This is a genomic window from Pseudomonas sp. JC1203 (assembly GCF_056175065.1).
Window position 1 is genome coordinate 1 of the sequence record NZ_JBWCAM010000022.1, and the last position, 112,626, is coordinate 112,626.

Here is a 112,626-nt window from a genome sequence, read left to right on the forward strand (position 1 = left end):
CCGAACTCAGTAGTGAAACGATGCATCGCCGATGGTAGTGTGGGGTTTCCCCATGTGAGAGTAGGTCATCGTCAAGATTAAATTCCGAAACCCCCATCTGCGAAAGCAGGTGGGGGTTTTGTCTTTCTGGCGTGCGCAAAAGCCCGGCCAGGCTGCGTTCCGCCGCACCGCGCAATGATTTGATACCGTGCAAACCCCAGACGCCGCCTTCGGCAGCTGCTACGGGCAAACCACATCTGATAAGGTTCCCACCTGTCCACGTTTCCCCCTGCCAAGGAATTGCTCATGCCGGCTACCCACTCTCTTACGCCAGGTTTCATGGTGGTTCACGGCAACCGCCTGGATGAGCTGCGCAGTCTGGTGGTTAGCTGGATGCGGCGTTACCCCTTGGCCCCGCTGGAAAACGAAATAGCCTTGGTGCAGAGCAACGGCATCGCCCAATGGCTGAAGCTGGCCCTGGCCGAAGACGCGCTGGAGGATGACCAGGGTGGCTGCGGCATCGCCGCCGCCATCGATGTGCAACTGCCGGGCAGCTTCATGTGGCAGCTTTACCGTGGTGTACTGGGCAAGGACGAGATCCCCCAGGCCTCGCTGCTCGACAAGGCACCACTGACCTGGCGGCTGATGCGCCTGTTGCCGCAATTGATCGACCAGCCACATTTCGAGCCCCTGCAGCGCTTCCTTACCGACGACACCGACCTGCGCAAGCGCTACCAATTGGCCGAGCGCCTCGCCGACCTTTACGACCAATACCAGGTGTACCGTGCCGACTGGCTGGAGGACTGGGCGGCGGGGCGCCACCAGTTGCGCAACGTGCGCGGTGAAGCCAAGCCGCTGCCCGATGCCAACCGCTGGCAGGCGGAACTGTGGCGCGCGCTGCTGCATGATGTCGGCGAGCAGGGCATGGCGCAGAGCCGCGCCGGCGTGCACCAACGCTTCATCGAACGCATCAACGGCTTGGAAACGCCGCCACTTGGCCTGCCCAACCGCGTGATCGTCTTTGGTATTTCATCGCTGCCGGCCCAGGCGTTGGAGGCATTGGCAGGGCTTGCACGCTTCAGCCAGGTGCTGTTGTGCGTGCACAACCCTTGTCGCCATCACTGGTCCGACATCGTTGCCGACAAGGACCTGCTGCGTCACCAATACAAGCGCCAAGCGCGCAAGCAAGGGATGCCAGTCGTCATCGACGCCGATGCGCTGCACCAGCACGCGCACCCGCTGTTGGCAGCCTGGGGCAAGCAGGGCCGCGACTACATCAACCTGCTGGACAGCTACGACGACCCTAATAGTTACCGCGCCGCGTTCCGCGAAGGGCGCATCGACCTGTTCACCGAGGACGAGCCAACCACGCTGTTGGGCCAACTGCAGGACGATATCCTCGAACTGCGCCCGTTGGCGGAAACGCGTACCACCTGGCCTGCGGTAAACCCGGCCAAGGATCGCTCGATACGCTTCCATATTGCCCACAGCGCCCAGCGTGAAGTGGAGATTTTGCACGACCAACTGCTGGCCCGTTTCAGCGCCGACCCCAACCTTCGGCCCCGTGACGTTATCGTCATGGTTCCCGACGTTGACAGCTATGCCCCGCATATTCGTGCTGTTTTTGGTCAGCTGGATCGCCACGACGCACGCTTCATCCCGTTCACCCTGACCGACCAGAACCAGCGGGGCCGCGACCCTCTGCTGATCGCCATCGAGCACCTGCTAAAGCTGCCTGACAGCCGCTTTGCGGTCAGCGAGATCCTCGATCTGCTCGACGTGCCGGCCCTGCGCGCGCGCTTCGGCATGCAGGAAAGCGACCTGCCCACCCTGCACCGCTGGATTGAAGGCGCCGGCATCCGCTGGGGCCTGAACGCTGCCCAGCGCGCCGGGCTGGGGCTGCCGGAGCAGTTGGAGCAGAACAGCTGGCGGTTCGGGCTGCGGCGCATGTTGTTGGGCTACGCAGTAGGTGGCGGCGAGGGCTATGGTGGCATCGAACCCTACGACGAAATCGGCGGCCTGGATGCTGCATTGATCGGGCCGCTGGTGGCCTTGCTTGATGCCCTGGAGGTTGCCCACCAGGTGCTGTCCACGCCTGCTGAGCCGCAGGAGTGGGGCGAGCGCCTGCACGGCCTGACTCAGGTGTTTTTCCAGGCCAGCACCGAGCATGACGACTACCTGCTGGTGCAGCTCGACGAGCTGCGCGAACAATGGCTGCGCACCTGCGCGTCGGTAGAGCTGCACGAGCCGCTGCCGCTGACCGTGGTGCGCGAAGCGTGGCTGGCCGGGCTCGACCAGGGCAAGCTGTCCCAGCGCTTCCTCGCCGGTGCGGTGAACTTCTGCACGCTGATGCCCATGCGTGCCATCCCCTTCAAAGTGGTGTGCCTACTGGGCATGAACGACGGCGACTACCCACGCGCACAGCCGCCGCTGGACTTCGACCTGATGGGCAGCGACTACCGGCCCGGGGATCGCTCCCGCCGTGAAGACGACCGCTACCTGCTGCTGGAAGCCCTGCTGTCGGCCCGCGAACAACTGTATATCAGCTGGGTGGGCCGCAGCATCCGCGACAACAGCGAACGCCCGGCGTCAGTGCTGATCGGCCAGCTGCGCGACCACCTCGCCAGCGGCTGGGCGCTGCAGGGCGCGGAAGAGGGCGGCAAGCTCAACGCCGGTGAGCAACTGGTGCATAGCCTGAGCCTTGAACACCCGTTGCAGCCGTTCAGCGCGCGCTACTTCCATGAGGGCAGCGGGTTGTTCAGCTTCGCCTCCGAATGGCGTGTGCTGCACACCGAGCAGGGCGAACAAGCCCCCGACGGCATGCTGCCGCCTCACGAGCAGGACGAGCCGCTGGCCCTCACGCAGCTGCAAGATTTCCTACGCAACCCGGTGCGGCATTTCTTCAGCCAGCGCCTGAAGGTGTTCTTCGAAACCGCCGAGGCGCCGCTGGCCGATGAAGAGCCCTTCGTGCTCGACGCTCTGGAGCGCTACACCCTCAGCGACCAGTTGCTGACCACTGCCATGGCCACCCTGGGTGCCGTCGACGAGGCGCTGCATACCCAGGCCCGGCGCATGCAGGGCAGTGGCCTGCTGCCCATGGCCGGTTTCGGCGCGTTGCTGCAGGAAGAGCTGATAGAGCCGCTACCCGACCTGTTGCAGCGCTTCCAGCAGCTGCTGGTACTGTGGCCGACGCCGGTGGTGGCGGCCAAACCGGTCAATTTCGAATACCAGGGCCTGCGCCTGGATGGCTGGGTCAGCAACCTGCACCAACGCGCCGACGGTAACCTGCTGAGCGTCACCGCCATCGCCAACGCCATTGGCGGTGCCCGTGCACGCAAATGGCACCGCCTCACCCGCAGTTGGGTCACCCACCTGGCGGCGTGTGCGGTCGGCCTGCCCTTGACCACCGCCGTGGTTGCCAGCGACGACACCCTGGTACTGGCAGCGCTGCAGCCCGAACAAGCCCGCGAAGCCCTGGGCCACCTGCTGCTGGCCTGGCAACAGGGCATGCGCCGGCCACTGCCGGTGGCAGTGAAAACCGCGTTCGCCTGGCTGGGCCAAGGTGACCCGGTGAAGGCCGAAGCCGCCGCGCGCAAAGCCTATGAAGGCGATGGCATCACCACCGATGGTGAGCGCCGCGAGAGCGTGGCGCTGGCCCGGCAGTTCCCCGATTTCAATGCGTTGGTCGACAGCGAGGAATTCGAAGGCTGGTGCGATGCGTTGTACCGCCCCATGTTCGAAGCGCCCTGGCGCTCCATCGATGCCGACGAGGCCCGCTCATGAACGCCCCCCAACATAAACCTCTGGCGCTGGCCTTCCCCCTGCGCGGTAGCCAACTGATCGAGGCCAGTGCCGGTACCGGCAAGACCTTCACCATCTCGGCGCTGTACCTGCGCCTGGTGCTGGGCCATGGCGGCGAGCAGGCAGGCTTCGGCCGCGAATTGCTGCCGCCGCAGATCCTCGTGGTGACCTTCACCGACGCCGCCACCAAGGAGCTGCGCGAGCGCATCCGCACGCGTCTCGCCGAGGCTGCGCGGTTCTTCCGCGACGAGATGCCCAGCCCCGACGACCTGATCAGCCAACTGCGCGACGAGTTCGGGCCCGAACAATGGGCCGGCTGCGCCAACCGCCTGGATATCGCCGCGCAATGGATGGACGAAGCTGCGGTATCGACCATCCACAGTTGGTGCCAGCGGATGCTGCGCGAGCACGCTTTCGACAGCGGCAGCCTGTTCACCCAGACCCTGGAAACCGACCACAGCGACCTGCTGGGCGAGGTGGTGCGCGACTACTGGCGGCGCTTCTGCTACGCCATGCAGGGCGACACGCTCAATTGGGTGCGCAGCAACTGGGGTGGCCCGGCCGCACTGCTGCCACGGGTGCGCGCGTTGTTCGGCAGCCCGCGCCGTGGCGACAGCGGCCAGGAGCCCGCCGAGCTTATCGAAGCCGCACTGGCCGAGCGCAAGCAGGCGTTGCAACAACTCAAGGCGCCGTGGGCGCAATGGGCCGAGGAACTGCGCGCTATCTGCCTTGAGGCCGTGGCAGCCAAGGTTGTTGACGGGCGCAAGATGCAGGCGCGCTACTTTGAGCCATGGTTTGACAAGCTAGGCGCCTGGGCCAATGACGAAAGCCTGGTGGACCTGGATATCGGCACCGGCTTCACCCGCCTGACTCCGGACGGCATGGCCGAAGCCTGGAAGGGCGAGCCGCCAGCCCACCCGGCCCTGGAAGCCATGCAAGGTTTGGCCGATGCCCTGGCCAGCCTGCCCACGCCTGATGCTGCCGTGCTGGAGCATGCCGCGCGCTGGGTGGGCGCGCGCTTCGAGGAAGAGAAACGCCGCCGCGCTGAAATGGGCTTCGACGACATGCTGCTGCGCCTGGACGCTGCCTTGCAGGGCAGCGGCGGCGAGCGCCTGGCCGGGTTGATCCGCGAGCAGTTCCCGGTGGCCTTGATCGACGAATTCCAGGACACCGACCCGGTGCAGTACCGGATCTTCGAAAGCATTTACCACATTGAGGCCAACCAGCCCGACAGCGGCCTGTTCCTGATCGGCGACCCCAAGCAGGCGATCTACGCCTTCCGCGGCGCCGACATTTACACCTACTTGCGTGCGCGCCAGGCCACTACCGGCCGCCTGCACACGCTGGGCACCAACTTCCGCTCCAGCCACGCCATGGTCGAGGCGGTGAACCACGTATTCAATGCCGGCGAGCAGCGTGAACTGGGGCGCGGCGCTTTCCTGTTCCGCCAGGGCGATGACAACCCGGTGCCGTTCCTGCCGGTGCTGGCCCAGGGCCGCAAGGAGACCTTGAGCGTCGGCGGCCAGCCAGTGCCAGCGTTGAACCTGTGGCAACTGCAAAGCGACGCGCCGCTGTCCGGCGTGGTTTACCGCCAGCAGCTGGCGGCCGCCTGTGCCAGTACCATCGTCGAGCTGCTCAACGGTGGCCAGCAGGGCAGCGCCGGCTTCATCAAGCCGGGTGAAGCCATGCGCGCGGTCACACCTGCGGACATCGCCATCCTGGTGCGTGACGGCAAGGAGGCCCAGGCCGTGCGCGGCGAGTTGGCGGCGCGTGGGGTGCGCAGCGTGTACCTTTCCGACAAGGATTCGGTGTTCGCCGCCCAGGAAGCCCACGACCTGCTGAGCTGGCTCAAGGCCTGCGCCGAGCCGGACGCCGAGCGCCCGCTGCGTGGCGCCCTGGCCACCACCACCTTGAACCTGCCCCTCAGTGCCCTGGCGCAGTTGAACCAGGACGAGCTGGCCTGGGAGCGGCGGGTGATGCAGTTCCGCACCTATCGCACCCTGTGGCGCACCCAGGGCGTGCTGCCCATGCTGCGCCGCCTGTTGCACGATTTCCGCCTGCCGCAGACCCTGATGCTGCGCAGCGACGGCGAACGCGTGCTGACCAACCTGCTGCACCTGTCCGAGCTGCTGCAGCAAGCTGCCGGCGAACTGGACGGCGAGCAGGCGTTGATCCGCCACCTGTCCGAGCACCTGGCCACCGCTGGCCAGGCCGGCGAAGAACAGATCCTGCGCCTGGAAAGTGACGAGCAACTGGTAAAAGTGGTGACCATCCACAAATCCAAGGGCCTGGAATACCCGCTGGTGTTCCTGCCCTTCATTTGCTCGGCCAAGCCGGTGGACGGCAAGCGCCTGCCGCTGTCGTTCCACGACGAGCAGGGCAACGTGCAGATAACCCTGAGCCCTACCGCCGAGCAGGTTCAACTCGCCGATGACGAGCGCCTGGCCGAAGACCTGCGCCTGCTGTACGTGGCCCTGACCCGCGCCCAGCACGCTTGCTGGCTGGGCGTGGCCGACCTCAAGCGTGGCAACACCAAGGATTCGGTGCTGCACCGCTCGGCGCTGGGCTACCTGCTGGGCGGCGGCCAGCGCCTGGGCGAACCTCAGGCCCTGGCCATCTGGCTGCGTGACCTTGCGGCTGGTTGCCCGGCCATTCACGCCGGGCTGATGCCCGAGGCCAGCGCGCTGCATTACGTGCCGCCGCGCAACGAAGCCAGCCTGCTGGCGGCCAGGCAGCCCAAGCGGCGTGCTGCGGAGAACTGGTGGATCGCCTCCTACAGTGCGCTGCGCATCAGCGACAGCGTGGCCCCGGGCAGCGACCAATCGCCCGACAGCCCGCAGGCGCAGAAACTGTTTGACGACGAACGCCTGGACCCCACCGCACCGCGCGAAGCCCAGGCGGTGAGTGGTGATATCCACCGCTTCCCCCGTGGCCCCAACCCCGGCACCTTCCTCCACGGCTTGCTGGAGTGGGCCGGGCGCGAAGGCTTTGCCAGCGTCGCGGCGCAACCCGAACTGTTGGCGGAAACAGTGGGCGCGCGCTGCAACCTGCGTGGCTGGAAGGGCTGGATTCCGACGTTGAACAGTTGGCTGCTGCACCTGTTGCAGACGCCCCTGGCCATCGGTGACACCCGCCTGAGCCTGACCGACCTTACGCAGTACCAGATCGAGATGGAGTTCTGGTTCGCCAGCCACCGTGTCGACGTAACCCAACTCGATACCCTGGTACGCGACCACACCCACGACGGCGCCCCGCGTGCGCCCGCCGAAGGGGCGATGCTCAACGGCATGTTCAAAGGCTTCATCGACCTGACCTTCGAGCATGAGGGCCGCTACTACGTGGCGGACTACAAATCGAACTGGCTGGGCGCCGACGAAACCGCCTACACCGAGCTGGCCATGACCCAAGCCATCCTCGACAACCGCTACGACCTGCAATATGTGCTGTACCTGCTGGCCCTGCACCGCCAGCTCAAGGCTCGCCTGCCTGGCTATGACTACGACCAGCACGTGGGTGGCGCGGTGTTCATCTTCCTACGCGGCGTGCACGCGCCCAGCCAGGGCCTGGCGTTCGCCCGGCCGCCGCGCGAACTGATCGAGCGCCTCGACGAGCTGTTCCGCGGCGTGGTGCGCCAGCCTGAACCCATGGGTGACCTGTTCGAAGGAGAACCGGCATGAGCCGTACATTTGCCGATTTGCTGCCCACCGCGCTGGAAGCGCGCAGCCTCGCCGAGCTGGCCCCGCTGCAACAGGTAGATGACCTGCTGGCACTGCTGGAACGCTGGGCCGAACGTGGCTGGTTGCGGGCGTTGGACAAGGCCTTCGTCGGCTTCCTTGCCGAGCGCGACCCGGGCGGCGATCCGCTGGTGCTGCTGGCCGCTGCGCTCACCAGCCACCAACTGGGCCATGGCCATGTCTGCCTGGACCTGGCACAAACCCTGGAAGAGCCGGACTTCGCCCTGTCGCTGCCGCCCGAAGGCGATGCTCTGGCAGGCCCTGTGCTGCTGCCCTCGCAACTACTCGAACACCTGCAACCCGAAGCCTGGCGCCAGACCCTGGCTGCCAGCCCGCTGGTGGCACTGGCCGACAACGACAGCGGCGAACGCCCGCTGGTGCTCGCCGGCCAGCGCCTGTACCTGCGCCGCTACTGGAGCTACGAACGGCGCATCGACATTGCCCTGCGCCAGCGCCTGGCCGAACAGGAGGCTACGCCCGACGACCTGGGCACGCGCCTGGAGCAGCTGTTCGGCAGCCCTGGCAGCGAGCGCATCGACTGGCAGAAACTGGCCTGTGCCCTGGCCACCCGCAGCGCGTTCAGCATCGTCACTGGCGGCCCCGGCACCGGCAAGACCACCACCGTAGTGCGCTTGCTGGCGCTGCTGCAGGCGCCGGCGGTGGAAGCCGGCGCACCGCTGCGCATACGCCTGGCCGCGCCCACGGGCAAGGCCGCGGCACGCTTGACCGAGTCGATCAGCGCGCAGGTCAAGCAGCTGGAGGTCAGCGACTGGGTCAAGGACAAGATTCCCACCGAGGTGACCACCGTGCACCGCTTGCTGGGCAGCCGCCCTGGCACCCGGCACTTCCGCCACAACGCGGCCAACCCGTTGCCGCTGGACGTGCTGGTGGTGGACGAGGCGTCGATGATCGACCTGGAAATGATGGCCAACCTGCTGGGCGCCATGCCCGCCCACGCGCGCCTGGTGCTGCTGGGTGACAAGGACCAGCTGGCCTCGGTGGAAGCCGGGGCGGTGCTGGGCGACCTGTGCCGCGACGCCGAGCAGGGCTGCTACAGCCCGCAGACCCTGGCGTGGCTGGAAAGCACCAGCGGCGAAGCACTGGCGCACAGCGGCCTGCAGGTGGGCAGCGCCGAGCTCAACCCGCTGGCCCAGCAGGTGGTGATGTTGCGCCACTCGCGACGCTTTGGCGAAGGCAGCGGCATTGGCCAGCTGGCCTTGCGGGTCAACCGCCAGGAAGCGGACCAGGCGCGCGAGCTGCTCAACGCCGGGCAGTTCGGCGACATCTTTGCCATCAAGCTCAGTGGCGAGCATGACCGCAAGCTTGACCGCCTGCTGCTGCAAGGCCAGGGCAGTAATGGCCCCCAGGGCTATCGCCATTACCTGAGCGTGCTGCAGGCCAACCGCCCGGCGCCGCGCACCGAGCTTGAAAGCGAACTATGGGCCGGCTGGGCCAAGCAGGTGCTGGAAGCGTTCGAGTCGTTCCAGCTGCTGTGCGCGGTGCGCAAGGGGCCGTGGGGCGTGGAGGGCCTGAACCAGCGCGCTACCCAGGCGCTGACGGCGGCGCGGTTGATCGAAGGCGACCAGCCCTGGTACGAAGGCCGGCCGGTGCTGATGACCCGCAACGACTATGGCCTGGGCCTGATGAACGGTGATATCGGCATCGCCCTGCGCCTGCCCGAAAGCGGCTCGCCCGACCGTCAGGTGCTGCGCGTTGCCTTCCCGCGCAACGACGGCCAGGGCGGCGTGCGCTTCGTGCTGCCCAGCCGCCTGAACGATGTGGAAACGGTGTTCGCCATGACCGTGCACAAATCCCAGGGCTCGGAGTTCGCCCACACCGCGTTGATCCTGCCTGACGCGCTCAACCCGGTGCTCACCAAGGAGCTGATCTACACCGGCATCACCCGCGCCAAGCACTGGTTCAGCCTGATCGAGCCTCGCGCTGGCGTTTTCGAAGACGCGGTGCGGCGTAAGGTGAAACGCCTGAGCGGGCTGATGCTGGAGCACTGAAGTGCGCCAGGCCGGTAAGGTGAAATAGCTGTGCTATCGTTTTGGCACAACCGGGCATCACGCGCGTTTTTCATCAGGGAGCTGTCTGGATGGCGGGTTTCATCGGCTACGGAAAGCGCAGGCAGGAGCCTTTGTCATGAGCGGCCGCACAGTGCGCAGTGCACTGCGGCGCGCGCAACTGACGGTGGCGTTGGGCGCGGCCGGCCTGTGTGCCGGGTGCATGGTGGTGCTGGGCGCATTTGCCTGGCGCACCCAGGCCATCCAGGCGTTGCCGGCCGCCATGCAATGGCGTCTGGCGCTGGGTGGCATCGCCGGGGCGGTCACCTGCACGGTGCTGGGCACGTTGGGTGCGCTGTACCTGTCGCGGCGCTTGCTGCGCGACATCACCGAGCCTCTGCACAGCCTGGCCAACGTCGCCGATGCCGCACGGCGCGAGCACCGCTTCGAGCGCCGCGTGCCGCACACCGAAGTGGACGACCTGGAGCAGCTGGGCAGCGACGTCAACGCGCTGCTCGACGAGCTTGAACACCTGAGCGCCCACAGCCAGCCCGAACCCTACCTGCAAGCCAGCCTCGACATCCTCACCGGCCTGCCCAACCGGGTGTTCTTCGAAGCACGGCTGGCGCGCAACCTCAGTGACAAGCAGCCCCGGCGCATGGCCGTGCTGTACATCGACGCCGACCATTTCAAGGCCATCAACGACCACCATGGCCACGCGGCGGCGGATGAAGTATTGATTTGCCTGGCGGGCCGGGTGCGCACGCAACTGCGTGAAAACGACCTGCTGGCGCGCCTGGGCGGCGACGAGTTCGCCGTGCTGCTGTCGCCGCTCAACGACCGCGACGACGCCTGGCGTATCGCCGACAACATCATCGCCGCGCTGCACGCGCCGCTGGTGCTGCCCAACGCCGACAGCCTGCATGCCTCCATCAGCGTCGGCGTGGCCCTGGCCCCCGACCATGGCCAGGCAGCGGGCGACCTGCTGGCCGCCGCCGCCGATGCCCTGCACCAGGCCAAGCGCCTGGGCCGTGGCCGCTGGCACCAGGCCGAACCCACCAACCTGGCGGTGTAAACCAAATCAACCCGTAGCAGCTGCCAAAGGCTGCGTCCAAGGCTCACCATCGGCGGTGCGGCCGGACGCAGCCTTCGGCAGCTGCTACGGGGGAATGGTGAACTTCAATGAATGGGTTTCGCCCATCAGGAAGGGCGCGTTCAGCTCCGTCACCTCGCGAATGTAATCCCACAGCAGATTAATCCGCTTCAACTTCCTCAAATCCTCTCGGCAGTACATCCAGAACTGCCGCGTCACACTGATTTCCCCCGCCAGCACCGGCACCAGGTCGTCAGCCTGCGCCGCCAGGAAACACGGCAGAATCGCCATGCCATGCCCTTGGCGCGCCGCCACGTACTGGGCGATGACGCTGGTGCTGCGCAGCCCGGCGCTGGCGTTGGGCAGCAGGTTGGCCAGGTACAGCAGTTCGGGGCTGAAGGCCAGGTCGTCGACGTAGCTGATGAAACGGTGCCCGGCCAGGTCGCGGCCATGGTGGATGGGCGGGTGGCGGTCAAGGTAAGCCTGGGTGGCGTACAGCTGCAGGCGGTAGTCGCACAGCTTGCAGCACACGTAGGGCCCGTGTTCCGGGCGTTCCAGGGCGATCACCACATCGGCCTCGCGCTTGGACAGGCTGATGAAGTGCGGCAGCGGCAGGATGTCCACGCTGATGGCCGGGTAGGCATCCACGAAGTGGCTCAGCTGCGGGGTGATGAAGAAGCTGCCGAAGCCTTCTGTGCAGCCCATGCGGATGTGCCCAGACAACGCCACGCCGGAGCCCGACACCTGCTCGCAGGCCATGTGCAGGGTACTTTCGATGGCCTCGGCGTAGCCCAGCAGGCGCTGGCCCTCGGCGGTGAGGATGAAGCCGCTGGTGCGCGACTTCTCGAACAGCAGGGTGCCCATCGCAGTTTCCAGCGAGGTGATGCGCCGCGACACCGTGGTGTAGTCCACGCCCAGGCGCCGGGCGGCGTTGCTGGCCTTGCGGGTGCGGGCGACCTCAAGGAAAAACTTCAGGTCATCCCAGTTCAGGTTGCCCAGGGAGGTGATGTTTTTTTGCATGTTGGACCGGCTTTTATCCGCGTTCTTGTTGGATGTTTGCACATCTATACTCCAGGAAAGAGCCATCACGCCATGCACAAAAACAATTACGCGGAGGTCTTGATGAACGTTTCGGTAAATGCCGGTATCCCCAAGGTGAAGCTGCTGATCGACGGCGAGTGGGTCGAGTCCCAGGCCAGCGAGTGGCGCGACATCGTCAACCCGGCCACCCAACAGGTGCTGGCGCGGGTGCCGTTTGCCACCCAGGCCGAGGTGGACGCCGCCGTCGCGGCGGCGCAAAAAGCCTTCCTCAGTTGGCGCAACACCCCGGTGGGCGCGCGCATGCGCATCATGCTCAAGTTCCAGGCGCTGATTCGCGAGCATTCCAAGCGCATCGCCCAGACCCTCAGCGCCGAGCAGGGCAAGACTCTGGCCGACGCCGAAGGCGACATTTTCCGCGGCCTGGAGGTGGTGGAGCACGCCTGTTCCATCGGCAGCCTGCAGATGGGCGAGTTCGTCGAGAACGTTGCCGGCGGCGTCGACACCTACACCCTGCGCCAGCCCATCGGCGTGTGCGCGGGCATCACCCCGTTCAACTTCCCGGCCATGATCCCGCTGTGGATGTTTCCCATGGCCATCGTCTGCGGCAACACCTTCGTGCTCAAGCCCTCCGAGCAGGACCCGCTGTCCACCGTGCAACTGGTGGAACTGGCGCTGGAGGCCGGCATTCCCAAGGGGGTGCTCAACGTGGTGCAGGGCGGCAAGGAGGTGGTGGACGCGCTGTGCACCCACGCCGACATCAAGGCAATTTCCTTCGTCGGTTCCACGGCGGTGGGCACCCACGTCTACAACCTCGCCGGCCAGCACCACAAGCGCGTGCAGGCGATGATGGGCGCCAAGAACCACGCCGTGGTGCTACCCGACGCCAACCGTGAACAGACCCTCAACGCCCTGGTGGGCGCCGCCTTTGGTGCGGCCGGCCAGCGCTGCATGGCCACCTCGGTGGCGGTGCTGGTGGGCGCGGCGAAGCAGTGGCTGCCCGAGCTCAAGGCCCTGGCGCAAAAGCTCAAGGTGAACGCCGGCAGCGAGGCCGGCACCGACGTCGGCCCGCTGATTTCACGCCAGGCCAAACAGCGTGTGCTGGGCCTGATCGAGAGCGGGGTGAAGGAGGGGGCGGTGCTGGAACTGGACGGCCGCGACGTGCAGGTGCCGGGCTTCGAGGAAGGCAACTTCGTCGGCCCCACCCTGTTCTCCGGGGTGACCACTGACATGCAGATCTACACCCAGGAAATCTTCGGCCCGGTGCTGGTGGTGCTCACCGTCGACACCCTCGACGAGGCCATCGCCCTGGTGAACCGCAACCCGTTCGGCAACGGCACCGGCCTGTTCACCCAGAGCGGTGCGGCAGCCCGCAAGTTCCAGAGCGAAATCGACGTGGGCCAGGTGGGCATCAACATTCCCATCCCGGTGCCGGTGCCGTTCTTCAGCTTCACCGGCTCGCGCGGCTCCAAGCTCGGCGACCTGGGCCCGTACGGCAAGCAGGTGGTGCAGTTCTACACCCAGACCAAGACGGTGACGGCGCGCTGGTTCGACGACGACAGCGTCAACGACGGCGTCAACACCACCATCAACCTGCGCTAGGAGACTGCCCATGAACATCGCCTTTATCGGCCTGGGCAACATGGGCGCGCCCATGGCCCGCAACCTGCTCAAGGCGGGCCACCGCCTGCAGCTGTTCGACCTGAACAAGGCCGTGCTCGACGAACTCGCCGCCCAAGGCGGCATTATCAGCGCCTCGCCCAGCGAAGCGGCGGCAGCCAGCGACCTGGTGATCACCATGCTGCCGGCCGCCGCCCACGTGCGCACCGTGTACCTGGGCGAGGGCGGCGTGCTGGCCGGCATTCGCCCCGGCACCCCGGCGGTGGATTGCAGCACCATCGACCCGCAGACCGCCCGCGACATCGCCAGCGCCGCCGCCAAGCAGGGCGTCGACCTGGGCGACGCGCCGGTGTCGGGCGGCACCGGCGGGGCAGTGGCGGGAACCTTGACCTTCATGGTTGGCGGCAGCGCGGCACTGTTCGACACCTTGCACCCGGTGCTGGCGCAAATGGGCCGCAACATCGTGCACTGTGGCGAAGTGGGCACCGGGCAGATCGCCAAGATCTGCAACAACCTGCTGCTGGGTATCTCGATGATCGGCGTGTCGGAAGCCATGGCGCTGGGCAACGCGCTGGGCATCGACACCGGAGTGCTGGCGGGCATCATCAACAGCTCCACCGGGCGCTGCTGGAGTGCGGATACCTACAACCCTTGGCCGGGGATTATTCCCACGGCACCGGCGGCACGCGGCTACACCGGCGGCTTTGGTGCGGAGCTGATGCTCAAGGATCTGGGGTTGGCCACCGAGGCTGCAAGGCAGGCGCACCAACCGGTGATCCTGGGGGCGGTGGCGCAGCAGCTGTATCAGGCGATGAGCTTGCGCGGCGAGGGCGGGCTGGACTTCTCGGCGATCGTGAAGGGGTATCAGAAGACTTGAGATTGCTGACGCGGCCTGTGGCCGCTGCTACGCACATCCCGTAGCAGCGGCCGCAGGCCGCGTCCCGCTTTCACGCGAAAACGAAATACTTGCGCACCGTCTCCACCACTTCCCACGTGCCCTTCATCCCAGGTTCAACGATGAAGATATCCCCCGCGCGCAAATGCACCGGCTCCATACCGTCCGGGGTAATCACGCAGTAGCCTTCCTGGAAGTGGCAGTATTCCCACTTCACGTAGTCCACCCGCCATTTGCCGGGGGTGCAGATCCAGGTGCCCATGATCTTGCTGCCGTCTTCGCTGGTGTAGGCGTTGAGGTTGACGGTGTGCGGGTCGCCTTCCAGCTTCTCCCATTTGCAGGCATCCAGCACGGGCAAAGGGTGGGTGTCGCGCAGCACAACGAGGGGTTTGGACATGGCGGGCTCCGGCAGTGGTTTCAAGAGCCCGCATGCTGACCCGCCCACGCCCGGCGCGGATGCCTGAGGTCGACACCCGGGTGCCTGTTTGCGCGCTCAGCCTTGCGGCAGCAGGCTGGCCACCAGCGCCTGTGCGTGGCCGGGCAGGGCGTCGAAACTGGCCGAGCACAGCAGCAGGCGCCGCGCCGCCCAAGGCTCCCGCAGGGCGCAGCTGGCAAACTGCAACTGGCCCTGGCAGCGCCGCACCGCTGCCAGGGGCACCACCGCCACGCCAGCACCGCGCGCCACCATGCGCACCGCACCATCGAACCCTTCGGCGCGCACCCGCACTTGCATGCGCCGGCCGCTGTGCAGCGCCTGCTCCTCCACCAGAATGCCCAAGGCATTGCCCGCTGCCAGCGCCACATGGCCGTGGGCCAGGCTGTCGACAAAGGTCACGTTGGGCTGGCGCGCCAGCGGGTGGTCCACGGGCATGATCAGCATCAGCGGGTCGTCGCGAAACGGCCGGGTCTGCAGGCCTTCGGTGGCTACGGCGCTGGAGACGATGCCCAGCGGCGCCGCGCCCTGGCGCAGGGCATGGAGTATGCGCTGGCTGGGCATTTCCTCCACGTCCAGGTCGACGCCGGGGTGGCGCTGCAGGAAGTCGCCCAGCAACTCGGGCAAGTATTCGGTGAGGGCGGCGGTGTTGCACAGCAAGCGCACCTGGCCCTGGATGCCCTGGGCGTATTGGGCCAGGTCGAACTGCAGGTGCTCCACCTGTTGCAGCACCCGCCGGCTGTGCTCGCCCAGGGCCTGCCCGGCGGCGGTGGGCTGTACGCCACGGCGGTTGCGCTGGAACAGCGGTATGCCCAGCGACGCCTCCATGGCGCGGATGCGCGCGCTGGCAGCGGCCAGCGACAGGTGCGTGCGCTGGGCGCCAGCGGTCATGTTGCCGCTGTCCAGGGTGTGCAGAAACAGGCGAAGGTCGACGAGATCGAAATGCATGGCAGGCTCCAGCCTCAACCAGAACAAGAGGCTGGGTCAGTATATGGCAGATTTTCACCCCGCCGCCGACGCGTCAGCATGGGGCCATGAATACATTACTCGCGCTGTATCAGGAAATGGGCTGGGGCTTGTCGCTGCTGGTGTTGGCGACCTTTCTGCTGGCCGGCACGGTCAAGGGCGTGATCGGCCTGGGGCTGCCCACGGTGTCCATGGGCCTGCTGGGCCTGGCTATGGCCCCGGCGCAGGCAGCCGCGCTGCTGATTGTGCCGTCGACCTTCACCAACATCTGGCAGCTGATGCTCGGTGGGCATCTGCGCGGGCTGGTCGTGCGGCTGTGGCCGATGCTGCTGGCGATTTTCGTCGGCACCGCCATTGGCAGCCTGTGGCTGGGCATCGATGGCGGCAAATGGGTGGTGCATGCGCTGGGTGGCGCGCTGGTGCTGTACTCGCTCAGCGGCCTGTTCCTGCCGGTGCTGCGCGTGCCGGCCCGGCACGAGGTGTGGTTGGGGCCGTTATGTGGCGTGGCCACCGGCATCATCACCGCCGCCACCGGGGTGTTCGTGATTCCGGCGGTGCCTTATTTGCAGGCGCTGGGGCTCAACCGCGACGAACTGGTGCAGGCGCTGGGGCTATCGTTCAGCGTCTCGACCCTGGCGTTGGCGCTGGGGCTGCTGTGGCATGGCGAGCTGGGCGGTGGCGAGCTGGGGGCGTCTTTGCTGTTGCTGCTGCCGGCGCTGCTGGGCATGCAGCTGGGGCAATGGTTGCGCCAGCGCATCAGCGCGGTGATGTTCAAGCGGGTGTTCTTTATTGGCCTGGCGTTGCTCGGTGCTCATTTGCTGATCAACGGGTAGTGGTCGGACGCAGCCTTCGGCAGCTGCTACGGGGATCACCTGTAGCAGCTGCCGAAGGCTACGTCAGTTCGCGCTGGACGGGCTCAACATCTCCACCCGCTGAATATCGAAATCCGCCTCCAGGTATTCCATGCGCTGGGCAAAGAACGCTGCCATATGCGGCAACGCCGAATGCACGTCCAGGTCGGCCTTGGTCGCCCAGATCTCGTAGAAGACGAACAGTGTCGGGTCGTTCAGGTCGCGCAGCATGTGGTATTCGATGCAGCCCGGCTCGCCGCGGCTGGCGGCCACGTAGCCGAGGAAAAGGTCGCGGAAGGCGTCGGCCATGTGCGGCTTGGTCTTGGCCTTGAGGATGAAGCCGTGGTGTTCGTTCATGGGGTGTCTCCAAGGAAGTTGAGGTGATTCTAAAGGCAACAATCCCTGGCTATTCGTGATATTCAAGCAAATGTAATTTGCCCGATCAGGCCTTATTCCGCCCGCGCAAGGCCGGTAGAGTGCGCTGCATTCCTTACCGAGACCTTTCCCATGAAAAAGATTTTGTTGCTCAATGGCGGCAAGCAGTTCGCCCACTCCGAAGGCCGCTACAACGAAACCCTGCACGACGCCGCCGTGGCCGTGCTGGACCACGCCGGTTACGACGTGAAGACCACCTTCATCGACGGCGGCTACGACATTGCCGAAGAAGTGCAGAAGTTCCTGTGGGCCGACGTGGTCATCTACCAGATGCCCGGCTGGTGGATGGGCGCGCCCTGGACCGTGAAGAAGTACATCGACGAAGTGTTCACCGAGGGCCACGGCAGCCTGTACGCCAGCGACGGCCGTACCCGCTCCGACGCTTCGCAGAAATACGGCAGCGGCGGCCTGGTGCAGGGCAAGCAGTACCTGCTGTCGCTGACCTGGAATGCCCCGCAGCAGGCCTTCGACGACCCCTCCGACTTCTTCGAAGCCAAGGGTGTGGACGCCGTGTACTTCCCGTTCCACAAGGCCAACCAGTTCCTGGGCATGACCGGCCTGCCGACCTTCCTGGCGGTGGACGTGATGAAGCGCCCGAACATCGAAGGCGACGTGGCGCGCTACAAGGCGCACCTGGCGCAGGTGTTCGGTTTCCAGCTGTAAGGTAAAGTGGGTGACCAGCGCGCCAGCCGGCCTGCCGGCGAGCCTTACAGGGAAACCCAGGTTGAAAGCCAGATCCGACGAACTCCAGGTATTCATCTCGGTCATCGAGTGTGGCTCCATTTCAGCGGCGGCCGAGCAGGTGGGGCAAACCCCGTCGGCCATCAGCCGCACGCTGTCGCGCCTGGAAAGCAAGCTCGACACCACGCTGATCAACCGTACCACGCGGCGCATGGACCTCACTGAAGAAGGCCGGTTCTTCTTCGAGAAGGCCAAGCACATCCTGCAGCAGATGGATGAGCTGGAGGAACGCCTGGCGGTGCGCCACCAGACGCCGTCCGGGCGCCTGCGGGTGAACGCCGCCTCGCCATTCATGCTGCACGCCATCGTGCCGTACGTGGGCGAATTCCGCGCGCGCTACCCGGATATCACCCTGGAACTCAACACCGACGACCTGCTGATCGACCTGCTGGAGCAGAGTACCGACGTCGCCATCCGCATCGGTGTGCTCGCCGACTCTACGCTGCACGCGCGCCTGCTGGGCCGCAGCCCGCTGAACATCCTCGCCAGCCCTGAATACCTGCGCCAGCACGGCACGCCACGGCAGGTGGAGGACCTGCGCGACCACAACCTGCTGGGCTTCACCCAGCCCGACCACTTGAACCTGTGGCCGCTGCGCCATGCTGACGGAGACCGTTGGCAGGCCACCCCGCGCGTGGCCGCCTCCAGTGGCGAGACCCTGCGCCAGCTGGCGCTGGCGGGGCAGGGCATTACCTGCCTGTCAGACTTCATGACCCACCAGGACATTGCCCAGGGCCGCCTGGTGCCGCTGCTGGTGGCGGCGAATACCGGCGAGCGGCAGACCATCAATGCCGTTTACTACCGCAACTCGCAGCTGGCGTTGCGCATTCAGTGCTTCCTGGACTTCATGCAGGAGAAGCTCGCCTGCTACGCCCAAGGGGATTCGTGACCGGCGGGCAAAAGTCTATTGGCCGCCACCGGCTGTTTCCGCACGGATAACCCTTCGATACTGGCCCCCTCCACACATCGAACGGGAGTTTGAGCATGAACGTATTCGTCACCGGTGCCGCCGGTTTCATCGGCGGCTCGATCGCCACCGCCCTGGCCCAGGCCGGCCACCAGGTTACCGGCCTGGTGCGCAGCCCCGAGCAGGCCGAGGAAATGACCACCCTGGGCATCACCCCGGTGCTGGGCAGCCTCGATGACCGTGCACTGCTGATTGCCCAGGCGCGTGCCAGCGATGCCGTCATCAACGCCGCCAGCAGCGACCACCGCGGCGCCGTGGAAGCCTTGATTGAAGGCCTGCAAGGTTCCGGCAAGCCGCTGCTGCACACCAGCGGTTCCAGCATTGTCGGCGACGCCTCGGGCGGCAAGGGCAGCGACGTCATCTGCTACGAAGGCCAATTGCCCGAACCCACCGTGGACAAGGCCGCGCGCGTGGCCATCGACAACCTGGTGCTGGCCGCAGCCGCCCAGGGTGTGCGTTCGGCGGTCATCTGCAACACGCTGATCTACGGCCACAGCCTGGGCGTGAAGCGCGACAGCGTGCAGCTGCCACGGCTGTTGAAGCAGGCACGCAAGAGCGGCATCGTCCGCCACATGGGCCCGGGCCAGAACATCTGGTCCAACGTGCACATCGAGGACGTGGTGGCGCTGTACTTGCTGGCGCTGGAAAAGAACCCGGCCGGCACCTTCTACTTCGTCGAAAGCGGCGAGGCAGCGTTCGTCGACATGACCCGCGCCATGGCCACCGCCCTGGGCCTGGGCCAACCGCAGGACTGGCCGCTGGCCGAGGCGGAAAAAGAATGGGGCTATGAAATGGCCAATTACGGCCTGGGCTCCAACAGCCGCGTGCGTGGCAAGAACGCCCGGGAATTGCTGGGCTGGGCGCCCAAGCGCAGCTCGGCGCAACAGTGGATTCTCAACGAAATGCTTTGAACCCGCACCCGGAAAACGGCCGCCCGCACGCGGCCGTTTTGCTGTGTAGGGGTTGAAACCACGTTCATCCTGGGCCTAACTGTGACGGCAGTCGTTAATAACAACAGTAAGGACACCCGATGCGTATTGTGTTGTTCAAGACCCTTGCCCTGAGTGCCGCCATTTTCGCCAGCACCCATTCCTACGCCGCGTTGCTGGACAGCGGCGCCGTCGCCGCCCCCGACCAATACGGCGCCAAAGTCGCCGCGCAGGTGCTCAAGAAGGGCGGCAACGCGGTGGACGCCGCCGTCGCCACGGCCTTCACCCTGGCCGTCACCTACCCCGAAGCCGGCAACCTGGGCGGCGGCGGGTTCATGACCCTGTACGTCAAGGGCAAGCCCTACTTCCTCGATTACCGCGAGACCGCGCCCAAGGCTGCGAGCCGCAACATGTACCTGAACGACAAGGGCGAGGTCATCGAAAATCTCAGCCTGGTGGGCGCCAAGGCCAGCGGCGTGCCCGGCACCGTGCTCGGCCTGTGGGAAGCCCACAAGCGCTTCGGCAAGTTGCCATGGGCCGAGCTGCTGACCCCGGCCATCGGCTACGCCAAGGACGGGTTCACCGTCGCCGACAAGCAGTTCCAGTACCGCCAGGACGCGCTGAAACTGTTCAACGGCCAGACCAACTTCAACGACTACTTCGGCACCATGAAGCCCGGCCAGACCTTCCGCCAACCAGAGCTGGCGCAGACCCTGGAGCGCATCGCCGACCAGGGCGCCAAGGACTTCTACGAGGGCAAGACCGCCGACCTGCTGGTGGCGCAGATGCAGGCCGACAAGGGCCTGATCACCAAGCAGGACCTGCACGACTACAAGGTCAACTGGCGCGAGCCGCTGCACATCGACTGGCGTGGCAACATCATCTATACCGCGCCGCTGCCCAGCTCGGGCGGCATCGCCCTGGCCCAGTTGCTGGGCATCAAGGACATCCGCAAGGACGACTTCAAGGGCGTCCCATTGAACTCGGCGCGCTACATCCACCTGCTGGCCGAAATCGAAAAACGCGTGTTCGCCGACCGCGCCAATTACCTGGGCGACCCGGACTTCAACGACGTACCGGTGAACAAGCTGATTGCCCCGGCCTACCTGCTCAAGCGCGCCGACGAGGTCAACCCCACCGCCATCTCCGCCACCGAGAACGTGCACCCAGGCCTTGAGCCGCACCAGACCACGCACTTCTCCATCGTCGACCACGACGGCAACGCCGTCAGCAACACCTACACCCTGAACTGGGACTACGGCAGCGGCGTGGTGGTGAAGGGCGCAGGCTTCCTGCTCAACGACGAGATGGACGACTTCAGCTCCAAGCCAGGCGTGGCCAATGCCTTCGGCGTGGTGGGCGGCGACGCCAACGCCATCGAGCCGGGCAAGCGCATGCTCTCGTCCATGAGCCCCACCCTGGTGACCCGCGACGGCCGCGTGACGCTGGTACTGGGCACCCCGGGTGGCTCGCGGATCTTCACCTCGATCTTCCAGGTGCTGAACAATACCTACGACTACCACCTGCCGCTGGCCAAGGCCGTGGCGGCGCAGCGCGTGCATCACCAGCTGCTGCCCAAGGACACCATCTACTATGACAGCTACGCGCCGCTGACCGGCCAGCCCGCGCAAGAGCTCAAGGCCATGGGCTACACCCTGGAAGACCAGGGCTGGGAGATGGGCGATATCCAGGCCATCAAGGTCGATGGCCGCAAGGTGGAGACGGCGTCCGACCCGCGTGGCCGGGGCGTGGGCCTGCTGGCCAAATGAAGTTCATGAAGTGAACCGTCACTAGCGGTAAGATGGTTTCCTTTGCGCCCACCCCATCGCCGTTGCGCAAAGCAGCGGCGGTGGGGGCCTCGCCTGCCGATCAGGACATTCCATGAAACGCGTTGCCCTTGTTGTAGCCATCGCAGCGACCGCCGCCTGCGCCCACCAGCCTGCTTCCGCCCCGGCGTCGAAGCCGCCGGTGGCCAAGGCCCAGCCGACGCTGAAGGTGCCGGCCCCGGTGGACAAGGCCAACCAGCTGATGTTCGACATGGTCAAGCGCACCCCGCTTGGCAACAGCGTGCTGCGCGATGGCGACCAGCTCAGCTTCATGGTCATCCGCCCCAAGGATGACACCCTGCGCCAGGACATCATGATGCAGATCCAGGCCTCATGCGTGGAGCCTTCCGCCAAGCTGATGTACTTCGACGGCGGCAAGCGTTCCTACGTGAAGAGCCAGGACGGGCTGTACATGCCCGCCGTGCGCATGCGCAAGGACGTGGCCCAGGCCCTGTTGAAAAACCCCGATTTCGTCGACGCCTGCAACAGCACGCCGCAGCCGGACTGGCGCGTGGTGCGCACCGCCGCCAACGGCCAGCAGACCCTGATCGACCGCGCCAGCCTCAAGCCCCAGGGCAACACCCTGCGTTTCTGGACGGCGTGGGATGAGCCAGCCACCACCTTCGACCTGCCGTACTACGCGCCCATGGCGCAGAAGCGTGAATACGTGGCGGTGGACTGCACCCAGCAGACCTTCAAGGTGCTGGCGGGCTTCGACCTGGACGAACGCAACAACGTCACCGACGGCGCCGTGCACTTCGTGCCGGAAGCGCAGCAGATCGCCCGCGACACCGACAACCACGCCACCTACAAGGCCATCTGCGGCAACCCGCAGGCGCTGGAAAAACTGCCGGCGTTCAGCCCGCGGGTGAAAGCGCCGCTGGCCGGGCCGTTCCCGGGGGTGATGGCGCTGCCGCTGGCGGCGGTGCACAAGCTGGGCATGCCGGCGCCGCGCAAGCCGCTCACCTACCTGTCCGAGACCGGTACCGCGAATGGCCCCAACGGTGAAGTGCCACTGAACGTAGAGACGTTCATCCAGCCGGACGCCACTACCGGCCAGCTGGCCGTACGTTCCACCAGCGATGGTTTCGACAGCAGCGAGATCTCGTTCCGTGGCCTGTTCTCGCTGGCCAGCAAGACCACCTTCCATGGCCTGGACACCGTGTTCGAAAGCTCGGCGGTAATCGACGCGCACTTTACCGGGGACTGGCGCACCATGCCGGTGGGCAGCACCCTGGGCGTTGTACTGGACACCAGCGCGGTCAGCGGCAATACCGGCGCCATCCTTACCCACACCAATGTGCAGTGCGCCATCAAGAGCCAGGTCAGCGCCGCCCAGGTCAACCCGCACCTCAGCGGCCAGGCCAAGCTGGTGCGCTGCACCGTGGGCAGCGACAAGCGCCAGAGCGTCGACACCCTGTACTACCTGGAAGACTACGGTTACTTCTACCAGTCGGGCACCGACAAGAACGACCAGTACTACAGCCAGCGCCAGCTGAAAAAGGTCCACTAAGCCCGTAGCAGCTGCCGCCAGGCTGCGTCCGGCCACACCGGGTGGGTGTTTCATGGAGAGAATTGTTATGCAACGTCTGCCCCTGGCCCTGCTGATTGCCCTCGTGGCCGGCTGCGCCCAGCACGCGCCCAGCCCCGAGGCGCAGAAGCCGCACGTGCCAACCGACGCGGAAAAAATGCTCAGCGACACCCTGGCCCTGCCGCCAGTGCCCGAGTCGGTGATGCGCAATGGCGACACCCTCAGCTACCTGGCCGTGCCAGCGGTCACCGAGCAGCAGCCGTACCCCTTCGCCGCGCAGATAGAGGCCTCGTGCAGCAGCTACCAGGCGCGCATCGCCTACGTGCAGGGGGAGAAACGCGTGTACTTCGGCAGCAGCAACGGCAGCTACATGCCGCCGCGCGACGTGCCTGACGAACTGGCCGGCAACCTCAAGAACAACGCCGCCTTCCAGGCCGCCTGCCAGGCCACCGCGGTGCCCGAGTGGCGAGTGGTCAAGGGGGGCGACCAGGTGTTCTGGGTGCTGCTGGACCGCAACAGCATCAAGCCTGACGGCGACGAGATTCGTTTCTGGGCCGCCCTCGACGAACCCACCGTCACCGCCGGCCGCCCCTACAACGCCCCCAGCGCGCAGAAACGCGAGCATTACGCGCTGGACTGTGCCAAACAGACCTTCCGCCTGCTGATGGGCTACGACGTCGACGAGCGCGACAAGGTGACCGACGGCAAACTGTTCAAGGACCCGCAGCCGCAACCCGTCAGCCGCAGCGTGCCCGAGTACCAGACACTGTTCCGCGCCGTATGCGCCAAGCCCGAGGCTCTGGCCCAGCTGCCGGCTTTCACCCCGCGCAGCAAGGCGCCCATCAACACGCCATTGCCAGCGGTGGGGGCGGTGCCGATGACCGCTATCAAGCACCTGAACCTGGCGCCGCCGCGCAAGTCGTTCAAGCAGACCCTGGAAACCGGCATGGCCAACACCGCCAAGAGCAACCTGCCGATTCGTGAAGAGCGCTTCTTCGAGGTGGACAAGGCCAGCGGCCAGCTGGGCATACGCACGCGCGCCGACAGCTACGAAGGCAGCGAAGTGAGTTTCCGTGGCCTGGTGGCGCTGGCGCAGAAGACCCGCTTCTTCGGCAAGACGCTGATGACCGAGGATTCGATGCTCACCAACCTGACCTTCAGCGGCGACTGGCAGCAGATGCCGGTGGGCCAGGAGCTGACCTACATTACCCAGGGCAAGCGCAAGAACTCGATGATGGGTGACCTGGGCGAGAGCCGCCAGGTGGTGAAGTGCAAGGTGGACAGCGAGGCGCCGGCGGCGCAGCTCAATGCCAGCCTCAGTGGCCAGGCGAAGAAGTTGCGGTGCAGTGGAGAAGGGGACAAGTACAACCGCGTGGACACGGTGTGGTACCTGGAGGACTACGGGTATTTCTTCAAGCAGGGCACTGACAAGAACGCCCTGTACTACGACGAGCGTACGCTCAAGACGGTGCAGTGACCTGTGGGAGCTGGCTTGCCAGCGAGCTTTTGAGGCCCTCGAAAAGCTCGCTGGCAAGCCCGCGCCCCCCAGGGTGGTGGCGTTTCACCCGGGAGTGGCGGGACAGCAACTGCAGCTGCCCACCCAGGCGCGCCAGCTCGACGCTGGAGGCTGCGGTTTCTTCACTGGCGGCCGCAGTCTGTTCCGACACGTCACGCACGTTGATGATGCTGCGGCTGATCTCTTCGGCCACCGAGCTCTGCTGCTCGGCCGCTGCGGCGATCTGCTGGTTCATCAGCTGGATGTTCGACACCGTGCGGGTGATGTTTTCCAGTGACACGCCAGCCTGACGGGTCAGGGCCACGCTGCTGTCGGTCAAGGCACTGCTGCTGAGCATCACGTTGGCGACCTGCTGGGTGCCGCTCTGCAGGCCGGCCACCAGGCCTTCGATTTCCTCGGTGGACTTCTGCGTGCGCTGCGCCAGGCCACGCACTTCGTCGGCCACCACGGCAAAACCACGCCCGGCTTCACCGGCACGGGCCGCTTCGATGGCCGCGTTCAGCGCCAGCAGGTTGGTCTGCTCGGCCACGGCCTTGATCACGTCCATCACCTTGCCGATCTTGTCGCTTTCCTGCTGCAGCTTACCCATGGCCTCGGTGGAGCGCTTGACCTCGGCGGCCAGGCGTTCGATCTGGTCGATGGCCTGGTTCACTACCTTGTCGCCGTCACGGGCCTGGCCGTCGGCATCGGTGGCGGCCATGGAAGCCTGCTCGGCGTTGCGCGCGACTTCCTGCACGGTGGCGGTCATCTCGTGCATGGCGGTGGCCACCTGGTCGGTTTCCACTTTCTGGCTGTTGACCCCGGCGCTGGTTTCCTCGGTCACGGCCGACAGCTCCTCGGCGGCGCTGGCGATCTGGGTCACGCCGTCGCGGATGCTGGTGATCAGCTCGCGCAGGGTGGTGCCCATGTTCTGGATGCCCTGTTGCAACACGCCCAATTCGTCCTTGCGGGTAACGCGCAGGGTCTGGGTCAGGTCGCCGTCGGCGATGCGTTTCACCGCGTCCAGGGTTTCCTGGATAGGGCGGGTGATCTGGCGGGTGATGATCACGGCGGCAGCGATGCCGAACAGCAGGGCCAGCAGCGTGGCGATCAACTGTACCGACTGTGCCTGGGCGCTTTCGCTGTCACGGCGGTCCAGTTGCAATTTGTACAGGGCGTCGCTGATGCGCACGATCTCGTTGCCCTGGTCGGTCATTTCCTTGCGCGCCTGGACGATGTCGGCATTGGCGGCCTTGAAGCGGTTCAGGGCGGCACGGTAGCTGTTCACCGCGCTTTCGAACAGTTTGATGCCGTCCTGTTGGCCCGGCAGCGCGCTGTACAGCGGCGCGATGGTGGCCTGGGCCGTGTCCAGCTGGGCAAAGGCGCTCTGCTCGTTGCTGGCGCTGGCGTCACCCAGGTAGCCGCGCACTTCGTAGCGCACCACCAGCAGTTGGTCCTTGGCCTTGGTCACGGCCAGCACTTCGTCCAGGCGGCGGTCGGCCTGCACGGCCACGCTGATCCGGTCGACGGTCTGGAAGGCGTTGGTGGCGGTGTCGTTGAGGTCCTGGCGCGCAGCGTTGGAGCTGCGGTAGGCCGCACGCATCTTGTTCAGCGAGACCTTGTAGGCTTCCAGCTGGCCGTTCTGCTCCTTGAGCAGGCGGATGTTCTCGGGGCTCTTGAAGGTGCCGAGAATTTTCTGCTGCTGGGCCTCGAAGCCGTCCAGGGTGGTCTGCACCAGCTGCGCGGCGTTGTCGTCCCCGTTGGCCAGCATGTACTGCAGGCGCGCGACGCGCAATTTGGTCAAGGCAGAGTTGAGCTGGGTGATGTCACTCATCCAGTTGCTGCGGTCAATCAGGCCGCCCATGCTGTTCCAGCCGGTGGCGGCCAGCAGGGTGGTCAGTACCAGTACCAGGCCAAAGCCCAGGCCCAGTTTTTTGTTCACGCTTATGTTGGCAAACCAACTGTTCATGTTTTCCCTCCAGTAACTTGTGCGCTTCTTGATCGTTGGTTGCTGGGGGGTATTTTTTTATCGTTGGCAGCCAGCAGTTTTTTTCTTCTTAGGCACGGTTTATCGGCGGGAAAAGCTGAAACATGAAATTTTAGTCATGGCAGGGGGGGACGCGGCCTGTGGCCGCTGCTACGGGGTTATTTGAACTCCTGGAGGGCGTCCTGGGCGGCGGACAGGAAGTATTCGTGGGAGGCGCGGTCGAACAGTATCTCGAAGGTTGGTAGCTCGCCGCCTGCGTTGATGATGATCACGTTGATGCGCGCCGCCGAGGTCTGCGCCACCGCGCCGGGCGCGAACGCCTGGGCGCGCAGGTCGACGCCGCACAGCTTGGCCATCAGCGCCGGCAGCAGGCTGCCGCTCAGGCGAAACCAGGCATGGCTGTCCTGGCGGGGCAGCAGGTAGTTGGCGCTGTGGTCCAGTTCCCAGCGCGCTTCCTCGTCGGCAAGGCGCTGGCCCAGGTCGGCCTGGCTGCCCAGCAGCAAGTACTCGGTCTGCGACAGGCGCGCCACCCGGCTGCCGTCGGCCTGGGCCACGGCGCGGTTGGCTGCCTGGGGCAGTTCGAAGCCGCGCTGTTGCAGGTACGCGGCGCTGTCGGCACCGCGGAAACCCACCCGGGGCAGGTCGGTCAGGTCCAGCAGGGTGCAGGGGTGCACGGCCTGCCCGATGTAATCTTCAGCTTTGAGACTGGACATGGCTTACAACTCCTGGCGCAGGTTATCAGGGTCGAAAAACGGCAGTTTGACCACGGTGGCCTCGACGACGATGCCGCCTTCCACGCGGATCGGAATCTTCTGGCCGGGCTGGCTCTGGTCGAAACCGGCGTAGGCCAGGCCGATCACCTGCCCCAACGTGTCGGAATATTCGCAGGACGTGACGTTGCCGCTGATGTCCGCGCCGCTCAGCACCAGGTGGCCTTCCAGCGGCTGCACCGAGCCTTTGGGCAGGGTGAAGCCCACCAGCTTGCGGGTCATGGGCTGCGCTTCGAGGATGTCCACCGAGCGGCGGCCGACGAAAAACGGTTTGTTGCGGCTGACCGCCCAGCCCATGTCGATCTCGGCCGGGTGGGTCATGCCATCGGTGTCCTGGCTGATGATGACGTGGCCTTTTTCCAGGCGCAGCAGGCGCTGGGTCTCGACGCCGAAGGGGCGAATATCGAAGGCCTTGCCGGCGTCCATCAGCGCGTCCCACAGCTGCACGGCGTGGCGCGCGGGCACGTGGATCTCGTAACCCAGCTCGCCAACGAAGCCTACCCGCAGCAGCCGCGCCTTGATGCCGGCCACGGTGCCCTGGCGCACCGCCAGGTAAGGGAAGCCGGCAGGTGACAGGTCCAGGTTGCTGCACACTTTTTCCAGCACCTTGCGCGCGTCCGGCCCCGCCACGTTCACGGCGGAAATGGCCGCGGTGACGTTGGCGATGTCGACGTTCAGGCGCCACTGGGCGTTCCACTTGAGCATCTGCTGGTAGATACGGTCGACGCCGCTGGTGGTGGCGGTGACGTAGAAATGGTTGTCGGCGAAGCGTGCGCACACGCCGTCGTCGATCACCACGCCGTGCTCGTTGGTCATCAGCGCATAGCGCGAACGGCCCACCGGCTGCTTGAGGAACGCGAAGGTGTACATGCGGTTGAGCAGTTCGGCAGCGTCGGGGCCGCGTACGTCCAGGCCGCCCAGGGTGGAGACGTCGATGATGCCGACCTTGTTGCGCACGTGCAGCGCCTCGGCCTGCATGCATTGTTCGCGCTGCGAGGCCTTGCCGTAGAAGGCCGGGCGCTGCCAGATGCCGGCGGGCATCATCTTCGCCCCGGCATCCAGGTGGCGGCGGTGCAGCGGCGTCTGCCGGTAGGGATCAAACGCGCGCCCGGCGACGTGGGCAAGTTTCTCGGCGACGAACGGTGGCCGCGCGGTGGTGACGCCCGTCTCGCTGATGTTGCGTTGGGTGGATTGTGCCACCAGCCGCGCCGTGGGCAGTGCCGAATGGCGGCCCTGGGACGGGCCCATGCCCACGGTGGAATAGCGCTTCACCAGCTGCACATCGCGGTAGCCGATTTTGGTGGCATTGATGATGTCCTGCACCTGCAGGTCTTCATCGAAGTCGACGAAGTCCTTACCCTTGGGGTGCGGGAAAATCGGCCAGGGAAAGTTGACCCGCGCTTCGGGCGCCAGGTTTACGCGCACCTGGGCGGTCAGGCCCAGGGCGGTAACGATGTCGGCGGCGCAGTTGGTGGCGTCACTGAGCACATTGTCCAGGCTGTGGCAGCCGTTCACCGAGCCGGCGACGCGCAGAATCGGCGGCAGGCCGCTGAGGGTGAATTCGGCCAGCTGGTCGTCGTAGGCCAGCTTGCCGCCGGCCTGGCACAACAGCTGGTACACCGGCATGTAGCCGCCGGACATGCACAGCAAGTCGCAGGCCAGGGTAATGGCGCTGCTGGCCACCTGGCCCTGGCCGGTGATCTTGCGCAGCTCGACGCCGCTGACGTGGCGCATGCCGCTCTCGTGCAGCGCCTCGAACACCGTGGTGTCGACGTGCAGGGTAATGGCGCGCTTCTCCAGCGCGCGCAGCAGCGCGCGGTCGGCCGGGCCGTTGCGCAGGTCCACCACGGCGGCCACTTTCACGCCCTGGTCGTGCAGGTCCAGCGCGGCCAGGTAGCCGTCGTCGTTGCCGGTCAGCACCACGCAGGTGTTGCCCGGCTTCACCGCGTACAGCTTCATCAGGCGCTGGGCGGCGCTGGTAAGCATGATGCCGGGCAGGTCGTTGTTGCGGAAAATCACCGGCTGGTCGAACGAGCCGCTGGCGACCAGGCACTGGCTGGCGCGTACCTTGTACAGGCGCTTGCCCTGGATAACCGGCAGGTAATTGTCGGTGAACCAGGCGTTGCAGGTGGCTTGCTTGAGCACCTGAATATTGGCGTGGTTTTCCACCGCGCTCACCAGTTCACGGCGCAGGGTTTCAGCACGAGTGCCGTCGATGTCGAAGCGCGCGTAGGTCAGCGAGCCACCGAGGATAGGGCTCTGCTCGATCAGCAGCACCCTGGCCCCGGCGTTGGCGGCGGTCAGCGCTGCCTGCAGGCCGGCCGGCCCGGCACCCACCACGGCCAGGTCCGTGAACAGGTAGGCCTTGTCGTAGTACTCGGGCTGGAACGTCAGGTCCAGCACGCCCAGGCCGGCTTTCTTGCGGATGATGGGTTCCCACACCTTCCACATGCCCTTGGGCTTGTAGAACGAGCGGTAGTAGAAGCCCACCGGCATGAACTTCGAGAATTTGCCCAGCCAGGCGTCCTTGTCGTTGTCCAGCGTGCCGCTGAAGTTTTGCCCGCTGGCTTGCAGGCCCTGTTCCAGCGGTTGCATGTCGGCCAGCACGTTGGGCTCGCGCGGCAGTTGCACCAGGCTGTTGGCGTCCTGCCCGGCCATGCTCAGCGGGCCGCGCGGGCGGTGGTATTTGAACGAGCGCGAGAGCAGGAAGCGGCCGTTGGCCAGCAGCGCGCTGGCGATGCTGTCGCCGGCGAAGCCCTGGTAGGGCTTGTCGTCGAAGCTGAAGGTCAGCGGCTGGTCGCGGTCGATCAGCAGACCCATGGGGGCGGGGAGGCGGTTCATCCGGCGATCTCCTGGGTGGCGAATTCGACGCGGGCGGTGAAGACTTCCTTCGGGTCGAAGGTGCGGATGATCTCGTCGGTGACCGTGTGGCGCTCGGCCAGGAACCAGTAGCTGGACGGTGTGTGCATCCACCACTCGCGCACCACGCCGGCGAGGTTCTCGCAGTTGAACACGTAGTCGGCCCATTCGGCGTCGGTGCAGGTGGCCGGGTCGGGCATGGCCTTGAACTCGCCGCCGTAGGTGAATTCGCTGATATTGCGCGGCCCGTTGAGCGGGCAATTCATGATTTTCATCGTCCGTTCCTCAGTGGCTGGCCGCCGTGGCGCCCATTTCGTTGACCTGCTTGAAGGTGGAAAAGCGCGCCAGGCTGAATGGCTTGATCAGCTCGGGCACCTTGCCGCCGCTGGCCACCAGTTCCGCCATGGTCTTGCCGCAGATGGGCGTGGCCTTGAAGCCCCAGGTGCCCCAGCCGGCGTCCAGGTAGTAATTCTTCACCGGCGAAAGGCCCATGATCGGGCTGTAGTCCGGGGTCATGTCGGTGATGCCGGCCCACTGGCGCATCAGCTTGGCGTTGGCCAGGAAGGGAAACATCTCGATGGCGTGGGCCAGCAGGCTTTCCTTCAAGTCCAGGGTGGAGCGGGTATTGAACAGCGGGTAGGGATCGGAGCCGCCGCCAAACACCACTTCGCCCCGGCTGGTCTGCTGCACGTAGCAATGCAGCGCCGAGGAACTCACCAGCGGGTCGAGGAACGGCTTGAACGGCTGGGTCACCATGGCCTGCAACGGGAAGGTCTGGATCGGCGAGCGGATGCCGGCCTTGGCCATCATCTGCGAGCTGAGCCCGGCGATGGCCTGCACCGCGCAGCCGCACTTGATAGTGCCGCGGTTGGTCTTCACGGCGGTGATGGCGCCGTTTTCGATCACCAACTCCTGCACCTCGGTAAGCTGGTGGATCTCCACGCCGCGCTTGGCCGCCTGCTTGGCGTAGCCCCAGGCCACGGCGTCGTGGCGGGCGGTGGCGCCGTCCATGTGCCACAGCCCGGCCAGCACCGGCAGGTGCCCGGGGTCCAGGTTGAGGGTGGGCACCAGTTCGCGGATCTGCTGGCGGTCGATCATCTCGGTGCGGCCGCCGAAGTGCTTGTTCACCTCGGCGCGCTGGCGGAACGAGCGCACGGTGGCGTCGGTGTGCGCAAGCGTCAGCTGGCCACGGTGCGAATACATGATGTTGAAGTCGAACTCGTTGGACAGGCCTTCAAACATGCGCACCGATTCCGCGTAGAACTTCACCCCTTCGCTGGTCAGGTAGTTGGAGCGAATCACCGCCGTGTTGCGTGCGGTGTTGCCGCCGCCCAGGTAGGACTTTTCCAGCACGGCGATGTTGGTGATGCCGTGGTACTTGGCCAGGTAATAGGCCGTGGCCAGGCCGTGGCCGCCGCCGCCGATGATCACCACGTCGTAGGAAGATTGCAGTTCCTTGGGCGCGGGCAGGTCTACCTCGACCGGGTATTCCGAGCTCAGGCCATATTTCAACAGGTTGAAAGGCATGGGGCCTCCGACAGGCTGCTTGGGGGGGTGGCCTGCTGCAGCGCAGCGGTCAGGGTGTTCTTCATCAGGAAGGCGATGGTCATCGGCCCGACGCCACCGGGCACCGGGGTGATGGCGCTGGCTACGGCCAGGGCGCTGTCGAAATCGACGTCGCCGACCAGGCGGCTGCGGCCGCCTTCTTCAATGCGGTTGATGCCCACGTCGATGACCACGCAGCCCGGCTTCAGCCAGCTGGCGTCGAGCAGCTGCGGGCGGCCCACGGCGGCGATGACGATGTCGGCCTGGCGGCACAGCTCGCGGGCGTTGACGCTGCGCGAATGCAGCACAGTGACCGAACAATGGGCCTGCAGCAGCAGGGCGGCCATGGGTTTGCCGACGATGTTCGAGCGGCCCACCACCACCGCGTGCTTGCCGCTCAGGTCACCCAGGGCGGCGTGCAGCAAATGCATGCAGCCGCTCGGCGTGCAGGGCGTGAGCACGTCACGGCCCTGGCTGAGGCCGCCGACGTTTTCACTGTGAAAACCGTCGACGTCCTTGCTCGGCGCAATGGCCTGCAGGGCCAGGGCTTCTTCTATATGTGCCGGCAGCGGCAGTTGCAGCAGGATGCCATTGACGCTGGGGTCTGCATTCAACCGGCCGATCAGCGCCAGCACTTCAACCTGGCTGGCATCGGCCGCCAGGCGGTACTCCAGCGAGCGGATGCCGGCTTCTTCGGCGCGCAAAATCTTGTTGCGCACGTACACCTGGCTGGCTGGGTCTGCGCCTACCAGAATCACCGCCAGGGCCGGGCGGATGCCGTGCCGGGCGATGTCGTCCTGCACCTGGCGCAGCACCTGGGCGGCGGCGGCCTTGCCGTCGATCAACTTGAGGCTGTTCACCGGAAAATCACCGTGCGGTCCTGGTTGAGGAAGACGCGGTGCTGCAGGTGGTATTTCACCGCCTTGGACAGCGCCACGGTTTCGGTATCGCGGCCTATGGCTACCAGGTCGTCGGGCAGGTAGGCGTGGTCCACGCGCTGCACTTCCTGTTCGATGATCGGGCCTTCATCCAGGTCGCTGGTGACGTAGTGGGCAGTGGCGCCAATCAGCTTCACGCCGCGCTGGTAGGCCTGGTGGTAGGGCTTGGCGCCCTTGAAGCCGGGCAGGAACGAGTGATGGATGTTGATGGCGCGCCCCGACAGCTGCTTGCACAAATCGTCGGAGAGGATTTGCATGTAGCGGGCCAGCACCACCAGGTCGGTGCGGGTCTCGTCCACCACCTTCATCAGTTCGGCTTCCTGGCGGGCCTTGGTGTCCTTGGTCACGGGCAGGTAGATGAAGCGGATGCCCTCGCGCTCGGCCATGGGCCGCAGCTCCAGGTGGTTGGAGACGATGGCGGTGATGGTCATGTCCATCTCGCCCTTGTGGTAGCGGTACAGCAGGTCGGTGAGGCAGTGGTCGAATTTGCTCACCATCAGCAGTACGCGCATGGGCTGGCTGTTGTCGTGCAGCTCCCAGTCCATGTCGAACTGGCCGGCCACGTCGCCGAAGCCGGCCTTGAGTTGAGCTATATCGCCGACGTGGCCGTCGTTGAAGCGAAACACCGCCCGCATGAAAAACCGCCCGCTGAGTTCGTCGTCGAACTGTGCCATCTCGCCGATGTAGCACGCGTTGCCGGCCAGGTACGAGGTCACCGCCGCCACGATGCCCGAGGTGGCCGGGCAGCTTATCTTGAGAATGAATTGGTGTTTTTCGTGTTGCATGGCTTGTCCTCGGGGGAAGGTGGCGGCAGCGCATCGCAGGGCGAAAAAAGGCGTCCCACAGGAAATTGCCTGTGGGGAATAAAATATTCCTTGGTGGGTTTTATAGGGGAAAGCGCAGGGGGCGTCTAGAGGGGTAGTGAAACTTTTTTAACTGGCAGGAATTTTATTGAGGGGTTGAGGCACGAAATCAATCCCTGTGGGAGCTGGCTTGCCAGCGAGCTTTTCAGGCCCCAAAAGCGCGCTGGCAAGCCAGCTCCCACAGGTTTTGATCAAGGCCCCCGGGTTACTGGTTCTCGCTGCCGTAATTCATGATCGACAGCAACTTGATCGGCACCTGCACCAACTGCTCCGGCCCGTGGGGGATTTCGCCGTCGAAGGTCAGGCTGTCGCCAGCCTCCATGCGGTACAGCTGGTTGCCATGGCGGTAGATCAGCTCGCCCTCCAGCAGGTGCAGGAACTCGGTGCCCGGGTGCGAGAAGGTCGGGAACTCCTCGCTGGCGTCGTCCATGCTGACCATGTACGCCTCGAAGCTCTTCTTCGGCCCGCGGGTGTGGTTCAGCAGGTGGTAGGTGTGGCCCTTCTCGGTGCCACGGCGCACCACCTCCAGGCCTTCATCGGCCTTCACCAGCAGGGCGCTGCTGCCTTGCTGGTCGTATTGGCTGAACAGTTTCGACATGGGCATGCCCAGCACGTCGCACAGGCGGCTGAGGGTGTCGAGGCTGGTGGACACCTGGGCGTTCTCGATCTTGCTCAGCATGCCCTGGCTGATGCCGGCGATGCGGGCCACGTCGGCCAGCTTGAGTTCCTGCGCCTGGCGCTGGCGCTTGATCTGCATCCCCAGGTACTGCTCCAGCTTCAAACGCGGTTGGGGGTCGATAGGCATGTTCATAAAGGCCTGCACGGTTTCTGTACATTAATATTAGTTTCGCACCATGAATGTGCAAATCCGGGGAGCTCCGCCGTCCGGCGTTTGCTGGTATTCCCCCTGGGAAAACTATATTCCCATATAGACAGAGTACAAAGCTCGTTTTCGCGATCAATCACCGGCGTCGGCAAATCTGGCAAGCAGCTTGCATTCCCAATGGGAAAGTAAGTTTCTTTAGCGGAATAAACGATCAGCCAGCCAGTCGCGAGGAGTGAAGTGCACATGTTGCCAGAAGAAACCCAGCGCATTATCGAGCAGCACGGGATCAAGTACGTGCTGGCGCAGTTCGTCGATATCCACGGTGCCGCCAAGACCAAGTCGGTGCCGGTGTGTGGCCTCAAGACGGTGGCTGAAGAAGGCGCGGGTTTCGCCGGCTTCGCCATTTGCGGCATGGGCATGGAGCCCCACGGCCCCGACTTCATGGCCCGCGGCGACTTGGCCACCCTGACCCCGGTGCCATGGCAACCGGGCTACGGCCGCGTGGTGTGCATCGGCCATGTGGACGGCAAACCCCACCCGTACGACAGCCGCTACGTGCTGCAACAACAGGTGCAGCGCCTGGCCGACAAGGGCTGGACCCTGAACACCGGCCTTGAACCCGAATTCAACCTGATGCGCCGCGACGCTGGCGGCAAGCTGCAACTGGTGGACGCCAGCGACAACCTCGACAAGCCTTGCTACGACTATAAAGGCTTGTCGCGCTCGCGCGAATTCCTCGAACGCCTGACCGAAGCGCTGCAGAAGGTCGACTTCGAGATCTACCAGATCGACCACGAGGACGCCAACGGCCAGTTCGAGATCAACTACACCTACAGCGACGCCATGACCTCGGCGGACCGCTTCACCTTCTTCCGCATGGCCGCCGGCGAGATCGCCAACGACCTGGGCATGATCTGCTCGTTCATGCCCAAGCCCGACCCCAAGCGCGCCGGCAATGGCATGCACTTCCACCTGTCCATCGCCAGCGCCGACAACAAGAACCTCTTCCATGACGCCAGCGACCCCAGCGGCATGGGCCTGTCGAAGCTGGCCTACCACTTCGCCGCCGGCCTTTTGGCCCACGGCCCGGCGCTGTGCGCGTTCGCGGCGCCCACGGTCAATTCCTACAAGCGCCTGGTGGTCGGCAACTCGCTGTCCGGCGCCACCTGGGCCCCAGCCTTCATTGCCTTCGGCGCCAACAACCGCTCGGCCATGGTCCGCGTGCCGTATGGCCGCCTGGAGTTCCGCCTGCCCGATGCCGGTTGCAACCCGTACCTGGTGAGCGCCGCGATCATCGCCGCCGGCCTCGACGGCATCGACCGCCAGCTGATGCCCGACCAGGTCTGCAATGAAAACCTCTACAAGCTGAGCCTGGAAGAGATTGCCGCGCGCGGCATCAAGACCCTGCCGCAGTCGCTGAAGGAAGCCTGCGACGCGCTGGAAGCCGACCCGCTGTTCAGCGAGGTGCTGGGCAAGGAAATCGTCGGCGAGTTCATCAAGCTCAAGCGCATGGAGTGGGTGGAATACAGCCGTCATGTCTCCGACTGGGAGATCCAGCGCTACACCGAATTCTTCTGATTCTTACCCTTCAATGAAGCGCTGGCGGCGCCTGTGCCGCCCAGCGAAGGAGACCTGTTATGTGTGGAATCGTGGGGCTGTACCTGAAGAACCCGCAGCTCGAAGCCCAGCTGGGCAAGCTGTTCGAACCGATGCTGGAGGCCATGACCGACCGCGGCCCCGACAGCGCCGGCTTTGCCATCTACGGTGACGAGGTGGCGGACGGCTGGGTCAAGCTAACCCTGCAAAGCACCACCGAAGGTTTCGATTTCCACGCGCTGATGAGCGCCCTGGAAGGGCAGTTGGGTTGCTCGCTGGACTGGTTCCAGAACGCCAGCGCCGCCGTGCTCAAGGTCAACACCACTGAAGCCTGCGCCCGCGCCGCGTTGGCCGAACTGGCGCCTGCGCTGCGCATCATGAGCGCCGGGCAGAGCATTGAGATTCTCAAGGGCATGGGCCTGCCACGGGAGATTTCCCAGCGCTTCGGGCTGGCCAGCATGAAAGGCAGCCACATCATCGGCCATACCCGCATGGCCACCGAAAGCGCGGTGACCATGGAAGGCAGCCACCCGTTCTCCACCGGCGCCGACCTGTGCCTGGTGCACAACGGCTCGTTGTCCAACCACTTCCGCCTGCGCCAGGAACTCAAGCGCGAAGGCATCACCTTCGAGACCGACAACGACACCGAAGTGGCCGCCGGCTACCTGACCTGGCGCCTGCAGCAGGGCGACACGCTGAAAGAAGCGCTGGATAACTCGCTGGAAAACCTCGACGGCTTCTTCACCTTCGCCATCGGCACCCGCAACGGTTTCGCGGTGATCCGCGACCCGATTGCCTGCAAGCCGGCCATCCTCGCCGAGACCGATGACTACGTGGCCATGGCCTCGGAGTACCAGGCGCTGTCGAGCCTGCCGGGCATTGAAAACGCGAAAATCTGGGAGCCGGCACCGGCCACCCTTTATGTCTGGGAACGCGAGTCGGCTTAAGGAGCACGCACATGAAAACCATCGACCTTTCCACTGCCAGCGTGCGCGACCTCAACCAGGCGCTGCACGACCAGGTCAACAACGTTGAAGACCGTGAGTGGGTGGTGACCCATTCCAACGGCAAGCACAACCTCGCCGTCGGCGTGAACGAAGCGGTATCCATCGATATCCAGGGCCACGCCGGCTACTACTGCGCCGGCATGAACCAGAAGGCCTCGATCACCGTGCACGGCAACGTCGGCGTCGGCTGCGCCGAGAACATGATGAGCGGCTATGTGCGGGTCAAGGGCAGCGCCTCGCAGGCGGCCGGGGCCACGGCCCATGGCGGCTTGCTGGTGATAGAGGGCGATGCCGGCGCCCGGTGCGGCATTTCCATGAAGGGCATCGACATCGTCGTCGGTGGCAGCATCGGCCACATGAGCTGCTTCATGGGCCAGGCCGGGCGCCTGGTGGTGTGTGGCGATGCCGGCGATGCGCTGGGCGACTCGCTGTACGAAACCCACATCTACGTGAAGGGCAAGGTCGAGTCCCTGGGCTCGGACTGCATCGAGAAAGAGATGCGCGCCGAGCACCTGGAAGAACTGCAGGAATTGCTCAACCGCGCCGGTTTCGCCCACCAGGCCAGCGACTTCAAGCGCTATGGCTCGGCCCGTCAGCTGTACAACTTCAAAGTCGATAACGCGTCCGCGTACTGAGGAGCATTGATATGAGCGAGAAGAACCCTCCGGTGCTGCGCGAGTCCGCCACCTTCGACCGCCTGACCATCCAGGAAATCCAGCGTGCCGCCGAGACCGGCATCTACGACATTCGCGGCGGCGGCACCAAGCGCAAGGTGCCGCATTTCGACGATCTGTTGCTGCTGGGCGCCAGCGTGTCGCGCTACCCGCTGGAAGGCTACCGGGAGAAATGCGGCACTGACGTCATCCTCGGCAACCGTTTTGCCAAGAAGCCCATCCACCTGAAGATCCCGGTGACCATCGCCGGCATGAGCTTCGGCGCGCTGTCGGCCAACGCCAAGGAAGCCCTGGGCCGTGGCGCCACTATTGCCGGCACCAGCACCACCACCGGGGACGGCGGCATGACCCCGGAAGAGCGCGGCCAGTCCCAGCACCTGGTGTACCAATACCTGCCATCGCGCTACGGCATGAACCCGGACGACCTGCGCAAGGCCGACGCCATCGAGATCGTGCTCGGCCAAGGGGCAAAGCCAGGTGGTGGTGGCATGTTGTTGGGCATGAAGGTCACCGAGCGCGTGGCGGGCATGCGCACCTTGCCGATTGGCGTCGACCAGCGTTCGGCCTGCCGCCACCCGGACTGGACCGGGCCGGATGACCTGGCCATCAAGATCGCCGAGATCCGCGAGATCACCGACTGGGAGAAGCCCATCTACGTGAAGATCGGCGCCAGCCGGCCGTACTACGATGTGAAGCTGGCGGTGAAGGCCGGCGCCGACGTGATTGTGCTGGACGGCATGCAGGGCGGCACTGCGGCCACCCAGGAAGTGTTCATCGAGCACGTGGGCATTCCGATTTTGCCGGCCATTCCGCAAGCGGTACAGGCTTTGCAGGAAATGGGCATGCACCGCAAGGTGCAGCTGATTGTGTCGGGCGGCATTCGCAACGGCGCCGACGTGGCCAAGGCCATGGCCCTGGGCGCCGATGCGGTAGCCATCGGTACCGCCGCGCTGATCGCGCTGGGTGACAACCACCCGCGCCTGGACGAGGAACTGAAGAAAATCGGCTCGGCCGCCGGTTTCTACGATGACTGGCAGAACGGCCGCGACCCGGCGGGCATCACCACCCAGGACCCGGAGCTGTCCAAGCGCCTGGACCCGGTGGAAGGCGGCCGCCGCCTGGCCAACTACCTGCGCGTGCTGGTGCTGGAAGCGCAGACCATGGCCCGCGCCTGCGGCAAGTCGCACCTGCACAACCTCGACCCCGAGGACCTGGTGGCGCTGACCGTGGAAGCTGCAGCCATGGCGCGGGTGCCGTTGGCGGGGACCAGTTGGGTGCCTGGCAGCGGGTATTGAGTTGAGCCCGGACGCGGGCGGGGGGCCCGGGGCCCCCCCGGGCCCCGGGCCCCCGGCGGCGGCCGGGGCCCCAAGAAGGGTTGTGTGTGGGGCCCCCGCCCGGGGCGTGGGGCGGTTCCACCCCCGGTAGCAGCGGCCGCAGGCCGCGTCAGTGCGCCAATAAGAGGCCAATAAGGCCCGAGGTTTTCCCCACTTAGCTTGCTGCCAGACAACCTTCCATTCCTCGCAGGAGCTTCGAAAATGGTCAACCGTCTTCCCGGCATTTCCCTCCTCGCATTAACCCTTTTATCCCCTCTGGCCAACGCCGCCGACACCCCACCCCCGGTGCTCAACCTGGGCAGCACCGCCTGGATGATCACCGCCGCCGTGCTGGTGCTGTTCATGTGCCTGCCGGGCCTGGCGCTGTTCTATGGCGGCCTGGTGCGGGCGAAAAACATGCTGTCGCTGTTCACCCAATGCTTCGGCATCGCGGGCGTGGTGGGTGTTTTGTGGGTGATCTACGGCTACAGCATGGTGGTCGACACCACCAACATGGTCGACGGCCAAGTGACCTTCAACAGCTTCGTCGGCGGCCTGAGCCGGGTGTTCCTGGCCGGCATGAACGCTGACAGCATCGTCGGCGACATTCCCGAAGGCGTGTTCGTGACCTTCCAGATGACCTTCGCCATCATCACGCCGGCGTTGATCGCCGGCGCCTTCGCCGAGCGCATGAAATTCTCGGCAGCGCTGATCTTCATGGCAGTGTGGTTCACCCTGGTCTATGCGCCCATCGCCCACATGGTGTGGGGCGGGGCAGGGGCCTTGATGCACAACTGGGGCACCCTGGACTACGCCGGCGGCACCGCGGTGCACATCAACGCCGGCGTCGCGGCGCTTGCCGCGTGCATTTTGCTGGGCAAGCGCAAGGGTTACCCGCACACGCCCATGCCCGCGCATAACCTGAGCTTCACCATGGTCGGCGCGGCCATGCTGTGGGTGGGCTGGTTCGGTTTCAACATCGGTTCGGGCGGTGGCCTCAGCGGCCTGTCCGGCATCGTCATGATCAACACCCAGCTGGGCGCATGCGCCGGCATCATCGGCTGGATGTTCACCGAATGGTTCAAGGCCGGCCGCCCCAGCGCCCTGGGCCTTGCCAGCGGTGCCTTGGCTGGCCTGGTGGGCATCACGCCGGCATGCGCCTACGTGGGCACCGGCGGTGCGTTGGCCATCGGCTTGCTGTGCGGGGTTATCTGCTACCTGGGCGCCACCAGCCTGAAACGTCGCTTCGGCTACGACGATAGCCTTGACGTGTTCGGCCTGCACGGCATCGGCGGCATCGTCGGCGCGTTGCTCACCGGCGTGTTCTGCGTGCCGTCGTTGGGCGGGTACGTGCCGGACGTGACCATCGCCGGGCAACTGTGGGCGCAGTTCAAAGGCGTGGCGTTCACCTTCGTCTATTGCTTCGCGGTGAGCTGGATCATCCTGAAGGTGATCAAGGTGGTGATTGGCTTGCGGGCGGACGAGGCGACGGAGGAGTTGGGGTTGGATCTGGGTGAGCATAATGAGAGTGCTTACAATCACTGACATATTCGACGTGACGACTGTCGATTCGGAATTGACTCCGAGGGGGCGCTGATCAAGAATGTCAGCTGAGGGCTCACATAAGAGCAGGGGTACCAGGGCATCAGGCGAATTGGCTCGGTACTGCGGATGTGCGAAACGCGCCAGTTTCGCGGTAGCGGTAACTCACAGGCTTCGGCCAACCAGTTAGCACGTAACCCAGCTTCTTCGGAAGCTAGCTAAGCGAGCGCTGCGACTACCAGCCCTCCGTATTCAGCAAAAAGGCGCCTTGATGGCGCCTTTTTTCGTGTCAGGCTCTCACTACCGCAACTGCCCGGCCGTTGGTGGCTCGATTTCTATAAGCAGTCACCACGCTATAAAAGATCTCGTCCTCGTTGTGCAAATCCGGAAACGCTGCCAGTACGACACACCCTTTACGCCCCCTCAGTACGATCAGGCGATGGTGTCCAGCCATTTCATTGAACTCACAAACAACAATAGCTCCATCGACAATGACGTCGCTCACGAAACGCGGGACGTCGTAGATGCTGGGGTAACCGAAGCGTGCCAGGTCGTGACCTCGTTCTTGCCAGATATGCCGAATGCCGAAGCCTCTGTGCGGGCCGTAGTGGCGGCCCGCCCTTAGCAGGATGGGACCACCTGATTGCTGGAGCAATTGGCTGGTCACTACAACGGTTCCCCAATGTTGCTTGCTTGTCAGCGGGTGACAGAACGCATGGTCTTCGTGGTAATCAAAGCCATCAGGGACAGGCAGGGATTGGGGTGATCCGAAGCGAGACAATCGGCGATCCTTGTACGACTGGATCGCCATTTTGCCATAGGGATTTGGGTATTCAGGTCCAGGGGCTGCCTGGTGTTATTTCTGGACGTTTCCAAGCGTGCCGGAACCCCCGTAGCCGATGCCGTCAGGCTGCGGCTACGGTTTGTCTCAGTTGTCGCCGAATGGACCGGCCGCCACGAACGCGCCACCCTGGTAAACCATGGTCGGGTCATCGGCCGGCGGCATCGGCTGCGCTTCCACTTTGGCGCGGAACGGCTCGCTGCTGTCCTTGGGCTGGTAGCCCAGGTGCGCGGCATGGCGGTTGTCCCACCAGTTCGGGGTGTTATCCGAGGCGCCGTATACCACGGTGTGGCCGATGTTGTCGGTGTACAAACCGCGGGCGATCAGTTGGGTCAGGTCGTCGAAGCTCAACCAGGTGCTGAGCATGCGACGGTTCTGCGGTTCGGCAAACGAGGAGCCGATGCGGATGGTCAGGGTCTCGATGCCATAGCGGTCGAAATAGAAGCTGGCGGTGTCTTCGCCGTAGCACTTGCTCAGGCCGTAGTAGCTGTCCGGGCGGCGCGGGCTCTGGGCGTCCAGCACTTCGGTCTGCTTGTGGAAGCCGATGACGTGGTTGGAGCTGGCGAAAATCACCCGCTTCACGCCATGGCGGCGCGCCGCTTCGTAAATGTGGAACACACCGCAGATGTTGGCGCCGAGGATCTCCTCGAACGGCCGTTCTACCGACACGCCACCAAAATGCACGATGGCGTCCACGCCTTCCACCAGATGGTGCACCGCCTGTTTGTCGGAAAGGTCGCACAGCTGGAATTCTTCCGTCTGCTCATCCACGGCGCCAATGCTGGCGATGTCGGACAGGCGCAGCGTGCGGCAGAAAGGCTTGAGGCGTTGGCGCAATTCCTTGCCCAGGCCGCCGGCGGCACCGGTAAGCAGCAGGCGATTGACGGGTTTGCTTGGGGTGGTCATGGGCAGCTCGGCCTCTTGTAAATTATTGTTGGTTAGATGTCATCGTACAACTTGCGGTGAATTATTGGGAGCGCAGCCGGTCGCTGTCAATCGACGATGCGCGGAATCGGCATTGACACCCATTCGCCAGTATCGCTATAAGGTGGTTATACGACAACGTATGACTAAATGTGTCGATAGCGCGACTCCCTCCTGTGGATAACGCTCACCTAACAAAAATACAATCAAGGTGATGTGATGAAGATAAAAGGCATCCGTTGGTGGATGGTCGCCCTGGTCATGGGCGGCTTGATCGTCAACTACCTGGCCCGTAACACCCTGTCGGTCGCAGCGCCCACGATGATGAGCGAACTGACCATCTCCACCGAGCAATATTCCCACATCGTCGTCGCCTGGCAGATCTGCTACGCGCTGATGCAACCCATTGCCGGCTACATCCTCGATGCCATCGGCACCAAGATGGGCTTCGCGGTGTTCGCCGTCGCCTGGTCGCTGGCCTGCGCTGGCGCCGCCCTGGCAACCGGCTGGCAGAGCCTGGCATTCCTGCGCGGCCTGCTGGGCCTGACCGAAGCCGCTGGCCTGCCGGCCGGCGTAAAGGCTACCACCGAGTGGTTCCCGGCCAAGGAGCGCTCGGTCGCCATTGGCTGGTTCAACATCGGCTCCTCGGTGGGCGCGTTGCTGGCGCCGCCGCTGGTGGTGTGGGCCATCCTGCACAGCGGCTGGCAGTTGGCGTTCCTGATCGTCGGCGCCGCCGGCATCGTCTGGAGCGTGGGCTGGCTGTTCCTCTATAAACACCCGCGTGACCAGAAACGCCTCAGCGATGAAGAGCGCGAGTACATCCTCAGCGGCCAGGAAGCGCACTTCAAGGAAGAACCCAAGCAGCGCGGCAGCTGGAAAAAGATCGTCGCCAGCCGCAACTTCTACGCCATCGCCTCGGCGCGCATCCTTTCCGAGCCGGCCTGGCAGACCTTCAACGCCTGGATCCCGCTGTACCTGATGACCGAACGGCACATGAACATCAAGGAAATCGCGATGTTCGCCTGGCTGCCGTTCCTGGCCGCCGACCTGGGTTGCGTGCTGGGCGGCTACCTGAGCCCGATCTTCCACCGCTACTGCAAGGTGTCGCTGTTCACCTCGCGGAAAATGGTCATGCTGTTCGGCTGTTCATGCATGATCGGCCCGGCCTGCATCGGCCTGGTCGACAGCCCGTACATGGCCATTGCCCTGCTGTGCGTAGGCGGTTTCGCCCACCAGACCCTGTCGGGTGCGCTGTACGCCATTACCTCCGACTCGTTCGGCAAGAACGAAGTGGCCACCGCCACCGGTGCCGGCGGCATGTTCGGCTTCCTCGGCGCGGCAGCGTTCACTGCCGTGTTCGGCGTGCTGGTGACCCAAGTGGGCTACAGCCCGCTGTTCGTGGTGCTGGCGATATTCGACATCATCGCCGCGATCATCGTGTGGACAGTGGCGCGGGAAGTGGTGCGGATCAAGCCGGAGGCGGATGCGCCGGGCGTGGTGCAGGGTGGGGCGGTGGTGGGGTCTTGATTTCCTGAACCCCTGACGAGTCAGCGACTGTCGTGAAACAGCGTCGTCTGCATCGCGACTAAAGTCGGCTCCTACGCCGTACGTGGTAGGAGCCGGCCTTGGCCGCGATGCAGACGACGCGTTCGATGGCGCACAGCAACAATGTGGGAGCTGGCGTGCCCGCGAGTTTTTAGGGCCGCAACAGCTCGCTGGCAAGCCAGCTCCCACATGGGTTAGCGGAACGCCGGCACCACGTGGTCGATGAACAGCTTCAGCGACTTACGCTTTTCTTCATGCGGCAAGCTGTTGTCACACCAGAAGCTGAACTCATCCACCCCCAGTTCCTGGTAATACTTGATGCGTGCGACGATCTCTTCCGGCGTGCCGATCATGGTGTTCTTGCGGATGTTCTCCAGCTGGAACTCCGGGCGCTCGGCGAATTTTTCTTCCGGGCTTGGGTCGAGGAAGCCGTTTACCGGGGTGGTCTTGTTGCCGAACCAGGCATCGAAGGTGCGGTAGAAGCGCGAGATGGCCTTGGCGCCCACCTGCCAGCCGTCCGGGTCATCCTTGGCGTGCACGTGGGTGTGGCGCAGCACCATCAACTGCGGGCGGGGAATGCTCGGGTTATTGGCCAGCGCGGCTTCGAACTTGTTCTTCAGGTCCACCACTTCCTCGTCGCCTTTCATCAATGGCGTGACCATGACGTTGCAGCCGTTGGCCACGGCGAAGTTGTGCGAGTCAGGGTCGCGGGCGGCGATCCAGATCGGTGGCGTGCGCACCGGTTTCGGCACGCTGGTGGAGGTGGGGAATTTCCAGATTTCGCCGTCGTGGGCGTAGTCGCCTTCCCACAGTTTGCGCACCACCGGCACCATCTCCCGTAGGGCGTTGCCGCCGCTGCTGGCGGGCATGCCGCCGGCCATGCGGTCGAACTCCACCTGGTAGGCGCCGCGGGCCAGGCCCACTTCCATGCGGCCGTTGCTGATGACGTCCAGCAGGGCGCATTCACCGGCTACCCGCAGCGGGTGCCAGAACGGCGCGATGATGGTGCCGGCGCCCAGGTGAATGGTGGTGGTTTTACCGGCCAGGTACGCCAGCAGCGGCATCGGGCTTGGCGAAATGGTGTATTCCATGGCGTGGTGTTCGCCGATCCAGACGGTGCTGAAGCCGCCTTTTTCGGCCATCAGGGTGAGCTCGGTGAGGTCTTCGAACAGCTGCCGGTGGCTGACTTGCTCATCCCAGCGTTCCATATGCACGAACAGGGAAAACTTCATGACGCGTACCTCGGATCTTTTGTTTTTGGCCCGCCGTAAGCGGGCCTGATGCTGTGGGAGCGCTAGGCGCTGCGGTCGTATTATTGGTATACCATAATACCAATAATCTGCAATGTCTTTATGCGAAGGCGGGCAGTGCGCCCATCTTGCCGCGGCAGTACACCAGCGGGCTTGGGCCCTGCTCGGGGACGATGAGGTTTTTCACTGCACCAACCATGATGGCGTGGTCACCACCTTCGTATTCGCGCCACAGCTCGCACTCGATGATGGCCACCGCGCCCGCCAGCAGCGGGTTGCCCAACTCACTCAAGGTCCACTCGAGGCCGGCGGCCTTGTCGCGGCCCTTGCGCGCGAATGCGTAGGCTTCGGCCTGTTGCTGGCCCGACAGCAGGTGAATGGCGAAGCGCTTGTTCTTGATCAGCACAGGGTAGGAGTCGGAACTGTAGTTGGGGCAGAACAGCACCAGCGCCGGGTCCATGGACAGGGAGCTGAAGGCACTGGCAGTGAGGCCCACGACCTGGCCGTCGTCGTCCAGCGTGGTGATCACGGTCACGCCCGAAGGGAAGGAGCCCATGACGTTCTTGTAGACGGTGGCGTCGATCATTTCGTGTTCCTCGGTAGGCTGCGGCTGAATTGGTTTTATGCCGCTTTGTTGTCTGATGGTATGCCAAGTTTTAACTTGTGGAAAGCTTGGAATACCATAATATGGTCTTCGTTCGAGGGGGCGTCGATGAACGGCCCCCGAATTGCATTTCCATACAAAGACAAGAACAGAGAATCGAGTGCATCCATGTCCCAGAAGACCGAACAGACGCAACTGATCGAAAACCATACGGTGGATTACGTGCCGTTAGCTGAGCGCCATGGGAAGGCGCGCGATCTCTTTACCTTGTGGTTCAGCACCAATATCGCCCCCCTGCCGATTGTTACCGGGGCCATGGTGGTGCAGGTGTTCCACCTCAATTTGCTGTGGGGGCTGGTGGCGATTGTGCTTGGCCACATGATCGGCGGGGTGGTGATTGCCCTGGCCTCGGCCCAGGGCCCGCGCATGGGCATTCCGCAAATGGTGCAAAGCCGCGGGCAGTTCGGGCGCTACGGCGCGCTGCTGATCGTGTTCTTCGCGGCGATTATCTACGTGGGCTTCTTCATCTCCAATATCGTCTTGGCAGGTGAATCGATTCACGGCATCGTCAATGCCGTGCCGCTGCCCGCCGGCATCATTATCGGCGCGCTCAGCGCCACCGCCATCGGCGTGGTCGGCTACCGGTTTATCCACACCCTCAACCGCATTGGCACCTGGGTGATGGGCAGCGCGCTGCTGGCCGGCTTCGTGATGATCTTCAGTCATGACCTGCCGCTGGACTTCTTCAGCCGTGGCGCCTTCAACCTGTCGGGGTTTCTGGCCACGGTGTCGCTGGGCATCATTTGGCAGATCAGCTTCTCGCCCTACGTATCCGACTATTCGCGCTACCTGCCGGCGGATATCGGCATCGCCCGGCCGTTCCTGGCCACCTACGCGGGCGCGTGCCTGGGCACCATCCTGTCCTTCAGCTTTGGCGCCGTGGCGGTGCTGGCAACCCCCGAGGGCACCGAGGCCATGGCGGCGGTGAAGCAGGCCACAGGCGGCCTGGGCCCGGTGCTGATGGTGCTGTTCCTGCTGAACATCATCAGCCACAACGCCCTGAACCTGTATGGCGCCACGCTTTCCATCGTCACCTCGATCCAGACCTTCGCCGGCAGCTGGACGCCGAGCATCAAGGTGCGCGTGGTGTTGTCGGCCGCGGTACTCACAGGCTGCTGCTTCATGGCGCTGGGGGCTTCGTCTCACTTCATCTCGCACTTCATCGGGCTGATTCTGGCGCTGCTGCTGGTGCTGGTGCCGTGGGCGTCGATCAACCTGATCGACTTCTACCTGATCAAGCGCGGCAGCTATGACATTGCCTCGATATTCGCCGCCGATGGCGGGGTGTATGGGCGGTTTAACCCGCATGCGATCGTGGCGTATTTCATTGGCATTGTGGTGCAGCTGCCGTTCGCCAATACCTCGCTGTATGTGGGGCCGTGGGCGAACGTGATTGATGGGGTGGATTTGTCGTGGCTGGTGGGGTTGCTGGTGACTTGTCCGCTGTACTGGTGCCTGGCCACGCGCGGCCATCCGGCCCAGACCGCAAAACTCGCCTACACCAAATAACCCGTAGCAGCGGCCGCAGGCCGCGTCCCGGGCCTGCGCGGTTGGTGGGAGAGGGACGCGGCCTTTGGCCGCTGCTACAGGAAAAAAAAGGCGCCTTGAGGGGCGCCTTTTTTGTGGGTGGGATCAGGCTCAGTGCGCGCCAGCGGCCTTGTTCAGGTCACCTTCGGCCCACTCGGTATACACGCACGCATCGGCCGTGGCCCAGCGCACCCGCACCGCATCACCCGCTTTCAGCGGCATGCCGGCGGCGCTCAGGGCTTTCACGGTCATGGCGGTGCCGCTGGCGGTCACCACGCTGCAGGTCTGGCTTTCGCCCAGGAACAACACTTCGGTGACCTTCGCCGCCACCTCGTTCCAGCCCGCCTGCAACGGCTCGCGGGCCGCCTGTTCGACGCTCAGGGCCTGGGCCTTTTCCGGGCGGATCATCAGCAGCACGTCCTGGCCTTCGTGCAGGTTGGGCGTGAGGCGAATCGACAGCGCCTGGTTCTCGAAGCTGGCGGCGGCGTTGCCCTGGGCCTTCAGCTTGAGGAAGTTGGAATTGCCGAGGAACGATGCCACAAAGGCGTTCGGCGGGTTCTGGTACAGGTCATAACCCGTGCCCAGGCCGACGATCTTGCCGTGGCTGAAAATGGCGATGCGCTGGGACAGGCGCATGGCTTCTTCCTGGTCGTGGGTAACGTAGACGATGGTGATGCCCAGCCGCCGGTGCAACTGGCGCAGTTCGTCCTGCAGGTCTTCACGCAGCTTCTTGTCCAGCGCGCCCAGCGGCTCGTCCATCAACAGAATGCGCGGTTCGTACACCAGCGCGCGGGCGATGGCCACGCGCTGCTGCTGGCCGCCGGAAAGCTGAGAAGGGCGGCGGTGGGCGAACTGCTCCAGTTGCACCAGCTTGAGCATGGCGTCGACACGCTTGGCCACTTCGGCCGGTGCCAGTTTGCGAATGGCCAGCGGGAAGCCGATGTTGTCGCGTACCGACAGGTGCGGGAACAGCGAGTAGCGCTGGAACACCATGCCGATGTCGCGCTTGTGCGGCGGCACGTTCACCAGCGACTTGCCGTTGACCAGGATCTCGCCGCTGCTGGGTGTCTCGAAGCCGGCCAGCATCGACAGGGTGGTGCTCTTGCCCGAGCCGCTGGAGCCCAGGAAGGTCAGGAATTCACCGTCTTGGATGTCCAGGGAAATGTTATCCACAGCGGCGAAGTCGCCGTAATGCTTGTTCAGGTTGCACAGGCTGACCAGGGACTTGCCTGGTTGCGCGGAATCTTTGATCACGGCACTCATGAATTCACTCCCAGACGCATTTCGTTGCGCCGACGCAGGGCGGCGGCGATGACCATCACCATGACCGACAGGGCAATCAGCAACGTCGAGGCGACGGCGATCACCGGGGTCAGGTCCTGGCGCAAGGTGGTCCACATTTTTACCGGCAGGGTTTGCAGGGTGGGGCTAGCCATCATCACGCTCAGCACCACTTCATCCCACGACACCAAAAAGGCGAACAGGCCGCCGGCCACCATGCCCGGGCGGATGCCGGGGAAGGTCACCTTGAAGATCGCCTGCAGGCGCGAGGCGCCGCAGATCACCGCGGCATCCTCGATGGACTGGTCGAACAGTTTCAGCGAGTTGATGATGGAAATGATGGTGAACGGCAGCGCCACGATCACGTGGCTGACCACGAAGGCGAACAGCGTGCCGGTGTAGCCCAGCTTCAGGAACAGCGCATACACCGCCACGGCGATGATCACCAGCGGCACGATCATCGGCAGGGTGAACAGCCCGTAGAGCATTTCGCGGCCAGGGAACTTGCCGCGCACTAGGGCGAATGCGGTGGGCAGCCCCAATGCCACCGAGAAGAACGTGGTGAGTATCGCCACCTTCAGGCTCGACAGCGCCGCGTCCATCCAGTCGGCGTTGGAGAAGAACTGCACGTACCATTTCAGCGTCCAGCCCGGGGGCGGGAACACCAGCCACTGGGACGAGCCGAACGATAGCAGCACGATGAACACGATGGGCAGCAACAGGAACAGCGCGATGATGCCCGTGGTGGTGTACAGGCCGACACGCATGCGCGTGCTCATGGCATTGGGGGTCAGCAGCATGTCGGCTTACCTCGCGTTGCTGGAGCCGACCGGGCTTTCCGGTTGCAGCTTCAGGTAGAAGTAGAACAGCACCAGGGTGATGACGATCAGCAACGCCGCCGCCGCGCTGGCCAGGCCCCAGTTGAGGAACGACTGCACCTGCTGCACGATGAACTCGGGCAGCATCATGTTCTGCGCGCCGCCCAGCAGTGCCGGCGTCACGTAGTACCCCAGCGACATCACGAATACCATCAATGCCCCCGAGAACAGCCCCGAGCGGCACAGCGGCAGGAACACCTTGAAGAAGTTGGTCCAGGGGCTGGCGCCGCAGATCGAGCCGGCCTGCAGCACCATCGGGTCGATGGCCTGCATGGTGGCCTGCAACGGCAGCACGATGAACGGGATCATGATGTAGCTCATGCCGATGACCACGCCGGTTAGGTTGTGCACCATCTCCAGCGGCTGGTCGATGATGCCCATGGCCATCAGCGCCTTGTTGATCACCCCGCTGGCCTGCAACAGCACCAGCCAGGAATAGGTGCGCGCCAGCAGGCTGGTCCACATCGACAGCAGCACGATGTTCAGCAACCAGCGGCCCCAGCCGCGTGGCACCAGGGTAATCACCCAGGCCAGCGGAAAGCCCAGCAGCACGCTGAACAGGGTGACTAGCCCTGCCACCGAGAAGGTGTTGAACAGCACGCGGGCGTAGGCCGAGTTGGCGAACAGTTCCTGGTAGTTGCCCAGGCCCGGCACCGGCTCCAGCACGCCGCGCAGCAGCAGGCCGATCAGCGGCGCGAAGAAGAACAGGCCCAGGAACAGCAGGGCCGGCAGCAGGTTGCGGCTGCCGCGCCAGCGTTGCGCCAGGGTGGGGGTGTTTGCCATGGCTGTCGCCTTGCCGGGTGTGGCGCCGGCGGCGCTGGGAGCGCCGCCGTTGCCGTGACGGTGGGAAGCCGCCGTCATCTTCATTTGACCAGCCATTCGTTCCACCGTGTCGCAATAGCCGGGCCGTTTTTGGCCCAGTAGGCGAAGTCGAGGGTGATCTGATCCTTAGCGTAGGCAGTGGGCAGGTTCGGCGCGAGCTCGGGCTTGAGCAGGCTCACGCTGTCCTTGTTCACCGGAGCATAGGCGGTGAGGTTGGCGAAGTCCGCCTGGCCCTTGGCCGAGCTGGAATTGGCCAGGAACTTCATCGCCGCGTCCTTGTTTTTCGAGCCCTTGGGAATGACCAGGAAATCGGCCATGACCAGGTTCTGTTTCCAGCTCACGCCCACTGGCGCGCCGTCCTGTTGCAGGGCGTAAATGCGGCCGTTCCAGAACTGGCCGATGCTGGCTTCACCCGAGGCCAGCAGCTGCTGCGACTGCGCGCCGCCGCCCCACCAGACGATGTCTTTCTTGATGGTGTCGAGTTTCTTGAAAGCGCGGTCCAGGTCCAGCGGGTAGAGCTTGTCGGCAGGCACGCCGTCGGCCAGCAGGGCGAGTTCCAGCACGCCGGGGCTCGGCCATTTGTACAGGGCACGCTTGCCGGGGTAGGTCTTGGTGTCGAACAGCGCGGTCCAGTCCTGGGGCTTGCCGGCGCCCAGCTTGCCTTCGTTGTAGCCCAGCACGAAGGAGAAGTAGAACGAGCCCACGCCGTGGTCGCTGACGAAGCGCGAATCGAGTTTGTCGCGGTCGATGACCTTGAAGTCCAGCGGTTCCAGCAGGCCTTCGGCGGCGGCGCGCAGGGCGAAGTCAGCCTCTACGTCCACCACGTCCCACTGCACGTTGCCGCTGTCGACCATGGCCTTGAGCTTGCCGTAGTCGGTGGGGCCGTCCTGCACCACTTTGACATTGGCGGCCTTGCTGAAGGGTTCGGCCCATGCGGCTTTCTGGGCGTCCTGGGTGGTACCCCCCCAGCTGACGAAACTCATGCTGTCGGCGGCAAATGCAACGCTCGTGGATACGGCCAGAATGCCTGCGGCGAGAACCGCAGTAGCACCTTTGTTGAACACCATTTGTACGCCCTCATTTGTTGTGTTTTGAGCGGGCTGTAACAACGCCCGCCTTTCGGGAGCAGTGGGTCCAGGGGACCTGGTAATGGTCGACCGCGTCAGGGCTTGTTGTTTGTGCTGTCCCTGGCGGGCGCACCTGACACATTCTTTCGGTCTACTGGAATATCATATTATGGTATTCCAAGATTTGTACAAGAGTTTCGCCTTACCGGCTATCTGCGGATGGGGACTTCGCACGGCAGAAAATGTGGGAGCTGGCTTGCCAGCGAGTTTTTGGGGCGCCGAAAAGCTCGCTGGCAAGCCAGCTCCCACAGGGTCAGAGGGTAAAAGGAATACTCTCCACCACCTCCAAGTCATACCCCGTCAGCCCCGCATACTTCAGCGGCGGCCCCAGGTGGCGCAGCTTGCCCACGCCAATGTCCTGCAGAATCTGCGCCCCAGTGCCCACCTCGGAATAAATCCGCGACTGCGAGCGGCTGTACTGCCGCGGTGGCTGGGTGAGGTGCGGCACCCGTTCCAGCAGCGCCTGGGACGATTCGTGGTTGGCCAGCACCACCACCACGCCACGGCCTTCCTCGGCCACGCGTTGCAGGGCGGCCCACAGGGTCCAGTTGCTGGGGCCGCTGTACTCGGCGCCCACCAGGTCGCGCAGCGGGTCGATCACGTGCACGCGCACCAGGGTAGGGTCGTCGCGGCGGATGTCGCCCATCACCATGGCCATGTGCACGCCGCCTTCGATGCGGTCCTCATAGGTAATCAGGCGGAACGTGCCGTGCACCGTCGGCAGGTCGCGCTCGCCGTTGCGCACCACGGTGTGCTCGGTGCTCAGGCGGTAGTGGATCAGGTCGGCGATGGTGCCGATCCTGATGCCGTGCTTGCGCGCGAACACCTCCAGGTCCGGGCGGCGGGCCATGGTGCCGTCGTCGTTCATCACCTCCACGATGACGGCAGCCGGGGTGAAGCCCGCCAGGCGCGCCAGGTCGCAGCCAGCTTCGGTGTGCCCGGCGCGGGTCAGCACGCCGCCTTCGCGGGCGCGCAGGGGGAATATATGCCCCGGCTGCACGATGTCGTTGGCCGTGGCGCCGGCGGCCACCGCGGCCTGCACCGTACGTGCGCGATCGGCGGCGCTGATACCGGTCGTCACCCCGGTGGCGGCCTCGATGGACACGGTAAAGGCGGTGGCGAACACGCTGCCATTGGCTGGCACCATCTGCTCTAGGCCAAGGCGTTGGCAGTGTTCGTCGGTCAGCGTCAGGCAGATCAGGCCACGGGCTTCGCGGGCCATGAAACTGATGTCGGCGGCGGTGCAGCGGTCGGCTGCCAGCAGCAGGTCGCCCTCGTTTTCTCTATCCTCATCGTCGACCAGCAACACCATCTTGCCCTGACGGAAGTCCTCGATGATTTCTTCGGTGCTATTGAAGGCCATGTGTTGTCTCACTATGACTGGCAGGCTGTATCGTAATTCTGGTATACCATAATACAACTTGAGTCGAAACTGTCGAGGTAGTAATGAAGGCTTACTGGATCGCCCAGGTCGATGTCACCGACCCCGAGCAATATGTCGAATACACCCAGCGCGCGCCCACGGCCTTTGCCCTGTACGGGGCAAAGTTCCTGGCGCGTGGCGGGCGCAGCATTGCCATGGAAGGGCGCGAGACGCCGCAGCGCAGCGTGGTCATCGAGTTTCCCTCGTACCAGCACGCGATCGATTGCTACAACTCGCCGGAATACCAGCAGGCCAAGGCCCACCGCCAAGGGGTGGCCACGGCTGAAATCATCATAGTCGAGGGGTACCCGCTGGGGGACGACGACGCGGTGTAGTCAGCGGATGAAGTGGATCTTGCCGCTGTCGTCGTTGCCCATGTAGATGCCGTAGACCCCGGCCTGGCGTTCCTCGATATAGCGTTCGAGGATCTGCCGGATGGCCGGGTAGTAGATGGCGTCCCACGGTATTTCGTCCGGGGCGAAGAAACGGTAGTCGAGGGTTTCCGGGCCGAAGGCGCCGGTGATCTCCACGGCGATGGCGCGGAAGATGATGTACACCTCGCTGATGCGCGGCACGCTGAAGATGGAGTAGGGCGAGACGATGTCGGCGCGCACGCCGGTCTCTTCCCACACCTCGCGTACGGCTGCCTGCTCGGTGGTCTCGCCGGCCTCCATGAAGCCTGCGGGCAGGGTCCAGGTGCCGGGGCGCGGCGGGATGGCGCGCTGGCACAGCAGGTACTTGCCGTCCTGCTCGATGATGCAGCCGGCGATGATCTTGGGGTTGATGTAGTGGATATAGCCGCAGCCCGCGCACATCAGCCGCTCGTGGGTATCGCCAACAGGCACCTGGTGCACCAGGTGGGCGGCACCGCATTGCGGGCAGAAGCGCGGGCTGGGCATGATCAACTCCCTATGCGGGGTTCTTTCTGGACGATGGGGGTGGCGATGTCACGCAGCTTGCTGGTGTCGTTCTGCTTCAGGCGCAGGTAGTCCAGCGCCACCTTGGCAGCAGCGCGCACGTGGTCCACGGAGGCCTGGTGGGCGGCCAGCGGGTCGCCGCTCTTGATGGCGGCGACGATGCGCTCCATCTCTTCATTGGACGCGCCGCGGCGGTTTTCCTGGGACACGGATGTGGCACGCAGGTAGCTGATGCGCGCCTGCAACTGGCGCAGCTGGGTGGCGGCGATGTGGTTGCCCGAGCCTTCCAGCAGCACGTCGTAGAAACCTTGCACCGAGTCCAGCACCTGGGTCAGTTCGCCTTCGTTGAGCGCCTTGCGGTTTTCGTCCAGGGCTTTTTCCAGGGCACGGATGTCCTTGGCCTTGGCGTTCAGGGTGAACAGCTGCACGATCAGGCCTTCGAGCACGCAGCGCAGCTCGTAGATGTCGCGGGCGTCTTCCAGGGTGATGATGGCCACGCGCGGGCCCTTGGCGTCGGCGAATTCCACCAGGCCTTCGGACTCCAGGTGGCGCAGGGCTTCACGCACCGAGGTGCGGCTCACGCCCAGGCGTTCGCACAGGTCGCGCTCCACCAGGCGGTCGCCGGGCAGCAGCTGGAAATTCATGATGGCGCTGCGCAGTTTATCCAGCACGATTTCGCGCAGGGTGACCGGGTTGCGATTGACCTTGAAGCTGTCGTCGAGGGGCAGGCGTTTCATCGGGTCCGCTCTGATTAGTTGGGTGGGTACCTCAGGGCCGGAATGCGGGCCGGACAAGGGCCGAAAATCATGGGCGAGTTTAACATGCAAATACAGCGGTTGAACGGGGCTCATTGTGGGAGCTGGCTTGCCAGCGAGCTTTTCAGGGGGCCAAAAAACTCGCTGGCAAGCCAGCTCCCACAGGTCAGGTGATGGTGGGGAGGGCGCCCAGCTTGCCCTTGTGGTAAACCATCGGCGTCACCGGCTCGGTGGGCAATATCAGGTTCTTCACCTGGCCGACGATGATCGCATGGTCGCCACCATCATATTCACGCCACAGCTCGCACTCGATAATCGCCGTGGCCTTGGCCAGCAGCGGGTTGCCCAGCTCGCTCAGGTGCCACTCGATGCCAGCGGCCTTGTCCTTGCCCTTGCCGGCGAACGCGTAGGCCTCGGCCTTCTGGTCGGCCGACAGCAGGTGGATGGCGAAGCGCTTGCTGTCGCGCAGCACCGGGTAGGTGTCGGAGGCGTAGTTGGGGCAGAACAGCACCAGCGCAGGCTCTATGGACAGGGCGCTGAAAGCGCTGGCGGTGATGCCGACGATGCCGCCGTCCGGGCCCAGGGTGGTGACCACCGTGACCCCCGAGGGGAAGGACGCCATTACTTCTTTGTAGATGCCGGGTTCGATCATGGCAGCGGGTCTCTTAACGCATCACGAAGGGGTCAGGCATGGGCGCCTGGGAGAGGTTGATCCATACCGTTTTCAGTTCGGTATAGGCCAGCACCGAATCGATGCCGCTCTCGCGGCCATAGCCGCTGTTCTTGAAACCGCCGATGGGCGCCATGGCCGACACCGCGCGGTAGGTGTTGACCCAGATGATGCCCGAACGCACGTCGCGGGCCAAACGGTGCGCGCGGCCCAGGTCGCGGGTCCAGATGCCGGCGGCCAGGCCGAACTGCGAGTCGTTGGCGATGGCCAGCGCCTGCGCCTCGTCCTTGAAGCGGATGACCGAGGCCACCGGGCCGAAGACTTCTTCCTGCATGATCTTCATCGAGTTGCTGTCGCACTCGAACAACGTCGGCTCGTAATACCAGCCGTCGCTGCCGGTGTCGGCGCGCTTGCCGCCGGTGCGCAGGGTGGCGCCTTCGGCGATGGCCGCGGCCACCAGGCCTTCCACCACCGCCAGTTGTTGCGCGGTGGCCATGGGGCCCATCTCGCTGGTTTCATCCTGCGGGTTGCCGATGCGAATGCGCTGGGCGCGTGCCACCAGGCGGGCGACGAACTCGTCGTAGATCTCGTCCTGCACCAACAGGCGCGAGCCGGACACGCAGCTCTGCCCCGAGGCGGCATAGATGCCGGCCACGGCGCCGTTGATGGCGCTGTCCAGGTCGGCGTCGGCGAAGATGATGTTCGGCGACTTGCCGCCCAGCTCCAGCGACAGCTTGGCGAAGTTCTCGGCGCTGCTGCGCACCACGTGGCGGGCAGTGGCGGCGCCACCGGTGAAGGCGATTTTGCGCACCAGCGGGTGGCGGGTCAGTGCCGCGCCGGTGCTGGGGCCGTAGCCGGTGACCACGTTGACCACGCCCGGCGGGATGCCCGCTTCAAGCGCCAGGCGCGCCAGCTGCAGGATGGTCGCCGAGGCGTGTTCGGAGGGCTTCAGCACGATGGTGTTGCCGGCCGCCAGCGCCGGGGCCAGCTTGATGGCCGTGAGGTACAGCGGGCTGTTCCACGGAATGATGCCGGCCACCACGCCCATGGGCTCGTGCACGGTGTAGGCAAACAGGTCGGGCTTGTCCAGCGGCAGGGTGCCGCCTTCCAGCTTGTCGGCGAGGCCTGCGGTGTAGTGGAAGAACTCTGGCAGGTAACCCACCTGGCCACGGGTTTCGCGGATCAGCTTGCCGTTGTCGCGGCTTTCCAGCTGCGCCAGTTGTTCCTTGTTCTCGGCAATCAGGTCGCCCAGGCGGCGCAGCAGCTTGCCCCGCGCGGTGGCGGTCAGGCCGCGCCAGGCCGGGCTTTCAAAAGCTGTTTGCGCCGCTTGCACGGCGCGTTCCACATCGGCTTCGTCAGCGTCGGGCAACTGCGCCCAGGCCTGGGCGGTGGCCGGGTTGAGGCTGTCGAAGGTCTTGCCGGACAGGGCATCGACCCAGTGGCCGTCGATGCACATCTGAAAGCGTTCGAGCGTCATGCAACTATCCCCTTGGCTTGGTTCTGGGTAACGAGCGCGTGGGCGAGGAAGTCCAGCAGCACCTGGTTCACCAGGCGTGGCGACTCTACCGGCATCATATGCCGCTGTTCGTCCAGCACTGCAACTTGCGCGCCGGGAATGCGCTCGGCCAGCTCGCGGGCCATCAGCGGCGTGGACCCCGGGTCCAGCTCGCCGGTGGCGATCAGCGTTGGCACCTGGATGCTGGCCAGGTCGTCGGCGCGGTACATGTCCTGGGTGGCGAACAGTTCGTAGGTGGTGAGGTAACCCTGGGGGTCATTGCTGGCCAGGGTCTGGCGAATGGCGGCGATCTGCGCCGGGTTGGCCGCCTGGTATTCGCGGCTGAACCAGCGCGACAGGGCCGCCTCGGCGTTGGCGTCCGGGCCGTGCTCGGCGGCCTGGGCGGTGCGCGCGATCACGCCGGCACGTTGTTCGGCGCTGCGGTTGAACACGCTGTTGAGCACCACCAGCCCCGACAGCCGGGTAGGGTGGTGCAGGGCAAAGGCGCGGGCCACCAGGCCACCCATCGAGAAACCGATGACGATGGCCTGGGGTATTTGCAGGTGGTCGAGCAGTTCCAGCAATTGTTCGGCATAGCCGCCCAACGGCGTACCGCTGGCCGGGCGCGGGCTGGCGCCGTGGCCCAGCATGTCGTAGGCGATGACACTGTAATGCGGGGCCAGGCCGACAATCTGCCCGCCCCACATTTCTTTGTTCAGGCCCACGCCGTGAATCAGTATCACCGGGTGGCCTTGGCCGGTCGCCAGGTAACTGGTGCCGGCCGGGGTAGTTTCAGCGGTAGGCCGAATCATGGAACGCTCCTGCAAGCCTTAATTGTTTTTTTCAGCGGCCAGTTCTTCGAGGTCGATGTAGCGGTTGCCGATGCGTGGGTGCAGGCGGCCACCGTTGGCGGCGCCCAGCACCACCACGATCTCGTCGGCGCGCGGGGCGTCTTCGATCTTCATTTCCAGGGTGATGTAGTGCGAGCGCAGGCCTTCGTCATCCTTGTGCATCATCGGGATCTGGATGGAAGTGCCCGGGCCGCCGCGCTTGTTGGTGAAGCTCAGGTAGCTCTTGGCTTTTACGGCTTCGCGGTAGTGGTTGCCGAAACGTAGGGTGTGGATAACGGCCGAGGCGTGTTCAATCTCGCCATCGGCACCTACCACGGCCGCCTTGCCGTAGGCCTCGATCTTGTCGGCACCACCGATGGCGGCGGTCAGGCGCTCGACCATCAGCGCGCCCAGCTCGGAGCAGTTGGCCTTGATCACCGGCTTCAGGTCTTCGACGAAACCGTTGCCCACCCACGGGTTTTTGATCACCACGGCCAGGCCCACCATGGTCACGGGCTTGTCAGTGGCCTTGCCGCCTTCGATGAGGGTTTCCTCGGTGTAGCTGACGATCTTGCGGATTTCGAAACTCATGGCCTGCTCCATTTTAGGGATGGGATACGTGTTGTTGTATGATGGTATACCATAATATTCTGCGTGCAAGCCCCTTTGTGCAAGGTGATGGCAGGGCGGGGCGACAAAAGGTATTCGGTATGCCAGAAGATGACATTCCAAGAATGATAGCGCAGGAGGCGGGGGGACAAGAAGGAGCAGATGGGTGGAGCTAAAAGCGGATCACTACAATGGCGTGGCAGCGGCGTTTAGTGTGGGAGCTGGCTTGCCAGCGAGCGGGTGGGGGGGCCCCAAACGCCCGGGCCACCCCGCGCCCCCCAACAAGTTGTTGCTACCAGAGTCAGCGAATCACGCCCTTGAGGTAGTCATACAGCCCATCGGCTACCTTGATGTACCCCTCTTTTGTGAAGTGCACCAGGTCAGGCCGCGCCAGGCCTTGCGCCTGCCAGTTGTTGATCGAACAATCGCCACCCATGAACGCCTGCCAGCTCCAGTACAGCGTGCGGTTCTGGCTGGCCACGCGTTTCTGCGTGTCGATGACCCCGTGCAGGCTGCGCGGCAGGCGTGCCTGGCAGCCGCTGGCGCCCTTGTTCTTGATCGAGTCCGACGCGCCGACCATCAGCAAGACCGTACCCGGCAGCGCCTGGCGTAGCTGCTGGATGCGCTGGTTCTGCTGGCTCTCGTACAGGCCCAGGTCGAGGTCGTCGTCGAAGGCTTCGTTGGTGCCGTAGGCGATAATCAGCAGGTCAGGCTTCAGCGCCTTCAAGGTGTCCAGCCAGCCCGGCTGCCACTTGTCCACCACGCTGAACTGCGCGCCATTGATGCCCAGGGTCGAGAGCACCACGCCGCTGTTGTTCTGCCCCAGCACGTTCCAGCCGCCCACGGCCAGGTTCTGGCCGGTGGCGAAGGTCAGGTCCAGCGGCAGCGCCAGGTTGCCGATGGCCGGGCTGAAGCGCCACTGGCCATTGGTGGGCGGCAGCGGGCGCGCCGCCTGGGTGTAGTCGTCGCGTGCCTGCAACGTGTTGTTGCTGCCAGCCTGGTACAGGGTCGAGACCCGGTAGCGCAGGTCGCTGGGCGGCGTGGGCTCCAGGTGCACATGGGCGCCGGCGGTCTGCGGCACCGACAGGTAGCCGCCCAGCGGGAAGCGGTCGCTGTGCTGGTTGCGCGCCGAGGTCAGCGCCCACTGGCTCTTCGCCGCGGTGATGCGCACCTGGTCATAGCGCGTGCCCGGCACCGGCGTGGCAGCGATGAAGCCGATGCCGCCGTTGCCGTAGTCCTGCTGGAAGTGCGTGCGCAGCTCGCCAGTCAGCAGGTCGGCGGCGGTGTGCGAGTCGCCCAGCTGCACGATGGTGACCGCCTGGCGCTGGGCGTTCTTCAGCTTGTTCTGCAGCAGCCGCAGGTTGGGCTCGGCGTCTGCGGCCTGGTTAGCCCGCAGCGCTTTCGCGGGGCTGGGCGCGGTTTGCGTGGCGACGGCCGCGACCGGGCTGCAGCCGCTCAACAGCAGGGCGCTCAGCAGCGTCATGGGGCCAGGCAGTCGGTTCATTCAACGCTCCGTTAAATCATGGGTCTGGACATTGATCAGCGACATCACGCGCTCCGCGATCAGCTTCTGGCCAGTGGTGGTGAAATGGATGCCGTCATCGACACGGGTCTTGACCTTCTTGCCGTCGGCACTTTCCAGGTAGGGCGAGAACGCATCGTCGTGGTAACCCAGCACATCGTTGGCCGACAGGTACAACTGGCCGTAGCGGTCGGCTTCGCTTTTATACAGGTCGCGCAGGTACGCCATGGCGGTGGACAGCTTGTCCTTGCGCATGTTCGGTGGGCCTACCCAAATCACCTGCACGTGGTGGGCCTTGGCCAACTCGAAGATGCTTTCCACGCGTTGGCGGTAGGACGCTTCCCAATCCGCGCTATGAAAATGCAGGAACGGCTTGCCCTTGGCCACCGGCATGTCCCATGGGTCGTTGGGCCCCAGGAACACCACGATCAGGCGGATGGTGGCGTTGGCCTGCAGGGTTTGCTGCACCGTCAGCGGCCAGTTGAAGAAGCCAGGGTAGGCAAGGCCGGTGCTTTGCTTGCTGAGGTTGACGCTGTTGATTTTGTAGCGCTTGAGCAGGGTGTTGGCCATGTGCGGCGCCACGCCCTGCATCAGCGAATCGCCGACGAAGAACACCTCGTCGGTGCCGCTCAGGTTGGCGATGGTCAGCGGCGTGATCTTCACTGGTTCAGGCGCTTTCACTTCCGCTACCACCACGGGCACGGCCACGGGCTGCGGCTCGGCCACCACCAACGGGGCAGGGGGCGGGGTGTCGTCCACACGGGTGAAAAGCGCCGTGCGGGCGTCGTCCATTTCCTCGGTCAATTGCGCGCCCAGGCCCCAGGCGGCGTTCTCGCCCAGGCCCGGCACGCTGCAGGCGGCGTGGTATTTCTGCTGGCAGTAAAGGCGCACGGACGTCTGGTTCAGCCACAGCAGAATCACCGCCGCCACCAGCAGCCCCAGGATCACGTGGAGCGCCTTGAGAAACTGGCGGTTGACCACTTCAGAAGCTTGCATAGATGAACCCCGGCACGCCCGACGGTGAGGCAAAGATGACCATGGAAATGAACACGCCCAGGGGCACCGGGTACACCAGCCAGGGTATGTGCTGGCTGGCGGCGAACGCCTTGCGCAGGCCGCGCACCAGCCACGGGTAGCAGGCCACCAGCGCCAGGCAGGCAACGATGCCGCCCCACGGGCCCTGGCTGAGGCCGGCGAACGACAACCGGGTGAGGCCCGCCAGCATGTCCTGGGTGTCTTCCAGGGTGGCGCTGCGGAAGAAAATCCAGGCGAAGGCCACGTAGTGGAAGGTCAGCAGGCGCGCCAGCAGGTCGGCGCCCGGCCAGCTGCGCTCACCCGGGAACGCGCGGCTGTACAGCTTGTAGGCGATCAACCCAAGCCCGTGCAACGCACCCCAGATCAGGAAGTTCACGCTGGCGCCGTGCCACAGGCCGGAAATCACCATGGCCGCGAACAGGTTCAGGTTGCTGCGCCAGAAGCCACGGCGGTTGCCGCCCAGCGGGATGTAGACGAAGTCGCGGATAAACGTCGACAGGCTGATGTGCCAGCGGTCCCAGAACTCCTTGAGGTTGCGCGCCAGGTACGGGTAGTCAAAGTTGCGCGGCAGGCGGAAGCCCAGCAGCAGGGCAATGCCGGTGACCAGGTTGGTGTAGCCGCTGAAGTTGAAATAGATCTGCAGCGAGTAGCCGTAGATGCTCAGCAGAATCTGTTCCGGCGAAAAGCCCGTGGGCGTGTCGAACACCGGGTCCACCCAGTTGTTCGCCAGCCAGGTGCTGAACAGGAACAGCTTCACCACCGCCAGCGCCACCAGGCCCAGGGCCCTTTGCGGTTCCAGCACCTCGCGCGGGGCGCTGGGGCTAATCTGCGGCAGCAGGTGCTCGGCGCGGTTCACCGGGCCGGCAATCAGGCTGGGGAAAAACGCCAGGTACAGCGCCAGGTCCAGCGGCGGCGCCGGCTTCAGCGTGCCGCGGTTGATGCCCATCAGGTAGCTGACCGAATGGAAAATGTAGAACGACATGCCCACCGGCAGCAGCACGTCCAGCAGCGGCAGCGCCACGTCGATGCCCATGGCCTGCAGCCCTTGCTGCGCGCCGCTGACGAAGAAGTCCTGGTACTTGAAGAAATAGAAGCACCCCAGCACCAGCGCCAGGATTGCCCCGTAGGCCAGGCGCGTGCCGGGGTAGCGCGCGCTCAACTGCCCCAGCCAGTACACCGCCACGGTGTAGCACAGCAGTATGTTCAGGAACGTCAGGTTGAAGCTGGCCAGAATGGCGTAGCTGGCCGCAAGCAACAGCACGTTCTGTACGCGCAGGCTGAAGTTCAGGCACCAATACAGCAGGAAAAATACAATGAAGCAGAGACCGAATTCGATCGAAAAGTAGCTCATCAACGTAGTCCGTTACGCAGTCCGCGGCAGCAGGAGGGAGGCGCTTTCAGGCGCCCGGCCGCGAATCAGGGCGCGGATTATGTCAGAGCGCCATCCCCGCCAACAAGCCAGCCCCGGATGAACTTTGGTGCTGGCCTTTGGCGCTTTTGTCCGACATTCCGACATGCGGCAGCGCTGTCGAAAACCATTTTTCCGACCCTTTGCTAGGCTTTTCCTTTCAACCAAAGGAGGTGGTTATGGACCGCTCAAACAGTGATCGTTCACGTATGGCCGCTATGGATAGCGCAGTGGTCAGGGAAAATCTGTACCAGGAATGGGACAGTGGGGAAGTGATAGAACAGCCATGGGGCACCGCGCGTGGAGGGGCAGCAGGCTACCTGCGCCATGAAGCCGGGTACAGCATGGAAGAGGAAGAAGAGGAAGAGTAAGGCTTGAGCAAGGCGGCGGTGGCAGGTGGTTGGTCACCGCCGCTGCTTTGGCTGCAAAGTCATGCCGGCTGCTGCCGACAAAATCAGCAACCCCCCGGCGTATTGCCCCAGTGACAGGCTGTGGCCCAGCGCCAGCCGGTCCACCAGCACCGCCACCACCGGGTAGATGAACGACAGCGCGCCTACCAGGGCTGTCGGAATTTTCTGCAACGCCCCGTAGAGTAATGTCGACATCAACCCCGTGTGAATCAGGCCGATGGTCAGCAGGCAGGCCCAGGTTTGCAGCGGCGGTTGCGCACTGGTGGCCCCGGCAAAAGGCGTCAGCATCACGCAACCTACCGCCATCTGGATCAGCACGATCAGGTGTGGCGGCATGCCAGTCAGCCGCTTGGTAATCGCCGCTGTCAGCGCATAGAAGAACGCTGCGCCCAACGCCATGGCCACGCCGCCCAGGTAATCGCCTGGTTCGTTTGCCTGGCCGTTGACCACCAGCAACAGCCCCATGAACGCTGCCACCAGCCACGCCCAGGTCCTGGCGTTGACGCGCTCCTTGAACACCAGCACGCCAAGCGCCACCAGCATGAACGGCTGGGTGTGATACACCACCGTGGCCACCGCAATGGAGGCGCGCGAATAGGCGCCGAACAGCAGCACCCAGTTCAGCACCAAGGCCACGCCACCCGCCGCGGCCAACAGCAATTGCCGTGGCTTGATGCCTGCCTTGAACACGCCCAGCAGCACGCACGCCACCAGCATCGCCAACGCCCCGAACGCGCAGCGCCAGAACACCACCGTCGCCGCCGGCTGCCCGGCCATCAGCACAAACCAGCCTACCGTGCCGGAAATCAGCATGGCCCCGGTCATCTCCAGCGTGCCGCGTGTTCTGCCATCCATGGTGTTGTTTTCCTGTCATAACGAACGAATGGACGATATGCTGAACATCAATTGATTGTTCGTCAAGGCGAACAACTGGATGATTTGGTGAACAATGACCGACCCGAGCCTAAGCCCCATCGCATTGCTGTCCAGCGCCATCCGCCGCGAACGCGAGCGTGCGGGGCTGTCCGTGACCGAACTGGCCAAGCGTGCCAGCGTCGCCAAATCCACCCTGTCGCAGCTGGAGTCCGGCACCGGCAACCCCAGCCTGGAAACCCTGTGGGCGCTGGCGCTGGCGCTGGACGTGCCGGTCAGCCGGCTGATCTCGCAGCCCAGCCAGCACGTGCAGGTTATTCGCGCAAACGAGGGCGCTGCTGCCGAGTCCGAACAGGCCAACTACGCCGCCACGCTGCTGGCCGCCTGCCCGGCGGGGGCGCCGCGGGATATTTACCGGATCAAGGTGTTGCCGGGCGAAACCCGGGTCTCGCGGGCCCATGGGCCGGGCACCCTTGAACACGTCATCATCTGCAGCGGCACCGCGCGGGTTGGCCCGGTGGGGCGGGCGGTAGAAGTGACGGTGGGGGACTACGTGCGGTATTCGGCGGATGGGCCGCATGAGTTTGAAGCGGTGGGTGGGGAGGTGGTGGCGGTGATGGTGATAGAGCAGGCGTGAAGCAGGACATTTCTGAAGGGAATGAATGAAAGTTTTCCGCTGGAAATTGGCGCTCCTCGCTAATGTGTTTCAGGGCGATTCGTTGGCTGGAAATTGCTGGTCGTTCGTTGCACAGTTCCCCAAGGCCCTGCGCATTTAGGCGAAACCATGGGCCATGGAGGACTATGTGATCATGAATTTGCGCTTGATAAGGCTGATGTTTTCGGGGGGCATCGTTGGCTTGGCAGTAGCCGGCTGGGCTGGGGTGGATACTTCGCAGGGCATGGGCATGACCTTGGCCTGCATTGCGGGTGCCGTAGCGGCTTTTGCAGCCATCAAGCTAACGGCACGCTGATGTCCATTACGGTATCCACGCTGCTGGAACACTGGACGCTCGACTCCTGGAGCGTGGTAACCGGGCTCGGCTGCGTAATGCTGCGGTGGGGGCAGCAAGGTTGGCGCATCCACAAGGATGAATGCGTATTTGCATTTCTGAACGGCACGACGATCGCCCCTTTCGTTGTGCTGGCGATTTCCGCGTTTAGCCCAGGCATGCTGGCCCTTGCAATGACAACGAAAGGGGCCATGGCGATGGCGGGGTGCGTCGGTCTCTTTTTTGTATTGAGCGAGACCTTGGCGCCAAAGGGCCTGCGCCGAAGGTCTGCCGAACCGCTGTAGCAGCGGCCGCCAGGCCGCGTCCCGGACGGCGCGCATACACAGGCAAATGGCGGTGCCCGGCTGACGCAGCCTGCGGCAGCTGCTACGGAGCTACATGGCTTTCCAATGCACGTTCACTGCCTGATGCTTGCCGCTGCTCAGGTCAACCGGGGTGCGCATTTCATGCCCATCCAACTGCGACACCACTTGGTATTTCCCGGCCGGCAACTGCACCAGCAACATCGGCCCTGCATCATCCACGCTCAGCACCTCTTTACCCTGGGCGTTCTGAATGCTCACCTTGATGCCTGATTCATACTTGTTGTCTGCCCCGGCGGAAAACGTCAGCTGCAGGCTGTAGCCGTGCTCCTTCTGGATGGCGCACGACTCATCAATGCCGATACCGCCGGACAGGTAAGCGGTGCCGTTCTGGTTCATCGGCTGCAGGTGCACCCCGGCTGGGTCCACCGCCTCGGTGCAGGCCGCCTGCACCGGCCCGCAGGCCAGGCCCGCCAGCATGAAGCCGGACAGCGTGAGTAATCGCAACGTTTGCATGATCACCACTCCCGAGCCCGCGCAGGGCTCCGTCTAGACGATGCCACCTGTGAATCCAGTGCCGTGGGCGGTGGCAGCAGTTGGCACCGGTTGCTTAATTAAGACTGCGCGCGGGGGGCGGTTGTTCGACGGGGGGTGGCGGATAAACGGCAAATGGAAGTGGGGTGCTGATGCGTGAAGCGTCTGCCCACGACTTGTAGCCGCTGCCGCCAGGCTGCGCTGGCCCCTGAGCCGCCGAATATCCCCGTGGACATTTCCCACAGCTTCCACAGTTATGCCCTACACCAATCCCGGCCCAGTAGTGCGCTAGCATAGGCACCGTCCGACAGGCGTCCGCAATCCCCGGTGTTAGCCTTCCCCCTGCCGCTGAAAACCAGCGGTCGGGTGTGAGAACCCGTCGGAAAATCGGAATGCAAGCAGTCATCCAACTGGCTGTTCTGTCGCTGCATGCTCGCTCTATGGCAGCTGCGCGCGGGCGGGCCTTGGCCCGACCGGGTTTCCCGTATTTTCCTGGTTCTCACCCTGCGTGCGGCTGCCACCCAATTCTGTGAGAAGGCGTGGGTGGTGGCGCTTTACGTTGGCAGAAAATACGGAAATATCCATGAATGACGCTTTAACGAATCGAGCCCTCCCTGCATCCCTGTTCCGTGTGCGCGACGACGTCAGCGCCGAGGAGGTGCTACTGCATCTGTCAGAAGTGCTTCGGGTGGGGGAGGCGGCAGCTTACGAGCTGACTGAAAACCCCGGCTTCAACGCCGGAGGATTGGCCTTGGCCGTGGTGCATGCCATGGACGCGGCGCAGGTATTGGTAGGGCGATTGCTGGAGATGGAGGCGGCGTAACTACTTGTAGCCGCTGCCGCCAGGCTGCGCTGGCCCCTAGGTGCACTGAAAATCTTTAGCGTGGGTTGGGGCCAGACGCAGCCTGCGGCAGCTGCTACGGGGCAAGCTTCTTCAGCCCTCGGCCGCCACGGCCACAACCTGCTCAGCCTCCAACGCCAGCTTCGCCCGGTCAGCCTTGCTGATGTACTGCGGCTTGCTCTTGGGCGCCAGCTTGGCGTTGGCCTTCTTGGCGTTGGCTTTGAGGATTTGATTGATTTTCTTGCGGCGGTTCATGGTGTCTACTCGGTCGTTAAGCCTTGATAATATCAGACTGACCCAACTGCGCGCCCTGGCCGCTGCTGACCGGCAGTGTCATCAAGGCCACCGTCCTCGAGCAAAAATATTTCTCAACCCAACTGCATCCAACCCAGCCCTCTACGTGTAGTACCCGTAGCAGCCCACCGCTGCCGAACGGACCACCTACCCGGAGAGCACCACATGACCAGCACAACAATCGTGGGCATCATCGCCGCTGTCGGCCTCATGGCCGCCACCCCAGCAGTCCTCGCCCAAACAACCCTGCCTGACAACATCAAAGTCCCGGACGGCCACAAGGTCGCCATGCAAACCACAGGCGTAGGCGAAATCACCTACGAGTGCCGCGACAAAGCCAACGCCGCTGGCCAGACCGAATGGTTCTTCGTCGGCCCCAAGGCGGTGCTCAATGACCGCAGCGGCAAGCAGGTGGGCACCTATTTTGGCCCACCGGCCACCTGGCAAGCCCAGGACGGCTCCACCGTGACCGGCACCCAACTGGCCGTCGCGCCGTCGGCGCCAGGCGACCTGCCTTACCAACTGGTCAAGGCCAACCCCACCCAGGGCAAAGGCGCCATGAGCAACGTCAGCTACATCCAGCGGCTGGCCATCAAAGGCGGCGTCGCGCCGAAAACCGAATGCACCGCCGCCAACAAAGGCACGCGCGAAGTGGTGAAATACCAGGCGGACTACGTGTTCTGGGCCGCCAACTGAGCCAGCCCTGCGGCTGAAGTGGGCTACGCTGCTGCGATGCAACCCCAGCCTTGGCGCTGGGGCTCCACCCCTTGGCGATGGCTAAAAACCGTGACCCTACCCGAGCCCCTGTTCGACTACGAAGCCTGCCTGGCCGCCTGCAGCCGGGGCCAGCAGCAAGCGCTGCGTGACCTGTACCAACAGGAAAGCGCGCGCCTGCTGGGCGTTGCCCTGCGCATCGCGCGCAATAACGCATTGGCCGAAGACATCCTCCACGACGCCTTCATCAACATATGGACCCGTGCCGCCAGCTTCGACCCGGCCCGCGGCTCGGCACGTGGCTGGATCTACAGCGTCACGCGGCACCTGGCGCTCAACTCCATGCGCAACAGCGGGCGCGAGGTGCAGCTTGGCGAACACGACGAACCCGCGCCCGAGCGCATGGACACTTTCGAATACCGCGCCCGCACCGGCCGCATCTACACCTGCCTCGAGCAGCTGGAACCGGCCCGGCGCAGCTGCATCTTGCACGCCTACGTGGACGGCTACACCCACGCGCAAATAGCACACACACTCGGCGCCCCGCTGGGCACCGTCAAAGCCTGGATCAAACGCAGCCTGGCGGCATTGCGGGAGTGCATGGGATGAGCGAGCGCCCGGAAGACGACCAATTGGCCGGTGAATACGTGCTGGGCACCTTGCCAGCGGCGCAGCGCAATGAAGTGCAGCAGCGCCTGGCCCATGACGCCCAGTTGCGCGCCGCAGTGGATGCGTGGGAGCAGCGCTTGCTGGCCCTGACCGAACAAGCCGAACCGCACACCCCAACGCCCCAGCTATGGCGGCGCATCGAGCGCAGCCTGTTCAGCGCCGCCCCGCCCGCCAAGGCTTCGTGGTGGAATCTGCTACCGCTGTGGCGCGGGCTGGCCGGGGCGGGGCTGGTGACGACGCTGCTGCTTGGCGGCCTGTTGCTGACACGGGCAGCCCCGGTGCACACCATCAACTACCTGGTCGTGCTGGTGGCGCCGCAAAGCCAGGCCCCGGGTTGGGTGGTGCAGGCCAGCGATACCCGGGAAATCCAACTGATACCGTTGGCCGACACCCCAGTGCCAAGCGACAAGGCCCTGCAGTTCTGGACCAAGGCAGATGGCTGGCAGGGGCCGGTGTCGCTGGGGCTGGTGAAGCCTGGGCAGGTGCTGTCGGTGCCTGTGGATAAACTGCCGCCGCTGGAAGCGAATCAGTTGTTCGAGCTGACGCTGGAAGGCCGTGACGGGTCCCAGACGGGCCGGCCTACCGGGGCGGTGCAGTTTATTGGTCGGGCGGTAAAGGTGATTTGAAAGCCTGTTAGCCAAGCCTCTCACTGCAGCGGCGCAAACGCCTGCGCCGCTGCCATCGTATCCAACGACTCGCGCAGCAACTGGATCTTGCCATCGCGCGCCACCAGCCGCCCGGCATACAACTGGCGATACACCCGCCCAGTCGCTGGCACTAGCGCCTCCTCGCTGTACTCGGCAAACGCCTGGTCAGGCGTGTCGATCAAAAACCGCACGTTGTGGAACTTGAACCCGGGCACCTTGCCCAGCAATGAACCGATAAACCCGGCGATCGCCTGCGGCCCCTGCACATGGTGGGGAATGCCCAGCGACTGCAGGTACGGCAGCTCCAGCACGCCATCGTCGGCGAACAGCGCAGCGGCGGCCTGGGGCGACTGGATGGATTGAAGATACGACTGAAGCAGTTCGACGGCGTTTTTCATGGTGGCGTTCTCCCTTGAGGTGGGCACGTTGCAGTGTGCCTGTGCGCTCACAGTAGGGGAGTGGCCAGTCAGTTAAAATGGCAATTATAGAAAGCCATCATTTCATTTTTGTTCGTTGTTTTGCGGCCAACGCCACACCGGCTCCGCCAAATGCTGCGCAAAGAAATCCGACAGCGCCTTGATCTTCACCGGCCGCGTGCGCGCCGACGGCGTCACGAAATACAGCCCGCCACGCGCCATGCTCCACTCCGGCAGCAGCGCCACCAGGCGCCCATCCGCCAGGTACTCGCTGGCAATGAACTCCGGCAGCTCGGCAATCGCCAGGCCTTCCAGCAACGCCGGCAGCAAGGCATCCGAGTTCGTCACCCGCAACGGCCCGCTGGGCACCACGTCTTCTTCAGTGCCGCTTTCATGGGTAAAGCGCCACACCTGGCTGCGCGCGCGGTAGGCATAACTCAGGCAGGCCCGGCTCGCCAGCTCGCGCGGGTGCTGCGGCGTGCCGTGCGCCGCCAGGTAGGCCGGCGACGCCACCAAATACTGCGTCACCGCACAAATGCGCCGCGCCACCAGGGACGAGTCAGGCATCACCGCAATCCGCAACGCCGCATCAAAACCCTCGGCAATCAAGTCCACCGAAGCATCCGACAGGTGCAAGTCCACCGACAGCTCCGGGTACTGGCGCATCAACTGCGGCATCAACGGCGCCACCCAGCGCAGCCCGAACGACATCGGCACCGCTAGCCGCACCTGCCCACGCGGCTGCACCGACAACTCCTGGGCCTCGCTTTCCACCTCTTCAGCCTGGCGGTAAATGTCCCCCGCCTTGGCCGCCATGCTGGCGCCGAACTCGGTCAGCGACAGTTGCCGCGAAGTACGGTTGAACAGCCGCCCGCCCAAACGCTCCTCCAGCCGCGCCACCGCCCGCGACACCGTGGGCACCGACACACTCATGACCCGCGCCGCCGCCGCGAACGAACCTTCCTCCGCCACCTTGGCGAACATGGCCAGACCTTCGAAATCGGGAAGTTTGCTCATTTCAAATCTGCAATGATGAGTTTCAGATGATTCTATTTTGAAACGGAACCGCCGTCGATATGCTTCTCCCACACCGCAACACAACCTAACGATTCAACCCTGGAGAAACATCATGGCTCGCAAACTTGAAGGCAAAATCGCACTGGTCACCGGCGGCACCACTGGCATCGGCCTGGCCACCGCCAAACGCTTCGCCGCCGAAGGCGCCCACGTCTACATCACCGGCCGCCGCCAGGCCGAACTCGACGCCGCCGTAGCCGAAGTCGGCAACGCCACCGGCGTGCAAGTCGACTCCACCCGCCTGGACCAGCTCGACAGCCTCTACAGCCAGATCGGCGCCACCCACGGCCACCTCGACGTACTGTTCGCCAACGCCGGCGGCGGCTCCATGGTGCCGCTGGGCGAAATCACCGAACAGCACTACGACGACACCTTCGACCGCAACGTCAAAGGCGTGCTGTTCACCATCCAAAAGGCCCTGCCGCTGCTGGCGAAGAACGCGTCGGTGATCCTCACCGGCTCCACCGCCGGCAGCTCCGGCACCGCCGCCTTCAGCGTATACGCCGCCTCCAAGGCTGCCGTAAGGTCCTTCGCCCGTAACTGGATCCTGGACCTGAAAGACCGCCACGTGCGCATCAACACCATCAGCCCCGGCGCCACCCGCACCCCCGGCCTGGTAGACCTGGCAGGCCCCGACGCCGCGCAACAGCAAGGCCTGCTCGACTACCTGGCCTCGCTCATCCCCATGGGCCGCGTCGGCGAAGCCGAAGAAATCGCCAGCGCCGCGCTGTTCCTGGCCTCGGACGACGCCAGCTTCGTCAACGGGATTGAACTGTTCGTGGATGGCGGCCAAGCCCAGGTCTGACCCACGCGCCGGGCGGCCCACCCCCGGCCGCCCGCCCACTCAAAACCCGCCCGCTCAAAAGGAGGTGCTTCACATGCGTTTGCCAAAACTCGCCGCACTCACCCTCAGCCTGCTGCTGGGCACCGCCGCCCAAGCCGCCAGCCCGCCCACCCTGGCCGTTTCCACCATCGACCACGTCGGCATGAACGTGCCCGACATCGACGCCGCCACCCGTTTCTTCACCGACCTGATGGGCGCCAAGGTCATCTCCGACATGCAGCCGGGCAGCATTCCGGACCAGTGGAAAGCCCAGTTCCGCTGGCATGCTTCCAGCGACCTGCAGCGCTTCGTGATGCTGCAACTGCAGGGCGGCGCCAAGCTTGAACTGTTCCAATACCGCGGCACCGAAATCAACCGCCAGCAGCCCCATGGCGATGACGCGGGTGCCAGTCACATTGCGTTGAAGACCGGCGACATCGACGGCAGCCTGGCGCTGTTGAAGGGTAGGGGCGTGACCATTCTCAATGAGCCGATCACCAACCCGGATGGGATTCGCTGGTTCTACTTCCAGACGCCGTGGGGGGCGCAGGTTGAGTTGGTGGCGTTGCCTAAAGCGTGACACCGCCGTTCAACTCCCCCCACCCTGTAGCCGCTGCCGAAGGCTGCGCTGGCCCCCGCACCCGCTGAAAATATCGAGCGAGACCTAGACGCCAGCAGCGGCCACACATCACTGCACCGAACGGCTCACTGGCCGAAACTGCCCCGCCGCCCACAACCGCTCAAACTCATGCTTCTCATTGGTCTTGTAGGTCAGGCACTTCACCATCCACGCATCCGTCCGCCAGTTATCGCAGCCCTCAGGGTCATGGTAATAACGGTCCCACGCGGCATCCTTAGCCGCTTGCTCGGTGAACCGCGCCTGCGCCTGGTCCCTGGCCCAACGCGCTGCCTGCGCGTCAGCAATGCTTCGCTGTTGCGCAGGCGCCACCTGGGGTGGCCGGTTTACAGCTATCTGCTGCTGCAATCGCAAGCGCGCAGCCTGGGCTTGAGTGGCCTGTTGGGTGGCGAAGTTATCGATTACAGCCATGTAGACGAGGTAAGCACCAATGGCCAAGACAGCGATGGCTGCGGCGTTGATCAGGGCCGATTCGGAATCGCGGGTTCGGCGTCGTGCCATGGTGAGCTCCCTGGAGTGATGGCATATGGTAATCATCGACTGGGGAAGCGGTAAATGGCCCGATGGCGGGGCAGGCTGGCTGGTGGGCGTTTGGGGTGTTGGAAGGTGTAGGACAGATCCTACAAGATCTGCGATAATCGTCTTACGGCTTTGAAATGATTGCTAAAAGTTTCCATGTTTCGCTTTCATGATTGGCGCTTGCGCTGGTTTTTTTCTGGGGCTACTCTCCGGTCGCCGCTGCTTATCAGCGGTCGGGTTTAGTCGCTCGGAACGGAGCCAGGCGCGTAAAGCGCCCCCCTGAAGTGTTGCCGGCAGGTTTGCCAGCAGCGTTTTATGGTGATCGTACGTGGGGCGCTTCGGCGCGCCGGGTGCTGGCTACCGGTCGACTAACCCGCGTACGGTCGCCTCCCTTCGTTTAGTCGCGGAGGAGGCGGTCTCAATTGCACCAGCCAGAGGTACACCATGTTCAAGCCGGTCCCCGATCCACCCGGTCAAATCCAGCCACCATTACCCCCCGAAGCCTTCGCCGCCCAAGGCATATCCCCATACCCCGAACCACTCCCGCCCAGCCCAAACGTCACCGCCTACCACGCCTTCGGCCCCTGCGCCGGCGACATGCCCATCTTCGCCGTGCGCGAAGGCATGCCGTTGGAGGAAGTGTTGACACAAGCCAGCCTCTACCAGCGCAGCGTCAGTGCCGGCGCCAACGAACTGGTGGAAAACTGCCCAGAGGAATGGCGCGCGTTGGCACGTAATATCGAGCCTGTGAGCGAGATGGCGCGGGCGTTGGTGCAGGCTGCTGTGGCGGGCTTGCCCAAGGCGCGCTAGCTCTGGCGGCCACCACCCGTAGCCGCTGCCGTAGGCTGCGCTGGGCCTTGCCAACGCTAAAAATCCAAAGCGAGGCAAAGCCCCTGCGCAGCCACATGGCAGCCGCCGAAGTGCATCATCCCAGCAAATATCGTCGCCTCATTGCCCCAGACGGCTGAGGCTTGCCCCCGAAAAAATCCCCTGCAGCCCAGCGTCGATCAAACTCATTTTTCTCGTTGGTCTTGTACGTCAGGCACTTCACCATCTGCGCATCCGTACGCCAGTTATCACACCCCTCGGGGTCATGGTAATAGCGGTCCCAGCCAGCGTCGTGGCCTAGACCCGTTTGATCTGCCCAGCGTTTGCCACGTAATCGGCGCATCAACCTAGACAGGAAAAATCCTACAAGATAACGTCCTTGCTCCTACAGCAACGCATGCGTTCTCCCGCACATGGACGTCTCGAAACTCCCCCCAGCTCCACCCGTCTCTAACCCCCTCCATCTCCAGTTGCTGGCTTGGTTCGAACAGCACGCCGGACAGGTACTCACCTGGGACCAACTCCAGCAAGCCCCAAGCACCGTCGCCATTTCAGCCAAAGGCATCTACAAGCCCAAAGAACTCGCCTACGCCCTATCGATTAGCCAGCGGTTGGGCAGCCCCTACAGCGACCTAGACCCCGAGTACCAAAGCGACGGAAGCTGGCGCTACTACTACGCCCAGGAAGAGCGCAAGCGTGGCGATGCTGAAACCCTGTTCACCAACCAAGGCCTGAAACAGTGCATGCTTGATGGAGTGCCAGTAGCGGTGCTGGTCCAACTATCGAGAAAGCCTGCCGTCACGACCTACCGGGTACTAGGCCTCGCCAACGTAGTCGCCTGGGAGGGCGGAGTATTCACCCTCGAAAGCACCACCCTGTCAGAGGACGGCGTCACGGTGGCCCAAGAAGCCGACGAGTCCCCGAGCTACTCTCCCACCGGAGTCGAAGACAACCGCAAGCGCACACAGCGAGAGATCGCTACCCGCCAGGGGCAGGGGAAGTTTCGCAGTGGGTTGCTGACCGCCTATGGCGGGCTCTGCGCCATTACTGGCTGCCAGGTTGTGGAGGTGTTGGAGGCTGCGCACATCACGCCGTATCTTGGGCCGGAGACGAATCACATTAGTAATGGGCTTTTGCTACGCGGCGATCTGCACACGCTTTGGGACAAGGGGCTGATTTACCTTTGTGATGGTCTTACTTTGCAGGTTAAGCCGTGCCTCGCTGGGTCTGAGTATTTTGGGTTTGTGGGGAAGAGGATTCGGGATACGACGGGTGGGGCGCCAGGGCCGTCTTTGGCCGCTGTTCGGGCGCATCGAGCGTGGTGCCTTTTTTTGTGAGGCTTTGGTTGGGCCGGGGTAATCTGAAACAAGTCGGTATCTATCTGTTTTTTCTGGTTAATAACTTCTTGGTCAACTTGCTTGGAATACCAGATGGAACGCAGTGTGGCTTGGATTCCGATGGAAGGTGCTTTTTGAGCACTTTTCTGGGCGCGAGCTAACAGACTGGCACCGGAAAATCATCCAATACAGTGATCCTTACGCCCTTGGCGCCAATCGGACAGCTGGCGGAAGACATAGAGGCCTGCAGCACATCTACAAAAATACCGTCCGGTCATCCTGTCAATGAGCTTTTTCTGAAAATTCCCGTTAAGATTCCGCGCAAACGATAGCCTTTTGGCATTACCTATCTTTTGGGATCCTCGCGATCCTTTGCGCGGAGCTTCAGGGAAGAATGCGGTTCAGCCCATGGACAGTTGTGCTGCTAGTCACCGTGACCTTCAAGGCGTTGGCCGAGGATGTAGAGTGCCGCGTGGTGGCCATCAGTGACGGCGACACCTTCACCTGCCTAACGGAATCCAACCAACAGGTAAGGGTGAGGATGGCCAACATCGACACTCCCGAAAGTGGCCAGCCCTATGGTCGTCAGGCGAAGGATCAACTCGCCAAGTTGATCTTTGGTCGAGTCATCCAGCTCACCCTAAGTGGCGAAGACAAGTACGGCCGGCACATCGGCGAAGCCTCTGTCGATGGGGTTAGCGTCAATCGCGAAATGATTAGCCGTGGCGCCGGCTGGGTCTTTGATCGCTACAACCGCGATACCACCTTGCCTGCTCTGCAAGGAACTGCCCGAGCAGCACGCCTAGGCCTTTGGGCGCTTCCCGAGTCCGACATTATTCCCCCTTGGGAATGGAGGAGTACAGGGCGTTCTCTCAACTCTCTGGTAGCCGAGCGCAAAACTCGGGACGCCACGTCTGCCGACTATGTCTGTGGCGCCAAACGCTACTGCGGACAGATGAGCAACTGCCAAGAAGCCAATTTCTACCTGCAGCAATGCGGAGTTTCCAGCCTGGATCGGGATCGTGATGGCGTTCCCTGTGAAAGCCTCTGCCGTTGACGCAATGCTCTCAAGGAAGTATCGATGAAGCTATTTAAGATGCTGTTTGGTTGGTTGAGGGCTCCGCGCCGGCAGAGTGATCCCGAGCATCCAGACCTGCATGTCCTCGACAAGGATGAGCTACTCAAAGAGTTGGATATTGAAGCTCAAGCACAGCGTCTCGGTGCCGCTGGCGCACCTGCTCTCGACGAAATTCACCTCTCCGGCATTGAAGAGTCGATCTGCCAGAAACTGGAAGGTTTTCGCCTCAGCTACCAGAACTGGGCAACGACCCATGTTCAACGCATTCAAGAGCGCCTGGTGACCTATGACATCACCAAGACGGTAAATCGCACCGCCAATTTGGCCGATGAATTTGAGCGCGAGGCGAATCGCCGAGTTTCCGATCGTGAAATCGAGTTGCGCAATCTGCGGAGCTCGGCGCACCAACGTGAACAAGAGCTACTCGAATTTCGCGAGGAGAATCAGCTCACCCGCCATGCGCAGGTGATTTCCGGCACTCGTAAAGCTATCTGCATCCTGCTCGCGATATTCACCGTGGCAGTCGAAGGCATTCTAAACGCCGGTTTTTTTGCTGCCGGTTTAGATGGCGGATTGTTCCAGGGATTCTTTTTTGCCGGAGCCTTGGCGGCGACAAACGTCGGCATTGCCTTTGCGCTCGGTCGTTTCCTCGTGCCGAACATCAATCACATCAGCCCCATCCGCCGTCTTGCCGGGTACCTGGGCGTGATCGTGGCGGGGGTAATCATGGGAGGGCTCGGCCTGATAATCGCGCATTTCCGCGATGCGCTTGGGCAGGCTGGCGATGTGGGTATTAGTGTCATTGCCGCTGCCGCGCTCCAAGCTCTGCAAAGCAACCCGCTCGGATTCCATGACGTCTTCTCAATAATTCTGTGTGTCGTGAGCGTGGTATTCGCGCTTGCCGGACTCTGTGAAGGCTACAAGCTATCAGATCCCTACCCAGGGTATGCCAGCGTCCAGAGAGTCGCCGATGAAGCCAAAGCCTTCTACGACCATGAAATTGCTCAGATTCGGGACGAGTTGGAGCACCTGAAAGAAGAGTATGTCGACAAGCTGGAGCAGGGCCTTGAGCAAGCCAAAGTTGACGTTGTCGCCTTTCGTGCAGAAGTCGATAAGAAGCGCATCGCGCCCGAGCGCCTCCAACGAGCGCTGGACAAGGCCGAGCACATGATGAGTGCACTGGTAAAAATCTTCCGAACCGAAAACGAGATATCTCGAAAGGTCACGGGTGTCCCGGTTCCCGCTTACTTCCGCCAGCCCGTACCGGTACGGCAATTGACCTTGCCTGACTTCAACACAACTGCGGATGAGCGAGCTCTGCAGGAGCAGGAAGGACTGCTAGCTGACCTCCTGAACCAAATCGAAGACATACGTCGCCGAATTCAATCGTCCTACGACGTCAAATTCAGTCAACTTGAACCCATCCGCCAACAGATCTGACACAGGAACCCCAGAATGCGCAAGACGAGCATGGCGGAAAAAAAGCGCCGTCAGGAACTCCGTACGATTGCACTATTGGTGATTGCCCTCCTGTCGATGGCGGGCGCAATAGGCTGGTATTTCCTCCATAGGCCCACAGCCACAGATAAACTCACGTTGTGCCCCGCGTCCGGCCCGTTAGGCCACTTTGTTGTGCTGGTCGACAATACCGACCCTTACAACTTCATCCAGCGCCAAGCCTTCGCTCAAGGCTTGAAAGCCCTTGCAGACAAAGTCGTGCCTGAAGGTTATCTACTGTCGGTGTATGCCCTCGGTGAGGACTTTACTCAGACCGCCAAACCGCTATTTGAGAAGTGCAACCCGGGTACCGCTGAGGGAAAATCAGAACTTGATTCCAACCCCGCGCGCATTCAAGAGCGCTTCGAGCGTGAGTTTCGTGAGCCGGTGACTCAGCTGGAAAACGCCCTGATGCAGGAAAAGCCAGCCGACAAATCACCAATTTTTGAGATGCTTCAGCTGGTCGCGATCAATAGTTTTCAAGCGGAAAACATCAAAGGCCCTAAGATCCTCATTGTCTATTCAGACATGCTGGCCAATACCGCCGACTTCAGCATGTTCAAAGGGCAAGCTGACTTCGATGGCTTCGCTACCAGTGCTTATGGGCAGAAAACACAGACCCGTCTAGAAGGCGTTCAGGTCAAGCTGAATTACCTAATGAATTACCCCAAATTGCAGACACGGAAGCAGCTGACCTTCTGGGAACGCTATTTCGAGAAAGCGGGCGCCCGACTCATTGCTGTGACGCCAATGGAGGGCTGAGTTATGCCAATAAAAATCTCCCTGAAGAGACTGTTCGTCCTCACTTGCGCCTTAAAAGTCGGTAGCTCATTTGTTGGCTGGTATCTGCATGAGCCCTGGATCTTCGGCCTTCTGCTGCCCTTGTGCTTCATGGCAGCGTACATGCTCATTGGTTATCGGCTGCGTGATAGCGACATTTCGGCAGAGAAGTTCGCGGACTCGTGTTACTACCTGGGCTTCATCTTCACTATCTCCTCAATCATCTTCTCGCTCTTCGACCTGCCTAATATCGGTACCGACCTGACCACCATTGCCGTGCGCTTCGGCGCAGCCATGGTGAGTACCGTGCTGGGCTTAGCGGTACGCGTGACCCTAGTGAGCTTCCGGCCGAGTACTGACGATGCTCTAAGCAATGTTGAGGATCAGGTGATCGATGCCTCGCGGAAGTTGGCTGATGAGTTTCAGAAGTCTCTTGAGCGGCTGGTCGACTTCCGCGCAGATGTCATGCGCGCCACTGACGAGACGGTGACAGCGGTTAAGGAGCAGATCCTCGCGATGTCGGAGGCGCATCAGGCCAAGACCACGGAATTTTTTGCAACCATAACTCAGCACAACAAGGAAATGATGCTGGGGTTGATGCAAGACGTCCGCACTACTGCGCTGGGCATGACTCAGATCATCACGGAATATGAAGCAGTCGCCAAAGGTGCGACTGAACGAATCGATCAGTCGGTAGTGACTTTTGTTGATGGGTTGGTAACCCGTCTGGATGAGGTACAGTTCCCGGATGACCTGTTCTCCAATCGACTGGAGGGCGCCGTGACGCAGCTGGGCGTAGTCACCGAAACTGCAACCGACAGCCTCAAGTCTGTGACTCTCGATGTGCAAGGCTCTGCGCGCTTGGTCAACAACTCCATCAAGCGCATCAACGAAAAGCTGGAAAGCATGGGCAGCGTGCTGGACGACGTGCACCAGGTCGGTGCCAGCTTGGAGGTACTGACCAAGTTGCTGCAAACCCAGCAAGAAGCTGTGCTTCAGGAGATGGGCCAGCAATCCCAGTCCCTGATCGCCGTCGTGGATGCGCAACAAGAGTCGCTAAATGCCCAATTGGACTCGCAACTGGGGGCCACCACGCAACTCACCAGTTCCATTCAAGTGCTCGCTGAGGCGATGGGCCAGACCGTGGCATCGGTTGCCAAGATCCACCAGGTAGCCGAGCAGCAAGGCAGTAGTACTGAAGAGATCAAAAAGGCCAGCCAGGAACTGGTGGCAACTCTCCAACACAGCGTCCCGCAACTGCTGACGGTGGTCAGTCAATCGAGCCAGCACGCCGAGTTAGCGAATCAGGAGCACCAACAGGTCAAGGCTATGGGGCAGCAGGTTCTTCAGAGTCTTGGCCGGCTGGTGGAGCTCAGCTCTTCTCACCTTGAGTCCAATAGTGGTCTGGCCCGACTTGAGCAACTGGATAATGTACAGCGTAGGCTGGACGTCATCAGTGATCACCTTGAGAAAACGCCGCTGGGGGGCGAGAACGTGGTGCCATTCAGCCCGCCAGCAGGCGGAACTGATGATCGGCAGATTCAACCGGAATCAAGCAGCAGCTGACACTGAGTCCTGGAGCAGCCTGAAATGGTATCGAACAATGACCAAATCTTCCAGCTATCGCTGACGGAGATCGCCCTGACCCTTATCTTTATGCTGATGCTTCTGCTCGGCCTCATGGTGTTTCAACAGACTCAGGAGAACCAGAAGCTGCAAGAGCAGCTCCACGCCATCGATGGGATCGATACCAAGATGGCGCAGCTGGACAAGGCCAAGACTCAGCTCATCGATGAGATCAAAGCCCACAGCTCGCGCAATCCTGACGAGGTGATCAGCCAGTTACTCGAAGCGGGTCAGGCAAAGCAGGACGTTGTGCGATTGAAGCAGCTACTGGACGAGCAGGAACAGAAGATTACCGCCCTTGGTGAGCTACAGAAAATGGTGGAGGCGGCGGGCGGCGACGGCGGTCAGCTCGTGAAGAAACGGGTTGAAGATGCTATGGCCTTAGCAACATCGTTAAAAGAGGCGGTGCAGAAGTCGCTGAAGGATCCTCAGGACGTCGACAAAGCCAATGACGTCAAGTTTCTCAAAGAGCAAGTCGAGGCATCACTTGGCAAGCTCGATGCCCTGGAGCAATTACTGGATAAATCCCCGGCCCTCGCCAGCCTTGAAGGCAAGAGCAGCCTCGAGAAGATGCAGAAACTGGCGGAGGAGTACCAGCACTTCACGGCGATGCAAGCTGATCCGGGCAACCCTATCGCCGTGAAGAAAGAAAACGCAGACCTTAAAGGCCAGCTGCTCTACCTCAAACACCGGTTGGAGGCTAATGGTGGTATGGACTTCCCCCCGTGCTGGGCGGACGAAAAGACTGGGAAGGTGCAAATGCTCTTCACGCTGGAGCTGCGAGAGGGCGACTTGAGCCTTGAGTCTGCGTGGCCTGAAAGCCGACAGGCAGATGCCAAAGAACTGCCTAACATCGATCAGGTAATGAGTCGGCCAGTGAGCAGTTATAACGAGTTCCTGCGAGCCTTAAAGCCTATTGCCGATCTCAGTCGTGCTCAGAACTGCCGACACTACGTTCGACTTAAAAACGCGATCAACGATGCAGTCACCTCGGATCGCCGGCGCCTGAGCATCGAAGATTATTTCTACAAAATTGAGGTGCGTCGGTAACGACGCCGTCGTTTGGGCTAGGCTGGCCATGTGGTCTCCTGCCCCGGCCGTCCTCCGGGCGGTCGCTCATCCCCCCTATTTGGACACTGCACGATTGCACGATGGAGGGCGGTAACTCGAGCGTTTCGAAATCATCAGCCCTCGGCAGCACGCAACCGCCTCCAGCGAGTTCAGTATCGTTGAGGTGCAAACCCTCGACCTGTCAGAGTTTAGCTATCTCTCCCAGGCCAGCAAGAAAGCACTACCGACACAGCGGGCCAGCGAGATCGGGCAATTGCTGCCGCATCAGTGGGTGCCGACCTGACTTACGTAAGGTGAGTTGGGTGGACGCTTACGATTGTCGCCCCTGCGCGTACGATGTCTCCACTCGCATGAATAGGGGCTTCTAGCAAACGATTGCGTCAATGATTGCGGTGTTGGCTAAGCCGACTCTCGAAGTATTCCGCAGTCTCTTTGTCGGTGCAGTACAGATAGCAACCTTTCATCCCGCGTGTCATCAGGGTTCGGTATGTATTCTTGATGATCAGGTCTGTTTCATTTTTCGCGAGGGTAGGTTGCTCTTTCATCATCTTTTTCCAGCCGCGAATCGATTTATCGTGCTTGTCGCGCTCATCTGGGGATGTCACGACCTTACCGTCACGTACGACCAGATCTGGTCCGATAATCACCCCGATGTAGTCGACCTCCAAACCTTGGCAGGTATGAATGCAGCCAACCTGCTCAATGGAGTTTTCAGCGATGATCCATAGGCTGCCATCCTGATCCAGATTCCATTGGCGTTTGTAGTCACCAATCACGATATCAGCAGCGGCGGGGTCTTTCTTGCTCAACCAAGGCCAGCAATAGCCCGCGACCACACGAGCTTTATTTCCGTGGTTTTTCTCGTTGATTGCTTCATGCATCGCCTTAGGTGAGTCGAACACTTTAAACTCGTACTCTTGAGTCTCAAGCGTCGGATTTGCCGTCGAGCGAATGCCTAGCGTGTCATCCAGCCATGCCAGGTAACCGTCAGAACCACTGCAGCGAAACTGCGAAGACAGCGCGTGTTCTTCAACCACAGCACCCTTAGCTTTCGCAAAGGCGCGAATCGCCTGTTTACTGCCGATATCGCTCAAGGTTACACGCTGGTCCTCATCAATAAAAAAAATGGAGCATTTCGCTGAGTCAATCAGCTCCTTGATCTGATTTTCCCCAAGGTTTCCATAAAGCCCGCTTTTCTCATTTAGCCGGTGAGCTTCGTCTACGATAAGCGCATCGAATGTGTTGGGCTCAGTGTCGATGAATGCCCCAGAGCCTGAGAAGAAATTCGAGAAATGGCTACGCTTGATGGTGCCAACCAGTTTGCTCTCGTAGACCTTGCGCGGGGCTGCGTTCTTGGAGACGTATTTGCTCATCAGCTTCAATTCAGTGAGCCTCACCAGCAGATTGATAGCCAGAACGGTCTTCCCGGTGCCCGGTCCACCTTCAATGATCATCACCTTGGGGGCTTGGTCCGAGGCCTCGCTTGCCGCAGCCAGCGCCGACTCAAAAATTGCTTTCTGATCGTCAATCAATACGAACTCGGGTTTGCCTTTCATCAACCCACCGAGGGCTTCGGCTAGCGCCTTGGACGGGCGAATTTTTCCTTCGGAAAGCTCGTAAAGAACCTCTTTGTTGTCGCCATGACTTATATGTCTTTTCAGAAAGCTTCTGAGTTTACTGAGCTCTTCCGGGCCTTTCAGAAACAGCGGAGCCTTGCTGATGTGGGGCTCGTAGTGAGCCGAATCTATGATGCCGTCACTGACATAGTTGTGAAGGTAGGCACACGGACGGATTTCGATGCTTTTGTCATACACCGCCTCGTTGAAGCCTTCCAACAGCGCTGCATATGACCAAACCTGATAGGACGGGTGAATGGTCTCAATGAGGCCGCCACCCAACGCCGTTTTGACGATGGCATCCTTGGTTGTGGCGTTGGCCTTGCTCCATTGCTTCAGCTCGATCAGTACGGCCTTTTTTGCCTGGTTTTCGTCGCGACCGGTGAGTAGAAAGTCGATTCGCTTCGACGACTGCGGAATGTGCAATTCAATGGCCAGGCCTGCATCGCTCGGGAGGTCCTCATCTCTAAGGACCTTGGCCATGTACGTCAGGGACCCTTGCCATGACCTTATTTCCGAGGAGCCAACGTTCTTGCCGGTAGCTTCCTTGTAATGCCTGTGGATGACATCCTCAATGTCATCGTTATCGTTGTCTTTAAGAAATTGCTGTTTGGTCGCAGCGTAAACGATCACGGGTTGTCCTTAGGTGCGTGTTGGTCAAAGTCGGTCGTACTTTTTGCTGCTGCTTCTGGCTTTATCCACGGGGTACTTCTGGCCATTCGAGGCGAGTTTCTGTGTCACGGCCTCGTTGAGGTCAATGCCGAGTACGCTGCTCAGGCGAGCGAGGTACATCAGTACGTCCGCCAGTTCGTCCTTGACGGCTTGGCCGATCTCGGGATCTGTTGCGGCGGAAATTGCGTCGGCATCGCTCATCCATTGGAAAATCTCGCACAGCTCGCCTACCTCGCCAGTGAGGGCCAGGATGAGATTTTTGGGGGAGTGGAACTGCTGCCAGTCGCGATCATCTGTGAAACGCTGAAGGGTGGCGGCTAGCTGCGTTGTGTCGACCAGCGGCGCGGCAGGGCAATCTGGGTCACTCACGGGGTTATCTCTTGGTTATCAGTGAAGGGCAGACGGCCCGTAGGAATTCATACCTTGGATTGTAAGACTTTTCAGGGCTGAGCGGGCTTCGTTTTACAAAATACCATTTGCCGATCTTATTTCCGGTCTGCACTCGCTTTTTATCAGCTTATATTCTGGGTCATGCACGCGGGTGCGTTATCGCAGACAAGGGACATACTCTTCAACTGGTGATTATGATGTCGTACGATCAGTTTGATTTTTAGCGTATGGGCTTTGTTTTCTAGCTTGTTGGGGGGGATGTATACGTGCCCTTGGATAGATGGATGATTTCGTAAAATTGCCTATCGTAAAGTTTGATCTTTCTATCCTGTGTGTGCACTTTTCTATAGTGTCATATGGTATTTCATAATGCGGGTTTGAAAATTGCTCATTCAGTTGGTTGTGGGTTTTGGGGAGATTTAAATGCTTGAGATTTTTTTAGGTGTGATATAGAATATTTTTTGCAGTTTTAAAATTGTTTGCTGCAGAGATTTTACTATTTTTGGGGAGGTGTTGGTGCGGGAGAAGGAAATAAAATCGCTGGTGCTTAGTCATTTGATTTCTAGCGGAAGTTTAACTAGGGAAGGGCTGGTTTTTAGTGAGATGAGTCTGGCGAAAAAGGTTAGACGACTAGATCTTGGGTATGTATGCGAAGGTAAAATGATTGCAGTAGAAATAAAAAGCGAAAAGGATACTTTGGCTCGTTTGATTGGGCAGGTTGATGAGTACTGTAAATATTTTGACAAGGTTGTCGTTGCGGTCGCTCCGAAGTTTGTAAGGAAAGTGGAGGAGCTGTTGGTCGATAAACGCGTAGGGGTGTGGGAGGTTTCGAAGGATAGTTTGAAGGTGGTGCGAAAGGAAAAGATAATAAAAGGAGCCTGTAAAGAAAACTATCTTGATCTCATGACGCGACGTGAGCTTTCGATGTTAGCTAAGAAGGTTGGTGTCGTACCAGCTGAGTTAGGGATCTACGACCTGAAGGTTGCTGTTAGGGGGCGTATTTCACGCCTATCGAAGTCGGATATTAAGTCTGTTTTAGCAGACGGGCTACATAATAGGTTTTTGATGGCGTCTGAGCGATTTATGAAGAAGGCCTTCTTGGAAGGAAGAGTGTCCCCGTTAGACGTAGACCTGTTAAGTCCTTACAAAGTAATTGTCTAGTTGGGGACCTGGGCTCTCAGTCTGTCCATTCTTCGTCAGTATCAATCTCTGAAGTTTCCGTGTCGTAGTGAAGTTGGTTGAATAGGTGGATGTTTATCCTGACAGCAGTTGAACGCATTGGGCTGCTTATTCCAAATTCGCTTCCTTCCGCAGTTATTTCAATCTGCTGAGTTCCCCATAGCCTGAGCTCAGGAATCCAATATGTATTGGTGGTTATTTCCTTGGCTATCTCTATATAAGCTGCGCGACGTCTCTCTTGGGCATTCGGTGCGTCATCATCTACCTCTCGCCGAACAAATTTCCAGTCCTTTTTTAACGGGTAATCAATTCTTGGAGGTGGGGTTCCTGCACCACCATCTTGTTTGTCGGCCCTAGCGCTTCCTCTGTCCGAATATATAATTGGCTTTAAGTCGGCGCGCTCGGATATTTGGTTGTAAAGCATTCGTTCATATATTGAGTTTTCTCCTTGTTTTTGCCCGGCAAAACCATAGGGGAAAGATGATGCGCTTACAGCTATTTCTAGGCTGCTGGCATGAACCCGAGCTGAAGTTATGAACGAAGCTAAAGTATTGATTCTTTCGCTGAATTTTGCATCTATTTGTCCTAGGTCGTATATCATAAGAGTTTTTTCTAGAACTTCTGCGCCCAGTGCTTTAAGTATTAGCTCTTGCCTTTCGTAGTTTTCGGGTGTTGGATTTAGTCTGATAACCAGTCCGCGGGCTAATGCACATAACTTGATTGCCTGCTCGTGTAGTTCCTCTAGGTCTTCCAGGTTTTCGAGTCGGAGACAGGGAATAGTTTCTTCATGGTCTTTAATGAACTCATACCAATTATTAAAAGCGTCGTGAGGATCGAGAAGCTTCTGTAGCTCGTGAAAAACTGGGCGCTCAGGAAAAGAGCCAGTAAATAAGAAGGTTTTATTGGAAGAAAGAAATTTTGTGTCGATGTCAGCAATCCAAGGCCTGGAGCCAGTAGCCTCCCTGATTTTTTTGATAGAGCTCGAAAGTTTGTGGGCACTTGCCCATCCTTTAAGCGGAAATAGCGGAAGTATCATATCTCTGTCTTTATCTGGAAGCTGTTCCATCGCAGTTATTTCTGCAATGCTAATGGCCAGTAAAGGGATGTATTTCCAATTGTCGAAGTTTTTATGCATGACAGTTACTTTCCAAGTCTGATTCTAACCGCTGCCAAGGAAACTTGCGCAAGCTCTGATATGTTTTTGAGTTTCTCTTCGGCTTTTAAAGAGTTTAAATTTGCTAGTGCAACTTGTATGAGGTTATACGGCATTATTATGTCTGCAGCTAATCGATTAGCTTGTCTTTCCAGATCATCTGTTAATCCCGAACGATAAAGGACGTCGTCGGTAATTCCGTTAGCCAATCGGTCACGATGCAATAAAAAATGAGAAATTTCATGGGCGATTGTGAAACGCTGGCGCTCCCTCACATCATGCCTATTGACTTTTATTGTTACTTTACCTTCTGCCTCTCTTATTTCACCCGAAATTGAGCCGGGCATTGTTGACTTCATTACAGTTATTTCGAAGTCTTTCGCAATTGCACCTACTGCCACAGGGAAGGAGGCTTGGTGCTGGAGAATAATCTGACGTTGAAAATCGTTCAGAGAGTTCCATTCAAAAGAATATTTCAATTGGTGTCTCCATTTTCTGAGGCTTCATCTGCAATGGAAATGCCCCTGTACATCACATTTTCAACGGCATTTTGAATTATTTTATCAAATCGCTTGTTTTCCATCAGCGCTATGATGTTTTTTTCTGTTTCAGCAGGTAGCTCTTCTTTTGTTATTTTCTCGACAGTGTCTTTTGCAGCTGTTTTTGCGCTTCTGGCAGCTTCTTCGCGTATGTTTGTATATCCAAAAATAGATAGTATCGCGAATACTACTCCAAGTATGGTTATCAATACAGATACGCATGTGAGTACTATAGTTATAGTGTTGATATCGCCAGGCTTTTCGAAATTTTCTATCTGTTTACGAAGCGCTTTTATTTCTTCTTGCTGGCTGCTGATTTTTACTGCCAATTTGCTGATTTCTTTTGTCGTTATTAGTGCATTTTCTGCGACTGCAGTGCGTACTACCATTTCTGTTTCTGAATTACTAGATGTTGTCGCGTTTGGATTTTTTTCAACTACGTATATTCTTGAGGCTTCAGGGTTTGAAGCATTGGCTGGACGAACAAGCACAAAGATGGTCAGTAATAAGAGAGCGGCAGCTAATAGAAGCGATCTTGGAGCGTATCTTCGGGTGTTGGAGATGTATTTTTTTAAAAATTTCCCAATTGTCATGTCCTAATCCAAATCTCACAGCCGCTAGCTTTCAGAAATTATGGAAATACATCGCTCTTTAGCCGAATCGGTACAGCTGATGGCGAGTCCGTAGTGCTCTGTCAGTGTGCCATCATCAGGTGAGGGTTTTCAATGCCTAAACCGCGATTGCTTGTGCAAGATGCCTAGCTGCTAGCCCACATTCTCGCGTGAGAGCTAGGTCGTCCAAAAAACGTAAAGCGCAGCCCATAGTGTTAGATCACCGTTTTCCGTGTAAAACGATCGCAGCCAGTGTCAATGGTCGACGTGTCAACGGAAAAAGACGCGGTTCAGTCCTCGAAAACCTAGCCTTTGCCCAACCTCACGGTTATGGGCTGAACCGTCAGGCGGTAGTAATAGCGAGTTGCATGACTGTGGTGATTGAGGCGATGGCGTAGAAACCAGTATAAATGCTTCCTCTGCCATTTCCAGGGGGTATCCCGCCCCCACCGCTTTTCGATGGCGAACTGAATAAACTTAGCCTGACGTACATGGCGTTGCTGCGTTGCATACGATCCACTCAACACGCCAGCTATGAAGAGCTCCATATTGAATGATTTACTCATCCCGAGCCCCCGATATACGCAGAGATAATATCAATTCGACCATGTCCCAGCTCATGGGCGATTTGTATTCGGGCTTTAGCGTCTGAATAACGATCATGCCGGTAAAGAGCTCCACCGTTAATTGGTGCCATATTTCGAGTGACGTACTCGTAGCGTTCACACGCGTACGCCGCACGCAGCTCATGGCCCCTTTGATGCGGTGAGCGTGCAAGATCTTCCGAGCGGGTCGCGCAATTTTTTGCAGGACACTCTTATAGTTTCGTTTCGGCGCAATCATGTTGCAACTACCTGCTGGCGATGCTTTCGTTGCGAACGCCAGTGCATCTAGGGCATGATCATCCACTCCAATTCAACGTTGCGCCGACGCCCCAGCCCGGCCGCCCTTGGTGCCGTCCTGAATACTGATCCTGCCGAGCTTGCTCGCCTCACGGCATAACCTTGGCAGATCAGCCAAAATCGCCTCACGCAATCTCATGCCCGTAGCCCGCGCCAACAGAACAATAGCTGCCACCCGAAACTGGCCACTACGACACAGCGCATCAATGATCTGCTTCACCTGCTCGCGATCTTGCCCCTGCGGTACCGATTGCCGAACTCGGTTGCGCTGCATCCCCAATGCCTTGCTCGGACTGAGCAATTTCACGCACTGATCACCGCGAAGCACCGCCATTGTCCTGTTAACGCTGGATAGCCGGTTTTATGCGGTGCTGACGGCGAGATCACCGCGCCCAACCACTTCGCGCAGATACGCCGCATAGTCCGCCAACACCTTCCGATCAATCTGTCGCGCATCATTGATACCGGGGCCCTGTTCGGAGCGGCACCATTTGACGAATGCCTGCCACCGATCACAGTGCGCTTTGACCGTGCCGTAGTGGCCACCGCCGAACATGTCTTTCAACGCCTGTGGTCCTGCATAGCTCAATTGCCTGCCATAGCCGAAGTTACGGCCATGGCGTTTACCCACCAATGCCATGTCGGTCACCTCATCGTCCGCTCTTCGATCCTCGCCCCACGTCATCCCGCCAAGGATGTTGAGTGTTATCAGGGATCAAGGCCCCTGCGACCTGTGGGGAATGTCCACTACGCGGGACTGGCGGCTCCTTACGACCGGGAGCAAGGGCATCTCATGATCTGACCTCCTGAGCACCGTTGCCGATGGGCGGGTGGAGGCTGCACGGGCTGACGAGACCAGTGCCGCGAGATCCTGAACCGGGTGAACGCAGCAATGCGATGACCGGGGCATGCCTGACTGTCAGTCAGGTGCAGTCCATTCCCGGGTCTGCGGCACCATCATCTACAGCGCTGTTGCTGGTGACATCGGCGTTTGTCACGCCGATTGTCACAAGGGGGAATGCCGCAAAGCTATGTGCGATCAGGGCTGTAGCAGTGGTAGAAGTGCCCGTCTCTTTCCAGAAGAAAGAGACGGGCACAGGTTGGCGCAATATTCGGCCAAGCGGATAGGTTGCTGCAGGGCAGCGAGGTACGGTATGTCAGGCGCACGAGGGCCATATGTGTAAGAGCATTCATCACCGGGGAGGTGACCGGGCGAGCTGCCGGATGCGAATCGCCCTTGGGGAGAACCACCGCGGGAGCGGCGTGACCTTTAAGGTTCGGGTCACCTGGGGTGCTGTCATCGACAGCGCTTGCACGGCCAGTTCTACGCGTGTGGATAAACCCGGTCAAGGTTCGAAATTCAGGGCCACTTTGGACTTGAAGCACGATTGTCCACGGGTGGAGTTCCGTGGCAAATTCCGGACAACGTGTTTGCTTTTAGCTCTTCAAAGTAAGGTCCATCCAAACAGGGCGGCTTTGCAGCCCTGTTTGGATGGCCCCGTGCTGAGAAGCGGATAAGCGAGGCTGCTTTCCCTGAATCTTGAATGCTCAGTTGTTGCTGCTGCCGTTCTTGCGCCGTACAGAGCTAGCGTATCGGCACCATGTTCTTGTCTCTGACTTGGCCGTATGCAGAGGCGAGCAGACTTCCGGTGGCGGCTTTCTGGATGTACTCCCTCCACCAAGCCATCATCGGGCGTCGGCGCTCAATGTAGTCGGCACGGTTGTAGGCGCTGCGCACCCCATCCTTGTCGACGTGCGCCAACGCCACTTCGATGAGTTCCGGCTCCCACCCATGTTCATTCAGGATGATGCTGGCCATCGAGCGCCTGCCGTGGCTGACCAAGCGATCCTGGACCCTGCACCCGCAAAGCCAAATCCACCTTCCCCCGCGCCACTTCAATCAAATGCACCACCGCAAACCCAAAATCCCTCCGATCTCCCACCAGCTCATCAGCATTCTCATAAGCCGTAGCCTTCGCAGCCCGCAATATCCCATCGATATCGAAAAGCAGCTGCTCGACAGTCAATTCCTGAACGTCATGATTCATGGTCTAGCTCCCAGAGTTATGGAGCTGCCACTGGCCTTCCTACGGGCTTTGGGTGGCAGCTGTACGTGGGGTAGGAATACCGGAACTCTAGGCAACCGGCCACGCGCGAGCGTGCCCACGCACAGCTGCCATAGCGTGCTGCAGGTGCGCGTGAGCGCTTGCAGTCGATACGGTTGGCACGTGCGCGCCTAGTTTTGTTCCGGGTTCCTACGCCCAGGTCGCTGATTTGGCAGCGACGGAGGGAAGGGTAACGGGGGATGGGGTTTGTCGCAAGGTGGGGTGTGCTGGGGATTTTGGGTGGGGCTCCCGGCCAGCGCAGCCTGCGGCAGCGGCTACGGTTCGCGGTGGGTTTTTCGCGGGCAGAGCCCGCTCCCACAGGGGTGGTAGCGAAGATGCGTGGTGGTCAGGCGGGCGCTATCGCGAGCAAGCTCGGCTCCTACGGAAATGGTGCCGAGCAGGTCTATTACTGCAGCGCTTGCAACCGCTCTTGTACGGCATCATCGAAGATGATGTACAGCGTTTCAACATCCGCAGGCCGCACCTTCCGGCCACTCGCCAGCTCGGCAATCACGTCGATCTGCAGCGCCGCTTCACGCTCTAGATCCTCCCGCGTACTAGCCGCATTCAACGCCCGCACCAGGTCATCAATCGCGCCGCGTGCAGGCTTGGGAAGCTTCAGCAATTCCAGTCGTTCTTGGAGCATGGGCAGTGATCTCTGGCGGGGATGAAGGGCGCAAAAACAACCACCCGGAAACAAAAAAAGGCACCTGCTAGAGGTGCCTTTTTCGTGACGCTTTGTTTGGTGGAGCCGGGGGGATTTGAACCCCCGTCCGCCAGTACTCTGCTGTCGGTTCTACATGCTTAGCCGTGTCTATTAAGTTAACCCTCGGCCGCCCGACGGGCAGGGTGCTTCAGGCGAGTTGTGTAAGTTTTAGGCGCTTCGTCCACAACGTACTAGGCGACGATTCTGTTCTATATGACAATCGCTTCGAGTTTACAGACATCCTCTAACGATTGCTGGAGCCGAAGCTACCAGAAGGGAAAGCTAACACCGCTTACGCGGCGAGAGCGAATTCCCCGTAATTGTCATCATTGGCAATTATAAAGTTTGCAACAGTGGATTTACGAGTTCTGTTACCCACTCGGCATGCACCTAGAGTTTCGTTACCGGCGTCGAATCCTAATCGGCCCCGCTTTCTGCTCTTGCCTGTCCGCGCTAGCGGGCAGGACGATCAGTGTACGGCAAAACGTGGCGGGAGTCGACCGTCTGTCACGTCTGGGCGGTTTTACTGCGATTTGCCGTCGGTGTTGGTGGCCTTGTCGATGTCACCCAGCACGCGGGTGGACAGGGCGATGCAGGTTTTCTTGTCGCCGGCGGCCTGGGCTGCCTGGGCTTTCTGGATGTCTTCCTTGCTGGAATCCATGATTTGCGCGGAGGCGCTGCCGGCGGTTTTGTCGGCGTCGTCGATTTTCTGCAGGTTGGCGGCGCACAGGTCGTCGGCGGCGAAGGCGTGGGAGGTCATCAGGGCGGCGGCCATGCACAGGCCGGTCAGGGTAAGACGTTTCATGGTAAGTCTCCTCGACGTGGAAGACTCGGCAGCGCCGACCGGGAAAGGCTCAGGCACCGAGCGCGATTGAGCCTTTTTAGCAGGCCTTGATAGATGGACTTTGGGGGTTGCAAGGGGTTCGAAATATTTGCGCGGGGATAGTGTGAAAAAGCCATTTCAATTGCAACAGAATACTTCTGTAGCCGCTGCCGTAGGCTGCGCTGGGCGGTATGAAGCCTGAAGATTTTCAGTGAAACATAGGGCCAGCGCAGCCTGGCGGCAGCGGCTACGGGGTCGGCTTCTTGCAGGCCTCAGGTTGCCCGCGGGCGGGTGACGCGGTCTACCAGGTAGACGAGGCCGTGGTAGTCGATGCCGCTGTGGCTGCTGAGGCCTATTTCGCAGGTGCGGCTGGTGGAAATGCCTTCTTCGCAGTATTGGACGGCATCCTTTAGCGTGCGCAGGGCGTGGTCGTTGAGTTCGGGGGTGGTGAAGCCTTTGTCGCCAGCGAAGCCGCAGCAGTGGATGCCTTCGGGGATGACGACCTTTGTGCTGCAGCGCCGCGCCAGGTCGATGAGGGCCTGGCTTTCGCCCAGGTGCTGGGTGCTGCAGGTGACGTGCACGGCGATGTGTGTGTCTTGCGGGGTGAACACCAGTTTGTCCAGCAGGTGGGTGCGGATGAAGCGCACCGGGTCGTAGAGGTCCAGGCGGGTGTCGGCAAGGTCTTGCACCAGGCGCAGGGTGCAGGGGCTGGTGTCGCAGTAGATGGGGTCGAGGCCGCCGCGGCTGGCGGTGAGCAGGGCGGCGATGAGTTCCTGGCGTTTGTGTTCGGCTTGCTCGGCGTAGCCTTTGGAGGCGAAGGGCTGGCCGCAGCAGAGGCTGTCCTGGTTGGCGGGGAATATGACCTGGTAGCCGGCTTTTTCCAGCAGGCCGCGGGTTTTGTCGAGCAGGGACATTTGTTCGCGGTCGCTGGCGGCCGGGCCCATGACGCGGGACACGCAGGCGGCCAGGTACACCACGCGGGGGCGGGCGTCGGTGACCGGCGGGGTGATGCGGATGGCATTTTCCGGTTGCGGCATGGCGGCGGTCCACCGCGGCACGCGGCCTTTGGAGGCGCGGGTGAGGCTGGCGGACAGGCTGGCCAGGCGCGGCGCGCCCAGCAGCATGCGTGCACCGTTGGCCACGTGCAGGGTGAAGCGCGCGCCTTGCAGGGCGGTGCTGAAGTGTTCGCCCAGCCAGGTGGCCGCCTTGAGGTTTGTGGCGTTGCGGGCGCGCAGTTTTTTCACCAGTTCGCCGGTGTTGATGCCCACCGGGCAGCGCTGGGCGCACAGGCCGGTGGCGGCGCAGGTGTCGATGCCCTGATATTGGAAGTCCTGTTCCAGGGCGCTGGTGTCTAGGCCTGCGCGTTTTTTTGCCTGGATGTCGCGCCACATCACGATGCGCTGCCGTGGGCTGAGGGTCAGGCCTTTGGATGGGCACACCGGCTCGCAGAAGCCGCACTCGATGCACTTGTCGACGATGCCGTCCGCCGCGGGCATTGGCTTCAGATTTTTCAGGTGGATGTCTGGGTCTTCGCTGAGCACCACGTCAGGGTTGAGGATGCCGGTGGGGTCGAGCAGGCGCTTGAGCTGCCACATCAGCTGGTAGGCGTCGTGGCCCCATTCCAGTTCGACAAAGGGCGCCATGTTGCGGCCGGTGCCGTGCTCGGCTTTCAGCGAGCCGCCGAATTCCACCGCCACCAACTGCGCCACGTCGTCCATGAACGCCTGGTAGCGCGCCACTTCCGCGGGGTTGTTGAAGCCCTGGGTGAAGACGAAGTGCAGGTTGCCCTCCAGGGCGTGGCCGAACAGGATGGCTTCGTCGTAGCGGTGTTTGTCGAACAGGGCGATGAGGCGGTTGACGCCGATGGCCAACTGTTCGACGGGGAAGGTCACGTCTTCGATGATCACCGTGGTGCCGGTCTGGCGCACGGCGCCCACTGCCGGGAAGGTGTCTTTGCGGATGGCCCACAGCCGGGCGTTTTCCACCGGGTCTTCGCTGAAGTCGACCTGGCGTTCTACCGGGAAGGGCGCCAGGGCGGCCATGATCAGCGCGAGTTGTTCGTGCAGCAGGGCCTGGCTGGCGGCGCGGCTTTCGATCAGCAGGGCGCAGGCGCCGTCGGACAATTCGCGGACGAACGCGGGCATGCCTTTCATGTTCTGCACCGAGCGCAGGCTGCGGCGGTCCAGCAGTTCCACGGCGGCCACCGGTTGGGTCTTGAGCACGGTGACGGCGTTGCAGCAGGTTTCCACGCTGGGGAAGACGATAAGCGCCGAGGCCTTGAAAGGGTGGTCGATGACGGTGTCGTAGGTGACGGCGCTGATGAAGCCCAGGGTGCCTTCGGAGCCCACCAGCAAGTGGCTGAGGATGTCCAGCGGGTCGTCGTAGTCCACCAGGGCGTTGAGTGACAGGCCGGTGGTGTTTTTCAGACGGTATTTGTGTCGGATTCGTGCGGCCAGTTCGGCGTTGGCGCGGGTCTCGCGGCCCAGTTCCGCCAGGCGCTCCAGTAGGGTGCCGTGGCTGTGGCGGAAGGCGGCGACGCTGGCCGGGTCTTCGCTGTCCAGGCGGGTGCCGTCGGCCAGCACCAGGCGGATGCCGGCCAGGGTGTGGTAGGTGTTTTGCGCGGTGCCGCAGCACATGCCGCTGGCGTTGTTGGCGACGATGCCGCCGATTTTGCAGGCGTTGATGGACGCCGGGTCGGGGCCGATCTTGCGCCCGAACGGTGCCAGCCAGGCGTTGGCCTGGGCGCCGATGACGCCGGGCTGCAGGCGGATCTGCCTTCCCTGGCCGCGAATTTCGCGGCCGTTCCAGTTGTCGCCCAGCACCAGCAGCACCGAGTCGCTGATGGCCTGCCCGGACAGGCTGGTGCCCGCGGCACGGAAGGTAACGGGCACCTGGTGCTGGTGGGCCAGCTTGAGCAGGGCCACCACTTCGTCTTCGGATTCCACGCGAATCACCAGCTTGGGAATCAGCCGGTAAAAACTGGCGTCGGTGCCGAAGGCCAGGGTGGAGGTGGGGTCGTCGAACCGGCGTGCGGCCGGAATCAGTTGGCAGGCGTCACGCAGGAAGGCAGCGGGCAGGCTCATTGGTCCTCCAGAATCAGTACCACCAGGTCCTTGGGCCCGTGGGCGCCATAGGCCAGCACCTGTTCGATGTCGGCGGTCTTCGATGGCCCGGAGATTAGCAGCGCGTTGGTGGGCATGCCGCCGGCCCAGTTGAACTGGCGTTGCACGCTGTAGAAGTTGTCGTGGATTTCGCTGGCCTTCAACAGGGCGAAATGCACCGGCGGCACCAGGCTCATCAGCCGCGGTTCCTCGCGGGTCGGCCACAGGATAAGGCTGCCGGTGGCGGCGATGGCGCCCAGGGTGCTGGTGAGGCCGGCGCTGGTGTCGTTGAACAGCTCGGCTTTCCATTCTTCCACGGGGCGGTCGTAGGCTTTCAGGGCGGGCAGGCCGGTTTCGCTTTGCCAATGTTCGCTGACGCGCCGGCCGTGGGGCGTGCCGGGGGCGATCAGCAGGTTGGGCAGCTGGCGGTCGCGCAGCAACTGCGCCAGCAGCGCCGGCCAGGCAGCGTCGCTGGTCAGGTGGATTTCGGTGTGCACGGCTTCCATCAGCTTGCGCAGCTGGGCCAGGCGTTCGCCTTGTGGATAAGTCCACGGGCGGGTGACCAGCGCTTCGTCGAAGTTATCCACAATGGGCGTGGTGCCGGTCAGGCTTTTCCGCAGTTTCCCGAGAATGTTCTGTTTCGCGCTCATTGGTTGTCTCCCAGGTGTTCGCGGGCCAGGTCGTGCAGTGAGCGCGCGGCGGGTTTCGGTGCGCTGTGGTTTTGCGTCCACGGGCCGACGTTGTTCGGCGCCAGGCTGCGCAGGCGCGTGGCGCAGAAGCTGAACGCGCGGTACAGCAGCGGCGAGCGGTTGAGCGTGGCCCAGGCGTTCCAGATGAAGCGCTCCTTGCGCGAATACTTGCTGCCCTGGCCGCGCATCACTTGATGTGGGCTGCCCGGGGGCTTGACGTTTTCCTCGCGCAGGCGCCGCAGGATGGCCGGGATGGGGATTTTAACCGGGCACACTTCACCGCAGGCGCCGCACAGCGACGAGGCGCTGGGGTGGTCCGGCACCTTGGCCAGGCCCACCAGGTGCGGGGTGATGATTTTGCCGATGGGGCCGGGGTACACCTCGCCGTAGGTGTGGCCGCCGACGCGGGTGTACACCGGGCAGTGGTTCATGCAGGCGCCGCAGCGGATGCAGTTGAGGGTCTGGCGCAGCTCGCTGTCGGCGAAGGCCTGGCTGCGGCCGTTGTCCAGCAGCACCAGGTGCACTTCCTGGGGGCCGTCGAGCTCGTCGGCCTTGCGCGGGCCGCTGATCATGTTGACGTAGGTGGTGATGGGAATGCCCAGCGCCGAGCGGGTCAGCAGCGACAGCAGGGGCACGGTGTCGCGCAGGTTTTCCACCACCTTCTCGATGCCGGTGACGGCGATGTGCACAGGGGGCACGCTGGTGGTCATGCGGCCGTTGCCTTCGTTTTCCACCAGCAGCAGGGTGCCGGTCTCGGCCACGGCAAAGTTGACGCCGGACACGCCGATGTCGGCCTCGAAGAATTTCTGCCGCAGCACGCGGCGGCCGATCTGGATCAGCTGGTCGACGTCCCTGGTGTATTCCACGCCGAGTTTGTCGTGGAACAGCGACGCGACCTGGCCGGCGTTCTTGTGGATGGCCGGCATGATGATGTGGGACGGCTTCTCGTGATCCAGCTGGACAATGTACTCGCCCATGTCGGACTCCAGGCATTCGATGCCGCGGGCCTCCAGCGCGTGGTTCATTTCCATCTCTTCGCTGACCATGGACTTGCCCTTGATCACCTGGCGCGCGCCGTGGGCGTCGATGATGCCCTGGACGACGGCGTTGGCTTCGCCCACGGTCTCGGCCCAGTGCACCTTGACGCCGTTGCGGGTGAGGTTGGTTTCCAGGGTTTCCAGCAGGTCGGGCAGCTTCGACAGGGCGCGGGCGCGGATGGCATTGCCCAGGGCGCGCAGTTGCTCGCGCTCGTCGGGGTCGGCGAAGGCCACGGCGCGCTTGGTCATCAGCGAATCCATGGCGGTGCGGAAGTTGTTGCGCAGCTGCGTGTCGCCCAGCGCCTGGTGGGCGCGGGTGCGGAAGTCGTCTTCAATTTCGACGGCGGGAATGCGTGCCTGGCTGGTCATTGGCCACTCCCGCTGCGCTGCCACAGGAACGTGGCCAGGTGTTGGCCGCGCAGGGCCTCGCGTTGTTTTTCCAGGGCGCCGTTGATGTTCATCAGGCAGCCGCAGTCGGCGCTGAGCACCTGGTGGGCGCCGGATTCCTTCAGGTTGCGGGTCTTGTCGGCCACCATGGCGCCGGAAATGTCTGGCATGCGCACGCTGAACGTCCCACCGAAGCCGCAGCATTCACTTTCGTGGCTGTGCTCCACGCGTTCCACGTTGCCAAGCTGGGCCAGCAGGGCGCGGCCGTGCAGGTGGGTGTTCATTTCGCGGCGGGCCGAGCATGAGGTGTGCAGCGCCACTTTCACCGGTTGGCCGCTGTCCTTTAGCTGCACCTTGCACACGTGCAGCAGGAATTCGGCCAGCTCATAGGTGCGTTCGGCCAGGGACTGCACCTGTTCGAGCATGGCCGGTTCGCCCTTGAACAGATCGGCGTAATGCTGGCGCAGCATGCCGGCGCAGGAGCCCGAGGGCACTACCACGGGCTGGTCGTTGGCGAACAGCTTGAGCTGCGTGCGCGCCACTTCCCGGGCCTGGTCGGTGTAGCCGCTGGTGTAGGCCGGCTGGCCGCAGCAGGTCTGGCCCTGTGGGAAGTCGACGCGGATGCCTTCGCGTTCCAGCAGGCGGATCGCATCCATGCCGGCCTCGGGGTAGAACAGGTCGACCACGCAGGTGCCGAACAGGTACACCCGCGCAGGCTTCGCCGCAGGGTAGCTGCGCGGCTGGGGAATGGGGGGCGCAACGCGGGTGGCGTTGGGCATGGCGTTGTGGAAAAGCTCGCTCATCAGGCGTTGTCTCCGGGTGTGTTGCGTCAATGCACCAGCATGCCGGTGAACCAGTAGGCCTGGGCCAGGGTGATCAGGCCGACGATGGTGGCGAAGAACAGGCTGTGCTTTAGGGTGAAGCGGAACAGGTCCGACTCCTTGCCCACCAGCCCGGTGGCGGCGCAGGCGACGGCGATGGATTGCGGCGAGATCATCTTGCCGGTCACGCCGCCGCTGGTGTTGGCGGCTACCAGCAGGGTGTCGCTGACGTTGATCTGGTGCGCGGTGGTGGCCTGCAACGAGCTGAACAGCGCGTTGGAGGAGGTGTCGGAACCGGTCAGGAACACCCCCAGCCAGCCCAGGAACGGCGAGAAGAACGGGAACGCTGCGCCGGTGCCTGCCAGTACCAACGCCATGGTCGACGACATGCCCGAGTAGTTGGTGACGAAGGCGAAGGCCAGCACCATGCCGATGGACAGGATGGGCCAACGCAGCTCGTACAGGGTTTCAAAGAAAGTGGTAAGACCAATCTTCGCCTTGATCTTCAACACGGCCATGGAGACCAGTGCGGCGAGGAAAATGGCGGTGCCGGTGGCGGCGATCGGGTCCAGTTTGAACACGGCAGCAATAGGTGTGGGCGTGGCGGCAATCGGCGCCATCTTGATCACCAGCTGGTCCAGGTGCGGGATGGCGAAGTTGAACACCGTCGAGTACATGGCGCCGCCGGCGGCGAACAGGGCCTTGAAGGGTTTCAGGGTCCAGATGGTCACCAGCACGGTGAGGATCAGAAACGGCGACCAGGCCTTGAAAATCTCGCCCAAGCTGTAGGGTGATGCCAGCTGGGTGCGCGGCTTGCCGAAGCCGCCGACGCTGGCCACCACTGCGGCGCCACCGGCGGTACCGGCAATGTGGTCGCCGGCGCTGCGGTGCGGTTGCCAGACTTTCAGGAACAGCGTCAGGGCGACCAGGCTGACCAGCGCCGAGGTGATGTCGGGCAGTTCCGGGCCGATGAAGTTGGAGGTGAAGTACTGGGTGATGGCGAAGCTGGCGCCGGCCACCAGGGCGGCTGGCCAGGTTTCGCGCACGCCACGCATGCCGTCCATCATGAACACCAGCCAGAACGGCACGAACACTGACAGCAGCGGCAGTTGGCGGCCGGCCATGGCGCCGATCTTGAAGGCGTCGATGCCCGTGACCTGGCCGGCGACGATAATCGGAATGCCCAGGGCGCCGAACGCGACCGGCGCGGTGTTGGCGATCAGGCACAGGCCGGCGGCGTACAGCGGGTTGAAGCCCAGGCCTACCAGCAATGCTGCGGTGATGGCCACGGGCGCGCCGAAACCGGCAGCGCCTTCCAGGAACGCCCCGAAGCAGAAGCCGATCAGCAGCACCTGCAGGCGCTGGTCGTCGGTGATGGACAGCACCGAGCTGCGGATGATTTCGAACTGGCCGCTTTTCACCGTCAGCTTGTAGAGGAATACCGCCGCGACGATGATCCAGGCGATGGGCCACAGGCCGTAGAGGAAGCCGTAGCCGGCAGCCGCCAGGGCCATGTCGGCGGGCATGCCGAAGGCGAATATCGCCACCAGCACCGCCAGTGCCAAGGTGATGCTGCCGGCCACGTGGCCTTTCAGGCGCAGCACGGCCAGGGCGAGGAAGAAGAACACGATCGGGATGACGGCGGCGAGGGCGGATAAACCGAGGCTGCCGAGTGGGCTGTAGAGTTGTTGCCAGGTCTGCATGTGGGGTGGCCCCTAATTGTTGTTGGTCAGGCACTTGATCTGGTAAATTGGTAATACCAATTTACAGCTCATGTGTGCTAGATTAGAGGCCCTGCTGTCAGTGTGTCAATTTGTCACCCTGAAACTTTGGTCGCAGTTGGATGAGTGGTGAGGTGTTTCATGGCGTTTGATCAGGTGCGGCAGCGCCGACTGTCCGACGATATCGTCGAGCGGCTGGAAGGGATGATTCTGGAGGGCACTCTGCGTGCGGGTGAGCGGCTGCCTGCCGAAAGGGCGTTGGCCGAGCAGTTCGGCGTGTCACGGCCGTCGTTGCGCGAGGCCATCCAGAAGCTGGTGGCCAAGGGCATGCTGATGAGCCGGCAGGGTGGTGGTAACTATGTAGTGGAATCGCTGGGGTCGACGTTCAGCGACCCGTTGATGCAGCTGCTGGAAAGCAACCCCGAGTCCCAGCGCGATTTGCTGGAGTTTCGCCACACCCTGGAGGCGTCCTGCGCGTTTTACGCGGCCAAGCGTGCGACCGAGCTGGACCGCGAGCGCCTGAAAGTGGCGTTCGATGCGCTGCTGGACTGTTATTCGCGGGAGGACGAGGTGACCCGGGCCGAGGAGGGCGCGGCCGACGCCAATTTCCACCTGGCCATTGCCGAGGCCAGCCACAATGCGGTGTTGCTGCACACCATTCGCGGGCTGTTCGATTTGCTCAAGCGCAACGTGGTGATCAACATTGGCGGCATGTACCAGCAGCGCAGCGAAACCCGCGACATGCTGATCAGCCAGCACCGCGAGCTGTACCAGGCCATTATCGAGGGGCGTGCCGAAGACGCCCGGGAGGTCTCCAGCCGGCATATCCTGTATGTGCAGGAAGTGCTGGATGAAGTCAGGCAGCAGGTGCAGCGCGTGGCGCGGGCGGAGCGGCGCAAGGGGCTGTAAACCGCCCTCGTAGCAGCTGCCGAAGGCTGCGTCACCACCCGCGCGATACACCTGATGCTCGCGCGGCGGCCGTGACGCGGCCTGTGGCCGCTGCTACGGGTGGTGTTGGTTACTCGTCCTTGCCCTTGGTGCGCACGGCGCGGTGCAGTTCGCGGTCGGAATCGCGCTCGCGCTCGGTATGGCGCTTGTCGTATTCCTTCTTGCCCTTGCCCAGCGCGATCTCGCACTTGATCAGGTGCTGCTTCCAGTACATGGACAGCGCCACGCACGCATAGCCTTTCTGTTGCACCAGGGTGAACAGTTTTTCCAGCTCGCGCTTGTTCAGCAGCAGTTTACGGGTACGAACCGGGTCAGCGATGACGTGTGTGCTAGCCGCGGTCAAGGGCGTGATATGGCTGCCCAGCAGCCAGGCTTCGCCATCCTTGAGCAGGACGTAGCTGTCGATCAACTGCGCCTTGCCGGCACGCAGACTTTTTACTTCCCAACCGGACAGGACCAGACCGGCCTCGAACTTGTGCTCGATGAAGTAATCGTGTCGCGCCTTCTTGTTCTGCGCGATAGTCCCTTCGGGGTGTTTCTTTTGTTTGGCCATAGGGGGCGCATTATAGGCAGTCGCGGCGTTGTCGGCTACGGTGAAGCTACGTGCTTGAGCCCGTGCGGTGAATCCCGGACAATGCGCGATCTTTTTTGATCACCTGGGCCTGGTTGCTGTCGACTGATAGGCACCGGAGGAAATGACGCACTCATGACTACTCATATCCAACGTTCGGCCTTGCTGCCATACCCTGCGCAGGCCTTGTATGACCTGGTCAACGATGTGGCGAACTACCCCGAGTTCCTGCCGTGGTGTTCGGCCAGCACCATCCTGGAAAGCACCGACACCTTGATGCGCGCCAGCCTGGGCGTGGCGAAAGGCGGGCTTTCGCAGAAATTTGTCACACGAAATGTGCTGGTGCCGGGCAAGTCCATCGAAATGAATCTTGAAGAAGGCCCGTTCACCCAGTTGCATGGCCTGTGGGTGTTCAAGCCGTTGGGCGAGAAGGCCTGCAAGATCAGCCTCGACATGTCTTTCGACTACGCCGGCTCCATTGTGCGCGCCACCCTGGGGCCGCTGTTCAACCAGGCGGCCAATACCATGGTGGACGCCTTCTGCCAGCGCGCCAAGCAGCTGTATGGCTGACGCTTTGGTCGAGGTGGAGGTGGTGTTTGCCGCTGCCGGCCGCCAGGTGTTGCTGACGGTGCAGGTGCCCACTGGCACCTCAGTGCGTGAGGCGGTGCAGCGCTCGGGCATTGCCGCGCAGTTTCCCGACCATGATGTGCTGGCCTGCCCCATGGGCATTTTCGGCAAGGTGGTGGCGGATGTGGAGCGTGCGGTAGAGGCGGGCGACCGCGTCGAGATCTACCGGCCGCTGATCGCCGACCCGAAAGAGGTGCGACGGATGCGCGCAGCCAAGGCAGCGGAGGCGAAATTACGCAACGCGTGAATAAAAAAAGCCCCGGCATTGGCCGGGGCTTTTTTGTACCAACCGTTTACTGCGGGTTGGCTTCGATCGGGGTCGGCGTAGGCACCGGCACCACTTTCACGTCGTCGACGCTGCGCTGGATCTGGTCCAGGGTAGAACCCGGCTTGACCGGCGCTTCCTTGGCAGGCTGCGGAGCGTTGTCTACCGGCGCGGCAGGCGTTGCAGCCGGGGTGCCGAGGATAGTCTGGTCCTTGCTGACGCCCGGCATGAAGTCGCCGGACAGGCTGGCCAGTTGATCGTTCTCGTTAAAGAAAACGCTCATCCGTTCCTGCTGGCGTTCGCCGCCACCTGGTTGGATACTGTAGAGGTAATCCCAGCGATTGGCGTGAAACGTATCGACAAGCAGAGGGTTGCCCATGATAAACCGTACTTGCCGGCGGGTCATTCCCGGACGCAACTGGTCTATCATGTCCTGCGTGACGACATTGCCCTGCTGGATGTCGATTTTGTAAACCCCGGGGAATGAACAACCGGCGAGTGCGAGCAGTCCCACGAAGGTGAGGCTGAATAGCAAGTGCTTGGTGTTTTGCATCGGTGGGCGACTTCCACTATCTTGGCTGGGACAACGTAAACCCCGATCATACCCGCATTAAGAGAAGCTGCGAAGCAGCATCGGCGAGAAAGCTGACCATGGTTGAAAATAGCGAGTTACGAAAAGCCGGCCTCAAGGTGACCCTGCCTCGAGTCAAGATCCTGCAAATGCTTGACGCTGCAGAACAACGCCACATGAGCGCCGAGGATGTCTACAAGGCACTGATGGAAGCAGGCGAAGATGTGGGCCTGGCCACGGTTTACCGTGTACTGACCCAATTCGAAGCCGCTTCCCTGGTGGTACGCCATAACTTTGATGGCGGCCATGCGGTGTTCGAGCTGGCAGACAACGGCCACCACGACCATATGGTCGACGCGGACAGCGGTGAGGTCATCGAGTTTGTCGACGAGGAAATCGAGAAACTGCAACACGCCATCGCGGCGCGTCATGGTTATGAGTTGGTTGACCATAACCTGGTACTGCACGTACGCAAGAAGAAGTAATCGACCTGCGTGACGGACGAAGGCGGCCTTAGGGCCGCCTTTGTGCTTTGTGGGGGAGTGGTGGGACGCGGCCTGCGGCCGCTGCTACGGGGATGGGGGTTAACCGCAGCGCGCGGTGACTACCATTTTCTTGGCGTGGGCCAGGGATTCCTTGGTCAGGTCGATGCCGCCCAGCATCCGCGCCACCTCTTCCACACGCTCTCCTTTATTAAGGTTGGCGACCGCCGTGCGGGTTTCGTCGCTGCCGCGCATCTTGTGCACGAACAGGTGGTGGTGGCCTTGCGCTGCTACTTGCGGCAAGTGCGTGACGGTCAGCACCTGGCCGCGCTCGCCCAGGCGGCGCAGCAGTTGGCCGACGATTTCCGCAGTAGGGCCGCCGATGCCCACGTCCACTTCGTCGAATACTAGTGTGGGCACCCGTGAGGTTTGCGCGGTGATCACCTGGATGGCCAGGCTGATGCGTGACAGTTCACCGCCCGAGGCCACTTTGGCCAACGACTTGAGCGGCTGGCCAGGGTTGGCGCTGACCAGCAGTTCCACCTGTTCCAGGCCGTGGGGCAGTAGGTCGTCACCGGCGTACGGCCGCAGCTCGATGGTGAAGCGCCCGCCCGGCATGCCCAGGCGCTGGATTTCCACCTCTACCGCCGCCGCCAGCTGGGTGGCGGCTTGCGCGCGCAGGCCGCTGAGCTCGCGTGCGTGTTCCTGGTAATGACGGGCGTAGGCTTTCAGCTCGTCGGCCAGGCGCTCGATGGACTCGTCGTTGGCGTTCAGGGTCTCGATTTCGTCCAGCAGCTTCTGTTGCAGCGCCGCCACTTCGGTGGGGTGGATGCGGTGTTTGCGCGCCAGGGTATAGATGGTGTCCAGGCGTTCTTCGAGTTGCTGCAGGCGCGCCGGGTCGGCGTCGAAGTGATCGAGGAAGCGGTTCAGCTCGCCCACCGCTTCTTCCACCTGGATCTGTGCGCTGGACAGCATGCTGGCGGCCTCGCCCAGGGCGCGCGGGGCGTTGTGCACCGCGGTCAGGCGGTTGAGGCTGGCGGTGAGCGCGCTGAGCACGTTGCCTGAGTCGTTCTCGCTGCAATGGTCGATGACCTGGCGGCAGATGCCGAACAGCGCCTCGGCGTTGGTCAGGTTCTTGTGTTCCTGTTCCAGCAGCTCCAGTTCGTTGTCGCCCAGGTTGAGATTTTCCAGCTCTTCCAGCTGGTAGCTGAGCAGCTGGTGGCGCGCGCGCTGCTCGTCGCCGGAATTGGACAGGCGGTCGAGCTCCTGGCGGGTCTGGCGCCACTTCTGCGCGGCCAGTTGCACCTGGCGGGCCAGGTCGGTGGCGCCGGCGTATTCGTCCAGCAGGCGGCGGTGGGTGTCGGTCTTCAGCAGCGACTGGTGTTCGTGCTGGCTGTGAATGTCGATGAGCAGTTCGCCCAGCGCCTTCAGGTCGCCCAGCGGGCAGGGCGTGCCGTTGATGTAGCCGCGCGAACGGCCTTCGGCGGTGATGACCCGGCGCAGGATGCACGGGCTGTTGTTGTCCAGGTCGCGCTCGGCCAGCCAGGTGCGTGCCTCGGGAATGTCGCCCAGGTCGAAGGTGGCGAGGATGTCGGCCTTGTCGGCGCCCGGTCGAACTACGCCGCTGTCGGCGCGGTCACCTAGGGTAAGCCCCAGTGCGTCGAGCATGATGGATTTGCCCGCGCCGGTTTCGCCGGTGATCACGCTCATGCCGCGTGCGAGCTCCAGGTCGAGGTGTTCGACGATGGCGTAGTTGTGTACGGATAGGTGCACCAGCATGGGGCTGCTCCCGGGCTAAAAGGTCTGGTTATTTATACAGTGTTTTTAATTGCCCTGACAATGCCCTCGCTTAGCACCATTGGCTTGCCTGGCGGTTTTTTTAATCGCCAGCGGTGATTTGCCAATGTGCATGCGGCAACACAATTGCCCTTGAAGCTCAGATTTGCGACCCCATATAGCGGGCAGAAGCGCGAGTCGAACTCGCAGACGAAATTGAAAGGAGAACCCTTATGGCTGACGAACAGACTCTGGACGAACAGAACCTCGATGCAAACCAGGCGGGTGAAGCTGGCGACCTTGCTGCACGGGTAAAAACCCTGGAAGAGCAACTGGCCGCGGCCCAGGACCAGTCCCTGCGCGTGGCTGCCGACCTGCAGAACGTCCGTCGCCGTGCCGACCAGGACGTGGAGAAGGCGCACAAGTTCGCGCTGGAAAAATTTGCCGCCGACCTGCTGCCGATCATGGACAGCCTGGAGCGTGGCGTTGAACTGAGCAGCGCCGATGACGAAGCCGTACGCCCGATGCGCGAAGGCATGCAGCTGACCCTGAAAATGTTCGAGGACACCCTCAAGCGTTACAACCTGGAAGCCATCGACCCGCACGGCCAGCCGTTCAACGCCGAGCACCACCAGGCCATGGCCATGCAGGAAAGCGCTGATGTCGAGCCAAACAGCGTGCTGAAAGTGTTCCAGAAGGGCTACCAGCTCAACGGTCGCCTGCTGCGCCCGGCCATGGTCGTGGTCAGCAAGGCTCCGGCGCCGGTGTCGCCGTCGATCGACGAGCAGGCGTGAAACTTCTGTTAATGGGTGGCCTTGAAATTCCTCCAAGGGCCCCCATTTTGATGTCAAGCGTTTAAGTGCTACCGCAGACAGCCACTACTGCTGCGGCATCCAAATCCAAAGTTTCGGGAGAGTTAACATGGGCAAGATTATCGGCATCGACCTGGGGACCACCAACTCCTGCGTCTCCATTCTGGAAAACGGCAAGGCCAAGGTCATCGAGAACGCTGAAGGCGCTCGTACCACCCCATCGATCATCGCTTACGCCAATGACGGCGAAATCCTGGTTGGCCAGTCGGCCAAGCGCCAGGCCGTTACCAACCCGCACAACACCCTGTACGCGGTCAAGCGTCTGATCGGCCGTCGTTTCGACGAAGAAGTCGTGCAGAAAGACATCCAGATGGTCCCTTACAAGATCGTCAAGGCTGACAACAGCGATGCCTGGGTGGAAGTGAACGGCCAGAAAATGGCACCGCCACAGATTTCCGCTGAAATCCTGAAGAAAATGAAGAAAACCGCCGAAGATTACCTCGGCGAGGCAGTGACTGAAGCGGTCATCACCGTGCCTGCCTACTTCAACGACAGCCAGCGCCAGGCTACCAAGGATGCCGGTCGCATCGCGGGCCTGGACGTAAAACGCATCATCAACGAACCCACCGCGGCTGCACTGGCCTACGGCATGGACAAGGCCAAGGGCGACCACACCGTGATCGTCTACGACCTGGGCGGCGGTACCTTCGACGTGTCGGTCATCGAGATCGCTGAAGTCGACGGCGAGCACCAGTTCGAAGTACTGGCCACCAACGGCGACACCTTCCTGGGTGGTGAAGACTTCGACATCCGCCTGATCGACTACCTCGTCGACGAGTTCAAGAAAGAAAGCGGCATGAACCTGAAAGGTGACCCGCTGGCCATGCAGCGCCTGAAAGAAGCCGCTGAAAAAGCCAAGATCGAGCTGTCGTCCAGCCAGCAGACCGACGTGAACCTGCCGTACATCACTGCAGACGCCACCGGTCCCAAGCACCTGAACGTGAAAATCTCGCGTGCCAAGCTGGAATCGCTGGTTGAAGACCTGGTTCAGCGCACCATCGAGCCTTGCCGCATCGCCCTGAAAGACGCCGGTATCGACGTTGGTTCGATCAACGACGTGATCCTGGTCGGCGGCCAGACCCGTATGCCACTGGTTCAGAAAGCCGTTACCGACTTCTTCGGCAAAGAAGCCCGCAAGGACGTCAACCCTGACGAAGCCGTTGCCATGGGTGCTGCCATCCAGGGCGCCGTTCTGGCCGGTGACGTGAAGGACGTACTGCTGCTGGACGTCAGCCCGCTGACCCTGGGTATCGAAACCATGGGTGGCGTGATGACCGCGCTGATCGAGAAAAACACCACGATTCCTACCAAGAAATCGCAAGTGTTCTCGACTGCCGACGACAACCAGAGCGCCGTGACCATTCACGTGCTGCAGGGTGAGCGCAAGCAAGCCGCGCAGAACAAGTCGCTGGGCAAGTTCGACCTGGCCGAGATCCCGCCAGCACCACGCGGTGTTCCACAGATCGAGGTTACCTTCGACATCGACGCCAACGGCATCCTGCACGTAGGCGCGAAAGACAAGGCTACCGGCAAGACCCAGTCGATCGTGATCAAGGCCAACTCCGGTCTGTCTGACGAAGAAATTCAACAGATGATCCGTGACGCCGAAGCGAACTCGGAAGAAGACCGCAAGTTCGAAGAACTGGCCGCTGCCCGCAACCAGGGTGACGCGCTGGTGCACTCGACTCGCAAAATGATCACCGACGCCGGTGACAAGGTCACTGCCGAAGAGAAAACCGCTATCGAAGCGGCCGTGGTTGCCCTGGAAGCCGCCGTTAAAGGCGACGACAAGGCTGCCATCGACGCCAAGGTTGAAGAGCTGTCGAAAGTCAGCGCGCCGGTTGCCCAGAAAATGTACGCCGAACAGGCCGAACAGCCTGCAGGCGCGGCAGCCCAGCCTGCTGAAGAAGCCGGCAAGCACGACGACGTCGTCGACGCCGAGTTCGAAGAAGTCAAAGACCACAAGTAATTACTGCTTGTTGTCGGCCAGTTGACTGCCGTTTGGCAGTCGCTGGTAGGATGTCGCCGCGCGGGGGCTTGCTCCCGCGTTGGCGTGTCTGGAATAGACGAATTTTTACAGCATGCGACTGACTCGGATGCTGTCGGCACGGTCGGAGGCTTTCCTGCGCTCCGGCGTCCTGATGAGACAATAGAACTATGTCAAAGCGTGACTATTACGAGGTTCTAGGGGTCGAGCGTGGCTCCAGCGAAGCCGATCTGAAAAAGGCTTATCGCCGCCTGGCGATGAAGCACCACCCGGACCGTAACCCGGGCGACAAAGCGTCGGAAGACATGTTCAAGGAGGCCAACGAGGCCTACGAAGTGCTGTCCGACTCAAGCAAACGCGCAGCCTACGACCAGTACGGCCATGCCGGCGTCGACCCAAGCATGGGTGGCGGTGGTGGCTTCGGCGGCGGCGGTGCCAACTTCTCCGATATCTTCGGTGACGTGTTCAGCGATTTCTTCGGTGGCGGCGGCCGTGGCGGCTCCCGTGGTGGCGCCCAGCGTGGCAGCGACCTGCGCTATACCCTCGAATTGAACCTGGAAGAGGCCGTGCGCGGCACCACCGTCAGCATTCGCGTGCCGACCCTGGTGAACTGCAAGCCGTGCGACGGTTCGGGTGCCAAGAAAGGCTCCGCGCCGGTCACCTGCCCAACCTGTGGCGGTATCGGCCAGGTACGCATGCAGCAAGGCTTCTTCTCGGTGCAGCAGACCTGCCCGCGCTGCCATGGCCAAGGCAAGATCATTTCCGACCCGTGCGAATCCTGCCGTGGCGAAGGCCGCGTGGAAGAGTACAAGACCCTGTCGGTGAAAGTGCCGGCTGGCGTTGACACCGGTGACCGCATCCGCCTGTCCGGCGAAGGCGAGGCCGGCACCCAGGGTGGCCCGACCGGCGACCTGTACGTGGTGATCAACGTGCGCGAGCACGATATCTTCCAGCGCGACGGCAAGCACCTGTACTGCGAAGTGCCGATCAGCTACACGGAGGCAGCGCTGGGTGGCGAGCTGGAAGTGCCGACCCTGGACGGCCGCGTGAAGCTGAAAATCCCGGAAGGTACCCAGACCGGCAAGCAGTTCCGCCTGCGTGGCAAGGGCGTGGCCCCTGTACGTGGTGGTGGCGCCGGCGACCTGATGTGCCGCGTGGCGGTAGAGACCCCGGTCAACCTCAGTCGTCGTCAGCGTGAGCTGCTGGAAGAGTTCCGTTCCACCCTGGAAGGCGACAGCTCGCATTCGCCAAAAGCCAGCGGCTGGTTTGAAGGCGTGAAGCGCTTCTTCGGCGATTTGTAAGGAATCAGGCATGAGACGTATTGCGGTGATGGGCGCTGCCGGGCGCATGGGCAAGAACCTGGTCGAGGCCGTGCAGCAGCGCGCGCCGCTGACCGGCCTGACCGCGGCGATTGTTCGCCCGGGTAGCACGATGATTGGCGCCGACGCCGGCGAGCTGGCTTCGCTGGGCCGCATCGGCGTGCAGTTGACCGGCAACCTCGAGCAGGTGGCAGATGAATTCGATGTGCTCATCGACTTCACCCTGCCGGACGTGATGCTGAAAAACCTGGCCTTCTGCCGCAAGGCGGGCAAGGCCATGGTCATCGGCACCACCGGCCTCAACGCCGAGCAGAAATTGCTGCTGGCCGAGGCGGGCAAGGAGATCCCGATCGTCTTCGCCTCCAATTTCAGTGTTGGCGTGAACCTGTCGTTCAAGCTGCTGGACCTGGCAGCGCGAGTGATGGGCGAGGATGCCGACATCGAGATCATCGAAGCTCATCACCGCAACAAGGTCGACGCGCCTTCGGGCACGGCCGTGAGCATGGGTGAAGTGGTGGCCAGGGCATTGGGCCGCGACCTGTCGAAGGTGGCGGTGTATGGCCGTGAAGGCCACACCGGCGTGCGTGAGCGCGACACCATTGGTTTCGCCACCGTGCGTGGCGGCGACGTGGTGGGCGACCACACCGTGCTGTTTGCCGCCGAAGGCGAGCGCCTGGAGATCACCCACAAGGCCTCCAGCCGCATGACCTTCGCCAAGGGCGCCGTTCGCGCCGCCCTGTGGCTGGATGGCAAGGCTGCTGGCCTGTATGACATGCAAGATGTGCTGGACCTGCATTGATCTTTCACTTGTAGCAGCTGCCACAGGCTGCGTCCTGTCGCCGCACCGTGTGGCGGCCGGACGCAGCCTGCGGCAGCTGCTACGAGTTGCCGGGGGCGAAAAAGCTCGCTGGCGAGCCTGCTCCCACGTACAATTGCGGCTCCAAACCCCGTTTCCACCCCGCCACGCGATTCCTTGTCGCATTCCTCTGCCTTTCAGGCTCATTGGCGGTAGATAAAAAAATCATTTTTCTGTAAGCTACAGCTTTAGTGTGTCCACTAAAAGCGCGCAGATAATTCGATTAAGAAGCGGGGTGACGTGTCTATACGTCATTCCGCTTTTTTACAACCTGCGATCGCCCTTTCAGGTTTTATTTACGGGAGGTCTTCTTGACTAAGCCAGCCATACTTGCCCTTGCTGATGGCAGCATTTTTCGCGGTGAAGCCATTGGCGCCGACGGCCAGACTGTCGGTGAGGTGGTGTTCAACACCGCAATGACCGGCTATCAGGAAATTCTCACCGATCCTTCCTATGCCCAGCAAATCGTTACCCTGACCTACCCGCACATCGGCAACACCGGCACTACCGCCGAAGACGCCGAGTCCAACCGCGTGTGGTCCGCCGGCCTGGTCATCCGTGACCTGCCGCTGGTTGCCAGCAACTGGCGCAACACCCAGCCACTGGATGAATACCTGAAGGCCAACAACGTCGTTGCCATCGCCGGTATCGACACCCGTCGCCTGACCCGCATCCTGCGTGAGAAAGGCGCCCAGAACGGCTGCATCATGGCCGGTGACAACATTTCCGAAGAAGCTGCCATCGCCGCTGCTCGCGCCTTCCCAGGCTTGAAAGGCATGGACCTGGCCAAGGAAGTGACCACCAAGGAAGCCTACCAGTGGCGCTCCAGCGTCTGGAACCTGGCCACCGATAGCCACCCGGAAATCGCTGACAGCGAACTGCCGTACCACGTGGTTGCCTACGACTACGGCGTCAAGCTGAACATCCTGCGCATGCTGGTAGAGCGCGGCTGCCGCCTGACCGTGGTACCGGCGCAAACCCCGGCTGCCGACGTGCTGGCCCTCAACCCCGATGGCGTGTTCCTGTCCAACGGCCCGGGCGACCCCGCGCCATGCGACTACGCTATCCAGGCCATCAAGGACGTGCTGGAAACCGAGATCCCGGTATTCGGTATCTGCCTGGGTCACCAGCTGCTGGCCCTGGCCTCCGGCGCCCAGACCGTGAAGATGGGCCACGGCCACCACGGTGCCAACCACCCGGTCCAGGACCTGGACACCGGCGTCGTGATGATCACCAGCCAGAACCACGGCTTTGCCGTTGACGAGGCTACCCTGCCAGGCAACGTGCGGGCGATCCACAAGTCGCTGTTCGACGGTACCCTGCAGGGCATCGAGCGCACCGACAAGAGCGCGTTCAGCTTCCAGGGCCACCCTGAAGCCAGCCCAGGCCCGAACGACGTGGCCCCGCTGTTCGACCGCTTCATCGACGCCATGGCCAAGCGCCGCTGAGTGAAGCTGTTGGAAGCGTAATGCGCGCCGTGCAGGCCCCGCGTAAAGCGGAGACAGCCTGCCCGGCGCCGCCAAAGAATGTTCAAGGCGGCTCGCCCCAGGGCCTGCCGACTGACCTGCGGATTTGAGTGACAACCATGCCAAAACGTACAGACATAAAAAGCATCCTGATTCTCGGCGCCGGCCCCATCGTGATCGGCCAGGCCTGTGAATTCGACTACTCCGGCGCCCAGGCCTGCAAAGCCCTGCGCGAAGAGGGTTACCGCGTCATCCTGGTGAACTCCAACCCGGCCACCATCATGACCGACCCGGACATGGCCGACGCTACCTACATCGAGCCGATCAAGTGGCAGACCGTTGCCAAGATCATCGAGAAAGAGCGCCCGGACGCCGTGCTGCCAACCATGGGTGGCCAGACCGCCCTGAACTGCGCCCTGGACCTGGAGCGCGAAGGCGTCCTGGAGAAGTTCGGCGTGGAAATGATCGGTGCCAACGCCGACACCATCGACAAGGCTGAAGACCGTTCGCGTTTCGACAAGGCGATGAAATCCATCGGCCTGGCGTGCCCGCGTTCCGGTATCGCCCACAGCATGGAAGAAGCCAACGCGGTCCTCGAGACCCTGGGCTTCCCGTGCATCATCCGTCCGTCGTTCACCATGGGCGGCACCGGTGGCGGTATCGCTTACAACCGTGAAGAATTCGAAGAAATCTGCGCCCGTGGCCTGGACCTGTCGCCGACCAAGGAACTGCTGATCGACGAATCGCTGATCGGTTGGAAAGAGTACGAGATGGAAGTGGTCCGCGACAAAAAGGACAACTGCATCATCGTCTGCTCCATCGAGAACTTCGACCCGATGGGCGTGCACACCGGTGACTCGATCACCGTTGCCCCGGCACAGACCCTGACCGACAAGGAATACCAGATCCTGCGTAACGCCTCCCTGGCGGTACTGCGCGAGATCGGCGTGGAAACCGGCGGTTCGAACGTACAGTTCGGTATCTGCCCGAACACTGGCCGCATGGTCGTGATCGAGATGAACCCGCGCGTGTCGCGTTCCTCGGCACTGGCTTCGAAGGCCACCGGCTTCCCGATCGCCAAGGTCGCGGCCAAGCTGGCCGTGGGTTACACCCTGGACGAACTGCAGAACGACATCACCGGCGGCAAGACCCCGGCGTCCTTCGAGCCGTCCATCGACTACGTCGTCACCAAGCTGCCACGTTTCGCCTTCGAGAAATTCCCGAAAGCCGACGCGCGCCTGACCACCCAGATGAAATCCGTGGGTGAAGTCATGGCCATCGGCCGTACCTTCCAGGAATCCCTGCAGAAAGCCTTGCGCGGCCTGGAAGTGGGTGTTTGCGGCCTGGACCCGAAAGTCGAGCCAAGCAACCCCGAGTTCCACAGCATCCTGAAGCGCGAGCTGACCGTGCCGGGCGCCGAGCGCATCTGGTATGTGGCCGACGCTTTCCGTTCGGGCATGACCTGCGACGAAATCTTCGCCCTGACCATGATCGACCACTGGTTCCTGGTGCAGATCGAAGACCTGATCAAGGACGAAGAGCGCGTCAAGACCCTGGGCCTGGCCGACATCGACAAGGCCTTGATGCTGAAACTCAAGCGCAAGGGCTTCTCGGACCAGCGCCTGGCCAAGCTGCTGGGTGTTACCGACAAGAACCTGCGTCGTCACCGCCACAAGCTGGAGATCTTCCCGGTCTACAAGCGCGTTGACACCTGCGCCGCCGAGTTCGCCACCGACACCGCCTACCTGTACTCCACGTACGAGGAAGAGTGCGAGGCCAACCCGTCGACCCGCGACAAGATCATGATCCTGGGCGGTGGCCCGAACCGTATCGGCCAAGGCATCGAGTTCGACTACTGCTGTGTACACGCTGCCCTGGCGCTGCGTGAAGATGGTTACGAAACCATCATGGTCAACTGCAACCCGGAAACCGTGTCCACCGACTACGACACTTCCGACCGCCTGTACTTTGAGCCGTTGACCCTGGAAGACGTGCTGGAAGTGGTGCGCGTCGAGAAGCCGAAAGGCGTGATCGTCCAGTACGGCGGCCAGACCCCGCTGAAACTGGCTCGTGCCCTGGAAGAAGCTGGCGTGCCGATCATCGGTACCAGCCCTGACGCCATCGACCGCGCTGAAGACCGCGAGCGCTTCCAGCAGATGGTTCAGCGCCTGAACCTGCTGCAGCCGCCAAACGCCACCGTGCGTAGCGAAGAAGAAGCCATCCGCGCCGCTGGCGTGATCGGCTACCCGCTGGTGGTGCGCCCGTCGTACGTACTGGGCGGCCGTGCGATGGAAATCGTCTACGAGCTGGAAGAGCTGAAACGCTACCTGCGCGAAGCGGTACAAGTGTCCAACGACAGCCCGGTGCTGCTGGACCACTTCCTCAACTGCGCCATCGAGATGGACGTGGACGCAGTCTGCGACGGCACCGACGTGGTGATCGGCGCGATCATGCAGCACATCGAGCAGGCCGGTGTTCACTCCGGTGACTCCGCGTGCTCGCTGCCACCGTACTCGCTGCCTGCCCACGTGCAGGACGAAGTGCGCGAGCAGGTCAAGAAAATGGCCCTGGAACTGGGCGTTGTCGGCCTGATGAACGTGCAGCTGGCCCTGCAGGGCGACAAGATCTACGTGATCGAAGTCAACCCGCGTGCCTCGCGTACCGTACC

The 112,626-nt window shown here is 62.4% G+C and carries 100 protein-coding genes, 1 rRNA gene, 1 other RNA gene and 3 pseudogenes (1 of these 105 only partly in view); 49 read left to right on the forward strand and 56 right to left on the reverse strand.

Annotated elements, in window-relative coordinates; translation table 11 throughout:
• The 5 genes from rrf to AC0SZ7_RS26355 form a co-directional block, all read left to right on the forward strand.
• Positions 1-77 (forward strand): 5S ribosomal RNA (gene rrf / locus AC0SZ7_RS26335); the annotation flags it as partial.
• Positions 78-285: 208 nt separating this feature from the next.
• Positions 286-3,762 carry an exodeoxyribonuclease V subunit gamma gene (recC, locus tag AC0SZ7_RS26340; protein ID WP_475507128.1) on the forward strand — a complete coding sequence of 1,159 codons (3,477 nt, stop codon included), beginning with the start codon at positions 286-288 and terminating at the stop codon, positions 3,760-3,762.
• Positions 3,759-7,457, forward strand: a complete 3,699-nt coding sequence (gene recB / locus AC0SZ7_RS26345; RefSeq protein WP_475507129.1) for an exodeoxyribonuclease V subunit beta — start codon at positions 3,759-3,761, stop codon at positions 7,455-7,457. Before recC ends, recB begins: the two co-directional genes overlap by 4 nt.
• Positions 7,454-9,523 (forward strand): exodeoxyribonuclease V subunit alpha, encoded by a 2,070-nt coding sequence (gene recD, locus AC0SZ7_RS26350; RefSeq protein ID WP_475507130.1) that lies wholly within the window; start codon positions 7,454-7,456, stop codon positions 9,521-9,523. Before recB ends, recD begins: the two co-directional genes overlap by 4 nt.
• Before the next feature lie 136 nt (positions 9,524-9,659).
• Positions 9,660-10,595: a diguanylate cyclase domain-containing protein gene (locus AC0SZ7_RS26355; RefSeq protein ID WP_475507131.1), complete on the forward strand. Its 936-nt coding sequence runs from the start codon at positions 9,660-9,662 to the stop codon at positions 10,593-10,595.
• A gap of 84 nt (positions 10,596-10,679) precedes the next feature.
• Here the strand turns inward: AC0SZ7_RS26355 and AC0SZ7_RS26360 are convergent, their stop codons facing one another.
• Positions 10,680-11,633 carry a LysR family transcriptional regulator gene (locus AC0SZ7_RS26360; RefSeq protein ID WP_475507132.1) on the reverse strand — a complete coding sequence of 318 codons (954 nt, stop codon included), beginning with the start codon at positions 11,631-11,633 and terminating at the stop codon, positions 10,680-10,682.
• Between the two features lie 102 nt (positions 11,634-11,735).
• On the opposite strand from AC0SZ7_RS26360, the gene AC0SZ7_RS26365 reads away from it, so the two are divergent.
• Together AC0SZ7_RS26365 and mmsB are read left to right on the forward strand one after the other, a co-directional pair.
• A complete protein-coding gene (locus tag AC0SZ7_RS26365) occupies positions 11,736-13,253 on the forward strand; it encodes a CoA-acylating methylmalonate-semialdehyde dehydrogenase (RefSeq protein WP_416422303.1) in 1,518 nt (505 codons plus the stop codon).
• Between the two features lie 10 nt (positions 13,254-13,263).
• Positions 13,264-14,148, forward strand: a complete 885-nt coding sequence (mmsB, locus tag AC0SZ7_RS26370) for a 3-hydroxyisobutyrate dehydrogenase (RefSeq protein WP_475507133.1) — start codon at positions 13,264-13,266, stop codon at positions 14,146-14,148.
• Positions 14,149-14,218: 70 nt separating this feature from the next.
• On the opposite strand, the gene AC0SZ7_RS26375 is transcribed toward mmsB, so the two are convergent.
• Together AC0SZ7_RS26375 and AC0SZ7_RS26380 are read right to left on the reverse strand one after the other, a co-directional pair.
• Positions 14,219-14,563, reverse strand: a complete 345-nt coding sequence (locus AC0SZ7_RS26375) for a cupin domain-containing protein (protein ID WP_008373643.1) — start codon at positions 14,561-14,563, stop codon at positions 14,219-14,221.
• 96 nt (positions 14,564-14,659) lie between these two features.
• Positions 14,660-15,547 (reverse strand): LysR substrate-binding domain-containing protein, encoded by an 888-nt coding sequence (locus AC0SZ7_RS26380; protein WP_475507134.1) that lies wholly within the window; start codon positions 15,545-15,547, stop codon positions 14,660-14,662.
• Positions 15,548-15,633: 86 nt separating this feature from the next.
• Here AC0SZ7_RS26380 and AC0SZ7_RS26385 point away from each other — a divergent pair, with 86 nt between their 5' ends.
• On the forward strand, positions 15,634-16,398 hold the full coding sequence (locus AC0SZ7_RS26385) for a sulfite exporter TauE/SafE family protein (protein WP_475507135.1): 765 nt from the start codon (positions 15,634-15,636) through the stop codon (positions 16,396-16,398).
• A 63-nt stretch (positions 16,399-16,461) separates the two neighbouring features.
• Here the strand turns inward: AC0SZ7_RS26385 and AC0SZ7_RS26390 are convergent, their stop codons facing one another.
• On the reverse strand, positions 16,462-16,773 hold the full coding sequence (locus AC0SZ7_RS26390; protein ID WP_475507136.1) for a putative quinol monooxygenase: 312 nt from the start codon (positions 16,771-16,773) through the stop codon (positions 16,462-16,464).
• Positions 16,774-16,923: 150 nt separating this feature from the next.
• Between AC0SZ7_RS26390 and mdaB the strand changes: the two genes are divergently transcribed.
• The 6 genes from mdaB (at position 16,924) to AC0SZ7_RS26420 (ending at position 24,322) form a co-directional block, all read left to right on the forward strand.
• Positions 16,924-17,514, forward strand: a complete 591-nt coding sequence (mdaB, locus tag AC0SZ7_RS26395) for an NADPH:quinone oxidoreductase MdaB (protein ID WP_475507137.1) — start codon at positions 16,924-16,926, stop codon at positions 17,512-17,514.
• Between the two features lie 61 nt (positions 17,515-17,575).
• Positions 17,576-18,481 (forward strand): LysR substrate-binding domain-containing protein, encoded by a 906-nt coding sequence (locus tag AC0SZ7_RS26400; protein WP_475507138.1) that lies wholly within the window; start codon positions 17,576-17,578, stop codon positions 18,479-18,481.
• Between the two features lie 95 nt (positions 18,482-18,576).
• Positions 18,577-19,470, forward strand: a complete 894-nt coding sequence (locus AC0SZ7_RS26405) for an NAD-dependent epimerase/dehydratase family protein (protein ID WP_475507139.1) — start codon at positions 18,577-18,579, stop codon at positions 19,468-19,470.
• 119 nt (positions 19,471-19,589) lie between these two features.
• Complete coding sequence (gene ggt / locus AC0SZ7_RS26410) at positions 19,590-21,257, forward strand: gamma-glutamyltransferase (protein WP_475507140.1); 1,668 nt, start codon at positions 19,590-19,592, stop codon at positions 21,255-21,257.
• Positions 21,258-21,369: 112 nt separating this feature from the next.
• Complete coding sequence (locus tag AC0SZ7_RS26415; RefSeq protein WP_475507141.1) at positions 21,370-22,827, forward strand: hypothetical protein; 1,458 nt, start codon at positions 21,370-21,372, stop codon at positions 22,825-22,827.
• Between the two features lie 67 nt (positions 22,828-22,894).
• Positions 22,895-24,322, forward strand: coding sequence for a hypothetical protein (locus AC0SZ7_RS26420; RefSeq protein WP_475507142.1), 1,428 nt, complete (start codon positions 22,895-22,897; stop codon positions 24,320-24,322).
• Here the strand turns inward: AC0SZ7_RS26420 and AC0SZ7_RS26425 are convergent.
• The 9 genes and pseudogenes from AC0SZ7_RS26425 to AC0SZ7_RS26465 all read right to left on the reverse strand — a co-directional run bounded on the left by AC0SZ7_RS26425 (position 24,306) and on the right by AC0SZ7_RS26465 (position 34,113).
• Positions 24,306-25,268, reverse strand: coding sequence for a methyl-accepting chemotaxis protein (locus AC0SZ7_RS26425; RefSeq protein WP_475507225.1), 963 nt, complete (start codon positions 25,266-25,268; stop codon positions 24,306-24,308). The two genes, AC0SZ7_RS26420 and AC0SZ7_RS26425, sit on opposite strands and share 17 nt — an antisense overlap.
• Positions 25,260-26,309 (reverse strand): annotated as a pseudogene (locus AC0SZ7_RS26430) (methyl-accepting chemotaxis protein); the annotation flags it as partial. The pseudogene AC0SZ7_RS26430 and the gene AC0SZ7_RS26425, both read right to left, overlap by 9 nt.
• 176 nt (positions 26,310-26,485) lie before the next feature.
• Positions 26,486-27,040: a sarcosine oxidase subunit gamma gene (locus AC0SZ7_RS26435; protein ID WP_475507143.1), complete on the reverse strand. Its 555-nt coding sequence runs from the start codon at positions 27,038-27,040 to the stop codon at positions 26,486-26,488.
• A gap of 3 nt (positions 27,041-27,043) precedes the next feature.
• Entirely contained in the window at positions 27,044-29,938 is a 2,895-nt protein-coding gene (locus AC0SZ7_RS26440) for a 2Fe-2S iron-sulfur cluster-binding protein (protein WP_475507144.1), read from the reverse strand.
• Positions 29,935-30,231 carry a sarcosine oxidase subunit delta gene (locus AC0SZ7_RS26445; protein ID WP_475507145.1) on the reverse strand — a complete coding sequence of 99 codons (297 nt, stop codon included), beginning with the start codon at positions 30,229-30,231 and terminating at the stop codon, positions 29,935-29,937. Before AC0SZ7_RS26445 ends, AC0SZ7_RS26440 begins: the two co-directional genes overlap by 4 nt.
• A gap of 10 nt (positions 30,232-30,241) precedes the next feature.
• Positions 30,242-31,483: an FAD-dependent oxidoreductase gene (locus AC0SZ7_RS26450; RefSeq protein WP_475507146.1), complete on the reverse strand. Its 1,242-nt coding sequence runs from the start codon at positions 31,481-31,483 to the stop codon at positions 30,242-30,244.
• On the reverse strand, positions 31,465-32,361 hold the full coding sequence (gene folD, locus AC0SZ7_RS26455) for a bifunctional methylenetetrahydrofolate dehydrogenase/methenyltetrahydrofolate cyclohydrolase FolD (protein ID WP_475507147.1): 897 nt from the start codon (positions 32,359-32,361) through the stop codon (positions 31,465-31,467). Before folD ends, AC0SZ7_RS26450 begins: the two co-directional genes overlap by 19 nt.
• The gene (purU, locus tag AC0SZ7_RS26460) at positions 32,358-33,224 is read right to left on the reverse strand and encodes a formyltetrahydrofolate deformylase (protein ID WP_475507148.1); all 867 of its coding nucleotides are present in this window, start codon (positions 33,222-33,224) and stop codon (positions 32,358-32,360) included. Before purU ends, folD begins: the two co-directional genes overlap by 4 nt.
• Before the next feature lie 283 nt (positions 33,225-33,507).
• Positions 33,508-34,113 carry a helix-turn-helix domain-containing protein gene (locus AC0SZ7_RS26465; RefSeq protein ID WP_416422320.1) on the reverse strand — a complete coding sequence of 202 codons (606 nt, stop codon included), beginning with the start codon at positions 34,111-34,113 and terminating at the stop codon, positions 33,508-33,510.
• Positions 34,114-34,371: 258 nt separating this feature from the next.
• On the opposite strand from AC0SZ7_RS26465, the gene glnT reads away from it, so the two are divergent.
• The 5 genes from glnT (at position 34,372) to AC0SZ7_RS26490 (ending at position 40,263) form a co-directional block, all read left to right on the forward strand.
• Positions 34,372-35,706 (forward strand): type III glutamate--ammonia ligase, encoded by a 1,335-nt coding sequence (glnT, locus tag AC0SZ7_RS26470; RefSeq protein ID WP_475507149.1) that lies wholly within the window; start codon positions 34,372-34,374, stop codon positions 35,704-35,706.
• Between the two features lie 59 nt (positions 35,707-35,765).
• Positions 35,766-36,671 carry a class II glutamine amidotransferase gene (locus AC0SZ7_RS26475; RefSeq protein ID WP_475507150.1) on the forward strand — a complete coding sequence of 302 codons (906 nt, stop codon included), beginning with the start codon at positions 35,766-35,768 and terminating at the stop codon, positions 36,669-36,671.
• An 11-nt stretch (positions 36,672-36,682) separates the two neighbouring features.
• The gene (locus AC0SZ7_RS26480) at positions 36,683-37,366 is read left to right on the forward strand and encodes a GltB/FmdC/FwdC-like GXGXG domain-containing protein (RefSeq protein ID WP_268145608.1); all 684 of its coding nucleotides are present in this window, start codon (positions 36,683-36,685) and stop codon (positions 37,364-37,366) included.
• Between the two features lie 11 nt (positions 37,367-37,377).
• The gene (locus AC0SZ7_RS26485; protein ID WP_176569868.1) at positions 37,378-38,700 is read left to right on the forward strand and encodes an FMN-binding glutamate synthase family protein; all 1,323 of its coding nucleotides are present in this window, start codon (positions 37,378-37,380) and stop codon (positions 38,698-38,700) included.
• Positions 38,701-38,940: 240 nt separating this feature from the next.
• Complete coding sequence (locus tag AC0SZ7_RS26490; protein WP_475507151.1) at positions 38,941-40,263, forward strand: ammonium transporter; 1,323 nt, start codon at positions 38,941-38,943, stop codon at positions 40,261-40,263.
• Between the two features lie 286 nt (positions 40,264-40,549).
• On the opposite strand, the gene AC0SZ7_RS26495 is transcribed toward AC0SZ7_RS26490, so the two are convergent.
• Positions 40,550-41,041 (reverse strand): hypothetical protein, encoded by a 492-nt coding sequence (locus AC0SZ7_RS26495; RefSeq protein WP_475507152.1) that lies wholly within the window; start codon positions 41,039-41,041, stop codon positions 40,550-40,552.
• Between the two features lie 147 nt (positions 41,042-41,188).
• Positions 41,189-42,007 carry an NAD-dependent epimerase/dehydratase family protein gene (locus AC0SZ7_RS26500; protein WP_475507153.1) on the reverse strand — a complete coding sequence of 273 codons (819 nt, stop codon included), beginning with the start codon at positions 42,005-42,007 and terminating at the stop codon, positions 41,189-41,191.
• Positions 42,008-42,244: 237 nt separating this feature from the next.
• Here AC0SZ7_RS26500 and AC0SZ7_RS26505 point away from each other — a divergent pair, with 237 nt between their 5' ends.
• Positions 42,245-43,552 carry an MFS transporter gene (locus tag AC0SZ7_RS26505; RefSeq protein WP_475507154.1) on the forward strand — a complete coding sequence of 436 codons (1,308 nt, stop codon included), beginning with the start codon at positions 42,245-42,247 and terminating at the stop codon, positions 43,550-43,552.
• 212 nt (positions 43,553-43,764) lie between these two features.
• Here the strand turns inward: AC0SZ7_RS26505 and AC0SZ7_RS26510 are convergent, their stop codons facing one another.
• Positions 43,765-44,802 carry an LLM class flavin-dependent oxidoreductase gene (locus tag AC0SZ7_RS26510; protein ID WP_475507155.1) on the reverse strand — a complete coding sequence of 346 codons (1,038 nt, stop codon included), beginning with the start codon at positions 44,800-44,802 and terminating at the stop codon, positions 43,765-43,767.
• Between the two features lie 118 nt (positions 44,803-44,920).
• Entirely contained in the window at positions 44,921-45,406 is a 486-nt protein-coding gene (locus AC0SZ7_RS26515) for a flavin reductase family protein (protein WP_475507156.1), read from the reverse strand.
• 186 nt (positions 45,407-45,592) lie between these two features.
• Here AC0SZ7_RS26515 and AC0SZ7_RS26520 point away from each other — a divergent pair, with 186 nt between their 5' ends.
• Positions 45,593-46,993, forward strand: a complete 1,401-nt coding sequence (locus tag AC0SZ7_RS26520) for a purine-cytosine permease family protein (protein WP_475507157.1) — start codon at positions 45,593-45,595, stop codon at positions 46,991-46,993.
• 129 nt (positions 46,994-47,122) lie between these two features.
• Here AC0SZ7_RS26520 and AC0SZ7_RS26525 read toward each other — a convergent pair whose 3' ends face one another.
• The 5 genes from AC0SZ7_RS26525 to ribBA form a co-directional block, all read right to left on the reverse strand.
• A complete protein-coding gene (locus AC0SZ7_RS26525; protein WP_475507158.1) occupies positions 47,123-48,274 on the reverse strand; it encodes an ABC transporter ATP-binding protein in 1,152 nt (383 codons plus the stop codon).
• A complete protein-coding gene (locus AC0SZ7_RS26530; RefSeq protein ID WP_475507159.1) occupies positions 48,271-49,092 on the reverse strand; it encodes an ABC transporter permease in 822 nt (273 codons plus the stop codon). Before AC0SZ7_RS26530 ends, AC0SZ7_RS26525 begins: the two co-directional genes overlap by 4 nt.
• 6 nt (positions 49,093-49,098) lie before the next feature.
• The gene (locus AC0SZ7_RS26535; protein WP_475507160.1) at positions 49,099-50,049 is read right to left on the reverse strand and encodes an ABC transporter permease; all 951 of its coding nucleotides are present in this window, start codon (positions 50,047-50,049) and stop codon (positions 49,099-49,101) included.
• Positions 50,034-51,059, reverse strand: a complete 1,026-nt coding sequence (locus AC0SZ7_RS26540; RefSeq protein ID WP_475507161.1) for an ABC transporter substrate-binding protein — start codon at positions 51,057-51,059, stop codon at positions 50,034-50,036. Before AC0SZ7_RS26540 ends, AC0SZ7_RS26535 begins: the two co-directional genes overlap by 16 nt.
• A 313-nt stretch (positions 51,060-51,372) precedes the next feature.
• The gene (gene ribBA / locus AC0SZ7_RS26545) at positions 51,373-52,482 is read right to left on the reverse strand and encodes a bifunctional 3,4-dihydroxy-2-butanone-4-phosphate synthase/GTP cyclohydrolase II (protein WP_475507162.1); all 1,110 of its coding nucleotides are present in this window, start codon (positions 52,480-52,482) and stop codon (positions 51,373-51,375) included.
• A gap of 83 nt (positions 52,483-52,565) precedes the next feature.
• Between ribBA and AC0SZ7_RS26550 the strand changes: the two genes are divergently transcribed.
• Positions 52,566-52,877 (forward strand): DUF1330 domain-containing protein, encoded by a 312-nt coding sequence (locus tag AC0SZ7_RS26550; protein WP_416422336.1) that lies wholly within the window; start codon positions 52,566-52,568, stop codon positions 52,875-52,877.
• Here AC0SZ7_RS26550 and AC0SZ7_RS26555 read toward each other — a convergent pair whose 3' ends face one another.
• From AC0SZ7_RS26555 to AC0SZ7_RS26595, 9 genes are all read right to left on the reverse strand, one after another.
• Entirely contained in the window at positions 52,878-53,441 is a 564-nt protein-coding gene (locus tag AC0SZ7_RS26555; protein ID WP_475507163.1) for an NUDIX hydrolase, read from the reverse strand.
• Between the two features lie 2 nt (positions 53,442-53,443).
• A complete protein-coding gene (locus AC0SZ7_RS26560) occupies positions 53,444-54,196 on the reverse strand; it encodes a GntR family transcriptional regulator (protein ID WP_416422338.1) in 753 nt (250 codons plus the stop codon).
• Between the two features lie 184 nt (positions 54,197-54,380).
• Positions 54,381-54,866 carry a flavin reductase family protein gene (locus tag AC0SZ7_RS26565; protein ID WP_475507164.1) on the reverse strand — a complete coding sequence of 162 codons (486 nt, stop codon included), beginning with the start codon at positions 54,864-54,866 and terminating at the stop codon, positions 54,381-54,383.
• A gap of 13 nt (positions 54,867-54,879) precedes the next feature.
• On the reverse strand, positions 54,880-56,361 hold the full coding sequence (locus AC0SZ7_RS26570) for an aldehyde dehydrogenase (protein WP_475507165.1): 1,482 nt from the start codon (positions 56,359-56,361) through the stop codon (positions 54,880-54,882).
• On the reverse strand, positions 56,358-57,191 hold the full coding sequence (locus AC0SZ7_RS26575) for an alpha/beta fold hydrolase (RefSeq protein ID WP_475507166.1): 834 nt from the start codon (positions 57,189-57,191) through the stop codon (positions 56,358-56,360). Before AC0SZ7_RS26575 ends, AC0SZ7_RS26570 begins: the two co-directional genes overlap by 4 nt.
• 18 nt (positions 57,192-57,209) lie before the next feature.
• Positions 57,210-57,800, reverse strand: coding sequence for an amino acid synthesis family protein (locus tag AC0SZ7_RS26580; protein ID WP_027981944.1), 591 nt, complete (start codon positions 57,798-57,800; stop codon positions 57,210-57,212).
• Positions 57,801-58,119: 319 nt separating this feature from the next.
• Positions 58,120-59,322, reverse strand: coding sequence for an SGNH/GDSL hydrolase family protein (locus AC0SZ7_RS26585; RefSeq protein WP_475507167.1), 1,203 nt, complete (start codon positions 59,320-59,322; stop codon positions 58,120-58,122).
• On the reverse strand, positions 59,323-60,336 hold the full coding sequence (locus AC0SZ7_RS26590) for an SGNH/GDSL hydrolase family protein (protein WP_475507168.1): 1,014 nt from the start codon (positions 60,334-60,336) through the stop codon (positions 59,323-59,325).
• Positions 60,323-61,726, reverse strand: a complete 1,404-nt coding sequence (locus AC0SZ7_RS26595; protein WP_475507169.1) for an MBOAT family O-acyltransferase — start codon at positions 61,724-61,726, stop codon at positions 60,323-60,325. Before AC0SZ7_RS26595 ends, AC0SZ7_RS26590 begins: the two co-directional genes overlap by 14 nt.
• Positions 61,727-61,962: 236 nt before the next feature.
• On the opposite strand from AC0SZ7_RS26595, the gene AC0SZ7_RS26600 reads away from it, so the two are divergent.
• Positions 61,963-62,154, forward strand: coding sequence for a hypothetical protein (locus tag AC0SZ7_RS26600; RefSeq protein ID WP_475507170.1), 192 nt, complete (start codon positions 61,963-61,965; stop codon positions 62,152-62,154).
• 33 nt (positions 62,155-62,187) lie between these two features.
• Here AC0SZ7_RS26600 and AC0SZ7_RS26605 read toward each other — a convergent pair whose 3' ends face one another.
• On the reverse strand, positions 62,188-63,048 hold the full coding sequence (locus AC0SZ7_RS26605; RefSeq protein ID WP_475507171.1) for a DMT family transporter: 861 nt from the start codon (positions 63,046-63,048) through the stop codon (positions 62,188-62,190).
• Between the two features lie 94 nt (positions 63,049-63,142).
• On the opposite strand from AC0SZ7_RS26605, the gene AC0SZ7_RS26610 reads away from it, so the two are divergent.
• Together AC0SZ7_RS26610 and AC0SZ7_RS26615 are read left to right on the forward strand one after the other, a co-directional pair.
• Positions 63,143-63,703, forward strand: a complete 561-nt coding sequence (locus AC0SZ7_RS26610) for a helix-turn-helix domain-containing protein (RefSeq protein WP_475507172.1) — start codon at positions 63,143-63,145, stop codon at positions 63,701-63,703.
• 333 nt (positions 63,704-64,036) lie between these two features.
• A complete protein-coding gene (locus tag AC0SZ7_RS26615; RefSeq protein ID WP_475507173.1) occupies positions 64,037-64,360 on the forward strand; it encodes a hypothetical protein in 324 nt (107 codons plus the stop codon).
• Between the two features lie 90 nt (positions 64,361-64,450).
• Here the strand turns inward: AC0SZ7_RS26615 and AC0SZ7_RS26620 are convergent, their stop codons facing one another.
• The gene (locus tag AC0SZ7_RS26620; protein ID WP_475507174.1) at positions 64,451-64,894 is read right to left on the reverse strand and encodes a hypothetical protein; all 444 of its coding nucleotides are present in this window, start codon (positions 64,892-64,894) and stop codon (positions 64,451-64,453) included.
• A 601-nt stretch (positions 64,895-65,495) separates the two neighbouring features.
• On the opposite strand from AC0SZ7_RS26620, the gene AC0SZ7_RS26625 reads away from it, so the two are divergent.
• Positions 65,496-65,735: a DUF6124 family protein gene (locus AC0SZ7_RS26625; RefSeq protein ID WP_475507175.1), complete on the forward strand. Its 240-nt coding sequence runs from the start codon at positions 65,496-65,498 to the stop codon at positions 65,733-65,735.
• Positions 65,736-65,846: 111 nt separating this feature from the next.
• On the opposite strand, the gene AC0SZ7_RS26630 is transcribed toward AC0SZ7_RS26625, so the two are convergent.
• Positions 65,847-66,008: a DUF2986 domain-containing protein gene (locus AC0SZ7_RS26630; protein WP_475507176.1), complete on the reverse strand. Its 162-nt coding sequence runs from the start codon at positions 66,006-66,008 to the stop codon at positions 65,847-65,849.
• Positions 66,009-66,257: 249 nt separating this feature from the next.
• Here AC0SZ7_RS26630 and AC0SZ7_RS26635 point away from each other — a divergent pair, with 249 nt between their 5' ends.
• Genes AC0SZ7_RS26635 through AC0SZ7_RS26645 form a run of 3 tightly spaced genes read left to right on the forward strand, consistent with a single transcriptional unit; the run spans position 66,258 to position 68,056 of the window.
• Positions 66,258-66,743, forward strand: coding sequence for a DUF3455 domain-containing protein (locus tag AC0SZ7_RS26635; RefSeq protein ID WP_475507226.1), 486 nt, complete (start codon positions 66,258-66,260; stop codon positions 66,741-66,743).
• 36 nt (positions 66,744-66,779) lie between these two features.
• Entirely contained in the window at positions 66,780-67,370 is a 591-nt protein-coding gene (locus AC0SZ7_RS26640; protein WP_475507177.1) for a sigma-70 family RNA polymerase sigma factor, read from the forward strand.
• On the forward strand, positions 67,367-68,056 hold the full coding sequence (locus AC0SZ7_RS26645) for an anti-sigma factor (RefSeq protein WP_475507178.1): 690 nt from the start codon (positions 67,367-67,369) through the stop codon (positions 68,054-68,056). The genes AC0SZ7_RS26640 and AC0SZ7_RS26645 overlap by 4 nt, the downstream gene beginning before the upstream one ends.
• 20 nt (positions 68,057-68,076) lie before the next feature.
• Here the strand turns inward: AC0SZ7_RS26645 and AC0SZ7_RS26650 are convergent, their stop codons facing one another.
• Positions 68,077-68,475, reverse strand: a complete 399-nt coding sequence (locus tag AC0SZ7_RS26650; protein WP_475507179.1) for a nuclear transport factor 2 family protein — start codon at positions 68,473-68,475, stop codon at positions 68,077-68,079.
• A gap of 102 nt (positions 68,476-68,577) precedes the next feature.
• Positions 68,578-69,510 (reverse strand): LysR family transcriptional regulator, encoded by a 933-nt coding sequence (locus AC0SZ7_RS26655; RefSeq protein ID WP_475507180.1) that lies wholly within the window; start codon positions 69,508-69,510, stop codon positions 68,578-68,580.
• Positions 69,511-69,622: 112 nt separating this feature from the next.
• Here AC0SZ7_RS26655 and AC0SZ7_RS26660 point away from each other — a divergent pair, with 112 nt between their 5' ends.
• Together AC0SZ7_RS26660 and AC0SZ7_RS26665 are read left to right on the forward strand one after the other, a co-directional pair.
• Positions 69,623-70,375 (forward strand): SDR family NAD(P)-dependent oxidoreductase, encoded by a 753-nt coding sequence (locus AC0SZ7_RS26660; protein ID WP_475507181.1) that lies wholly within the window; start codon positions 69,623-69,625, stop codon positions 70,373-70,375.
• 73 nt (positions 70,376-70,448) lie between these two features.
• The gene (locus tag AC0SZ7_RS26665) at positions 70,449-70,973 is read left to right on the forward strand and encodes a VOC family protein (protein ID WP_475507182.1); all 525 of its coding nucleotides are present in this window, start codon (positions 70,449-70,451) and stop codon (positions 70,971-70,973) included.
• 108 nt (positions 70,974-71,081) lie between these two features.
• Here AC0SZ7_RS26665 and AC0SZ7_RS26670 read toward each other — a convergent pair whose 3' ends face one another.
• Entirely contained in the window at positions 71,082-71,531 is a 450-nt protein-coding gene (locus AC0SZ7_RS26670) for a hypothetical protein (RefSeq protein WP_475507183.1), read from the reverse strand.
• 462 nt (positions 71,532-71,993) lie between these two features.
• Here AC0SZ7_RS26670 and AC0SZ7_RS26675 point away from each other — a divergent pair, with 462 nt between their 5' ends.
• The 7 genes from AC0SZ7_RS26675 (at position 71,994) to AC0SZ7_RS26705 (ending at position 79,745) form a co-directional block, all read left to right on the forward strand.
• Positions 71,994-72,359, forward strand: a complete 366-nt coding sequence (locus AC0SZ7_RS26675) for a hypothetical protein (protein ID WP_475507184.1) — start codon at positions 71,994-71,996, stop codon at positions 72,357-72,359.
• 431 nt (positions 72,360-72,790) lie between these two features.
• Positions 72,791-73,714 carry an HNH endonuclease gene (locus AC0SZ7_RS26680; RefSeq protein ID WP_475507185.1) on the forward strand — a complete coding sequence of 308 codons (924 nt, stop codon included), beginning with the start codon at positions 72,791-72,793 and terminating at the stop codon, positions 73,712-73,714.
• A 418-nt stretch (positions 73,715-74,132) separates the two neighbouring features.
• Positions 74,133-74,771, forward strand: a complete 639-nt coding sequence (locus tag AC0SZ7_RS26685; RefSeq protein WP_475507186.1) for a thermonuclease family protein — start codon at positions 74,133-74,135, stop codon at positions 74,769-74,771.
• Positions 74,772-74,795: 24 nt separating this feature from the next.
• Positions 74,796-76,232 (forward strand): hypothetical protein, encoded by a 1,437-nt coding sequence (locus AC0SZ7_RS26690; protein WP_475507187.1) that lies wholly within the window; start codon positions 74,796-74,798, stop codon positions 76,230-76,232.
• Between the two features lie 15 nt (positions 76,233-76,247).
• On the forward strand, positions 76,248-77,051 hold the full coding sequence (locus AC0SZ7_RS26695; RefSeq protein WP_475507188.1) for a hypothetical protein: 804 nt from the start codon (positions 76,248-76,250) through the stop codon (positions 77,049-77,051).
• Positions 77,052-77,054: 3 nt separating this feature from the next.
• Positions 77,055-78,635: a methyl-accepting chemotaxis protein gene (locus AC0SZ7_RS26700; protein WP_475507189.1), complete on the forward strand. Its 1,581-nt coding sequence runs from the start codon at positions 77,055-77,057 to the stop codon at positions 78,633-78,635.
• Between the two features lie 24 nt (positions 78,636-78,659).
• Entirely contained in the window at positions 78,660-79,745 is a 1,086-nt protein-coding gene (locus AC0SZ7_RS26705; RefSeq protein ID WP_475507190.1) for a hypothetical protein, read from the forward strand.
• Positions 79,746-80,146: 401 nt separating this feature from the next.
• Here the strand turns inward: AC0SZ7_RS26705 and AC0SZ7_RS26710 are convergent, their stop codons facing one another.
• The gene (locus tag AC0SZ7_RS26710; protein ID WP_475507191.1) at positions 80,147-82,015 is read right to left on the reverse strand and encodes a DNA/RNA helicase domain-containing protein; all 1,869 of its coding nucleotides are present in this window, start codon (positions 82,013-82,015) and stop codon (positions 80,147-80,149) included.
• Between the two features lie 24 nt (positions 82,016-82,039).
• Entirely contained in the window at positions 82,040-82,423 is a 384-nt protein-coding gene (locus tag AC0SZ7_RS26715) for a nucleotide pyrophosphohydrolase (protein WP_475507192.1), read from the reverse strand.
• Positions 82,424-82,960: 537 nt separating this feature from the next.
• On the opposite strand from AC0SZ7_RS26715, the gene AC0SZ7_RS26720 reads away from it, so the two are divergent.
• On the forward strand, positions 82,961-83,605 hold the full coding sequence (locus AC0SZ7_RS26720; RefSeq protein WP_475507193.1) for a sce7726 family protein: 645 nt from the start codon (positions 82,961-82,963) through the stop codon (positions 83,603-83,605).
• A gap of 16 nt (positions 83,606-83,621) precedes the next feature.
• Here AC0SZ7_RS26720 and AC0SZ7_RS26725 read toward each other — a convergent pair whose 3' ends face one another.
• The 14 genes and pseudogenes from AC0SZ7_RS26725 to AC0SZ7_RS26790 all read right to left on the reverse strand — a co-directional run bounded on the left by AC0SZ7_RS26725 (position 83,622) and on the right by AC0SZ7_RS26790 (position 98,200).
• Entirely contained in the window at positions 83,622-84,758 is a 1,137-nt protein-coding gene (locus tag AC0SZ7_RS26725) for a beta family protein (RefSeq protein ID WP_475507194.1), read from the reverse strand.
• A gap of 5 nt (positions 84,759-84,763) precedes the next feature.
• Positions 84,764-85,255, reverse strand: coding sequence for an ImmA/IrrE family metallo-endopeptidase (locus AC0SZ7_RS26730; RefSeq protein WP_475507195.1), 492 nt, complete (start codon positions 85,253-85,255; stop codon positions 84,764-84,766).
• On the reverse strand, positions 85,252-85,908 hold the full coding sequence (locus AC0SZ7_RS26735) for a hypothetical protein (RefSeq protein WP_475507196.1): 657 nt from the start codon (positions 85,906-85,908) through the stop codon (positions 85,252-85,254). The genes AC0SZ7_RS26730 and AC0SZ7_RS26735 overlap by 4 nt, the downstream gene beginning before the upstream one ends.
• A 580-nt stretch (positions 85,909-86,488) precedes the next feature.
• A pseudogene (locus AC0SZ7_RS26740) lies at positions 86,489-87,468 on the reverse strand (integrase domain-containing protein).
• Positions 87,469-88,413: 945 nt separating this feature from the next.
• Positions 88,414-88,680, reverse strand: a pseudogene (locus AC0SZ7_RS26745) (integrase); the annotation flags it as partial.
• Positions 88,625-88,876, reverse strand: coding sequence for a DUF6124 family protein (locus AC0SZ7_RS26750; RefSeq protein ID WP_475507197.1), 252 nt, complete (start codon positions 88,874-88,876; stop codon positions 88,625-88,627). The gene AC0SZ7_RS26750 and the pseudogene AC0SZ7_RS26745, both read right to left, overlap by 56 nt.
• 463 nt (positions 88,877-89,339) lie before the next feature.
• Complete coding sequence (locus AC0SZ7_RS26755; protein WP_475507198.1) at positions 89,340-89,579, reverse strand: hypothetical protein; 240 nt, start codon at positions 89,577-89,579, stop codon at positions 89,340-89,342.
• A gap of 97 nt (positions 89,580-89,676) precedes the next feature.
• Positions 89,677-90,068: a transfer-messenger RNA gene (ssrA, locus tag AC0SZ7_RS26760) on the reverse strand.
• A 94-nt stretch (positions 90,069-90,162) separates the two neighbouring features.
• A complete protein-coding gene (locus AC0SZ7_RS26765) occupies positions 90,163-90,444 on the reverse strand; it encodes a hypothetical protein (protein WP_475507199.1) in 282 nt (93 codons plus the stop codon).
• A 290-nt stretch (positions 90,445-90,734) separates the two neighbouring features.
• A complete protein-coding gene (locus tag AC0SZ7_RS26770) occupies positions 90,735-93,545 on the reverse strand; it encodes an FAD-binding and (Fe-S)-binding domain-containing protein (protein WP_475507200.1) in 2,811 nt (936 codons plus the stop codon).
• The gene (locus tag AC0SZ7_RS26775; protein WP_475507201.1) at positions 93,542-94,213 is read right to left on the reverse strand and encodes a LutC/YkgG family protein; all 672 of its coding nucleotides are present in this window, start codon (positions 94,211-94,213) and stop codon (positions 93,542-93,544) included. The genes AC0SZ7_RS26770 and AC0SZ7_RS26775 overlap by 4 nt, the downstream gene beginning before the upstream one ends.
• Complete coding sequence (locus AC0SZ7_RS26780; protein ID WP_475507202.1) at positions 94,210-95,658, reverse strand: LutB/LldF family L-lactate oxidation iron-sulfur protein; 1,449 nt, start codon at positions 95,656-95,658, stop codon at positions 94,210-94,212. The genes AC0SZ7_RS26775 and AC0SZ7_RS26780 overlap by 4 nt, the downstream gene beginning before the upstream one ends.
• Complete coding sequence (locus AC0SZ7_RS26785; protein WP_475507203.1) at positions 95,655-96,479, reverse strand: (Fe-S)-binding protein; 825 nt, start codon at positions 96,477-96,479, stop codon at positions 95,655-95,657. Before AC0SZ7_RS26785 ends, AC0SZ7_RS26780 begins: the two co-directional genes overlap by 4 nt.
• 26 nt (positions 96,480-96,505) lie before the next feature.
• Entirely contained in the window at positions 96,506-98,200 is a 1,695-nt protein-coding gene (locus tag AC0SZ7_RS26790; RefSeq protein ID WP_475507204.1) for a lactate permease LctP family transporter, read from the reverse strand.
• 159 nt (positions 98,201-98,359) lie between these two features.
• Here AC0SZ7_RS26790 and AC0SZ7_RS26795 point away from each other — a divergent pair, with 159 nt between their 5' ends.
• Entirely contained in the window at positions 98,360-99,127 is a 768-nt protein-coding gene (locus AC0SZ7_RS26795; protein WP_475507205.1) for a GntR family transcriptional regulator, read from the forward strand.
• A gap of 109 nt (positions 99,128-99,236) precedes the next feature.
• Here the strand turns inward: AC0SZ7_RS26795 and smpB are convergent, their stop codons facing one another.
• Positions 99,237-99,719 carry an SsrA-binding protein SmpB gene (smpB, locus tag AC0SZ7_RS26800; protein WP_008373856.1) on the reverse strand — a complete coding sequence of 161 codons (483 nt, stop codon included), beginning with the start codon at positions 99,717-99,719 and terminating at the stop codon, positions 99,237-99,239.
• Positions 99,720-99,872: 153 nt separating this feature from the next.
• Between smpB and AC0SZ7_RS26805 the strand changes: the two genes are divergently transcribed.
• A complete protein-coding gene (locus tag AC0SZ7_RS26805; protein WP_475507206.1) occupies positions 99,873-100,307 on the forward strand; it encodes a type II toxin-antitoxin system RatA family toxin in 435 nt (144 codons plus the stop codon).
• Entirely contained in the window at positions 100,300-100,611 is a 312-nt protein-coding gene (locus AC0SZ7_RS26810) for an RnfH family protein (RefSeq protein ID WP_475507207.1), read from the forward strand. Before AC0SZ7_RS26805 ends, AC0SZ7_RS26810 begins: the two co-directional genes overlap by 8 nt.
• A 46-nt stretch (positions 100,612-100,657) precedes the next feature.
• On the opposite strand, the gene AC0SZ7_RS26815 is transcribed toward AC0SZ7_RS26810, so the two are convergent.
• Positions 100,658-101,182 carry an outer membrane protein assembly factor BamE gene (locus tag AC0SZ7_RS26815; RefSeq protein ID WP_475507208.1) on the reverse strand — a complete coding sequence of 175 codons (525 nt, stop codon included), beginning with the start codon at positions 101,180-101,182 and terminating at the stop codon, positions 100,658-100,660.
• A 98-nt stretch (positions 101,183-101,280) separates the two neighbouring features.
• Here AC0SZ7_RS26815 and fur point away from each other — a divergent pair, with 98 nt between their 5' ends.
• Positions 101,281-101,685 carry a ferric iron uptake transcriptional regulator gene (gene fur / locus AC0SZ7_RS26820; protein WP_475507227.1) on the forward strand — a complete coding sequence of 135 codons (405 nt, stop codon included), beginning with the start codon at positions 101,281-101,283 and terminating at the stop codon, positions 101,683-101,685.
• Between the two features lie 99 nt (positions 101,686-101,784).
• On the opposite strand, the gene recN is transcribed toward fur, so the two are convergent.
• Positions 101,785-103,461 (reverse strand): DNA repair protein RecN, encoded by a 1,677-nt coding sequence (gene recN / locus AC0SZ7_RS26825; protein WP_475507209.1) that lies wholly within the window; start codon positions 103,459-103,461, stop codon positions 101,785-101,787.
• A gap of 230 nt (positions 103,462-103,691) precedes the next feature.
• Here recN and grpE point away from each other — a divergent pair, with 230 nt between their 5' ends.
• From grpE to carB, 6 genes are all read left to right on the forward strand, one after another.
• On the forward strand, positions 103,692-104,252 hold the full coding sequence (gene grpE / locus AC0SZ7_RS26830) for a nucleotide exchange factor GrpE (protein WP_475507210.1): 561 nt from the start codon (positions 103,692-103,694) through the stop codon (positions 104,250-104,252).
• A 127-nt stretch (positions 104,253-104,379) separates the two neighbouring features.
• Positions 104,380-106,299 (forward strand): molecular chaperone DnaK, encoded by a 1,920-nt coding sequence (gene dnaK, locus AC0SZ7_RS26835; RefSeq protein ID WP_475507211.1) that lies wholly within the window; start codon positions 104,380-104,382, stop codon positions 106,297-106,299.
• A 188-nt stretch (positions 106,300-106,487) separates the two neighbouring features.
• Positions 106,488-107,618 carry a molecular chaperone DnaJ gene (gene dnaJ, locus AC0SZ7_RS26840; protein ID WP_416422393.1) on the forward strand — a complete coding sequence of 377 codons (1,131 nt, stop codon included), beginning with the start codon at positions 106,488-106,490 and terminating at the stop codon, positions 107,616-107,618.
• A gap of 10 nt (positions 107,619-107,628) precedes the next feature.
• Positions 107,629-108,435, forward strand: a complete 807-nt coding sequence (dapB, locus tag AC0SZ7_RS26845; protein WP_475507212.1) for a 4-hydroxy-tetrahydrodipicolinate reductase — start codon at positions 107,629-107,631, stop codon at positions 108,433-108,435.
• A gap of 368 nt (positions 108,436-108,803) precedes the next feature.
• Positions 108,804-109,940, forward strand: a complete 1,137-nt coding sequence (gene carA, locus AC0SZ7_RS26850; protein ID WP_475507213.1) for a glutamine-hydrolyzing carbamoyl-phosphate synthase small subunit — start codon at positions 108,804-108,806, stop codon at positions 109,938-109,940.
• 137 nt (positions 109,941-110,077) lie between these two features.
• Positions 110,078-112,626, forward strand: partial view of a carbamoyl-phosphate synthase large subunit gene (gene carB, locus AC0SZ7_RS26855; protein WP_475507214.1) — the 5' portion only. It continues 673 nt past the right edge of the window; the window shows 2,549 of its 3,222 coding nt (coding positions 1-2,549); it begins with the start codon at positions 110,078-110,080; its stop codon lies off the right edge, out of view.

Coding starts and splice junctions, on each gene's coding strand:
- AC0SZ7_RS26640 (WP_475507177.1), top strand. CDS start 66,780: ATGCAACCCCAGCCTTGGCGCTGGGGCTCCACCCCTTGGCGATGGCTA.
- AC0SZ7_RS26805 (WP_475507206.1), top strand. CDS start 99,873: ATGACTACTCATATCCAACGTTCGGCCTTGCTGCCATACCCTGCGCAG.
- AC0SZ7_RS26705 (WP_475507190.1), top strand. CDS start 78,660: ATGGTATCGAACAATGACCAAATCTTCCAGCTATCGCTGACGGAGATC.
- AC0SZ7_RS26510 (WP_475507155.1), bottom strand. CDS start 44,802: ATGAAGTTTTCCCTGTTCGTGCATATGGAACGCTGGGATGAGCAAGTC.
- AC0SZ7_RS26560 (WP_416422338.1), bottom strand. CDS start 54,196: ATGAAACGCCTGCCCCTCGACGACAGCTTCAAGGTCAATCGCAACCCG.
- purU (WP_475507148.1), bottom strand. CDS start 33,224: ATGCAACACGAAAAACACCAATTCATTCTCAAGATAAGCTGCCCGGCC.
- AC0SZ7_RS26765 (WP_475507199.1), bottom strand. CDS start 90,444: ATGAAACGTCTTACCCTGACCGGCCTGTGCATGGCCGCCGCCCTGATG.
- AC0SZ7_RS26520 (WP_475507157.1), top strand. CDS start 45,593: ATGTCCCAGAAGACCGAACAGACGCAACTGATCGAAAACCATACGGTG.
- AC0SZ7_RS26360 (WP_475507132.1), bottom strand. CDS start 11,633: ATGCAAAAAAACATCACCTCCCTGGGCAACCTGAACTGGGATGACCTG.
- AC0SZ7_RS26770 (WP_475507200.1), bottom strand. CDS start 93,545: ATGAGCCTGCCCGCTGCCTTCCTGCGTGACGCCTGCCAACTGATTCCG.
- dnaJ (WP_416422393.1), top strand. CDS start 106,488: ATGTCAAAGCGTGACTATTACGAGGTTCTAGGGGTCGAGCGTGGCTCC.
- AC0SZ7_RS26750 (WP_475507197.1), bottom strand. CDS start 88,876: ATGAATCATGACGTTCAGGAATTGACTGTCGAGCAGCTGCTTTTCGAT.
- AC0SZ7_RS26555 (WP_475507163.1), bottom strand. CDS start 53,441: ATGCCCAGCCCGCGCTTCTGCCCGCAATGCGGTGCCGCCCACCTGGTG.
- AC0SZ7_RS26585 (WP_475507167.1), bottom strand. CDS start 59,322: ATGAACCGACTGCCTGGCCCCATGACGCTGCTGAGCGCCCTGCTGTTG.
- AC0SZ7_RS26795 (WP_475507205.1), top strand. CDS start 98,360: ATGGCGTTTGATCAGGTGCGGCAGCGCCGACTGTCCGACGATATCGTC.
- AC0SZ7_RS26485 (WP_176569868.1), top strand. CDS start 37,378: ATGAGCGAGAAGAACCCTCCGGTGCTGCGCGAGTCCGCCACCTTCGAC.
- AC0SZ7_RS26420 (WP_475507142.1), top strand. CDS start 22,895: ATGCAACGTCTGCCCCTGGCCCTGCTGATTGCCCTCGTGGCCGGCTGC.
- AC0SZ7_RS26530 (WP_475507159.1), bottom strand. CDS start 49,092: ATGCTGCTGACCCCCAATGCCATGAGCACGCGCATGCGTGTCGGCCTG.
- AC0SZ7_RS26570 (WP_475507165.1), bottom strand. CDS start 56,361: ATGACGCTCGAACGCTTTCAGATGTGCATCGACGGCCACTGGGTCGAT.
- AC0SZ7_RS26815 (WP_475507208.1), bottom strand. CDS start 101,182: ATGCAAAACACCAAGCACTTGCTATTCAGCCTCACCTTCGTGGGACTG.
- AC0SZ7_RS26475 (WP_475507150.1), top strand. CDS start 35,766: ATGTGTGGAATCGTGGGGCTGTACCTGAAGAACCCGCAGCTCGAAGCC.
- mmsB (WP_475507133.1), top strand. CDS start 13,264: ATGAACATCGCCTTTATCGGCCTGGGCAACATGGGCGCGCCCATGGCC.
- AC0SZ7_RS26550 (WP_416422336.1), top strand. CDS start 52,566: ATGAAGGCTTACTGGATCGCCCAGGTCGATGTCACCGACCCCGAGCAA.
- AC0SZ7_RS26445 (WP_475507145.1), bottom strand. CDS start 30,231: ATGAAAATCATGAATTGCCCGCTCAACGGGCCGCGCAATATCAGCGAA.
- AC0SZ7_RS26505 (WP_475507154.1), top strand. CDS start 42,245: ATGAAGATAAAAGGCATCCGTTGGTGGATGGTCGCCCTGGTCATGGGC.
- AC0SZ7_RS26700 (WP_475507189.1), top strand. CDS start 77,055: ATGCCAATAAAAATCTCCCTGAAGAGACTGTTCGTCCTCACTTGCGCC.
- AC0SZ7_RS26375 (WP_008373643.1), bottom strand. CDS start 14,563: ATGTCCAAACCCCTCGTTGTGCTGCGCGACACCCACCCTTTGCCCGTG.
- AC0SZ7_RS26645 (WP_475507178.1), top strand. CDS start 67,367: ATGAGCGAGCGCCCGGAAGACGACCAATTGGCCGGTGAATACGTGCTG.
- AC0SZ7_RS26580 (WP_027981944.1), bottom strand. CDS start 57,800: ATGAGTTTCGAAATCCGCAAGATCGTCAGCTACACCGAGGAAACCCTC.
- AC0SZ7_RS26385 (WP_475507135.1), top strand. CDS start 15,634: ATGAATACATTACTCGCGCTGTATCAGGAAATGGGCTGGGGCTTGTCG.
- AC0SZ7_RS26605 (WP_475507171.1), bottom strand. CDS start 63,048: ATGGATGGCAGAACACGCGGCACGCTGGAGATGACCGGGGCCATGCTG.
- AC0SZ7_RS26735 (WP_475507196.1), bottom strand. CDS start 85,908: ATGACAATTGGGAAATTTTTAAAAAAATACATCTCCAACACCCGAAGA.
- AC0SZ7_RS26380 (WP_475507134.1), bottom strand. CDS start 15,547: ATGCATTTCGATCTCGTCGACCTTCGCCTGTTTCTGCACACCCTGGAC.
- AC0SZ7_RS26655 (WP_475507180.1), bottom strand. CDS start 69,510: ATGAGCAAACTTCCCGATTTCGAAGGTCTGGCCATGTTCGCCAAGGTG.
- AC0SZ7_RS26595 (WP_475507169.1), bottom strand. CDS start 61,726: ATGAGCTACTTTTCGATCGAATTCGGTCTCTGCTTCATTGTATTTTTC.
- AC0SZ7_RS26355 (WP_475507131.1), top strand. CDS start 9,660: ATGAGCGGCCGCACAGTGCGCAGTGCACTGCGGCGCGCGCAACTGACG.
- AC0SZ7_RS26785 (WP_475507203.1), bottom strand. CDS start 96,479: ATGAGCGAGCTTTTCCACAACGCCATGCCCAACGCCACCCGCGTTGCG.
- recD (WP_475507130.1), top strand. CDS start 7,454: ATGAGCCGTACATTTGCCGATTTGCTGCCCACCGCGCTGGAAGCGCGC.
- smpB (WP_008373856.1), bottom strand. CDS start 99,719: ATGGCCAAACAAAAGAAACACCCCGAAGGGACTATCGCGCAGAACAAG.
- AC0SZ7_RS26635 (WP_475507226.1), top strand. CDS start 66,258: ATGGCCGCCACCCCAGCAGTCCTCGCCCAAACAACCCTGCCTGACAAC.
- recC (WP_475507128.1), top strand. CDS start 286: ATGCCGGCTACCCACTCTCTTACGCCAGGTTTCATGGTGGTTCACGGC.
- AC0SZ7_RS26405 (WP_475507139.1), top strand. CDS start 18,577: ATGAACGTATTCGTCACCGGTGCCGCCGGTTTCATCGGCGGCTCGATC.
- AC0SZ7_RS26415 (WP_475507141.1), top strand. CDS start 21,370: ATGAAACGCGTTGCCCTTGTTGTAGCCATCGCAGCGACCGCCGCCTGC.
- AC0SZ7_RS26775 (WP_475507201.1), bottom strand. CDS start 94,213: ATGAGCGCGAAACAGAACATTCTCGGGAAACTGCGGAAAAGCCTGACC.
- AC0SZ7_RS26450 (WP_475507146.1), bottom strand. CDS start 31,483: ATGCCTTTCAACCTGTTGAAATATGGCCTGAGCTCGGAATACCCGGTC.
- AC0SZ7_RS26535 (WP_475507160.1), bottom strand. CDS start 50,049: ATGGCTGGTCAAATGAAGATGACGGCGGCTTCCCACCGTCACGGCAAC.
- AC0SZ7_RS26500 (WP_475507153.1), bottom strand. CDS start 42,007: ATGACCACCCCAAGCAAACCCGTCAATCGCCTGCTGCTTACCGGTGCC.
- AC0SZ7_RS26525 (WP_475507158.1), bottom strand. CDS start 48,274: ATGAGTGCCGTGATCAAAGATTCCGCGCAACCAGGCAAGTCCCTGGTC.
- AC0SZ7_RS26665 (WP_475507182.1), top strand. CDS start 70,449: ATGCGTTTGCCAAAACTCGCCGCACTCACCCTCAGCCTGCTGCTGGGC.
- AC0SZ7_RS26780 (WP_475507202.1), bottom strand. CDS start 95,658: ATGACCAGCCAGGCACGCATTCCCGCCGTCGAAATTGAAGACGACTTC.
- AC0SZ7_RS26425 (WP_475507225.1), bottom strand. CDS start 25,268: ATGGGCACCACCCTGCGCGAGCTGATCACCAGCATCCGCGACGGCGTG.
- AC0SZ7_RS26435 (WP_475507143.1), bottom strand. CDS start 27,040: ATGTCCAGTCTCAAAGCTGAAGATTACATCGGGCAGGCCGTGCACCCC.
- AC0SZ7_RS26620 (WP_475507174.1), bottom strand. CDS start 64,894: ATGCAAACGTTGCGATTACTCACGCTGTCCGGCTTCATGCTGGCGGGC.
- AC0SZ7_RS26725 (WP_475507194.1), bottom strand. CDS start 84,758: ATGCATAAAAACTTCGACAATTGGAAATACATCCCTTTACTGGCCATT.
- mdaB (WP_475507137.1), top strand. CDS start 16,924: ATGAAAAAGATTTTGTTGCTCAATGGCGGCAAGCAGTTCGCCCACTCC.
- AC0SZ7_RS26615 (WP_475507173.1), top strand. CDS start 64,037: ATGTCCATTACGGTATCCACGCTGCTGGAACACTGGACGCTCGACTCC.
- AC0SZ7_RS26465 (WP_416422320.1), bottom strand. CDS start 34,113: ATGAACATGCCTATCGACCCCCAACCGCGTTTGAAGCTGGAGCAGTAC.
- AC0SZ7_RS26675 (WP_475507184.1), top strand. CDS start 71,994: ATGTTCAAGCCGGTCCCCGATCCACCCGGTCAAATCCAGCCACCATTA.
- recN (WP_475507209.1), bottom strand. CDS start 103,461: ATGCTGGTGCACCTATCCGTACACAACTACGCCATCGTCGAACACCTC.
- AC0SZ7_RS26490 (WP_475507151.1), top strand. CDS start 38,941: ATGGTCAACCGTCTTCCCGGCATTTCCCTCCTCGCATTAACCCTTTTA.
- recB (WP_475507129.1), top strand. CDS start 3,759: ATGAACGCCCCCCAACATAAACCTCTGGCGCTGGCCTTCCCCCTGCGC.
- ribBA (WP_475507162.1), bottom strand. CDS start 52,482: ATGGCCTTCAATAGCACCGAAGAAATCATCGAGGACTTCCGTCAGGGC.
- AC0SZ7_RS26365 (WP_416422303.1), top strand. CDS start 11,736: ATGAACGTTTCGGTAAATGCCGGTATCCCCAAGGTGAAGCTGCTGATC.
- AC0SZ7_RS26515 (WP_475507156.1), bottom strand. CDS start 45,406: ATGATCGACGCCACCGTCTACAAGAACGTCATGGGCTCCTTCCCTTCG.
- AC0SZ7_RS26660 (WP_475507181.1), top strand. CDS start 69,623: ATGGCTCGCAAACTTGAAGGCAAAATCGCACTGGTCACCGGCGGCACC.
- AC0SZ7_RS26590 (WP_475507168.1), bottom strand. CDS start 60,336: ATGCAAGCTTCTGAAGTGGTCAACCGCCAGTTTCTCAAGGCGCTCCAC.
- AC0SZ7_RS26670 (WP_475507183.1), bottom strand. CDS start 71,531: ATGGCACGACGCCGAACCCGCGATTCCGAATCGGCCCTGATCAACGCC.
- AC0SZ7_RS26440 (WP_475507144.1), bottom strand. CDS start 29,938: ATGAACCGCCTCCCCGCCCCCATGGGTCTGCTGATCGACCGCGACCAG.
- AC0SZ7_RS26540 (WP_475507161.1), bottom strand. CDS start 51,059: ATGGTGTTCAACAAAGGTGCTACTGCGGTTCTCGCCGCAGGCATTCTG.
- AC0SZ7_RS26695 (WP_475507188.1), top strand. CDS start 76,248: ATGCGCAAGACGAGCATGGCGGAAAAAAAGCGCCGTCAGGAACTCCGT.
- grpE (WP_475507210.1), top strand. CDS start 103,692: ATGGCTGACGAACAGACTCTGGACGAACAGAACCTCGATGCAAACCAG.
- AC0SZ7_RS26630 (WP_475507176.1), bottom strand. CDS start 66,008: ATGAACCGCCGCAAGAAAATCAATCAAATCCTCAAAGCCAACGCCAAG.
- AC0SZ7_RS26575 (WP_475507166.1), bottom strand. CDS start 57,191: ATGATTCGGCCTACCGCTGAAACTACCCCGGCCGGCACCAGTTACCTG.
- AC0SZ7_RS26625 (WP_475507175.1), top strand. CDS start 65,496: ATGAATGACGCTTTAACGAATCGAGCCCTCCCTGCATCCCTGTTCCGT.
- AC0SZ7_RS26680 (WP_475507185.1), top strand. CDS start 72,791: ATGGACGTCTCGAAACTCCCCCCAGCTCCACCCGTCTCTAACCCCCTC.
- dapB (WP_475507212.1), top strand. CDS start 107,629: ATGAGACGTATTGCGGTGATGGGCGCTGCCGGGCGCATGGGCAAGAAC.
- glnT (WP_475507149.1), top strand. CDS start 34,372: ATGTTGCCAGAAGAAACCCAGCGCATTATCGAGCAGCACGGGATCAAG.
- AC0SZ7_RS26755 (WP_475507198.1), bottom strand. CDS start 89,579: ATGCTCCAAGAACGACTGGAATTGCTGAAGCTTCCCAAGCCTGCACGC.
- AC0SZ7_RS26565 (WP_475507164.1), bottom strand. CDS start 54,866: ATGATCGAACCCGGCATCTACAAAGAAGTAATGGCGTCCTTCCCCTCG.
- AC0SZ7_RS26480 (WP_268145608.1), top strand. CDS start 36,683: ATGAAAACCATCGACCTTTCCACTGCCAGCGTGCGCGACCTCAACCAG.
- fur (WP_475507227.1), top strand. CDS start 101,281: ATGGTTGAAAATAGCGAGTTACGAAAAGCCGGCCTCAAGGTGACCCTG.
- AC0SZ7_RS26810 (WP_475507207.1), top strand. CDS start 100,300: ATGGCTGACGCTTTGGTCGAGGTGGAGGTGGTGTTTGCCGCTGCCGGC.
- ggt (WP_475507140.1), top strand. CDS start 19,590: ATGCGTATTGTGTTGTTCAAGACCCTTGCCCTGAGTGCCGCCATTTTC.
- dnaK (WP_475507211.1), top strand. CDS start 104,380: ATGGGCAAGATTATCGGCATCGACCTGGGGACCACCAACTCCTGCGTC.
- AC0SZ7_RS26390 (WP_475507136.1), bottom strand. CDS start 16,773: ATGAACGAACACCACGGCTTCATCCTCAAGGCCAAGACCAAGCCGCAC.
- AC0SZ7_RS26690 (WP_475507187.1), top strand. CDS start 74,796: ATGAAGCTATTTAAGATGCTGTTTGGTTGGTTGAGGGCTCCGCGCCGG.
- AC0SZ7_RS26610 (WP_475507172.1), top strand. CDS start 63,143: ATGACCGACCCGAGCCTAAGCCCCATCGCATTGCTGTCCAGCGCCATC.
- AC0SZ7_RS26790 (WP_475507204.1), bottom strand. CDS start 98,200: ATGCAGACCTGGCAACAACTCTACAGCCCACTCGGCAGCCTCGGTTTA.
- AC0SZ7_RS26600 (WP_475507170.1), top strand. CDS start 61,963: ATGGACCGCTCAAACAGTGATCGTTCACGTATGGCCGCTATGGATAGC.
- AC0SZ7_RS26650 (WP_475507179.1), bottom strand. CDS start 68,475: ATGAAAAACGCCGTCGAACTGCTTCAGTCGTATCTTCAATCCATCCAG.